Here is a 115343-nt window from a genome sequence, read left to right on the forward strand (position 1 = left end):
ACGCGCACTGGCGTAAGCCTCCCACCTCACATTCCGCCCCACCCCCGACCACGACCTGAGATCGCTCCACGAGTATGCTTTGCCAGTTAGCTTTGTTCTAACTCAACCTTAGCAACATTCCGAAACAGATCGCCCGTTGATATTCCGGATTACGGAATAATTAACCTTCGGAAGTGAGCGGGCGACTTGACCAGTAATTTCTCGACGGGCCGTGCAGCGGGCCGGAGCCATCTCCTGGGCAAACACCGGACATGCTGCCTCATCGGCACAGCAATCCTGTTCTGCGAATGCAATACGCCGACATCGCTGGCACAGGCACAAACGGTGCTGCCCGCCGTCACTGTGGAAGCTGCCACGCCGGCGCGACGCCCGACGCGCGCCACCACGGCACCGCGGCGTGCCCAGACCACCTCGCCCCAACGCAGCGTCCAGCCCTCCCCGCCAACCGCGAGCGAACGCGCCATTGCTGCTGCCGCGGCCCGCTACCAGCAGATCCTCGGCTACCGTGCGATGCCCGATGCGTCCACGCTGCGCGGTGCGACCTCGCCACTGAACACGTCACAGGTCGTCAATGTCGTGCCCCAGCAGGTCATCAGCGACCAGAAGCCACGCAATCTCGACGACGCGCTGATCAATGTCAGCGGTATCACCCAGGCCAATACGTTCGGCGCCACCAATGACGGCGTGATCCGCCGCGGCTTCGGCAGCAATCGCGACGGCTCGATCATGCGTAACGGCATGCCGCTGATGCAGCTGCGCGCCTTCACGCCGGCCGTGCAGAGCGTGGAAGTGCTGAAAGGCCCGGCTTCGCTGCTCTACGGAATCCAGGACCCCGGCGGCATCGTCAACACCATCAGCAAGCGTCCGGATCTTTATCAGCACGGCGAGATTTCGCTGTCCGGCGCCACCTACGGGTCTCGCGGCGGCGGCGACGTCACGCTCGATCTCACCGGCCCGATCGGACAGGACGGCCTCGCCTATCGCTTCATCGCCTATAACGTCAACGAGGACTACTGGCGCAATTTCGGCACGCGCCATGAGACGCTGATTGCACCATCGCTGTCATGGTATGGCGACGACACCACGGTGCATGTCAATTACGAACATCGCGACTACAAGTATCCTTTCGACCGCGGCATTGCCTTCGATCCACGCACGCTAGCGCCCCTCGCCGGCGTGCCCATCACGCGCCGCTTCGACGAGCCGTTCAGCTCCACATGGGGCCAGACCGACCTCATCCAGATCTCGGTCGATCACCGCATCAACGAGAACTGGAAACTGTATGCGGGTTACAGCTTCAATCATGAAAGCTATGGAATCGACCAGGTCCGCAACACCGGGATTGATGCCGTGACCGGCAACGTCACCCGCCGCGGCGACACCGCCCGTGGTCCGTTCAGCCACCTCAGCTATGGCACCGCGTATATGCAGGGCAATGTCTGGATCGGCGGCTTCAAGAACGAGGTCACCTTCGGCGGCGACGCGCAATATCGCGTCATCTATCGCGACGACCAGTTCGTCCAGACCGTGGCGCCGATCAATATCTACAATCCGGTCTATGGCGTGGCACAGCCCGCCTCCACCATTTCCAACCGCGACAGCAACGAGACCGACAAGCTTGGCACCCGCGCGCTGTTCGTCAAGGACACGCTGTATCTGACCGACTGGTTGCTGCTGGTCGGCGGCATGCGCTGGATGGAATACGACCAACTGGCCGGCACCGGCCGTCCCTTCAGCGTCAATACCAACATCATGGCCGACAAGATTCTGCCGCAGGGCGGCGTGGTCGTGAAGCTCAATGATCAGGTGTCGCTCTATGCAAGCTATACGCAATCGCTGAAGCCGAACTCGTCATCGAGCGCGCTGGACGGCGGCACGATCATCACGGCAAATATCGCACCTGAGGAAGGCATCTCCTGGGAGACCGGCGTCAAATTCGATGTCAACAAGCGGCTGTCCGGGACGCTGGCCTTCTACGACATCGACAAGAAGAATGTGCTGGTGTCGCAATTCGATCCACTGCTCGGCACCAATGTCTATTACACCGCCGGCAAGGTGCGCTCGCGCGGCGTCGAGTTCGACATCACCGGGCGCCTCACCGACAACTGGACCGCGATCGCGACCTATGCCTATACGGCCGCCCGCGTCACCGATGATCCGGTCCTTGCCGGCAAGGCGCTGCAATATGTGGCGCCCCACACCGCTTCGCTGTTCATGGTCTATGATTTCGGGACGCTGCTGCCCGGCCGCCTCCGTGTCGGCGCCGGTGCACGCTATGTGGACGACCGCGCCGGCGACGCCAGCAACACATATGTGCTGCCGTCCTATACTGTTGCCGATGCCTTCGCGACCTATGAGGTCAATCAGATGGGGCTGCCGGTGACCTATCAACTCAACATCAAGAACATGTTCGACACCATTTATTTCCCGTCGGCCCAGAACCGCTTCAACGTGATACCCGGTGAAGCACGGCGCTTCTCGCTGGCGGCGACAGTGAAGTTCTGACGTCAGGCCATCTCGATCGAATATCGAAGCCCGGCAACGCGCAGATGCTTTCCGCAGCTGGGTCCTCCGGAGATTGTCGGAAATGAGGTCAGGGCCTGAAACAGAGCGCGCGCCGGGCCGCAGGTGCAACATCGTTGCCACACTGCGTTGACAATGAGACCACTTTAGAGCGGTTCAATGCCCGCCTCGCAGAATTTGTACGCCACTGCTGCTAGATCGCAATCACGACACTTCTCAAACGTGAAAGCAATCGACGTGACCACCCACAACCAATGCAGCCCGACGTCAGACCCGTGCACCAGTTTCAAGCTGCGCCATGCGCATTGGTTGATCGGCGCGGCCTTCCTCATCGGTGACGTCGCTTTCGCGATCGACAGCGCCGAGGCACAGACCGCACTGCCGGCCGTGACCGTGGAATCATCGTCAGCCACGCGCCGCCCGGCGCGCGCCGTCGCCACGCCGAGCCGCTCGCGCGCTGTCGCGGCCCGCCGCAACGCCACGCCGCCCCCGGCGCCTCCGACGCAGACCCAGCGCGCTATCGCTGCAGCCGCTGCGCGCTACGAGCAGATCCTCGGCTATCGCGCGATGCCCGATGCGACCACCCTGCGCGGCGCCACCTCGCCGCTCGGCACCTCGCAGGTCGTCAATGTCGTGCCGCAGCAGGTCATCAGCGACCAGCAGCCGCGCAATCTGGACGACGCGCTGATCAATGTCTCCGGCATCACCCAGGGCAATACGCTGGCCGGCACGCAGGACGCCGTCATGCGCCGCGGCTTCGGTGACAACCGCGATGGCTCGATCATGCGCAACGGCATGCCGATCAATCAGGGCCGTGCGCTCAATCCCGCGGTGCAGAGTGTCGAGGTGCTGAAGGGCCCGGCATCGCTGCTCTATGGCATCATGGATCCCGGCGGCATCATCAACACCATCAGCAAGCGGCCGGACCTCTACCAGCATGGCGAAGTCACTCTGCTCGGGTCGACCTTCGGCAATGGCAAGGATGGCATCGATGGCACCATCGACGTCACCGGCCCGCTCGGCGACAATGGCCTCGCCTATCGCTTCATCGCCTATGGCCAGAGCGAGGATTACTGGCGCAATTTCGGCACCCGCCGTGAATCGCTGCTGGCGCCCTCGCTGTCATGGTATGGCGAAGACACCACGGTTCACCTGAACTACGAGCGTCGCAGCTTCTCCTATCCGTTCGACCGCGGCATTGCGCTCAACCCGACCACGCTGAAGCCGTTCGACAACGTGCCGATCACGCGCCGCTTCGACGAACCCTACAACGCCATGTGGGGCAATTCCGACCTGATGCAGGCCTCGGTCGATCACCGCATCAACGAAAACTGGAAGCTGTATGCGGGCTACAGCTACAATGAAGAAACCTACACGGCCAACCAGCTCCGCGTCTCCGCGGTTACGCCAGCCGGCATCCTCAGCCGCAGCAATGACGGCACCGGCGGTGCGCTGACCCAGGTCAGCTATGGCACGTCCTATATGCAGGGCACGGTGTGGGTCGGCGGCTTCAAGAACGACATCGTGTTCGGCGGCGATGCCGAATATCGCGTGATCTACCGCAAGGATCTGATCCGCCAGGCCGTCGGAACGCAGAACATCTTCAATCCCGTCTATGACCGACAGGGACCGGGCACCACTGTCTCCGCCAGCGACAGCGACCAGACCGACAAGCTCGGCCAGCGCTCGATCTTCGCGCAGGATACGCTGCATCTCACCAACTGGCTGTCGGTCGTCGGCGGCCTGCGCTGGATGGAATGGGAACAGATCGCCGGTCGCGGCCGTCCGTTCGTCGCCAACACCAACACGATGGGTGACAAGGCCCTGCCGATTGCCGGCGTGATCGTGAAGGTCAATGACGAGATCTCGCTCTATGCGAGCTATTCGGAATCGCTGAAGCCGACCTGGACCATCGCGCCGCTGGTAAGCCAGGTCACATCCAATCTCGCCCCGGAAGAAGGCGTGTCCTATGAGACCGGCGTGAAGTTCGACTTCAACAAGCGCCTGTCGGGCTCGCTGGCCTTCTATGACCTGAACAAGAAGAACATCGCGGTTTCGCAATTCGATGCCGGCACCGGCACCAATATCCTGCGTACCGCAGGTGCTGCCCGCTCGCGCGGCGTCGAGTTCGACATCACGGGCAAGCTGACCGACAGCCTCAGCGCCATCGCCACCTATGCCTATACCGACGCCCGCGTCACCGCGGATCCGCTGGTCAATGGCAACACGCTGCAGAATGTCGCGCTGAACACCGGCTCGCTGTTCCTGACCTACGACTTCGGCACGCTGCTGCCGGGCCGTCTGCGCATCGGCGCCGGTGCCCGCTATGTCGGCGATCGTGCGGGCGATGCCGAAAACACGTTCTACTTGCCGTCCTATACGGTGGCCGATGCGTTCGCGACCTATGAAGTCAAGCAGATGGGCTTCCCGGTGATTTACCAGTTCAACGTCAAGAACATGTTCGATAATGTCTACTTCCCGTCGGCCGTGAACCGGTTGAACGTGGCCGTCGGCGATGCGCGCAGGTTCTCGCTGGCCGCGACGGTGAAATTCTAACGGAGTGAGTGATGCGAGCACGAGACTGGACCAGACTTCCCACCCTCCTGCTCACACTCACGGCAACGTTCCTCTCCTCGGCGGTGTCGGCCGCCGAGGAGATCAACCTCTACACAACGCGCGAAGCCGCGCTGGTGAAGCCGGTCACGGATGCCTTCACCAAGGCTACCGGCATCACCGTCAACGCCACCTTCATCGAAGACAATCTGTCGAAACGCGTCGCCAGCGAAGGCAAGACCTCGCCCGCCGATGTGCTGCTCACCATCGGCCTCGACAAGACCTCGCAATTCGCGACGCTCGGCCTCACGCGCCCGATCAAATCCACTGCACTGGACAAAGCGATTCCATTCGAGCTGCGCGACCGCGGCCGCGCATGGTTCGGCATTGCCATGCGCCCGCGCGTGGTGGTGGCGCGCAGCGACAGCGCGCTGGCGTCGATCACCTATGAAGATCTGGCCAAGCCGGAATGGCGCGGCAAGCTGTGCATGCGCACGGTGCTGCACCAGAACAACGTGGCGCTGGTGGCCGCCTATCTGCTGCATAACGGCGTGCCGGCCACGGAGGCATGGCTGAAAGGCCTCAAGACCAATCTCGCCGGGCTCCCCGAAGGCAAGGACAACGACGTCATCCGCCGCATCGCGCAGGGTCGCTGCGAGATCGGCATCGCCAACACCGTGGCGCTCGCTCAGTTGCGCGATGGCCGCGAGGGCGCGGACTGGAAGACCGATGCGGACAAGGTGAAGGCGGTGCCGACGACGTTCCGCAATCGCGGCACGCATATGAACGTGACGGCTGTCGGTATCGCAAAACATGCGCCACATAAGGCTGCAGCGCTGAAATTCGTCGAGTTCCTCGTCACCGACGAGGCGCAGAAACTATTCGCCGAAGCGGAGCTGGAATATCCCGTGACAAGAACCGGCGCACGCGCGCCGATCGTCACGGACATCGGCTCATTCCCCATCGACGATCGCCCGATCGATCAGATCGCAACGACGCAGAAGGCCGCAGTGGATCTGATCCGGAAAGCGGGATTTACGAAGTAGCCACCCGGGCGCTCCGTGGACTCCCTCCCCCGACGCGGCGTCGCCGCTTGAGGGAAGGATACCCGTCTCACTCCTTCTTCAGCTTGATGCTGAAGGTGAGCGAGCCATTGACGGTGTAGCCTTCCGGCTGGCTCGACTGATAGCGCGGCGTGGCATTGAGATTGTTGGTGATCTGCTCCAGCACGCATTCCTGCGCCAGCGTCTCGCGCAGGATGTCGCATTCGCGCGCGGCCGTGCTGTAGACGATGCGACGCGCGCGATCGCGCAGCTTCTCGGCCTCGTCGCTATCGCCGGTGGGTCCGGGCACGAAAATATTGATGTTGGCCGTGACGCGGGTATAGCCCTCCGGCACGCCGTTGGGGCCGAGCATACGACGACTCTGCACCTGCGCATGCACCGCGGTGGCCGCGGACACCAGCACCAGCAATGCGGCGGTCGCCGAGAGATAGAACTTCGATGGCATCTTGCGTGTCTCCCTGTGAGAAGCGCATGATACCTATCCTGGATTGCATCCATATGAATGCGCGCGCAGAAATCCCGCACGCGCATTCATATCTCGTTAACTCACCGCCAGCCCATGCCCGGCGCCACATGCTTCAGGATCGCCTCGATCACATGGGCATTGTAGTCGACGCCCAGCTGGTTCGGCACCGTCAGCAGCAGCGTGTCGGCTTCGGCAATCGCCTCGTCGCCCTTGAGCTGCTCGATCAGCCGATCCGGCTCCGCCGCATAGCTGCGCCCGAAGATCGCGCGCTCGGTCGCGCTCAGCATGCCGACTTTGTCTTCGTCGCCACTGCGGCCGAAATACATGCGGTCCTGATCATTCACCAGCGCGAACAGGCTGCGCGACACTGACACACGCGGCGTTCCCGCATGCCCAGCCGCTGTCCACGCATCGCGATAGAGCCGGATCTGCTCGGCCTGCTGCACATGGAACGGCTTTCCGCTCTCGTCGATCTTCAACGTCGACGATTGCAGGTTCATGCCGAGCCTGGCCGCCCATTCCGCCGTCGCATTGGTGGCAGCGCCCCACCAGATGCGCTGGCGCAGGCCTTCGCTATGGGGCTCCAGCCGCAACAGGCCCGGCGGATTCGGAAACATCGGATTGGGATTCGGCTGCGCAAACCCCTTGCCCTGGATGACGTCGAGAAACACCTCGGTATGCCGCCGCGCCATCTCCGCTTCGGTGTGGCCGTCCGCCGGCCCATAACCGAAATAGCGATAGCCCTCGATCACCTGCTCCGGCGAGCCGCGCGAGATGCCGAGCTGCAGCCGGCCGCCGCTGATGAGATCGGCCGCGCCCGCATCCTCCGCCATATAGAGCGGGTTCTCGTAGCGCATGTCGATCACGCCGGTGCCGATCTCGATCTTTTTGGTGCGCGCGCCCACCGCCGCCAGCAGCGGAAAGGGCGCTGCGAGCTGGTGCGCAAAATGGTGCACACGGAAATAGGCGCCGTCGGCGCCGAGCTCTTCGGCCGCAACTGCGAGATCGATGGATTGCAGCAGCGCGTCACCCGCCGAGCGCGTCTGCGACGAGGGTGACGGCGTCCAGTGGCCGAAGGAGAGAAAACCGATTTTCTTCATGGGAGGGTCTCGGGGTGGATCTGTTGAGACCTATCTAGGCGCTTTCCGCCTTGGAAACAGCGCATGCATGGAAACGATGCGTTTCCGCAGGATGCCATTCCCATCCGCTCCTATGCACAGCCGCGCACGACCTGAAGCTGTCCATTCCCACAACATATACAAATAGTTGACGCGCAATCCGACTTGGGCAAGCATCGCTGCGCAAGATCGCGGCATCCGTGGGGGACATCATGCGAACCGACGACGAGGCAAAACCGTTCAGGGCCAGGGCTATCGCCGGCACACGCGCCGTGATGATTGCGCTCGATTGCGAGGCGCCAGCCAGCAAAGGCCTGCTCGGTTTTGCCTTCCGACGCGCCAAGGGCACCGCGGATCTGAAATATCTCCGCTCGCTGAAAGTGTTCGAGGACGTCGTCCCTGATCCCGACACCGAACAGGGCGAATACCTGACCGACCGCTTTCCGGTCCAGAGCTTCCTGTGGAGCGACTACACCGCCGATCCCGATACGGACTACCGTTTCGAGATCGTGCCGGTCTATGGCACGCCCACCGCGCCCCGGCTCGACGAAGCCCATAAGCTGACACTCAATGTCCATACCGAGAAGGAGGACGACGGCAAGCACGGCATCTGGTTCAACCGCGGGGCCATCGCCAGCCAGGCCTATGCCCGCCGCTTCAAGAACCATGTGCCCACCGATGCGGAGATGAACGATCGCGACGACGAACACACGATCTGGCTGTCGCGCGGATTGCTCGAAGCCTGCCTCGCTCACATCGACGGCACGCAGGAGCGCGAGGCATTGCGCGCCTGCGTCTATGAATTCACCTATCCGCCCGTGCTCGAAGCCTTTCGCAACAAGATCGAAGCCGGCATCGATGTCCGCCTGATCGTGCACAAGGACAAGGACGGCAAGAACGAAGCGGCGATGAAGAAAGCCGGCCTCGACCTCAAGAAGACGGTGAACGGCGAGCCCGTCATCATCTGGCGCACGCGCCCGCCGATCCCGCACAACAAGTTCATCATCAAGCTCGACGGCGACAGCCCGCAAGCCGTGTGGACCGGATCGACCAACCTCACGCCGTCGGGCTTCCTCGGCCAGTCCAATGTCGGCCACCTCGTGCACGACGCGGATGTCGCCGAACAATATCTGAAATACTGGACCATCCTCAGCGATGACCCCACCGGCAAGCCGGCCAAGGAAGGCGTCGCCGAGATCTCGCCCTATCCGCCCCCGGTGGTCGAGGCCGAACCGCCGACCTGCATTTTCTCACCTCGCCAGACCGCCTCGATGCTGAACTGGTATGCCGACCGCATGAGCGACGCGACCTCGTCCATCATGTTCACCGCAGCATTTACAGTCGCTCCGGATTTCATCGAGCCGCTGGCGCGCGACCGCGATTTCCTGCGCTTCGTGCTGAAGGAGAAGCCGCCCACCGCCGACGAAAGCAAGGCCCTCCAAGGCGATCGCGACCTGCAGATTTCCTATGGCGCCGTGCTCGGCGCCGAATTCAAGGTGGTCGACGGCAAGCTCGTCGCCAAGCGCAAGGTGAAGCAGTTTCCGCTCGACCGCTGGTATCTCAAGGAAGAGCTGACGCGCAGCCAGGGCAATATCTTCTTCGTGCACACCAAATATCTGCTGATCGATCCGCTCAGCGACGACCCGCTGGTCTGCACCGGCTCGGCGAATTTCTCCGACGGCTCGCTCACCAAGAATGACGAGAACATGCTGCTGATCCGCGGCGACACCCGCGTCGCCGACATCTACATGACCGAATTCGATCGCCTGTTCCGCCACTTCTATTTCCGCGATGTCGCCAATGAAGTGGCCGCCAAGCGCAAGCCCGGCGAGAAGCCGGAAAAGGTGTTTCTCGATCCCGACGATCGCTGGACCAGAAACTACTTCATCGAAAACGGATTCAAGTCGCGTCGCCGCCAGATGTTCTTCCTGCCGGTGAGCCCGAACTGGGTCGACAACGCGAAGACCCACAACGCGGAAGAGCCCATCCGCCCCGCCAAGGACAAGCCAGCGAAGAAAGCCGCTGCAACGAAGAAAGCGGCCGTGAAGAAGGGCAAGACAAAAAAGGGAACGACGAAAAAAGCACCGGTGAAAAAGGCCAAGGCAAAGAAGGCCACTGCGAAGAAAACAAAGGTCCGCAAGGTCAAAACGGCAGCCAAGGCCAGGAAAGCGACAAAGAAGGCAACAAGAGGAAAGAAGGCGACCAAGGCCACGGTGAAGAAAACCACCAGGGCCAAAGCCAAATCCAGAACCAAATCGAAGGCCAAATCCAGGACGGCAAAGAAGAAGCGCTAGCCGCGACGGGCGCTTTGCCGGCAGCATGCCGGCATGACGATATGCGCTACATCAGCTTTGGCAGCGCTGCTGCCAGCGCATCCACGGCCAGCCGCACCTTCATCGGCAGATGCGGCGTGCGCAGCCAGAAGGCATGGACGTCGTAAGGATAGCTCGGCACATCCGCGAGCAGCTGTACGAGCTCGCCGCGCGACAACTGCGCGCGCACCAGCCATGACGGCAGCCACGCAATGCCAGCACCGGCCGCGGCCGCTTCTGCGATGGCGTCGAGATCGTCGAGGCGCAGACGTCCCTTCGGCACGACTTCGTGTATCGCGCCATTCGCTTCCGGAAACAGCCAGGGCGGCACCGGCCCGGAGCGGCGATAGATGACGGCTGCATGCACGGCGAGATCGTCGATCCCCTGCGGCGTGCCATGCGCAGCGAGGTAATCCGGCGCCGCGCACACGATCATCTGCTGCCGCGCGAGTCGGCGTCCCACCAGCATGGCGCTGTCGCCGGGCTCGCCGGTGCGGATCGCCAGATCATGGCCGTCGTCGGCGAGGTCGCTGAGCCGGTCGGTGAACGACATCTCCAGCTCCAGCAGCGGATGCCGCATCACCAGTTCGCGCAGCACCGGCGCCACGCAGCGGCGGCCGAAATGCACCGGCAGCGTGAGACGCAACACGCCCCGCAGCTCCGCACGCTGATCCGCCGCCAGCGCATCGGCCGCCGCCATCTCGGCCAGGATCGCCTTGCAGCGCTCGTAATAGGCACGGCCGAAATCTGTCAGGCTCTGCTTGCGCGTGGTGCGATGGAGCAGTTGCATGCCGAGCCGCGTCTCCAGTTCGCGGACATGCTTGCCGGCCATCGGCCCGGACATGCCGAGCGCGTCGGCCGCCGCGGCGAAGGAGCCGAGATCGACGGCCCGGACAAAGGCTTCCATGCTGGCAAGGCGATCCATATTCCGAACCATTGGTTTCGAATGATCTTCCGAAACGCTCATTTATCGCATCCGGCACCACCGATACAGCTCATTCATTCCCGCGATGAAGGAGTTTTCGCATGCCCCGCATTGTCCGTTTCCATCGCTTCGGCGGTCCGGAGGAACTCGGGATCGACGACATCCCGGTGCGTGATCCCGGCCCCGGCGAGGTGCAGATCCGCGTCAAGGCGCTCGGCCTCAACCGCGCAGAAGCCCTGATGCGCGCCGGCGCCTATATCGAGACGCCGCCCCTGCCGGCGCGGCTCGGGCTTGAGGCCGCCGGCCTTGTCGCCGCTCTCGGCGCCGGCGTCACCGGCTTCGCGCTGGGCGATGCGGTCAGCGTGATCCCGCCGGTGTCGATGATCCGCCATCCCACCCATGGCGAGATCGCGAACCTTCCCGCCGCGCATGTGGTGAAACATCCGCCGGCGCTCGGCTTCACCGAAGCCGCCGCGCTGTGGATGCCGTTTCTCACCGCCTATGGCGCGCTGATCGATCTGGCAAAACTGCGCGCGGATGACACCGTGGCCATCACGGCGGCGTCGAGCAGCGTCGGCCTTGCTGCGATCCAGATCGCCCGCAGCGTCGGCGCACGCACCGTGGCCATCACGCGCACACCGGACAAGGAAGCCGCATTGCGCACCTTCGGCGCCGATGATGTGGTGGTGACGGCGCATGACGATGTCGAAGCCAGTCTCAAGACCATCGCCCCCGATGGCATCCGCATCGTACTCGACGCCGTGAGCGGCGCATTGGTCACGCCGCTCACATCAGCCATGGCGCGCGGCGGCATCCTGATCGCCTATGGCGGCCTTGCACCGGAGCCGACGCCCTTCCCGCTCTTCACCGCGCTCGGCAAATGCCTGACCCTGCGCGGCTATCTCGTGCATGAGATCGTGGAGGATGCGGTGAAGCTCGCTGCCGCAAAACGTTACATCCTCGACGGCGTCGCCGCTGGCACCTTCACGCCAGTGATCGCCAGGACGTTTGCGTTCGACGACATCGTCGCATCCTATCGCTTTCTCGAATCCAGCGCACAGTTTGGAAAAGTGGTGGTGACGCTTCCATAGGTGCGATGCCGGCCCCTCCTCAGCGCTCGGGTCTTGCCTTGCGACAGAAATAGGCATATATTCCAACGCATGCCTTATCCCATCGCCCCTCTCTTCCTTCCTGGTATCCGCGTCATCGACTCCACACGGAGCGAGCCGCAGGAGGAGACGATCCTGAGCGGCCCGCGGACGCGCGGATCGCGGCGACCGCATGGCGATGGCAAACATGCGCAGGTGCGTCGCCTGATCGAGACGACGCGCATGACCTATGGCGAGATCGCCAAGGCAACGGGCGTCGGCCGCGCCTCGATTTGCCGCTGGACGCAGGACGGCCAGTGGCAGCGCCCCTTCTATGCGCCGGTGGCCACCGACACCGTGCCGAGCGCCCGCGCCTCGCGAAAACTGCGGCTGCGCAAGCTCGGCGAACGGCTCTATCTCCTTGCCGACCGCATGCTGCGCGACCTCGAAGCACGGCCCGACGTCACGCCGGAAGCGCTGCTGCAGGCCTTGCAGGTGGTGAAGATGGCCAGGGCCGAAGCCATGGGCCGCCGGCGCCGCCGCCGCGATCCCGATGGCGTGCCGCGCACCGGCGCCTGGTTTGCGTCGCGCGACGAGGCGATCATCACAGCCCTCAAGGAGATGCGCCGCGCCACCGGCCTCGATACGCGCCATATCCCCGATGAAGCCATGGCGCTGCTGGAAGCCGCCCATCCGCGTCCGGAAGACGAGCCCGATCACCCGATGCTGAACGGACGCCGGCGGCGACGGCGGCGGTGATCGCAAGGACGTTCGCGGTCGACGATATCGTCGAATCCTATCGCCCTCGAAGGCAATCATTTCGGCAAGGTGGTTGTGACTCTGCAGGAAGCGCCGCGCCCGCGCCTCTATTGCGCCGCTTCCGCTTCTGCCTCACGCAATCTCTTGCGCTGTTCGCGCAGCGTCGGCAGATGGATACCGAGGCGGCTGGCCTGACGGCGGATCGCCTGCACATTACGCCGAAGCGCCGCCGCACATTTGATGGGAGAGGCGCCGGCTGCTGCCATCACGCGCAGGCGCTCGATGTCGGCTTCGGACCAGGGTTTGACCAGCGGCATCATGAGGATTGCCCGATCACACGAAGCGGCGCGTTGTCGCGATGGCGCATAAAGGCCGCTATCGCGCGATTGGAGAGTTTGAGCCGGCTGCCTTCGCCCTGCTCGATCTGATAGGCGACATGGCGCCCGACATAATCGAAGGCTGCGTCGGCCGCGCACACCCCCGCTCGCTCGAGATAATCGAGCGCAATCTTCACCGACTGTTCGTGCAGCGCGTCCATGGAGAGGGTCAGGCTGCCAACTCCTTGCGAACGGCTGCAGCCGAGTTACCAACCTTGTCCACCAGCGCCTGCAGTTTCGCGCGATCGATCTTGAGCTGATGGCTCCAGTATTTCACCTCATGCGGCTCGTGCATGTTGATTTTGCTGCGATCGGGCTGGCCCTTGTTCCTGAGATCGTCCATGGCGTCCTCCAAAGCGCGGCGGCAGCGACGGGCTGCACCATACGAACGTGAGCCAGCACGTCTTGTTCCGCCGACCCGGCGTCGCCGCCGGGCCGGCAAAGAAATCACAGATCGGCTTCAGCCGCGACATTGACCACCGACTTCGCCAGCGTGGACAGCGCCGCATCCGTCGCCTTCTCCTCCTTCAGCGTCGCGTCCAGCAGCGCGACGGCTTCGGGCATGCCGAGCTCCTTGGCCCAGGTCGCCAGCGTGCCATAGCGGGAGATCTCGTAATGCTCCACCGCCTGCGCCGCAGCCGCGAGGCCGGCATCCAGCGCCGGCATGCCTTTATATTCGGACATGATCTCCGCGCCTTCCTTGGTGATCCCCATGATGGCATCGCATTTCTTGGCAGCGGGCCTCTTGCCGAGGATCTTGAACACGCCTTCGAGGCGCTTGATCTGACCGGCCGTTTCCTTCTGGTGCTTGAGAAAGGCCGCCTTCAACTGCTTCGACTCCGCCGCCTTGGCCATCTTCGGCAGCGTGGCGAAAATCTTCTTCTCGGCGAAATACACATCCTTGAGCGTGTCGTGAAACAGGTCGGCGAGCAGCTTTGGCTTTTTGGTTGTTTTCTTGGCCATGATGATTTCCTCCGTACGATACAAAAATGGCCCCTGCACAGATGCAGAGGCCAGACATGTGCTGGTTTACAAATGACCTGCGACAAGCAGCAGTTGTGAGCAAGGTTCCGCGCGAAGCAATGTCACGCGCAGCGCATCAGCTGCCGCTCGTACCAGTCCGAGGCTGGTATCCACACGACCGCAAACGGCCGGGACAAGCCCGGCCGCGACGTATGATGGCAGATCGCCGGTCGGATATCCTTAGTCTTCCTTGAAGCCATATTCCGGCACGTTCCCGCTCGCGCCGTAATATTTGTACGGCAGGAATTTTCCGCTCATCGTGATCTTGACGCGATCGCCCTTCGGGTTGGCCACGCGCTCGAAATCGAAATCGAAATCGATCGCCGACATGATGCCGTCGCCGAATTCTTCCTCGATCAGCATCTTCCAGGCCGGGCCGTTCACCATCACCATTTCGTAGAAGCGATAGATCAGCGGATCCTGCGGCGGCATCTGCATGGTTTCGGCGCGCATCGGGATCTCGTTCAGCATCGCGGTCTCCGCCTTGGAGAGGCCGAACAGCTCGCCGGCATTGGCCGCCTGCGGCTTTGTCAGTTTCATATTGCCGAGAATGGCGCCGACGATCAGCACGTCGGAATAGCCGCCGATCGCCTTGCAGATATGTTTCCAGGTCCATTCCTTCTCGCGCTTGATATCGAGCAGCTTTTCGGTGAGGTCGGATCGCAGCATGGTGGTCTCCTTTGCAGATGATCAGCGCATCGCGCTGGTGAGAGACGGCATCGTTGGCGCCTCGGTGAAAACTGGCCGCACCACGGGGACGTTGCGCGGATCGTGGTCCGGCGTGGTGGCGGTAAAGGTCTTGCTGCGCGTCACCAGGAAATCGATGATGTGGTTGCGCAGCGCGTAGTAATGCGGGTGCTTGTGCAGATCGATGCGGGCGCGATCCTTCGGCAGCGGGTTCTCGACGATTTCCGCGAGCACGGCACCGGGGCCGTTGGTCATCAGAAAGATCTTGTCGGCGAGATACATCGCCTCGTCCACGTCATGGGTGATCATGAAGGTGGTCTGGCCGGTCTCCAGCGTGACACGGCGCACCTCGTCCTGCAGCGTCCCCCGTGTGAGCGCATCGAGCGCCGAGAACGGCTCGTCCATCAGCATGATCTTTGGCGTGATCGACAGCGCCCGCGCGATGCCGACGCGCTGCTTCATGCCGCCGGAGAGTTCGGACGGCCGCTTGTGCTCGGAGCCGGTCAGGCCGACCTTGTCGATGAAGGTCTGCGCATGCGCCCGGATTTTGGCCTTGTCCCATTTGCGCCATTTGGACGAGACCGCATAGGCGATGTTGCCCATGACCGTCATCCATGGCAGCAGCGCGTGGCTCTGGAAGATCACCGCGCGATCGAGGCTGGTGCCGGAGATCGCCTGGCCATCGACGATGACGGTGCCCTCGCTGGGCTCGTCGAGCCCGGCGAGGATGTTGAGCACCGTGGTCTTGCCGCAACCGGAATGGCCGATGATGCAGCCGAATTCGCCGGGGGCGAGCGAGAGCCAGAGATCCTCGAAGATCGTGGTCCGCCCGCCATGCGCCGCCGGATAACGCTTGGCGATGCCTTCGATGGAGATGAATTTTGTGGTCATGCGGTTGCTCCTGCCTTCTCCCGGCCTGCGGGGAGAAGGTGGCGTCGCGAAGCGACGACGGATGAGAGGGAGTCTCCGCAGGCTCCGGAGCGTGTGGAGCGCCCCCTCACCCGCCGCTTCGCGGCGACCTCTCCCCGCAAGCGGGGAGAGGTTAGAAAGCTGCGCTTATCGAGAGTAACGAACACCATCGCCATCACTCCGGGAACGTGACCATGCGGGTGAAACGCGCGAGGATCTGGTCGAGCAGCATGCCGACCAGACCGATCATCAGGATCGCAATGATCACATTAGTGATCGACAAATTATTCCATTCGTTCCAGACGAAGTAACCGATCCCCGTGCCGCCAACGAGCATCTCGGCGGCGACGATCACCAGCCACGCGATGCCGATCGAAATGCGCATGCCGGTGAGGATGGTGGGCGCGGCCGCCGGCAGGATCACGGTGAAGGCGCGGCGGAACGTGCCGACTTCCAGCGTACGCGCGACATTCACCCATTCTTTTCGCACCGAGGCGACGCCAAACGCTGTGTTGAGCAGCATCGGCCACACCGAGCAGATGAAGATCACGAAAATGGCGGAGAGCGACGAGTCCTTGATCGTGTAGAGCGCCAGCGGCATCCAGGCCAGCGGCGAGATCGGCTTCAGCACCTGGATGAAGGGATCGAGCGCCTTGTTCATCAGCGGCGACATGCCGATCAGGAATCCAAGCGGGATCGCGACGAGCACGGCGATGAGATAGCCGAGCCCTACGCGGCCGATGGAATAAGCGAGCTGGATGCCGAGGCCCTTGTCGTTCGGCCCGTTGTCATAGAACGGCCGTTTGAGATGCTCCCAGAGCTTGGCGCCGACATCGAGCGGACCGGGCATGGCGGATTTGCCTTGCGTGGCCGTGATGCCCATGAGCCTTGCGTATTCCGGCGACATGGTGGTGGTGCCAGCGCTCTGGCGCGTGGCGAGGTGCCAGGTGCCGAGGAAGGCGAGGAAGATCGCAAGTGAGACGACAGCCGCGCGAAAACGAAGGGATTTTGTCATTTAAATATGTCTCTTGACGTCACGACACACTCTGCCTGTCATCCCCGCGAAAGCGGGGATCCATAGCCTCCGAGTTCGCGAGTGAAACGCTGAACTTATCGACATGTCGTCACACTAGCTCGGAGGGTATGGGTCCCCGCTTTCGCGGGGACGACAACGGAGCAATCAGCTCGCCTTCTTGATCTTGAAGCTCGCCACATATTCATCCGGCTTCATTGGATCGAACGTCTTCCCCATCACCGCGAACGACTTGTAGCTCGTGGTCGGCGGCGTCAGGCCCATCTCCTTCATCACCTTGCCGGTGTCGGTCGCGAGATAGATCTGCTCGGCCACCCCCTTGTAGTCGACGTCGCCCTTGATCTGCCCCCAGCGCTTCATCTGGGTCATCATCCACACCGCAAAGCTCTGCCAGGGGAACGGATCGAAATCGACGCGCTTGGGATCGGTCTTGATGCCGCCGAGCCCGTCCGCATAGGTGCCGGTGAGCACCTGCTCCAGCACCACCGGCGGCGCATTGAGATAGGCCGCGGGCGCAATCGCTTCCGCGATCGACTTGCGGTTCTCCGCCTTCGAGGCATAGGCGGTGGCATCGACGATGGCGCGCGTCAGCGCAGCAAAGGAGTTTGGCGAGTTGGTGATGAATTCGCGGCTGGCAGCGAAACTGCAGCACGGATGCCCGTCCCAGATTTCCTTCGACAGGATGTGCATGAAGCCGACGCCGTCATAGATCGCGCGCTGGCAGATGTTGTCGGGGGCAAGGAAGCCGTCGATATTGTCGGCGCGCAGATTGGCGACCATTTCCGGCGGCGGCACCGAGCGGATCTGGATATCCGCATCGGGATCGATGCCGTGTTCGGCGAGATAATAGCGCAGCAGATAGTTGTGCATCGAATAGTCGAACGGGACGGCGATCTTGAAGCCTTTCCAGTCCTTCGGATCGCGCTTGTCCTTGTGCTTCATGGCGAGCGTGATGCCCTGCCCGTTGATGTTCTCGATCGCCGGCACGGTGAACGGGATCGGCTGCGAGCCAAGCCCCAGCGAGATCGCGATCGGCATCGGCGCCAGCATATGCGCGGCGTCATATTCCTTGTTGATGGTCTTGTCGCGAATGACGGCCCAGCCGGCAGTCTTCACCACTTCGACCTTCAACCCCTGCTTCTGATAGAAGCCGAGCGGATCCGCCATGATGATCGGCGTGGCGCAGGTGATCGGAATGAAGCCGACCTTGAGCTCGGTCTTTTCCAGCTTGCCCGCGCCCTGCGCGAACACTTCGGTCGCGGTCTTGATCGGGAAGAACTGCGACAGCGCCGCCAGCGCGGTCGATGCGCCGACCGACTGCAGGAACGCGCGGCGCGTGGCCTGCTGCGGGAACAGCTGGCGCATCACGGCGGAGGCGACCACGCCCTCGTAGCGCTTCTCCTCGCTCGCGGGGACATCGCATTGCAGTTGCAGGGAGGCCTCATGGGCGGACTGGCTGTCGTGCTGTCCGCAGCTGCAGGCGCCAAGGCGGCGGTTGGGGTCGAACGGATTGTCGAATGTGGACATTGTGACTCCTCCGGTGATGCTCCCAAGAAGTATTCAAGGAGTGTGCCAGCCGCGGCCGGCGCGAAAAGTCCAAGTGCCGCAGGCGTTTTCGGGGATCGTTGGAAACCACGAGATTTCGTGCTACACGAAAATTCGTAGCCCGATTACGAAATCTCGGAGTCCGCCATGGATGCGCCGGTCCGCGAGCCCGATCTGCGCCTGATCGCCTTCGATCACGCCATCGAGCCGACCTTGCTGCTCGATCCGCACAGCGACCAGATCATCGACGGCAATCTCGCCGCCTGCACCCTGCTCGGCTATGACCGCATGACGCTGCGCGAGATCAAGATCAGCGCGCTGCATGCCGGGCAGCTGCCCGCCCTCATCGTGTTCACCCAGGCCGTACTCGCCAAGGGCAGCTATTTTACCCGCACGCTCACCCCGCGCCACGCGACCGGCCAGCCGCTGCAGCTCGAATATGCCGGCGCGCTGCTCGAAGTCGGCGGGCGCACACTGGTCACGCTCACCATGAGCGATCTCGAAGAGCGCCGCCGCCGCCATGTGGATGCCGATGCCGAAGACTACATGCATGGCGGCATCGCCGCCTGGCAGCGGGTCGAGCGCGTGTTCCAGGATATCGAGCGCGAGAACCAGCTGATCCTGCGCGCCGCTGGCGAAGGGATTTACGGCGTCAATGCCGAGGGCAAGGCAACCTTCGTCAATCCCGCCGCCGAACGCATGCTGGGATGGACGGCGGAGGAACTGGTCGGCCGCGAGATCCACGCCATCATGCATCACAGCCACGCCGATGGCAGCCACTATCACGATCACGACTGCCCGATCTATGCCGCCTTCCGCGACGGCGCGGTGCACAAGATCGACAATGAGGTGTTCTGGCGCAAGGACGGCACCCCGGTCTGGGTCGAATACACATCGACGCCGATCCGCGACCGCCACATGGTGGTCGGCGCCGTGATCGTGTTTCGCGATGTCAGCCAGCGCCGCGAGGCGGACGAGAAGCTGCATGCGGCGCTCACCGAAGTCGATCGCCTCCGCGCGCGCCTCGAACTCGAAAACGCCTATCTGCAGGAGGAAATCCGCATCGAGACCAATCCGCGCGGCATTATTGGGCAATCCGCGGCGATCCAGAAGACCCTGCGGCAGGTCAAGCTGGTGGCGCCCACCACCGCCGCCGTGCTGATCACCGGCGAGAGCGGCACCGGCAAGGAGCTGATCGCGCGCGCCATCCACGAAGCCTCCAGCCGCCGCGACCGCCCGCTGATCCGCGTCAATTGCGCCGCCATCCCGCGCGAACTTTTCGAGAGCGAATTCTTCGGCCATGTCCGCGGCGCCTTCACCGGCGCGGTGCGCGACCGCATCGGCCGCTTCGAGCTGGCCGACGGCGGCACGCTGTTTCTCGACGAGGTCGGCGAGATCCCGCTGGAGCTGCAGGGCAAGCTGCTGCGCGTGCTGCAGGAGGGCCATTTCGAGCGCGTCGGCGAGGAGCGCACCCGCGAGGTCGATGTCCGCGTCATCGCCGCCACCAATCGCAATCTCAAGACGGAGGTGTCGCGCGGAAAATTCCGCGAGGATCTGTATTTCCGGCTCAACGTGTTTCCCGTGGAATCCGTGCCGCTGCGCGATCGCCGCGAGGACATTCCGCTGCTGGCGCAACACTTCTTGCTCAGCGAGCGCCTGCAGTCGGACCTGCGTCTCTCCGAAGGCGATGCGCGAAAACTGTCGCGCTACGACTGGCCGGGCAATGTGCGCGAATTGCAGAACGTGATCGAGCGCGCGGTGATCCTCGCGCAGAACGGAAGGCTGCGCATCGACCTGCCCGACAGCGCCAGCCCGCAAGCCGCCAGCGGCGCGCGCGCCAAGACAGAGGCGCGGCCGGCGGTGATGACAGCCGGCGAGCTGCGCGATCACGAGCGCAGCAACATTCTTGCGGCGCTCGCCGCCACATCCGGAAAAGTGTTCGGCCGCCATGGCGCGGCCGAACTGCTCGACATGAAGCCGACGACGCTGGCGTCGCGGATGAAGGCGCTGGGGATCGAGGCGCCGCGCGGACGCCAATAGCCGTCATTGCGAGGCGCCACTTGGCGCCGAAGCAATCCAGAGCCGCTCGAAGGAAGACTGGATTGCCTCGTCGCTACGCTCCTCGCAGCGATACCTGACGACAATTATGGGTTGCACACACCGCGAATAGGTATATAGTCCCCTGCATGCCCTATCCCTTCGTCCCCCTTTTTGACTCCCCCATCCGCGTGATCGACAGCGCCGAGGATGCGGCGGCGCGTGATCCGGCCAACGGCCCGCCGCCGTTTCTGCGCGGTCGCCCGAAGGGATCGAAGCGCCCGCACACCGACGGCAAGGTCGCGGAGGTTCGGCGCCTGATGGAGGATACCACGCTGACCTACCGGCAGATCGCCGCACGCACCGGTGTCGGCGTCGGCAGTATCATGCGCTGGAAGCGCGATTTCGGCTGGCAGCGTCACCCGTTTGCTGCGCGCCCCACCGACACGGTGCCGACGGCACGCGCCTCGCGCAAACTCAAGCTGCGCATGCTCGGCGCCAAACTGCACCTTCTCGCCGAGCGCTGTGTCACCGAGCTGTGGAACAGTCCCGCGGTCGATCTCGAGCGGCTGATCGAGGCGATGCAGGTGCTGCAGATGGCGCGCGTGGAAGCCATGGGCCGCCGCCGCCCGCGCCGCAGCCCCTTCGGGCCGATCCGCACCGTGCGGGAATGGATCGACCGCGACACCGCAATCCGTATCGCGCTGCAAGAGATGCGTCGCGGTGGCGTCGATCTCGAGCACATCCCCGAGGAGGCGATGGCGCTGCTGGAGGATGCGCACACGCCGCCGGAGGATCATCCGGCGTTAAGGCCGAGAGTATCGCGGGGACCGAGAAGGAGGCGATGAGCGCCAGTCGCCGTCGCCCAAGCCCGCTCCCGTGCTCAATCGCAAATTCGGCTTATAACCAGTTGTCCGACTCAAAAGAAACTACCCTCGATAGCGGCGCACTCCTATAGTTGCTAACAACTGATGGAGCAACCATGCGATTGATTCATATTACTGACCTTCACTTCACTTGTTCGAACCCATTTCAACAGGCTCTTATCGAAGCGATGTTGAAGGACTTTGGTGGACTGTATGAATCCGGATACGTGCCAGATTTTCTCGTGTTTTCTGGAGATCTAGTAAACAATCCCGACGAGAAAGACGTTTATCAAACGTTCGAAACATCCTTCCTACTACCGGCTTTGCAAGCCCTTCGATTGGCACCGGAAGAGGTTGTTTTTTGTCCGGGAAACCACGACGTAAGCCGCTCATCACTTGAACAATGGCAAGACGAACGACAAAAACTAGTTCAAGCTATGGGCGGGGATCAGAGCGGATTAGATCGCCATTTGTCCACTGCTCCAATGAAGGCGTATGCTTGGGCACTCAGCACCGAATTCTTTGAACTAGCCAAGCGTTGCGGAAACCCGTGGGACAATCCATTTGTTCACACCTATTCTTACCCCGCAAAAAAAGTAGGATTTGTTGCGATAAACACGGGCTTCGGCTGTGGTGCTGAAGGATCGCAGCACGACCGAGGAAAGCTCGCAGTCTCAGGAAGCCAAGTCCTAGAGGCACTTCAGAATCTGCCTGGCGACTATCAGAAGCTCTCGCTGATGCATCACACAATCAGCGACCTCAATGAAGCGAGCTCTCGCATCCTAAGTCCGCTACTCTCAAAGCAATCGACTGCTCATTTGTTTGGGCACGTCCATCAGGCATTTCCAACTTTCATCACCACGTCCAGTGCATCATGCTTTATGATACAGGGCGGCGCCCTTTATGAACGAAGCGGTCAATATAACGGATACGCCTGTGTTGCCAGTTCCGATGATAACCACCTAGTTGCAAGATACCGGACATACTATACAGACAGGCAAGAATTTGACGTTGGCACTAACGTCGCTCCAATGGGGCAGATCTTCAATTCATTAGCAAGCAAGTCTTACTGGGAAAATCTGACGCCAGCTCCGTCCAATGACGACGTGTGCCTGTGGCTCCTGGAAACAGCTGATGCAGCAGCAAAAGCGTTGGACGGGACAATTATTGGCAAGTCGCTCCTCTCTACATTCGTTGAGCCGCCGATTACTAAGCAGCAACCCAATGAAGATGACTTAACGAACTCAAGCCATAAATTCACAATTGAAGACATTCTAAAATCGCGTGACCATACCGTCTTGTGCTGCCCGTCGGAGTATGGAGCAACATCGATCTTAAGCTATCTCGCCATGACTTTTCATTCCGACTGCCTCAATTTACCGAAAGCAGTTGTTCCCCTTTTCTTGGACGCGAGGCGCTTTAGAGGAAGTTACGAAGCATCTATCTCAGCGAGCCTGCGCGCTGCATTGCCTGAAAGTGATCAACGACAATTCAAGTTAGGGCCGCTGCACGAAAATGGCCGCCTGGTAATTCTGGTAGATGATGTTGATCCATCGAATAACCAGCACCTTGCGTATATAGCTGGCATCCGACAATACTACCCGCGCGCTAGGCTGATCGTGGCAGCAAAATTGGATCTGCTGAATACCGAGCGCTTAAGGCCGGCAATTGCAATCGATAAGTACGATCTACTTCGTGTGGGGGCATTGTCTCGAACTAAAGTGAGGGGACTCGTCGAGAAGTGGAAGCTGCCCGCAGCGTTACCAGCTGACGTCGTTGTCGATGAAATCCAGTCGAGATTTGAGGCGCTAGGAATACCACAGACGGCCGGCTACGTGTCGATTTACCTGTCTGTTATCGAGCAAATCGAAGGCTACAATCCGATCAACTCATCAACTGTGATCGAGAATTTTGTCGAAGCTGCCCTGCAGAAATATAAGCCACAATACATCTTCCGAAGCTCCTTCGATTATCGAAATCAAATCGATTATCTTGGTTTCATTGCGGAGAAGATGTGCCGTCTAGACTCATTCCTTGTTCCCTATGAGGTAGTGTATGAGTGGACGAAAGAGCACTTCAATCGGATTGGCGTTGAACACGACTATTCAAAGCTAATTCAGCATTTTGTAGAGAACAAAGTTCTCGCTGACGAAGGTAACTATCTCTTCTTTCGATATAATATCTTCCTTGCTTTCTTCGTTGCGCATCGGATGCAGCAGTCCGCGGAATTCCTACAGTGGTTGCTCGTCGACTTCCGCTACATCCACTTTACCGCAGAACTCGACATATATTTTGGGTTGTCGCGCCGCGACCTACTTTCGCTTGAATTTATAAGTCAGCAGTTCGCGGCCCTATCAGCGCAGTGGGATGAGGTGATTAAGCCGTTCGGATGGGCTGATCGCCTGGAGAAGTTGTCGATCCCCGCAGCGAAGAAGACCGATATGGAAGAGTTTACAGCCAGCATTGAGCGTCAGCTTACTGGTGACGACTCTCCTGAGGCCCGGGATCAAGCTTTAGGTGGCGAAGATAAGACACCAACTGACGTGCGCCCACGCCATGTGAGGCAAGTAGCGCAGGGTACATTCCCTCGGTGGGTAATGACGCTGAGAGCATACACTGTCGCACTGAAAAACCTTGAGAACATTCCAAAAGAGAAGAAAGAAGAACACCTTAGTAAGATACTTGAAGGCTGGTCGAAGGTTATTCTTTATGCATGCGTTGGCTTTAGAGACATCATTGAGGTCCGAGAGCTAGAAATAGCAGGAACGAAAGTGCATCTCGATCTGCCGAGCAGAGTTGATGCGCGCACTGTCCGGGCGATTTTTTTGAAGATACCCGTCGTTATATCTGAGTTGCTTCGTCGCGACCTTGGCTCTCCCAAGTTGGCGTTGCAGCTCAAGAACGAAGATCTGGCGACGTCACTATCCGATTCCTTTCTCCAAACAGGACTGTTCGCCGATCTGAAACTTTCGGAATATCTCGGCAGACTGAAGTCGTTCCGTGCTCGTGCCGACAAGCAAAATTCGATGATCTTTCTTGAGATCATGCTGGAGAAGATGAGATTGCTTTTCCTCCGTCTGGGGCTGGATGAAGCGGAGCAGCCAGCGTTTCTAGCGATTGCAGCGGAGATCAGCGCCCAATTGAAGGGATTGGATGGCGAGGACCGGAAGCGCGAGATAGTTCGCTACATGGCGGAGTTGAAGAAAACTGGGCGCGTCAGTCGATTACGTGACATCATGCAGTAAAATGATGAGGTCGAGGCGTTGATGAACGCAGGCGCGCCGCGCGCGGTTACGACGCGCTGCGCATATTGTCGGCCGCCACGGCTGGGCTTTGGGGTCGCAATTTGCGACCTCAAAGCAGCGAACTCCGCGTCGGTCAGATGGAAGCAGTGCCGCTCATCGACCAGATCGGCATTCCGTCTGATGCGCTCGTTCAGACGCTTGGTGCTGATACCGAGCGCGCCCGCCAAATCGGAATCCAGAATGACCTCGATGCCCCGCACGCGATAGATCGTCGGACGCCCCTGCAGCGAAACGATGGCCTGGTCGCCGCTCATGCCGGAACCCCGATGTTTGAGGTCGCAGATTGCGACCGATCTCGTGTCCAAAGCCAGCGGTACTTTAAGTAGCTCGTTCCCGGCGATCTATTGGAAAATGAGAGGTCGGCGCGGGGGATTACTACCCCCCAAACAACTTATTCAACTCCCCGCCCTTCGCCCCATTCGCAAAGCTCGTAAACGTCCCCTGCCCGGCGATCTCCTGCGACGCCTGCATGAAACCGGCCCAGGCCATGCGGGCCAGTGCGCCGCCGACGCTGATGCGGCGGACGCCGAGGGAGGCCAGATGCTGCACGGTCATGGTCGGCTGCACCGTGAGCACATTGAGCGGCTTGCCGCCCAGCGCCTTCACCAGCGTGGTGATCTCCGCGTCGGAGGCGACACCCGGCGCATAGAGGCAATCGGCGCCGGCCTCCGCAAAGGCGACCAGCCGCGCGGTGGTCTTTGTCAGGTCGCGCTCGCCATGCAGAAAGCCTTCGCAGCGCGCCACCAGCATGACGGCGGGATCGACGCGATCGATGGCCGCGCGGGCGGCCTTGATGCGCTCCACCGCGAGCACGTCGTCATAGAGCGGCTGGTCGGCGCGGCCGGTGGAATTCTCGATGGACAGGCCGGAGATGCCGCTCGCCACGGCACGGGCGACATGGGCGGCGACGCCGGCGGGGTCATCGGCAAAGCCGTTCTCGAAATCGGCATTCACGGGCAGATCGGTGGCGGCGGAGAGCAGCGCGAGGTGCTCGATGACGTCGTCGGCCGTGACCTTGTTGTCGGGGCGGCCGGTGGACCAGGCATAGCCGGCGGAGGTCGAGGCCAGCGCCTTGAAGCCAAGATGCGCGAGATAACGGGCGGAGCCGACATCCCAGGGATTGGGGAGGACGAAACAGCCGCTCTCGTGCAGCTTGCGGAAGTTCGCGCGCTTCTCGGCGGTGGAGATCGGCATGGCGGGGCTCCCGGTGTTTGTTCGGCCGCCGCGTTGGTCGCGGCTGGTGGGGGCAGTGTAGCGCGGGAGGCGCGCATGACCACACTGTCATTCCGGGGCGCGCCAGAGGCGCGAACCCGGAATCTCAGTGTGATGAAGCTCCGCTTACCTCACGCGCGGAAAGAGGAGCGTCGCTGATCGAGGTTCCGGGTTCGCGCCTTCGGCGCGCCCCGGAATGACAGCTTCACTGTCACCCCGGCATCCCGCTGTCCAACAGCGCCTCCAGCCGGTCCAGCTCCGGGCCGATGTCCCGCGTCACGTCCTCGGCGCGGATCGCCAGCACGCGGTAGCCGCGCTCTTCCAGCCAGGTCTGGCGGCTGGCGCGGTCGGAGACGATCACCTCGGTCTCGCCGGGATTGACCAGCTCGATGGCGATGCGCTCGGGGAAACTGACGAAATCCGGGATGTGGCGGCCGACCGGGGTCTGGCGCTTGAACTGGCCGGCAAAGCGGCGGTCGGCGCGGAGCGCGTCCCAGAGCAGCCGCTCGGCATCGGTCGGGTTGCGGCGGAGCATGCGGGCGAGGCCGCGGACGGTGCCGCTTTCATGCGGCTGCTGGCCCTTGCCGTGTTCGGCCAGCAGCGCGCGCAGCCGGGTCGCCTGTTCGCCATCGAGCACGCCGCCTTTGGCCGGGCCCTTGCGGCCCTCGGCAATGGCCATCACCACGCCGTGCAGCGTGTGCATGTCCTGCTTGGACGGCTCCATCCGGGTAAAGATGTTGCGCAGATTGACCAGCATGGTGTCGCGCTTTTCCGGCGGGCGGAGGAATTCGACCTTGTCGAGCTCGGCGACGAGATTGTCGAAGAAGGACGTCATCTGGTGCTGCGACGCGCGCTCGGAGCGCTCGGGCATGGCGTAAGGCAGCGCGTTCCCGGTCGCCTGCTTGAACCATTCATAGCCGCAAAGGAGCACCGCCTGGGCGAGGTTCAGCGACGAGAAGGCCGGGTTGACCGGGAAGGTCATGATCCGGTTGGCGAGGGCCACCTCCTCGTTCTGCAAGCCGTAGCGCTCGCGACCGAACAGGATGCCGGCGGTGGCGCCGGTCTTGATATGGGCGATGGTCTCGCTGGCTGCGGCCTCGGGAGCGACCACGGGCTTGGCCTGGTCATGGGCGCGGGCGGTGGTGGCATAAAGAAGGGTGCAGTCGGCGACCGCCGCTTCCACCGTGTCGAACAGTTCGACGGCGTCGAGCACATGGTCGGCGCCGGAGGCGGCGCGCTGGGCATGGACATTGGGCCAGCCGTCGCGGGGCTTCACCAGGCGCAGGCGGGTCAGGCCGAAATTGCCCATGGCGCGCGCGGCGGTGCCGATATTCTCGCCGAGCTGCGGCTCGACCAGAATGACCACGGGGCCGATGAGATCGCTGTGGGGCTTGCTGCGATCGGTGCCGGAGCCGCTCATGTCTTCACTTTCCGATTCAATGTCTGAAGGTCTTGGTCTCAAGATCTTGAATCAACCTGGGGGAGACCCGATTCAAGAGTTTAACCTGTGTTCGCGCGATATCTCGCAGGGTGGCGTTTTCCCGAATGATATGAGGAACTTGACGGGAACCGTGAATCCTTAACCGGATGTGACCTGCGGGCCCGCGCCGATCGCCGCAGCGGGCTTATGGGAGGTTGGCCGGGAGCGCAAGACGGGCGTTTTCGGCCGTGATTTCGAGCGGTTCTATCACATTGCATTCCGGCATGAATTTTGGGCCGAAACTGCATAGCGGCTGCGCTTCCGCCCCGCCATGCACGGTGCTATAGCCGCGGTCATCATCCCTCCCGCAACGCGCTAAAGGCCCGAACCACATGGCAAAGATCAAGGTCGCCAACCCGGTCGTCGAACTCGACGGCGATGAGATGACGAGAATCATCTGGCAGTACATCAAGGACAAGCTGATCAACCCCTTCCTTGATATCGACCTGCACTATTACGACCTCGGGATGGAATACCGCGACAAGACCGACGACCAGGTCACCGTGGATGCGGCCCACGCCATCAAGAAATACGGCGTCGGCGTGAAGTGCGCCACCATCACCCCCGATGAAGCGCGCGTGAAGGAATTCAACCTCAAGCAGATGTGGAAGTCGCCGAACGGCACCATCCGCAACATCCTCGGCGGCGTGATCTTCCGCGAGCCGATCATCTGCTCGAACGTGCCGCGCCTGGTCCCCGGCTGGACCAAGCCGATCATCATCGGCCGCCATGCCTTCGGCGACCAGTACCGCGCCACCGACCTCAAGTTCCCGGGCAAGGGCACGCTGACGATGAAGTTCGTCGGTGAGGACGGCACCACCATCGAGCGCGAAGTGTTCCAGGCTCCGGGCGCCGGCGTGGCGCTCAGCATGTACAATCTCGACGACTCGATCCGCGACTTCGCCCGCGCCTCGCTGAACTATGGCCTGTCGCGCAAGGTGCCGGTCTATCTCTCCACCAAGAACACGATCCTCAAGGTCTATGACGGTCGCTTCAAGGACATCTTCCAGGAGATCTACGACGCCGAGTTCAAGACCAAGTTCGACGCAGCCGGCCTCACCTATGAGCACCGCCTGATCGACGACATGGTGGCTGCTGCCATGAAGTGGTCGGGTGGCTATGTCTGGGCCTGTAAGAACTATGACGGCGACGTGCAGTCCGACACCGTGGCCCAGGGCTACGGCTCGCTCGGCCTGATGACCTCGGTGCTGCTGACGCCGGATGGCCAGGTGGTGGAAGCCGAAGCCGCCCACGGCACGGTGACCCGTCACTATCGCGAGCACCAGAAGGGCAAGGAAACCTCGACCAACTCCATCGCGTCGATCTTCGCCTGGACCCAGGGCCTCGCCCACCGCGCCAAGCTCGACAACAATGCCGAGCTGGCCAAGTTCGCCAGAACGCTCGAGAAGGTCTGCGTCGATACCGTCGAAGCCGGCTTCATGACCAAGGATCTCGCGCTCCTGGTCGGCGCCGACCAGCGTTGGCTCTCGACCACGGGCTTCCTGGACAAGGTCGCCGAAAACCTGACCAAGGAACTGGCGGCCTGATTTCAGGCCTTCAGTGAGGGACGGACAAAGGTCCGGGGTGCTCAGGCGCCCCGGACTTTTTCGTTTCAGGAGGCGAGAAGCGTAAAACCGTGGCGGGTGATCATGTAGCGCATCTCGCTGGCACAGGGACGGCAGGCAAAGGTGCGGATCTCGGTGCCATCCTTCTTCGGCACGGCAGGCTCGGCGCGGACAAAATCTCGACGCTCATGGCAGGTGGGACATTGGACGAGACTTGGGGTGATCATGATGCTCTTCGAATCGGCGTGAATGTCCTTCGACTTTCGTCTAGGCCGCGACATTCTGCATCACCAAGATGAGTGAAGCGCCGTCACCACAACCGGAACGGGCCGCCTTGCTCTGCCCATGCTTGGCCCGTAATCACGCATGAGCACCGCACTCCCTCCGAGGTAAGCATGACCGCATCAAATCCCGCCGAAGGCCACGACGATCCCTATCTGTGGCTCGAGGAGATCGAGGGCGAGAAGGCGGTCGGCTGGGTCGAGGCGCAGAACAAGCGCACCGACGGCTTCCTGATCGATGACGGCTACAAGCGCGATTTCCATGCGGTCATGACAATTCTCGATGCCGACGACCGCATCCCCTTTGTCGGCAAGTCCGGCGACCACCTCTACAATTTCTGGAAGGACGCGAAACATCCGCGCGGGCTGTGGCGTCGTACGACGCTTGCAAGCTACCGCACCGACAAGCCCGACTGGGACGTGCTGCTCGACATCGACGCACTGAACAAGACCGAGGGTGTCTCCTGGGCCTTCGCCGGAGCCGCGCGCTCGCCGGACAAGACAAGGGCGCTGGTGAGCCTGTCCTTCAATGGCACCGATGCCATCGAGGTGCGCGAGTTCGATATCGCCGCGAAAAGCTTTGTTGCTGATGGCTTCGTGATTCCGAAAGCGAAGACGCAAGTCGCCTGGGTCGATCAGGACACGCTGCTGGTCGGTAGCGCCTCCGGGCCCGACCACACGACCGAGGCCGGCTACACGCGGACCGTCCGGCGCTGGACGCGCGGCACGCCGCTGGATGCCGCCGCGGTGGTGTTCGAGGTCGAGAAGCAGGACGTTGCGGTCTGGTTCGGCGTCAATCGCCGGCCGGGCCACGAAGGGATGATGTTCTGGCGGGCGCTCGATTTCACCCGCTCGCATATCTTTGTCGAGCGCCGCAATGGCCCGCATGCGGGCAAGCGGCTGCGGCTGGAACTGCCCGAGGAAATCGATGTCGGAGCAGAGGCGGAAGATCTGCTGATCAGCCCGAAGCAGGACTGGACGCTCGGCGATCTCAAGATTCCCGCGGGTGCTGTCGCGGCGATCGATCTCGACCGCTTCCTGTCCGGCGCACGCGATTTCGAGATCGTGTTCGCGCCAACGCCGACGCGGGCGCTACAATCCTGGACCGAAACACGCCACGGCATCGTGCTCGAACTGCTCGACAATGTCCGTGGCCGTCTCGTGCTCATGCAAAAGAGCGAAGCCGGCTGGACCGACACGCCCCTGCCCGGCCTGCCCGACAATGCCTCAATCTCCGCGCAGAGCTTTGGTGGAGAGGACGATCCCGATCTCGGCACAGAACTGTTGCTCACCGTTACTGGCTTCGACCGGCCAACGACGACGGCACTCTGGGATGGCCATGGTGCGCCAGAGCCGTTGAAAAGCGCGCCGCGCAATTTCGATCCGGAGGGCATCGAGGTGCAGCAGCGCCATGCGGTGGCCGAGGATGGCACCAAGATTCCGTATTTCCTGATCGGCAAGAACCTGTCCGCCAAGGGCGCGCCGCGACCGACGATCCTCTATGGCTATGGCGGCTTCGAAGTCTCGCTGACGCCGTCCTACATGACGATCGCCGGCAAGCTCTGGCTCGAACACGGCCATGTCTATGCCATCGCGAACATCCGCGGCGGTGGCGAATTCGGGCCGAGCTGGCATCTGGCCTCGCGCAAGAGCACCAAGCATGTGGCGCACGATGACTTCGCGGCCGTGGCGCGCGATCTCGCTGCGTCCGGCGTGACCACGGCGGCCAAGCTCGCCTGCCATGGCGGCAGCAATGGCGGCCTGCTGGTCGGCAATATGCTGACGCGCTATCCGCGCCTGTTCGGCGCGATCTGGTGCAGCGTGCCGCTGCTCGACATGGCGCGCTACACAAAGCTGCTCGCGGGCCAGAGCTGGATCGCCGAATATGGCGATCCGGAAATTCCGGATGAATGGGCGTATCTGCAGAAATTTTCGCCCTATCATCTGGCGACGGCGAGCCAGAATTATCCGCCGATCCTGATCACCACCAACCGCACCGACGACCGCGTGCATCCCGGCCATGCCCGCAAGATGGTGGCCAAGCTGCAGGAGTTGGGTTGCCCGGCCTGGTTCAACGAGACCGTGGCCGGTGGCCATTCAGGCGCGGTGGACAACAGCAAGCAGGCACAGAGCCAGGCGCTCGGTTACGCCTTCCTGCGCAGGACGATTGCGAGCTAGGCTCGCTTCATCAAGAGGAGCATCACCATGTCAGCAGGCAAAGTCGCCATCATCACCGCAGGCGGAAGTGGCATGGGCGCCGCATCTGCGCGTCGCCTCGCCGCCGACGGATTTCACGTCGCGATCCTGTCGTCGTCCGGCAAAGGCGAAGCACTGGCGCAGGAACTGGGCGGGCTTGGCATCACTGGCTCGAACCAGTCGAATGATGATCTCAAGCGCCTCGTCGATGGCGCTGCCGCCAAATGGGGGCGCATCGACGTGCTGGTGAACAGCGCCGGACATGGCCCGCGTGCGCCGGTAACCGAGCTCACCGACGAGCAGTGGCACACCGGCATGGACGTCTATCTGATGAATGTGATCCGGCCAACGCGACTGGTCGCGCCGATCATGCAGGCGCAGAAGGCCGGCAGTATCATCAATATCTCCACCGCATGGGCCTTCGAGCCGTCGGCAATGTTTCCGACCTCGGCAGTGTTTCGCGCAGGCCTGGCGTCCTACACAAAACTGTTCGCGGATGCTTTTGCCGCGTCGAATGTGCGGATGAACAATGTGTTGCCGGGCTGGATCGACAGCCTGCCCGCCACCGAAGAGCGTCGCGAGAGCGTACCGATGCAGCGCTATGGCAAAAGCGAAGAGATTGCAGCCACGGTGGCTTTCCTCGCGTCAGAAGGCGCGGGCTACATCACCGGCCAGAACATCCGCGTCGATGGCGGAATGACGCGGTCGGTGTAATCTCACCTGTCGTCGCCCGGCCTGACCGGGCGATCCAGTAAACTCAGAAGCTGCGGTGTCTACTGGGTCACCCGGTCAAGCCGGGTGACGACAATAGAGGATCCGATTACACCGCCATCGTCGCGCCGATCTTCAGCAGCATCGCCTTGGCGATTTCCTGTTCGCCCATGATCACGACATTGGCGCCGTGATACTTGAGATGCGCGACTTCCTCATCGGAATGCGCGCGGGCGATGATCGGCAGCGTCGGCGCCAGCGCCCGCGCCTTGGCGACGATCTGGCCACCTTCGAACGCGTCGGGGATGGCGACGAGCAATCCCCGCGCATGGGTGATGTTCGCCGCCTGCAGCATGTCGGGCGCTGCGGCATTGCCGGTGATCACATCCACATGGCTTTCGCGCAGCCGCTCGACCACGCCGGGCGTATCCTCGATGACGAGGAAGGGCAGCTTGGCCGCACGCAGCGCCGTGCTCACCACGCTGCCGACGCGGCCATGACCGACCAGCACGACGTGATTGGTGAGTTCGGAGATCGGATGGGGATCACGCACCACAGGCTTGGCCGGATCGGGCGGACCGACGGGCTGTGGCTCGGCGTCCTCCTTGGCGACGATGCGATCGAGAAGCGCGAAAAATACTGGATTGATCATGATCGAGATGATCGCACCGGCCAGCACCAGATCGCGGCCGCGATCCGGCAGCAGCGCGAGGCTCGCGCCGAGGCTGACAAGAATGAACGAGAACTCGCCGATCTGCGCGAGCGACGCTGAAATCGTCAGCGCCGTCGATTGCGGATACCCGAACAGGCGCACGATGCCGAAAGCTGCGACGGACTTACCGATCAGGATGATGAAGACCGTGGCCAAGAGCGGCAACGGATCACGCAGGATGATGCTGGGATCGACCAGCATGCCGACTGAGACGAAGAACAGCACGGCAAACGCGTCGCGCAGCGGCAGGGTCTCATTGGCAGCGCGCTGGCTGAGCTCGGACTCGCTGAGAATCATGCCGGCGAAGAAGGCACCGAGCGCGAACGAGACATCGAAGACAAGCGCCGCGCCGAAGGCGACGCCGAGCGAGATCGCGAACACGGCCAGACGAAACAGCTCGCGCGAGCCAGTATGCGCGACGTAATGCAGCAATGCCGGAATGACGCGACGGCCGACCACCAGCATGAAGATGACGAAGCCCGCGACCTTGCCGAGCGTGACCAGCAACGGCATCGCCAGCGCTGACAGATCGCCGCCGCCTTCCCCCTTCAACAAAGGTGCAATGGCTGGCAGCAGCACCAGCGTCAGAACCATGGCAAGGTCTTCGACGATCAGCCAGCCGATGGCGATCCGTCCGCGCTCGCTATCCAGCAGGCGGCGCTCCTGCAGCGCGCGAAGCAGAACGACAGTCGATGCGACCGACAGCGCGAGGCCGAACACAAGACCGCCACCCAGGCCCCAGCCCAGCAGCTCGCCAAGCCCGATGCCAAGCAGCGTCGCCACCCCGATCTGCACGACGGCGCCGGGGATGGCGATGTTCTTGACCGAGAGCAGATCCTTCAACGAAAAATGCAGGCCGACACCGAACATCAGCAGGATGATGCCGATTTCAGCGAGTTCGTTGGCGAGTTTCTGATCCGCGACATAACCCGGCGTAAATGGCCCCATCAGCACGCCGGCCAGGAGATAGCCCACCAGCGGCGAGACGCGGATGCGCTGTGCAACCACACCGAGAATGAAAGCCAGCACGAGGCCGACGACGACGGTCGAAATCAGAGGGGTATTGTGCTCCATGCCGCTTTTTGCCGCATGGGAGCGTGGGATGCCAGACTCAAGTGAGGCTACTCATGGTCGCAGCCCGAAACGATGTCGTTATCAGGACAAGCGGTTGCGATGAAGCATCGCAGTTCCTAACTGAGATAGCTGATCTCGCATCACACCGTGCCGTCCCCGCGCAGGCGCGGGCTGTTGCATATGATTGGCAACGCAGCCTGCCGCCATCCTTCGAGACGCGGCCTAAGAAGGCCGCTCCTCAGGATGAGGGAAGAGTATAGCGCTATAGAAGACCCTCATGGTGAGGAGCCCGCGAAGCGGTTGTCTCGAACCATGCAGGCCGAGCACTATCATCATCCGCGCTTGGCCATATGCGATAGTCTTGGCTTGCGCCTACGCGGGGACGACGCGCGGCTATTTCGCGAGAGCCGCTTCGATCGCCTTCAGCGCATCATTCGCCTTGCTGCCATCGGGGCCACCGGCCTGTGCCATGTCCGGACGGCCACCGCCGCCCTTGCCGCCAAGGGCTTCGGACGCGATCTTCACCAGCTCGACGGCGCTGAAACGCGTGACCAGATCCTCGGTGACGCCGACCACGACGCCGGCCTTGCCGTCTTCGCCGACATTGATGATCGCGACCACGCCTGAGCCGAGCTGTTTCTTGCCGGCATCCGCGAGGCTCTTGAGATCCTTCATCTCTATACCAGAGACGGACTTCGCCATCAGCTTGGTGCCGCCAACATCGATGACGTCGCCGCCGCCTGCGCCGGCCGCCGCGCCACCGGTGCCGCCGCCCATGGCGATGGTCTTCTTGGCTTCCGACAATTCACGCTCGAGCTTCTTGCGCTCTTCCATCAGCGCGGCGATGCGGGCCGGCATGTCGTCGACGGTCGTGCGCAGCTCGTTGGCAGCAGACTTGGCCAGCGCAATCGTGCCATTGGCCTGATGACGCGCCTGATTTCCGGTCAATGCTTCGATGCGGCGAACGCCGGAAGCCACAGCGCTTTCCGCCGTGACCGAGACCATGCCGATATCGCCGGTACGCTTCACATGGGTGCCGCCGCAGAGCTCGACCGACCAGCCGAGCGCGTTGCTTCCGGAGTCACGCGGCATCTTGCCCATGGAGACGACGCGAACCTCGTCGCCATATTTTTCACCGAACAGCGCGCGGGCGCCGGCCTCGCGGGCGTCATCCACCGCCATCAGGCGCGTGGTGACTTCGTCATTTTCCAGCACGACATTGTTGGCGATGTCCTCAACCTGACGCAGCTCTTCAGCCGTGATCGGCTTCTGATGCACGAAGTCGAAGCGCAGGCGCTTGTCGTCCACCGACGAGCCTTTTTGCGCGATGTGATCGCCCAGTACCTGACGCAGCGCTTCATGCAGCAGATGCGTCGCCGAGTGGTTGGCGCGGATCGCCGAGCGGCGGGCATGATCCACATCGAGTGCCAGCGCGGTGCCGATCTTGAGCTCGCCGCTCTCGACCGTGCCGAGATGCACGAACAGATCGCCGGCGCGCTTCTGCGTATCGGTGACGCGGAAGGTGACGCCCTCGCCCGTGAGCACGCCGAGATCGCCGACCTGGCCGCCGGACTCCGCATAGAACGGCGTCTGGTTCAAGACGATGGCGCCGGTGTCGCCGGCCTTGAGGCTCTCGACTTCAGCGCCGTCCTTGACCAGCGCCGTGACAGCGCCTTCGGCGCTCTCGGTCTCGTAGCCGAGGAATTCAGTGGCGCCGAGCTTTTCCCGCAGGCCGAACCACACCGTCTCGGTGGCGGCTTCGCCCGAACCGGACCATGAGGCGCGCGCCTTCTGCTTCTGCCGCTCCATCGCATCGGTGAAGGATGCGATATCGACGGAGATGCCGCGGTTGCGCAGCGCATCCTGGGTGAGATCGAGCGGGAAGCCGAATGTGTCGTAGAGCGTGAAGGCGGTCTCGCCATCAAACATGTCGCCCTGTTTCAGCGTGGCGCTCTTGGTGTCAAGAATGCCGAGGCCCTTTTCCAGCGTTCGGCGGAAGCGGGTCTCTTCAAGGCGCAGCGTCTCTTCGATGAGCGAGCGCGCACGCTGCAATTCCGGATAGGCTTCGCCCATCTCGCGCACGAGTGCCGCGACCAGCTTCCACATGATCGGCTCACGTGCGCCGAGCAGCTGACCGTGGCGCATGGCACGGCGCATGATGCGGCGGAGCACATAGCCGCGGCCTTCATTCGACGGCAGCACACCGTCGGCAATCAGGAACGACGACGCGCGCAAATGATCTGCGATGACGCGCAGCGAGGCCTTCATCGGGCCCTGCGGATCGGCGCCGGTGAGATCGGCGATGGCGCGGATCAGTGCGACGAACAGATCGATATCGTAGTTGTCGTGCTTGCCCTGCAGCACCGCGGCGATGCGCTCGAGGCCCATGCCGGTGTCGATGGACGGCTTCGGCAGCGAGATACGGTTGCCCGGCGCCAACTGGTCGAATTGCATGAAAACGAGATTCCAGATCTCGATGAACCGGTCGCCGTCTTCATCGGGCGAGCCGGGAGGGCCGCCGGGGATCTTGTCGCCGTGGTCGAAGAAGATTTCCGAGCACGGGCCGCAGGGGCCGGTGTCGCCCATCTGCCAGAAATTGTCCGAGGTCGGGATGCGGATGATCTTGGAATCCGGCAGGCCGATCTTCTTCCACAGCGCGAAGGCTTCATCGTCCTCGGAATAGACGGTGACGAGCAGCCGATCCTTGGCGAGCCCGTATTCCCTGGTGATCAGATTCCAGGCGAGCTCGATGGCGCGTTCCTTGAAGTAATCGCCGAACGAGAAGTTGCCGAGCATCTCGAAGAAGGTGTGATGACGCGCGGTGTAGCCGACATTGTCGAGGTCGTTATGCTTGCCGCCGGCGCGCACGCATTTCTGCGAGGTGGTGGCGCGCTGATAGGGCCGCTTCTCGATGCCGGTAAAAACGTTCTTGAACTGCACCATGCCGGCATTGGTGAACATCAGCGTGGGGTCGTTGCGCGGCACCAGCGGCGACGACGACACAATGTCGTGGCCGTTCTTGGCGAAGTAATTCAGAAATGCCGACCTGATTTCGTTAACGCCGCTCATAACCGTCCAATCACGCCTGAGTGCGGCCGCGGCAGTTCCCGCGGCCTCAAACCACAACCGGGTGCTTTTAGACCGGGGGGGACGCCGCTGTCCAGAAACTGTGCAGCTTAATCATGGGGTTGCCGCAATAGCTCAGGGCCGTGGATGGTTGCTGCATGTGCGTTGACAGGCTCGGGGAACGTGTGGTCTTTTGCCGGCGTTGAACGACGTCACGTCGGGAGAGACCAGCCCATGCTCGGGTTGGCGCCGAAGGAGCAACCGCCCCGGAAACTCTCAGGCAAAAGGACCGCGTGACGGACTAAGCATCTGGAAAGAGGCGCTGCGGCATCCCCGTGAGCGTCCGCCGACGGGATAATACTCTCAGGCACAGCGACAGATGGGGCTTCTGCGACACCCGCCGGGAATCTGCCCGGGGGAACCGCGAGGGCCCATCGATGCTTGCGACCGACACAACCTCAGCTCTGAAGAAAACGCCGCTCCACGCGCTGCATGCGGCGCGCAGCGGCAAGATGGTGCCCTTCGCCGGCTATGACATGCCCGTGCAATATGCCACCGGCGTGCTCAAGGAACATCTCCACACCCGTTCGGCGGCCGGCCTGTTCGACGTATCCCATATGGGCCAGATCGTGCTGCGGGCGAAATCCGGCAAGGTGGAGGATGCAGCACTGGCGCTGGAAAAGCTGGTGCCGATGGACATCCTGGCGCTCGCACCCGGCCGCCAGCGTTACGCGCAGTTCACCAATGAAACCGGCGGCATTCTCGACGACCTGATGGTGGCGAATTTCGGTGACCATCTGTTTCTGGTGGTCAACGCGGCCTGCAAGACCGAAGACGAAGCGCATCTGCGTACGCATCTCTCCGACACCTGCATCATCGAGGCCCTGCCCGACCGCGCGCTGATCGCGCTGCAGGGACCGAAGGCGGCGGATGTGCTGGCAAAATTCTGCGAGGCGGCGCCTGACATGAAATTCATGGATGCCGGCCCGCATCAGGTGAATGGCATTGCGTGCTTCGTGTCCCGTTCCGGCTATACCGGCGAGGACGGCTATGAAATCTCGATTCCGAACGATCAGGCCGAAGCACTGACCGCTGCCCTGCTCGATCATCCCGATGTGCTGCCGATCGGCCTCGGCGCCCGCGACAGCCTGCGGCTGGAAGCCGGCATGTGCCTCTACGGCCATGACATCGATACGACGACCACCCCCGTCGAAGGCAATCTGATCTGGTCGATCCAGAAGAGCCGCCGCACGGGCGGCGCGCGGGCCGGCGGCTTCTTCGGCAGCGAGGCGATTCTGGCCCAGCTCGATGGCGGCGTGTCACGCCAGCGCGTCGGGTTGAAGCCGGAAGGCCGCGCGCCCGTGCGCGAAGGCATTCTGCTGTTTGCCGATGCCACCTCCACCGATTCGATCGGCAAGGTCACCTCGGGCGGTTTCGGCCCCAGCATCTCGGCGCCGATTGCCATGGGCTATGTGCCGACGTCCCACGCCAAGGACGGCACTACGCTATTTGCCGAATTGCGTGGCCAGCGTTTGCCGATGACCGTCGCCCCCATGCCTTTCGTCCCGAACAACTACAAGCGTTGAGGAACTGACCCATGACCACCCTCTACACCGAAGACCACGAATGGCTGCAGATCGACGGCGACATCGTCACCGTCGGGATCACCGATTTCGCGCAATCGCAGCTCGGCGATGTCGTGTTCGTCGAACTGCCCAAGGTCGGCCGTGCGCTGAAAAAGGCCGAAGCCGCCGCCGTGGTGGAATCGGTCAAGGCCGCCTCCGACGTCTATGCGCCGATCACCGGCGAAGTGGTGGAGATCAATGACGGCCTCGCCGCTGAGCCGGCGCTGGTGAATTCCGATGCCGAAAGCAAGGCCTGGTTCTTCAAGCTGAAGCTTGCCGACAAGAGCGAGCTCGACGGCCTGATGGATGCCGAGGCCTACAAAGCGCACAGCGCCTGATTTTTCCTCGTCATTGCGAGCGAAGCGAAGCAATCCAGTCTTTCTTTGCGTGGCTTCTGGATTGCTTCGTCGCTTCGCTCCTCGCAATGACGACTTGATGGTTTCTACAAAGGAACAGCCGATGCCCTCGACCTCCGCCGACGTCGCCACTGATTTCGTCCGCCGCCATCTCGGCCCATCGCCGTCCGACATCCAGGCGATGCTGGAGACGGTGAGTGCCAAGAGCCTGTCCGGCCTGATGAGCGAGACGCTGCCGGGCGCGATCCGGCAAAAGGCGCCGCTCGATACCGGCCGTGCGCTGAGCGAGACCGAAGCGCTGACGCATATGACGGAGCTCGCGACGGGCAACAAGGTCTTCACCTCGCTGATCGGCCAAGGCTATCACGGCACCGTGCTGCCCACGGTGATCCAGCGCAACATCCTGGAAAATCCGGCCTGGTACACGGCCTACACGCCGTATCAGCCTGAAATAAGCCAGGGCCGCCTGGAGGCGCTGTTCAACTTCCAGACCATGATCTGCGACCTCACCGGCCTCGATGTCGCCAATGCATCGCTGCTGGACGAAGGCACCGCCGCCGCCGAAGCGATGGCTCTGGCCGAGCGTGCGTCTTCCGTGCAGACCAAGACCTTCTTTGTCGATCACGAGGTGCATCCGCAGACGCAGGCCGTGCTGCGCACCCGCGCCGAGCCGCTCGGCTGGTCGCTGCAGGTGGGCAACCCGCTCACCGAGCTCGATGGCGCCGATGTGTTCGGCGCCCTGCTGCAATATCCCGGCACAAGCGGCGTGGTCCGCGATTTCAAGCCGGCGATTGCAGCGCTGAAGGCCAAGGGCGCGCTCGCTGTGATGGCGGCCGATCTTCTCGCGCTGACGCTGATCGCATCGCCCGGCGATCTCGGCGCCGATATCGCCATCGGTTCGGCACAGCGTTTTGGCGTGCCGATGGGCTATGGCGGGCCGCATGCCGGCTACATGTCGGTGCGCGATGCCATCAAGCGCTCGATCCCCGGCCGCCTCGTCGGCCTGTCCATCGATTCGCGCGGCGAGCCGGCCTATCGGCTGGCGCTGCAGACCCGCGAACAGCATATCCGCCGCGAAAAGGCGACCTCGAATATCTGCACCGCACAGGTGCTGCTCGCCGTCATCGCATCGATGTATGCGGTCTATCACGGCCCCGAAGGCCTCAAATATATCGCCCGCACCACGCATCGCCGTGCGCTGACACTGGCGGCCGGCCTCACGAAGCTCGGCTTCGCACCGGAAAGCGACGCGTTCTTCGATACCATCACCATCAAGGTCGGCGACAAGCAGGCCGGCATCATCGCCGCCGCGCAGGCTGAGAAGATCAATCTGCATATCGGTGACGGCGCCATCGGCATCGCGCTCGATGAAACCACCACGCCCGAGACTGTCGAAGCGATCTGGCGCGCCTTTGGTGGCAAGCTCGGTTATGCCGATGTCGAACATGGCATCAGCGATGGCCTGCCCGCTTCGCTCAAGCGCTCGTCGCCGTTCCTGACGCATCCGGTCTTCCACAGCCATCGCTCGGAAACCGAACTGCTGCGCTATATGCGAAAACTGTCGGACCGCGATCTCGCGCTCGATCGCGCGATGATCCCGCTCGGCTCCTGCACCATGAAGCTGAACGCCACCACCGAAATGATGCCGCTGACCTGGCCCGCCTGGGGCTCGCTGCATCCGTTCGTGCCGGCCGATCAGGCGCAGGGCTATCACACGCTGTTCGCCACGCTGGAAAAATGGCTGTGCGACATTACCGGCTACGACGCCGTGTCGCTGCAGCCGAATTCCGGCGCGCAGGGTGAATATGCCGGCCTGCTTGCGATCCGCGGCTATCACGCTGCGCGTGGCGATCATCAGCGTACGATCTGCCTGATCCCGTCATCTGCCCATGGCACCAACCCCGCATCGGCCGCGATGGTCGGCATGAGCGTCGTCGTCGTCGCCTGCGACAAGGACGGCAATGTCGATGTGGAAGATCTCCGCGCCAAGGCCGAGAAGCACGCGGCCAATCTCGCGGCGATCATGATCACCTATCCGTCGACCCACGGCGTGTTCGAGGAGCATATCCGCGATATCTGCGACATCGTCCATGCGCATGGTGGCCAGGTCTATCTGGACGGCGCCAACATGAATGCGCAGGTTGGCCTCTCGCGCCCCGGCGAATATGGCGCCGATGTCAGCCACCTCAACCTGCACAAGACCTTCTGCATCCCGCATGGCGGCGGCGGACCGGGCATGGGCCCGATCGGCGTCAAGGCGCATCTTGCGCCTTATCTGCCCGGTCATCCCACCACCGATGCCGATGCGCCGGTCGGTCCGGTCTCGGCCGCGCCCTATGGTTCGGCATCGATCCTGACCATCTCCTATATCTACATCCTGATGATGGGCGGCGCGGGCCTCACCACGGCCACCGAGGTCGCGATCCTCAATGCGAATTATGTGGCGGCCCGGCTCGATCCGCATTTCCCAGTGCTCTATCGCAACCACAATGGCCGCGTGGCGCATGAATGCATCATCGATCCGCGCCCGCTGAAGGCGACGAGTGGCGTCACCGTGGATGATATCGCCAAGCGCCTGATCGACTACGGCTTCCACGCACCGACCATGAGCTTCCCCGTCGCGGGCACGCTGATGATCGAGCCGACGGAATCGGAATCAAAGGCGGAGCTCGATCGCTTCTGTGATGCGATGATCGCGATCCGCAAGGAAATCGCCGATGTGGAAGGCGGCCGCTTCAAGATCGAAGCCTCGCCGCTGCGTCATGCGCCGCATACGGTGCATGACATCGCCGAGGACGACTGGACACGCGCCTATACCCGCGCCGAAGGCTGCTTCCCGGCCGGCACCTCGCGCACCGACAAATACTGGTGCCCGGTCGGCCGCGTCGACAATGTCTATGGCGACCGCAATCTGGTGTGCTCGTGCCCGCCGATGGAGGACTACGCGCAGGCGGCGGAGTAAAACTCCGTGTCGTCCCCGCGAAAGCGGGGACCCATAGCCTCCGACGATGTCGCGACGCTATGGCAGAGCCACATCCGTCGCGTACCCCCTATGACGACAGCGTGTATGGGTACCCGCCTTCGCGGGGACGACAACCGAGCTACGCCGCCAGCGACGTCTCTACCAGCTTCACCCAATAGGATGAGCCATAGACGATGGCATCATCGTTGAAGTTGTAAGCAGGGTGATGCAGGCCGGCGCTGTCGCCATTGCCCATGAAGATGAAAGCGCCAGGGCGCGCCTCCAGCATATAGGCGAAGTCCTCGGCGCCCATCACCGGCTCCATGTCGGTGGCGACATTGGCAACGCCGCCGACATCTCCAGCAATCTTCGCCGCGAGCTTCGTTTCCTCGGGATGATTGACGACGACGGGATAACCGCGATCGTAATTCAGCGCGATCCGCGCCCCTGTCTGCAATGCGATGCCGGCGCAAACCTCGTTCATGCGCTTCTCGACGAGATCACGAACTTCCTTCCGCAACGTGCGCACCGTGCCGCGCAGTTCAGCGCTTGCCGGAATGACGTTGCTGGCATGGCCGGCATGGAATTCGCAGATCGAGATGACGGCGGAATCCAGCGGGCTCACTGTGCGTGACACGATCGACTGGAACGCCACGATGAGCTGCGAGCCGGCCAGTACTGGATCGATGGTCTTGTGCGGATAAGCGGCGTGACCGCCGACACCTTCGATGGTGATCGAGATGCGATCCATCGCCGCCATGATCGGGCCGGTCCGCATCGAGAAGGAGCCGATCGGCGCCCCCGGATTGTTGTGCATGCCATAGACCGTCTGGATGCCGAAGCGATCCATCAATCCGTCCTTGATCATCGCATCGGCGCCCGCACCGCCCTCTTCGGCCGGCTGGAAGATGACGACCGCATCGCCGGCGAAATCGCGGGTCTCGGCGAGATATTGCGCAGCGCCAAGCAGCATCGAGGTGTGGCCGTCATGGCCGCACGCATGCATCTTGCCCGGCACTTTTGATGCGTAAGGCAGATTGGTCTGTTCTTCGATCGGCAGCGCGTCCATGTCAGCGCGCAGACCGATGACACTGCCCTTGCCCTTCTTGCCCTTGATGACCCCGACAACGCCGGTGCGGCCGATGCCCTCGACCACTTCATCGCAACCGAACGCCTTCAGCTTCTCCGCCACGAAGGCCGCGGTGCGGTGCACATCGTAGAGCAGCTCCGGATGCTGATGCAGGTCGCGGCGCCAGGCCGTGATCTCGGGCTGCAATTCGGCGATGCGGTCAATGATCGACATAGGTCAACTCGCTGGCAATGAAATCTGCTGGCCTTAGCCTAGCACGCGACGTGCCAACTGCCCAAGCCGGCAGGCCCTCCCCGTCATGCGATGGTCGTCTGTACATCGCTGAATTCGCCCGCTAGAGCGTCATCATACGGCAATAAACCGGGACGATGGCGGGGAACGATGACGCGGCTCGAAGGCGACTTTGACTACATCGTGGTGGGTGCAGGCACCGCAGGTTGCATCGTCGCCAATCGTCTCTCGGCCGATTCGACCAAGCGCGTGCTGCTGCTGGAAGCCGGAGGCCGGGACAACTGGATATGGTTTCACATCCCGGTCGGATACCTCTTCGCCATCGGCAATCCCCGCTCCGACTGGATGTTTCGCACCGAGCCCGAGCCCGGGCTGAACGGCCGATCGCTGGCCTATCCGCGCGGCAAGGTGATCGGCGGCTCGTCCGCCATCAATGCGATGATCTCGATGCGCGGCCAGGCGGCCGACTACGATCACTGGCGCCAGCTCGGCCTGACCGGCTGGGGCTATGACGATGTGCTGAAATCCTTCCTCAAGCTGGAAGATCACTTCCTTGGCGCGAGCGAGCATCACGGCGTCGGCGGCGGCTGGCGCATCGAGGCGCCGCGATTGTCATGGGACGTGCTCGACGCCGTCGCCGATGCGGCGTCGGAAATGGGCATTCGCCGCACCGACGATTTCAACACCGGCGACAATGAAGGTATCGGATATTTTCACGTTAATCAGAAGCGCGGACGGCGATGGTCTTCCGCGCGCGGCTTTCTCAAGCCGGTGCTGAACCGTCCCAATCTGCGGCTCGAAACCGGTGTGCTTGTTGATCGCCTGATCGTCGAGAACGGCCGCGCCGTGGGCGTACGTTTCAGGCAGAACGGTCAAGACATCGAAGCGCGCAGCAAAGGCGAAGTCGTGCTGTGCGCGGGCGCTGTCGGCTCACCGCATCTGCTGCAGCGCTCGGGCATCGGCCCGGCTGAATGGCTCGCTGATGCAGGCGTAGACCTCGTGCTCGACAAGCCTGGCGTCGGCCGCAATCTGCAGGACCATCTGCAACAGCGCGCGATCTACAAGGTCTCCGGCGTGCGTACGCTGAATGAGACCTACTACAACCTGTTCCGCCGCGGCTGGATGGGTATCGACTACGCGCTGCGCCGCCGCGGCCCGCTCACCATGGCGCCATCACAGCTTGGCATCTTCACGCGTTCTGACGAGGATCGCGAGCGCGCCAACATCCAGTTTCATGTGCAGCCGCTGTCGCTCGACAAATTCGGCGATCCCCTGCACCGCTTTCCCGCGATCACCGTCAGCGCCTGCAACCTGCGGCCGACCTCGCGTGGTGAGATCAAGCTGCGCTCTGGCAACGCTGATGAGGCGCCGTCGATCGCGCCGCATTATCTCTCGACGGACGAGGATCGGCAGGTTGCAGCAGATGCGATCCGGGTAACGCGCAGGCTGATGAAGCAGAAGGCTTTGAGTGCCTATCATCCGGAAGAGTATCTGCCCGGCCCATCGGTGGGCGACGACGCGGAATCGCTGGCGAGAGCGGCGGGCGACATTGGCACCACGATCTTCCATCCGGTTGGCACTGCGAAGATGGGCACCGCATCGGATCCAACTGCAGTGGTCGACGAGCGCCTGCGTTTCCATGGCATCGCCGGCCTGCGCATCGTCGATGCATCGGTGATGCCGACGATCACGTCGGGCAATACCAATACACCGACAGCGATGATCGCGGAAAAAGGTGCGTCGATGATTGTCGCGGACGGGAAGTAGCCCTCACCACACTCAGCCCTCATCCTGAGGCGCGCGCACGCGCGCGCGTCTCGAAGGATGGCGGCCCGCCCAGGCAATCATCCTTCGAGACGCCGCGCTTTGCGCGGCTCCTCAGGATGAGGGCGGAGTTTTGGGGAGCAAAAACTAAGCCGATTTCCGCACGGCGTTATCGACCAGCGTCTTGCCGAGCGACCAGATCGCGCCGGGCACCTTGTGGCTGTCGGCGATCACCGTGCGGAACGAGTCCGTGATCCACCTGGTGTCGTCCTCGTTCACCGTCAGCGGCGGCAACAGCTTGATGGTGTGGCTGCCGTGGCCGGAGACCTGGGTCAGGATCTTCTGATCCTTGAACAGCGGCACGGTGATCAGCTGGCAGAACAGGCCCTTGCTGGCCGATTCGAGGATGTTCCACGAGGCTTTCAGGCGCAGCGATTTCGGCGGGCCGAATTCGACGCCGATCATGAGACCCTTGCCGCGCACTTCCTTCAGCAGCTCGAATTCCGGAATCATGTTCTGCAGCGCGAGCCGGATCTCGGCACCGCGCTTGGCGGCGTTCTCGACCAGCTTCTCGTGCTTCATGATCTCGAGCGTGGCGATACCGGCCGCCATTGCGAGATCATTCTTGCCGAAGGTCGAGCCATGGACCAGCGAGCGATCCATGCGGTTGAAGATCTTGTCGAAGATCGCCTTGCGTGTGAGCAGCGCACCGACCGGCACGTGACCACCGGACAGCGCCTTGGCGAGCAGAATCATGTCCGGTTCGATGTTCCAGTGCTCGATGGCCAAGAACTTACCGGTGCGGCCGAGGCCGGTCTGGATCTCGTCGGCGATGAACAGCGTGCCGTATTTCCGGCACAGCGCCAGCGCGCCAGACAGGAATTCGTCGGAGGGCAGATTGACGCCCTTGCCCTGGATCGGCTCGATGATGAAACCGGCGACCTGCTTCGACGACAGCACCTTTTCGAGTGCTTCGAGATCGTTGAACGGAACGACCGAGCAGCCCTGCAGCAGCGGGCCGAAGCCGGAGCGGAAATTGGTGTCGTCGGTCAGCGACAATGCGCCATAAGTCAGGCCGTGATAGGCATGGTCGCAATAGACGATGTCGTTGCGGCCAGTGGCGTTACGCGCGAACTTGATCGCTGCCTCGACGGTCTCGGCGCCTGAATTGGCGTAAAACACCTTGTCCATATAGGGAACGTGTTCGAGCAGCTTCTCGGAGAGAATACCGGCGAGGGTCGAGACGTCCATCTGCACCAGATTGGGCAGATCCGCATCCAGCACCGATTTTAGCGCATCCCGCATCACCGGATGATTGCGGCCAATCGCAAAAACGCCAAATCCGCTCAGTAGATCCAGATAACGGGCGCCTTCCCGATCGAACAGATACTGACCGGTGCCCTTCTGGAAGCCAACGTCATATCCGATGGTCTTGAGGACGCGGACCATTTGCTCGTTAAGGTGGCGCGTATGCATCGAGCTACGCTGCGCCTCCCTTTCGACAAACATCTCGGAAACATCTAGATTCGGATATACCATGATTTACATACGTCGGTTGATGGTCGCTTCGTCAACTGAAAACCGTAAATGCGGCGATTTGACTTCTCACGCACTCTCTGTGGTCGAGAAACCGGTCGTCGCGAAACGCTACTTAAGCATAGGTCTGAACATGTTGCAGCGCCCCCGCATTCCTACGCGCCATCTTACATATTGTGGAATCGTTATTTCGGCAGGCTTGTTTTCAGCAGGTCTGACTCCCGCATTTGCAGCTGATCCGACCGGCGACTGGAAGGTCGAGGACGGCATCGCCCATATCCGTGTTGCCGAATGCGGTGGCAGCATGTGGGGCGCCGTCGCCTGGGAGAAGATCCCTGGCGGCACCGACAAGAACAATCCCGATGCATCGAAGAAAGCCCGGCCAACGCTCACCATGGCCACGCTGATCGATATGAAGCCCAACGCCGCCAAGGACAAGTGGTCGGGTCAGGTCTACAACGCCAAGGATGGCAAGTTCTACAAATCGACCATCAAGCTCGGCGATACAACCGACGAGCTTGAGATCGAAGGTTGTGTGCTCGGCTTCCTCTGCGGTGGCCAGACCTGGACCCGAGTCGGCCCGTCGATCCCGTCGAGCCCGTCCAATGCGAACGCAAAGAATGTCGTCGCGTCTGGAGCGAAGGGTGCGCCAGCCGGTGGCAAGATGGCGCCTGCACCTGCTCCCGGCAGCAACACGATGGCCAAGACTGCCCCTGCTCCAACCACGGGCGCCAAGGCACCGGCCGGTCAGAAGGCTGCCGCACCGGCTGCCGGCGCGCAGGCATCCGCCGATATCGGCGATATCTGCCTGCTGCCGGAGATCAACAAGGTGACGCACTAGTCGTCGACACAGCCCATCAGCAAAAAGGCGCCCTGCGGGGCGCCTTTTTTATTTACTTGCCGTCTTCGCGGGGCTTGCCCATCAGCGCCGGCTGGAACAGCAACACGGCCGCCAGCGTGACCACGAAGGACATTGCTAGCAGCTTGCCCATGCTCGCGGTGCCCGGATGATTGGACAGCCACAGGCTACCGAAGGCTGTTGCCGTCGCCAGTGCGCTGAAGAAGATCGCGCGGGTGAGCGATGACTGCAGCAGGTTCTTATGGCCGGCGCGCCAGGCCACCACATAGTAGATCTTGAACGCCACGCCGACGCCCAGCAGCAGCGGCAGCGCGATGATATTGGCGAAGTTCAGCGGCAGTCCGATCAATACGCATATTTCCAGCGTCACCGCGCCCGCCACCAGCAACGGCACGATGGTCAGCAAGACGTCGGTAAAGCGACGCAACGCCAGCCATAGCAGCAGCGAGATCGAGATCAGCGCCCAGAAGCCGGCGTGAATGAAGGCGGTGACGATGGTGTCACCCGACTTCAAAATCGAGACCGGACCACCGACCGCAAGCGGCTCCGACTTCAAGACAGCATCTGCGAACTTGCGTAGCGTGTCGTTGTCATTGGGATCGCCATTCGGCTGCGCCTCGACGCGAATCTGGCCATCCTTGGTCTTCCACGAATTCACCAGTTCGGGCGGCAGATTGTCGAGCGTGACAGGCGCCGCCTGCATCAGGTTGCGGAGCTGCGCCAGCGCGATCTTGAGCGGAACGACGAAGGTCGCCTGCACCTGATTGCGGACCGGCTCGCTTGCATCAGCCGTTTTTGAGAGCGCGTCGGCAAGTCGTTTTGCAGCGACTGCACCGGGGCTTGTCTGCGTACCCGCCAGCTTGCGCAGGCTGGCAGCGGAATCCTTCAGTGCAGTGACATTCTCGGCATCGGTCGGCGCCTGGTCGACCGACTCAGGATTGAGCGCCGGCTCCAGCACCTTGGCACCGGCCTGGATCGCAGCAAGCTTGGCCTGCTGATCCTCCGGCACGAAGCTCGACAGCGAGATGGTGCGTGCGACTTCCGGCACCTTCGACAGGCGCTCTTCGATCAGCTTCGCGCCCGCTTCATTGGGCGCCATGATATTGACGGCGTTGGCGCCCGTGTTGGGATCGCGGCGCAGATCGAGGAAGGTTGCGATCGACTCGACATTCGGATTGCGCAGATTGATCGGGTTGAAGTCGAAACGCAGATGATACAGCAGCGGCAGGCCGGCAATGGTCAGCGCCAGCGTGCCACCGATGATCCAGAACCGCTTCTCTTCGAGGAAGCGATCGAGCGGCGCCAGGAATCCATAACCGACCGGCTCCTTCTCGCCCGCGGGATTGAACAGATCGAGCAGCGCCGGCAGCATCGTGATGCTGGTGAGGAATGCGATCACCATGCCGAGGCCAGCGATCTTGCCGAGTTCCGACACGCCCTTGTAGTCGGTCGGCAGGAACGACAGGAAACCGGCGGCGGTGCCGAAGGCCGCGAGCGAAATCGGCACGGCGCAATATCGTGCGGCCCTGTCGAGCGCGTCGCGGAGGTCGTCGTGCTTGTAGCGCTCGGAGCGGTACCGCACGCTGAACTGGATGCCGAAATCGACGCCAAGCCCGATGAAGAGAACCGCGAAAGCGATCGACAGCAGATTCAGCGAGCCCACCATCATCAGGCCGAGCGCCGTCGTGAGGGCAAGGCCGACGAAGAGGTTGATGAACACGGCGCCGATGATCTTGGCTGAGTGCAGCGCCATCCAGAGGATGAGCAGCACGGCGACGACGGTGCCGACGCCATGCAGCACCGCGCCGTCCTGCACGGTCGAGAATTCTTCATTGGCGATCGGTACCGGGCCGGTCAAACGCACGCGCGCGCCATATTCGCCTGCGATGTTCAGGTCTACCGCAGCCTGGCGGATCGCATCGGTGGCGTTCTTGCCGGGCTCCAATGCGGTGAAGTCGAGCACAGGCTTCGCTTCGATGAATGCGCGCTTGTCGGAATCCGTCAGCGGCTTGTCGCTGACAAGGCCGCGCCAAGAGAACGAGCCCTTCCCGTTTTTGAGAACGTCTTCGATCGTGCCGGCAACGGTATTGAAAGTGCCGGCCGCGCTGTCGAGCTGCAGCTGGCCGCGGCGGATGCCGGTCAGGCCGGTTTCGAGCGCACCGGTCAGGCCGCGAATGCTGGGATCGCCCGCCATGATTTCGAGCAGTGGTGCCGCCTGCTGAAACTGGGCGGTCATGCCCTGCACTTCCTTGGTCGGCAGGAACAGCAGGCCATTCTTCTCGAAGAACGCGCCGCCATCGAGACGACGAACCGAATCGAAATCCTTCTTGTTCGGCGCGAGCTTATTCTCCAGCGCATTCGCGGCAGCGTTGGCGAATTCCGGCGTCGGCGCCTCGACCACCGCGATGATCAGGCGCTCCTGATCGAACGCCTTGTCGAACGCCATGTCACGCTGGCGCCAGTCGAGATTCGGCGAGATCAGCTTGTTGATGTCGGTATTGATCGAGAAATTCTGGGCGGTGTAGTAGGCGGACCCGATCGACAGCAGCACACCGACGATGACGGTTGCCAGCGCAAACCGGGTGCAAAAATTCACGATCGAGACGACTAGTCTTGTCAGCACGCGTTATCTTTCTATCTGGACGAGGCTCGCAATGAATGCGGCGCGCTTCGGTGGGTTCCGCAAACGGTGATTTCGTAGCCGAGGGAGTGCGCTATCGGCAACGTGACCTGATGGCACAAAACGCAAGGTGGAACTTGAAGAAGACCGTGCTCGTCCTGTTAACGATGCCCATGCGCCGGGTAAAGTGACGAACTGTTGAGATTTCGCAGCATTCTTTGGCCTAAATCCGAGACATCGTAAAGGTTTAGACCTTAACCCGCCCCGGAAAACCACGTTCCCGCCGCGGGATCGCCCAGTGAGTGATTTTTGTCACACCGGACGGCTCAAATACCTAGCCGGACTGGATATGTCGCTGATTATGGTACACATTTATCGTTTGTCAGATCTGGATTTGTCAGACTTTGACTTCTCAGACTTGGAAATGGATTTCGTAGCCCGTGCTTGATCGCCCCCGTCCCCTTGAAATCTACCTGGCCCAGCCTCGCGGATTTTGTGCAGGCGTGGTCCGGGCCATCGAGATCGTGGAGCGGGCGCTCGAGCGCTACGGCGCGCCGGTCTATGTCCGCCACGAGATCGTGCACAACAAGCATGTGGTCGAGACCCTGAGGGCCAAGGGCGCCATCTTCGTCGAGGAACTCTCCGAAGTGCCTGACGGCGCCATGACGGTGTTCAGCGCCCATGGCGTGGCCCGCAGCGTTGAGGAAGAAGCCGAAGAGCGTGGATTGCCGGTGCTGGACGCCACCTGCCCGCTCGTCGCCAAGGTCCATAACCAGGGTCGACGCTATGTCGCCAAGGGCCGGACCGTGATTCTGATCGGCCACGCCGGCCATCCCGAAGTCGATGGTACCCTGGGACAGGTTCCAGGTCCCATCCATATCGTCCAGAGCATCGCCGATGTCGCGGCGCTGACGGTTCCCATGGATGAACCGGTCGCCTACATCACCCAGACGACCCTCAGCGTAGATGACACACGCGACATCATTTCCGCGTTACACGCAAGATTTAGCGATATTCAGGGTCCAGACACCCGCGATATCTGCTATGCGACACAAAACCGCCAATCTGCGGTAAGAGACCTCAGCCGGCTCGTGGACGTGATCCTGGTCGTGGGGGCGGCCAACAGTTCCAACTCCAACCGCCTCCGAGAGATCGGGACCGAGGTTGGTGTCGCGAGCTACCTCATCGCCGATGGCAGCGAGTTGAACCCGGAATGGATTCGGGGCGCGCGGACTGTCGGCATTACGGCTGGTGCTTCGGCGCCGGAAGTGCTTGTAGACGACGTGATTGAAACCTTGCGGCGCATCGGACCGGTCTCGGTGTCGGTACTGCCGGGACTCGAAGAGACGATTGAATTTCGACTGCCCGCTGAACTGACCGCGGTTTGATCCACCTTCTTCACTGAAGATGCCCAGAGAGAAAATTGTAATGGCAATTCCGTTCTTCAAAGAAATCAAAATCGGCGGCTATCTGATGAAGCAGAAGCTGCTGGGCCGGAAGCGCTATCCGCTCGTGCTGATGCTCGAGCCGCTGTTCCGCTGCAACCTCGCCTGCGTCGGCTGTGGCAAGATCGATTATCCCAATGCAATCCTGAATCGCCGCATGAGCGCGCAGGAATGCTGGGACGCCGCCGACGAATGCGGCGCGCCGATGGTTGCGATCCCGGGCGGCGAACCGCTGATCCACAAGGAAATCGGCGAGATCGTGCGCGGCCTGGTGGAGCGCAAGAAGTTCGTCTCGCTCTGCACCAACGCACTGCTGCTGGAGAAGAAGCTCGACCTCTTCACGCCGTCGCCCTACCTGTTCTTCTCGGTGCATCTCGATGGTCTCAAGGACCATCATGACAAGGCCGTGTCGCAGGAAGGCGTGTTCGACAAGGCCGTCGCCGCGATCAAGGCTGCCAAGGACCGCGGCTTCTCGGTCAACGTCAATGCGACCATTTTCGACGGTCATGCGGCCGAGGACATCGCCAAGTTCCTCGACTACACCGTGGAGCTCGGCGTCGGCGTCTCGATGTCGCCCGGTTACGCCTATGAGCGTGCGCCGGATCAGGAGCACTTCCTGAACCGCACCAAGACCAAGAAGCTGTTCCGCGACGTCTTTGCCCTCGGCAAGGGCAAGAAGTGGAACATCATGCATTCCGGCCTGTTCCTCGACTTCCTCGCCGGCAACCAGGAATACGAGTGCAAGCCATGGGGCATGCCTGCCCGCAACATCTTTGGCTGGCAGAAGCCCTGCTACCTGCTCGGTGAAGGTTATACGCAGACCTTCAAGGAGCTGATGGACACCACCGATTGGGACACCTACGGCACCGGCAAGTACGAGAAGTGCGCCGACTGTATGGCCCATTGCGGTTACGAGCCAACCGCGGCCGATGCAGCGCTCAGCAATCCGCTGAAGGCCATGTGGGTGGCGATCCGCGGCGTGAAGACCTCGGGCCCGATGGCGCCTGAGCTCGACCTCAGCAAGCAGCGCCCGGCGCAGTATGTGTTCTCGTCGGAAGTGCAGAAGCGCCTCTCGGACATCCGCAAGGAAGAAGCCGCCGCAGCAGCCGAGAAGGCCGCAGCGAAGGCAGCCAAGGCGGAAGCCGCCGCATCGGCTTCGACCGCCGCGTAAGGCGATTACATCCAGATAGCAAAAAGGGCGCGATGCAGATCGCGCCCTTTTTTGTTGTAACGTGACGTTCGTAGGATGGGTTGAGCGTAGCGAAAACCCATGCTGTCCGTCGACCGTGACAGGCTCCGCCGATGGGTTGTCGCGCCGGCCTTTGGCCGCCGCTCAACCCATCCTACGGCCGCACGCTCGGAGCCAAGCCAGCTCATGGTTCGAGACGCGCGCAAATGCGCGCTCCTCACCATGAGGGACGGAGATCGTGCGGGACGGAGATTAAGCTTCGACCTGTGCCAGCCCGATGCGGCTCAGCAGAAAGCTGCGGCAATCCTTCAGGCTGCGCAGGGCGCGGTTGAAGTCGCGGCCGGTGGAGACCAGCGCCCGGATCACCAGCGGGTTGCGCGCAATACCGCGCAGCACCTTGCCGAGATCGACATCGCCATTCGGCTTGATCGCGGTGGTCGCGATTTCGGGAAGCGCACGGGTGGCGGGATCGCTGACGACGCGAAGTGCCGCGAAAGGCAGCCCGGCGAGTGCCGCGAATTCCGCGGCGATGTGGCTTTCCATATCGACGGCCGAGGCGCCGAATTCCGAGCGCAGCGCAGCCTTGCCAGCCTGCCCCGTGACAACCTTCTCGACGCCGACCAGACCGCCGCGCACGACCGTCTGATTGCCGACGCCCGAGCCTGCCAACAGTTCAGCGCTGAGCTGTTCGGAGGCCGCCCAGACCTGGCCGGCTGCGACCACTTCCGTGGCCAGAACGACGGTGCCCGTCTTGAGCACGGGATCGAGGCCACCGGCGACGCCGAAGGAGATCACGCCGCGGATGCTAAGAGGATCGATATCGGCGAGCAGGCTGCGAAGCTGAACCGGATCGCTGGAGGAACAGATGACCGTCATCCCCGGCCCGGCAGCGATCTTCGCTTCCTGGACCAGTCCCGTCACGATCAATACCGGCCGCGGGTCCACCGAAGTGGCCGTTGCCGCAATGCCCCCAGTCGCCAAAATCACATTCCGACTCCGACCGTCCTGCTGTTGGTGCTCTGCAAATTCCGGAACCGCGCCAACGCCCAGAGCGGGAAGAATTTCGAGTAGCCATGATATCGCAGATAAAACACGCGCGGGAAGCCGGTGGCGGTGTATCGGGCCTCGTCCCACAGTCCTTTTTCGTTCTGTGTGGCCATTAGGTATCGCATTCCGCGCTCCACCGCCGGATTATCGGCCTCGCCTGCTGCCATGAGTGCAAGCAAGGCCCATGCCGATTGCGACGATGTGGACGGAGCAGCCTCGAATCCCTGGTAGTCGAGACGGTAACTGACGGCATCCTCGCCCCAACCGCCGTCCTCATTCTGGATCGAATACAGCCAGGCCACCGCCTTGCGCATCGCCGGGTCCTGATGGGGCACGCCGACCATATTCAGGGCACAGAGGACCGACCAGGTTCCATAGATGTAATTGAGGCCCCAGCGGCCATACCAGGATCCCTCGGCGAGCTGGGTGCGGCGAAGATACTCCACGGCATCGGCCAGCGGCTTCGAGGTCTGAACGGTATCGCCCAGTTGCGCCAGCATCGAGACGCAGCGTGCGGTCACGTCCTCGGTCGGCGGATCGAGCAGCGCACCATGATCCGAGAACGGGATATTGTTGAGGAAGTCGTGATTGTTATCGACGTCGAAGGCCGCGAAGCCGCCGTCGCTGCTCTGCATGCCAAGGATCCACTCCTTGCCGCGATCGATGGCGTGGTCATAGTCCTTGGACCCAGTCTGCCGGCGCGCGCGGTCCATCGCCATCATCACGACGGCGGTGTCGTCGAGATCGGGATAATGCGCGTTGTTGTACTGGAAGGCCCAGCCACCCGGTCGCAGGTCCGGACGGTTCTCCGCCCAGTCGCCCTTCACTTCCAATTCCTGCCGCGGCACCAGCCAGTCGAGTCCGCGCTCGGCTTGCGCAAACGCATCTTCGCCGCCGGCTTCCAGCATGGCATGCGCGGTCAGCGCGGTGTCCCATACCGGCGAGACGCAAGGCTGGCAATAGGCTTCGTGATCCTTGACGACGAGCAGCTTGTCGATGCCACGACGCTGGATCGCACGTTTCGGATAGTCCTCGGGATAGCCAAGGACGTCGTAGATCATGACAGCATTGGCCATCGGCGGGAAAATGGCGCCGATGCCATCCTCGCCATTCAGGCGCTCCTCGAAGAAAGCGGTCGCCTTGTCGATGGCGCTCTGGCGAAACTTTTTCGGAAAGTAAGGTTCGGCAAAGCGCAACAGCTTGTCGATGCCGGTGAAGAACGCGAACCATGCGCGGTTCTGATGCGGCGCGCGCGCCAGCGTGCCGATCGAGCGCGGATCCTGCAGGAACAGCTCGTCGATACCGACGCCCTTCGGATTCTTGGCGCGCGCCTTCTTGGCCGCCAAGACGAGCAGGGTCACGACGGTGGTGCGCGCCCAATAGGACATCTTGTTGAGGTGGAACGGAAACCACTTCGGCAGATGCATGATCTCCACCGGCAGCATCGGAACGCTGCGCCAGCTGGTCACGCCGAACGTGGCGAGCAGAAAACGCGTGAACACATTGGCGTTGATCGCGCCGCCGCGCTCCAGCGCCGCCTCGCGCGCACGCTTCATATGCGGCGCGTCGATGTCATCGCCGATCATCTTCAGCGCAAAATAAGCCTTCACCGTCGCGCTCATGTCGAACGGACCGTCCTGCACCAGCGGCCAGCCGCCGTGTTCGCCCTGGATGCGGCGCAGATAATTGGCAATCTTGCCTTCGAGTTCGGCATCGACGGGCTCGGCGAGGAAGTGCCGCATCAGCACATATTCGGCCGGAATCGTGGCATCGGCTTCGAGCTCGAACACCCAGTGGCCGTCGCTCTGCTGGAAGTCCAGCAGGCTCTTCTTGGCCGATGCGATGCTGCTCTCCAGCTTCGCGTTGTCGATGGTGAGTTCGGAAGTGGTCGATGACATGATGTTTGCTTGATCTCCGTACGTGTCGTGACACTTGGGGTGCCTGAACCGCGCTTTGGTTCAGACCTTTCCGAGTGCCATGTCGGCGGCGCGATCGCCGGAGCGGATCGAGCCTTCGATGGTGGCGGGCAGACCGGTATCGGTCCAGTCGCCAGCCAGGAACAGGTTCTTGAAATCGGTCCGCGTGCCGGCACGCAATGCATTCTGCGCCGGTGTGGCGGCAAAGGTGGCGCGGCGCTCACGCACGATCTGCCAGGCCGGCAACGGCGCCTGGATGTTCGAGATCTTGCAGATCTCGTCCCAGATCTGCTGCGCGAATTCCTCGCGCGGCACGTTCACGAAGCGGTCGGCATTGCTGATGGTGATCGACAGGCGATTATGGAAGGCGAACAGCCATTCCACGACACCACCGACGACGCCGATGATCGGTGCGTGACCGGCCGGCGGCACATAATTGAAATGCGCATTGACGATGGCGCGCATTTCCGTCGGCGTCTTCACGCCGGGCAGCAGGTTCTTCGCCGACCAGGCAGGCACGGCCATGATGACGACGTCATCGGCGCCCAGCGCGATCACATCGCCTTCGCCGAATTTCAGTTCGCTGATGCGCTCGCCGGCCATGGTGAAGCTGCGCAGCTCGTGGCCGAAATGAACGCCCGCGCCCTTCTTGCGCAGCAATTCGATCGCCGGCTCGACCAGCACGTCGCTGAGGCCGGAGCGCGCGATCAGCGGACGGCATGCCTGCCCGCCCGCCAGCAGCGTCTCGCGCACGATGGCACCGGCAAGACCGGCCGAGCCTTCCGGCGGATCAACATTGAGCGCAGCCAGCAGCAGCGGCTGCACAAGGCGATCATAGAGCACGCCTTCGCATTTGATGGTGTCGCCGACGAGCTTGTCATTGCCGGCCCAGATCAGCGGCGTCAGCGCGAAGTAATCGCCGACCGACGTATCGGGCACGCGGCGCGACGCATCGAACAGCCAGGTCGGAATGCGGCCATCGCCGAGATCGAGCTGCCAGTGCTTGCCGGTCTTCACATCGGCAAAAGCGAATTGCGCACGCGCCGGGCCGACCAGTCCCGCTTCGGTGCCGATCGACTTTGCGTAGTTGATGACGTGGCTGTTGCCTGACAGGACAAGGTGATTGCCGTTGTCGATGGTGAGGCCGGTCTGCGCATCGAAATAGGAGCGGCAGCGGCCACCGGCCTGCTGGGTCGCTTCATGCACATGGACCTGATAGCCGGCATTGTTCAGCCGGATCGCAGCGGCCAGGCCGGACACGCCGGCGCCGATGATATGAGCGGTTTTGGACATCAGATGATCGCGTATCGCAGCAGGATCGCTATCTTGGAGGCCTTGCCGAGACGAACGGGATCGCGCGGCAAAGCGAAGCCGCGTTTCACCAGCAATTCCAGGATGGCGTGGTAGTATTTCGACATGATCCGCGGCGCGCGGACGCTGCGGCGCTTGTTGCGGGCCATGATCTTGTCGGACTCTTTGAAGTGGTCCTGCGCGCGGCGCACCAGCGGTGCGGCAACCTTCGGCAGCGCCTTCTCCTTGATCACCACCTGCGGATCGCTGGAAGTGATACCGGCATGGAAGAGCAGCTCGCGTGGCAGATAGAGACGGCCGAGCGTGGCGTCCTCATCGATGTCGCGCAGGATATTTGTGATCTGCAGCGCGCGGCCAAGATGATGGGCGAGCAACACGCCATCTGCATCGGGCATGCCGAACACCTTGACCGACAGGCGGCCGACGGCGCTGGCCACGCGATCGCAATAGAGATCGAAGGTCGCTTCATCGGGCGCACGGATATCGGCAGGGATATCCATCTCCATGCCATCGATGACGGCGAGATAGTCTTCCTTCAGCATGCCGAAGCGCTTGATCGGCTCGACATAATCGCGCACCCGCGGCGGCGGATTGCCGGCATAGAGCGCCTCGATATCCTCGCGCCACTGCTGCATCTGGCTCAGGCGAAGGTCACGCGCCTCGTGAGAGTCGGCGATGTCGTCGACCTGACGGCAGAAGCTGTAGATCTGGAACATGGCATCGCGCTGCTCGCGCGGCAGGATGCGCATCGCCGAATAGAACGACGAGCTGGCGGCGACGCCCTGGACTTCGCTGGGTTCGGTTTGGGTGGTCATCTGATTCATTTGCCTGCCGCCGGGCGCGAGATCGGCGCGGACGTGGTCGCGCGACGCCACAGGCAGCCCGCCATGGCGGCGAGCGCATAGCCGGCCATGCTGCCTTTGGAGAGATGCACCTTCTCGCTCAGCGGATCGCGCACCCGCAGCAGTTTCGAAATTTCCCAGGCGAATTTCTCGATCACCGCGATATTGCAGGCAAAGCGGGTGTCCGCCATGTGCACCGTCAGGCTGTCGCCTTCGTGCAGCAGCGCCTCGTTGCGCGCCACGAGATCGCGCAGACACGCCAGCAATTCCGGCGACGATTTTGGCTTGTCGAGCGCTTCGACGCTGACGCCATGTCGCTGCATGATGTCCTGCGGCAGATACACGCGGTCGAGCTCGCGGTAATCCTTGGCGCAATCCTGCAGGTGATTGTTGATCTGCAGCGCCGCGCAGATGGCATCCGACGCGGGCCATGTCGCTTTGTCCTCGCCATGCACTTCCAGCATGAAGCGACCAACGGGCATCGCCGAGAATGAACAGTAATGGATCAGCTCGTCCCAATCCGCATAGCGCAGCTTGGTGACGTCCATCCGGAACGCGGTGAGCAGATCGAGCGCATGGCGCGGCGGCATGCCGCGCTCGGCAAAGGCCTCACGCAGCGTGTTGGCTTCAGCCTGCTCGTCGTGTTCGCCGAGCAAACCCGTTTCCAGCTCATCCAGCATGGTCAGCTTGGTCGAGGCATCCAGCAGCGGATGATCGGCGATATCGTCGGCGGTGCGGACGAAATTGTAGAACGCCAGAATCAGCGCCCGGTGGCGCTTGTGGATGATCCAGGACGCGACCGGAAAATTCTCGTCGCGATCGGTCTTGCCAGATCGCAGCTCGCTCGCAGGGGTCATCAATCTCGGCTTCGTTCAATCAAGACGGGGGTGAAACGGAGGGGCTGTCACGGTCCTAAAATACCGGCAGGCGGACGCCTCTCGGCCCCATATAGGCCAAATCGGCCAACAAAACCAATGCCAATATGGCACCTCGGCTGCGGCCAAAGCCGCGCCGGACTACTCATGAAACAGGCCTGCGGTACCGACCACAGGCCTGACGTCGTGCGCTTTGACGCTTACTGGCCGTGGCTGACCAGCACGTCGTTGCAGGCCTTGCTGATCTTGGGACGATTTTCCTTCAGGCAGGACAGAATCACCAGATCGCCCTGATCCATCACGGTGCGGCACAGCTTCTGCACATCGCGCGAGCAAGCCTTCTGCTCAGCCTCGGTGCCGCTGCGGCCTTGGGTTTGCTGCTGGGCCAATGCGCCGGTCGAGGCAGATACGGCAATCACGGTCAAAGCCAGGAAAATTTTACGCATTGTCGTCCTTCAATTGAGCAAGCGAGAGTCAGCCCGCTGGGTGCATAGCATAATCAGTAACGATCGCACCTGAAGAGCGATCCCGATCGACGGCGATTTCCTCACATTCATGGCGAGGGATGCATGCGAGACACAGGCCGCAAGCCGGTTAACCCGTAAAATGCGGCCAAAGGTTGCACCTGCCGCGCGGGCCATACCGGACGGACACGAATGCGTCATATGGCGCAAAGGTCAGTCCCGGACCAGTTGCGCCGAGCAAAACGGAACCCAATGTTCAACCGGAACCGTTTCGGCTAGCGTCAATGTCACGATTGCTGCTCATTGCCGAATTGAACCTGTTCCAACCGCCGCGACACTTACGTCCGAAGCGTCGCGGCACCCTGTTGCCGGCGCGGTGCCAAACTTTTCGGGGATACCAAACATGACGATTTCTTCTGCCAAGCTGCTCGGTCACGCCCTCAAGGCTGCTGGCGCTGGCGCGATTCTGATGCTGTCGGTTTCGGCGAGCCACGCCCAATCTGCCCCTTTTGCCGGTTTTGACGGCAACTGGAGCGGCACCGGCACCGTGACCATGTCCGACGGCTCCTCGGAGAAGATTCGCTGCCGCGCCAGCTACAAAGTGGGTGGCGGCGGAAATGCGCTCGAACAGAGCCTGCGCTGCGCCAGCGACAGCTACAAATTCGACCTCGCCAGCAATGTGAAGAGCGACGGCAGCAACGTTTCCGGCAGCTGGAGCGAAGCGAGCCGCAACGTCTATGGCAACCTGAACGGCAAGGCCGGCGGCGGCCAGATCGATGTCTTCGTCGAAGCAGCAGGCTTTGCGGCGAACATCACGCTGACGACGAAGGGCAACAAGCAGAACGTCTCGATCTCGTCCAAGGGCGAGATTCGCGGCGTCAATATCAGCATGACCAAAGGCTGATCGCACTCACACTGTCATCACCCGCGAAAGCGGGTGATCCAGTACACGCAGGCGGCGGAGACGGCCCGCGATGCCCGTGTATACTGGATCGCCCGGTCAAGCCGGGCGACGACATCGGTGGAAGTGGCTTCCGGCCGAACGACTCGTCAGCCCTCCACCTCATCGCAGAGGTAACGATTGATCTGGTAGGGACGCGCTGCCAGCCCCGGGCAGAACGATGCGACCACGGGCTCCAGGCGATCGAACAGACCGCGCCATTCGGCATTGAGCGCCTCGAGCCGCTCGCGCGCCGCCTCCGCCTCGCGGGCGAGTTTGGCAAGATCCATTGTCAGCAAGCGGCCATCGCGCACCACGAAGGTGCCGCCGATCATGACATGGCGCACCGATGTCGCGTCCTCGGAATGAACCAGCTGGTTGACGGTCCAGTTATGCGGGATCCAGTTGATGGCGTGCAGGCTTACAAAAACGATATCTGCCTTGTAGCCCGGCGCCAGCGCGCCGGCTTTGTCGAGGCCGAGCGTTCGCGCTGAACCCGCGGTCGCTGCATGATAGATTTCTTCGACGGCCGCCCATTTACGAGGATCCGGCCCCTGCACTTTCGACGCCATCGATGCATAGCGCATCGCCTCATACATGTTCTGGTTATCCGAACAATTCGCCCCGTCGGTACCGATCCCGACATTGACGCCGAGATCGAGCGCGCGCCGCATCCGGAACAGGCCATTGCCCAATCGCATATTGCTGCCGGCGTTATGCGCCAGCGATGCCCCGCGATCAGCCATCAGCCGGAAGTCGTCGTCGTCCAGCCAGACCGCGTGGGCTGCGGAAAATTTTTCGTTGATCAGCCCGAGCGCGTCGAGATGCGCCACGAGCGTCTTGCCGTAGCGTTCCTTGCCGACCACGGCCTGCACCTTGCTTTCGCCGACATGGCTCTGCATCGGAATGTTGTAGTCGCGGGCCAGCTTGGCGCAGCCGCACATGAAGCTGTCGCTGCAATGGGCAGGAATCGTCGGTGCCACCGCCGGACGAATGTCATGCGCCGACCACTTCCAGCGCTCCAGGATCGATCCGATCGCCGCGATGGTGCGATCGCCGGGTCCAAGACGCAGTCGATCAACCTGCTGCTGAAGATCGTCCGGAAGGGCGTCACGCAGGCCTGGAATGGCTTCATAGAAGCTGTGATCTGCGACCATCGGCGCAAGCACGGCACGCATGCCCACTTCGGCATAGGCTTCCGCGACAGCATCCATGCCATCGATGCTCGGCGCCGGATATTCGTAATACAGGTCATAGGCTGCCGTGCAGCCCTTCAACACCATTTCAGCGGCACAGATCTGCGTTGTGAGTTTCTTATCCTGAAGTGACCGGCTGCCGCTGATCCAGGGCGCAGCAGCCAAAAGCACTTCCAGTGTCCAGCGGTCACCCTGCCCGCGACCGAGGCCGCCATGGCCATGGGTGTGAGCATTGATCAGGCCGGCATGAACGAGCATGCCGGACGCATCGACGATCTCCGCACCATCCGGCGCGGCAAGGTTGGGACCAATCTCGGCGATGATGCCGTCCTTGATCAGAATATCCCCTGTCGTTCCGCGGCGAACACCGGCATCGGCGATGACGGCATCGCGGACCAGCACATATCCCGGGTGATTTTTTGCCATTGGATCTGACCTAGTTGTCGTCGTTGGAAGAATTGTCCAGATTGCTGGACCACGGCACGAGCAGGCGTTCGATGACTTCGACCAGAAGGAACAGCGCGATGCCCATGATCGCAAGAATGGCCACGGCACCGAACGCGACCGGGGTGCGGAAGAACGCCATCGAGGTCTGGATCAGATAGCCGAGCCCGGAATCGGAGCCGACGAATTCAGCGACAACGGCCCCGACCACACAGAGCGCAGCGGCCACCCGCAGCCCGCCGAACACGAATGGAAGCGCATAGGGCAAACGTATGCGCAGCAATTGCTGCAGGCGGGTCGCCCGGCACGATCGTCCGAGCTCGACCAGTTCGGGCGGCGTTGCCAGCAAGCCGGCCACCGAGCTCACCACCAGCGGAAAGAAGGCGACGAGGAAGGTGATGACCACACGCGATAGCTCATTGGCGCCGAGCGCGACCAAAAGGATCGGCGCGAGCGCGACCTTCGGGATCGATTGCGTCAGCACCAGCAGCGGGTAGATCGCTTTGGAGATCGTGCGCGAACTCGCGATCAGCATTGCAAGCGGAAGGCTGATGACGATCGAGGCCAGCAGGCCAAGCAGCACCGTCCGCAAGGTCGTCATCGTATGCATGAGGACGTTCGGCCAGATCGGCACGATGGTCGTCCAGATGACGCTGGGACGTGGCAGCAGGAATGGCCTGATCCCGAACGCCAGACAGATCACTTCCCAGCTGGCCAGGAACAGCACGCTCGATACGATCACCGGCAGGTGTCGCCGCCCCCAGAGCGCAGCATTAATGAGCACGGGCCGCTCCACCGTAAATGCGATGCCGGATCAGTTTCGAACAGCGGTGGAATTCCGCGCTGGCTTCCTGATCGAACGAACGCGGACGCGGCAACCCGACATCGATGATTTCAGCAATACGCCCCGGCCGCGGCGACATCACGATCACCCGATCCGCCAGCATCACGGCCTCGGAAATCGAATGGGTGACAAACAGCACGGCCATCGGATTGGCCTGCCACAAGGCCAGCAAAGAGAGGCTCATCTCCTCGCGCGTCAGCGCATCGAGCGCGCCGAATGGTTCATCCATGAGCAGGATACGCGGCTGTTGCACAAGGCCGCGGCAGATGGCAACGCGCTGCTGCATGCCCCCCGAAAGTTCGCGCGGCATCCGCTGCTCGAAGCCGGCAAGGCCAGCCGACCGCAAGAGCGCGCGAGCGCGTTCGCGCGCGTCCGGTCCGTCACGGCCGGACAGGCTGAGCGGAAACGTGACATTCCGCTCGACAGTCATCCACGGCAACAAGGTCGGTGCCTGGAAGACCATCGCCGTTCCTTCGGTCGCCTCGGTGACGAGCTTGCCGTCCAATGTGAGATGGCCGATGTCGGGCTGCACGAGGCCGGCGACCATGCGCAGCAAGGTTGACTTGCCGCAGCCGGACGCGCCGACAATGGCGACGAACTCTCCCGGCTGGATCGACACCGAGATGTCATCCAGCGCCTGCACATGACCGCCGCGACGCGTCTTGAAGGTCTTGCCGACCCGGGCAAGCGAGATCATGGCACGAAGCTGTCGTCGATCGCCTGCGACGGATCCCAGGACGCATCCAGCTTGAGGCTTTCAGCCACGGCCTTCCACGTCGTCTGCAGGCGTTCCTTGTCGAAATGGCCCTGCCCGGTCGCCTTCTGATGATCGTTGAAGATGAAGGTCATGGTGGCCTTCTGCGAGCCCTCGCACTCGTCCTGCAGCACTTCCGGGTTCTTCTGGACATGCAGCTTGCAGGTCTCGACCGGATTGTCGCGCGCCCAGGCATAGCTCTTCACGGCGGCGCCAACGAAGCGCTTCACCAGATCCGGATTGGTCTTGATGGTCTCGTCGGTGGCGACCAGCGAGGATGCGTAGATCGCAAAGCCGACCGACACGAAGGGCAGCGAGACGATCTCTTCGCCCGCCTGCATCGCGGCCTTGTTCTGGTAGTATTGGTGGATGGAATAGAAGGGCGCGGCATCGACACGCTTGGCGATCAGCATGGCCGCCATGGCCGACGCATCGGTCGTCACCCAGTTCACGCTCTCCGGATCGACGCCGACGCGGCGCGCGACTTCCGGAAAATAGATCTTGTGGCTGTTGCCGGGGCTGATGGCGATCTTCTTGCCTGCGAGATCCTTGAACCCCTTCACACCGGATGATTTCAGGATGAAGAGCGAATGCGGCGAGTGCGTGTAGACCGCCACGATCGACTTCACCGGCACCTGCTGTTGCGCACGCCCCGCCAACACCGCGCCGACATCCGCCACGCCGAACTTGGCCGCTCCGGCTGCCACCTTATTGACCGTGTCGCCCGATCCGTAACCTCTGACGATGCTGAGATCGATGCCGGCATCCTTGAAGAAGCCGCGCTGCATGCCGGCGTAATAAGCGGCGTGCTCACCGCTCGCGATCCAGTCGAGTTGCAGCAGGGCCTTATCTTCGGCGCGCGCGACCTGAGACAAGCCGGCGAGCAGTGCAGTCGCCAGCAGGAATTGCTTTATGCCCATCATACATCCCCGTGAAATATTACGATCCGGCTGCTGCCGCGCTCCCGCATTTCCAAGCAACACGGATGCCGGAATCGGCATTGGAACTGTCTGAAAATGCAAATACGGTTCGCATCGATAGACAGGGGAAGATCCGATGGCGGCATTCACTTGGGACGACCTGCGATATGTCCTGGCCATCGAGGCGAGCGGCACTGCGCTCGGCGCCGCCAGGCGGCTCGGTGTCAGTCACAGCACTGTGCTGCGGCGGTTGGCGACCCTCGAAGGCGCGCTGAACACCAGACTGTTCGAACGCAACGACGGCCGCATGGTCGTCAGCCCGCCTGCAACGATGCTGATGGCCAAAGCGCGATCCATTGCGGAAGCCTTTGACGCGCTTCCTCAGTTGATCGACGGTCCCAATTCAGGGCTCGAAGGAATCGTCCGCGTAGCGGCGCCGCAGGCGCTGATCTGTCACGCACTCACCGACGCACTGGGTGAATTCCGCACCGCGCACCCATCGATCCGGATTTCCCTGTGCGCCGACATGCAGTTCGACGATTTCCGGCGCGGCCATGCCGACGTCGCCTTGCGGATCAGCCTCGCCGTTCCCAATGAACTGGGGATCCGACGGCTTTGCGACTACCGCTTCGCGCTCTACGCCCACAATAATCTGGCCCTGCAGATGCGCGCGGGCGCAACTTTGGAAGAGATGCCGTTCATCCTGCTGTCGGATGCAAGCCGCGACATGCCGGAGCGAAAATGGATGGTCAGCCTGACCGAAGGACGAACGCCGGCCATCGAAGCCAGTTCGACCGTGGTGTGCCGCGCGGCCGTCGCTGCAGGCCTCGGGGTCGGCGTGCTTCCCTGCTATGTGGGCGACGCTACGCCCGGTGTCACGCGCATCGAAATGGGTCCGGCAACGCCCCGCGAGGGAATCTATCTGATCACCCACCCGACCCAGAGCAGAACCGCGCGCTCCCGCGCGGTCGCCGACTTTCTGATCAAATTCGTGACGCGCCGGCGCGACGCCTTTTCCGGCGCCGCGCTGGCAACGACCTTAAGTTAGAGCATGATCTTATCCGAAAACCGGTATCCACGTTTCGGGATCATGCTCTAGTCGCGCTCCTTCGCCAGCGTCGATTTGCCGGTGAGCTTCTGCTGCAGCTGAATCAGCCACATCGAGGTCGGGCGCAGGATGAAGAGGTCGGCGACCAGTGCTGCCACCATCGAGAAGGCACTGAGCCAGCCGAACAGGCGCAACGAGGGCAGATCCGAGAACACCGTCACCACGAGGCCGCAGGCCAACACCACCGTGGTGAGGATCAGCGCCGGACCGACCAGCACGGTCGCGCGTTCGACGGCGACAGCAGGATCGGTGCCCGGCGTATCTTCCAGACGCAGGCGGTTGAGGAAGTGGATGGTCGCGGACAGGCCGAGGCCGAACGAGACCGTGAGCGCCACCACACTGGCGAATTGAAGCCCTTCGCCGAGCAGCCACAACACGAAGCCCGACAGCACCACCGGGAAAATGCCCGGCAGGATACAGGCCAGCATCACCACCCAGGAGCGGAATGCGAGGCCGATGAACACAGCAACCAGGCCGAATTCGATGGTCAGGCCGTGATTGAGCTTCTCGATCATGCCGGCGCTGTTTCGCGCGGCGATGGCGGACAGGCCTGTCACAGCGATCTCGTAGCCGGGATGCGCGGAGCGCACCGTGTTGAGAGCCGCATCGAGCTTGTCGACCACCGGGAGGATCTTGCTTGAATCGCTATCCGGCACGCGTCCGGAGACCACCACCGCAGTCTGATCCGCCGAGATGAAGCGGCGCACCAGATGCTCCGGAATGACGCTGACATATTCCTTCAGCGTTGCGACGTCGGTCGAGCCCGCCTTCTCCGCCAGCCAGCGCCGCAGCGTCTCCAGCGACCAGACATTGCCCACGCCGGCCTGCTTCTCCACCAGGCTATGGACCTGCGCGATGGTATCCAGCGTGTCCTGCGAATAGAGATCGGCGCCCTTGGGGAATTCGATCAGGATATCGATCGGATTGGCACCGGTGAGCTTGGCATCGAGGCGTCCGCTGGCCGCGACCGCCTGCTCCTTGTCCGGCACCTGATCGGCCAGACGATAGCGCGGCTCCAGGCTCGCATAGACGGTGCCGAGGCCGAGCACCACCAGCAGCGAGATCAGGCTGAACAGGCCGGGACGACCGACCATGCGTACGGCGATCCAGTAACAAAATGCGCGCAGCGCCTGCACGCCGGAATCGGCCGCCTGAAACTTGGCGGCAAAGATCTTTTCGTTACGGACCAGCAGCACGCCGAACACCGGCACCAGCGACAGCACCGCGACCAGCGCGATGATGGTCGCGGTCAGCCCCGCTTCACCGAAAGCACGGATCAGGTCAGAGTCCGAGAACTGCAGCGCCAGGAACGAAATGCCGGCTGTGCCATGTGTCAACACGCAGGCCGGACCGACCACGCGCACGGCATTGGTGAAGGCAGAGTATTTGTCTTCACCGGCAATCAGGCGATCGCGCGCCGCGAAAGTGAGCTGCATGGAGTCGGCGAAACTGATCACCATGATCAGCGGCGTCATCACATTGAGGAACATGTTGAGGCTGAAGCCGGCCCAGCCCAGCGCGCCGAGCGACAACAGGATCGCCAGCAGCGGCGGGAACGCCGCGATGATCATGAAGGAGATCTTGCGGAAGAAGATGATGGCGATGATGCAGCCGGCAAGAATGCCGGCGACATTGTAGATCAGGCCGTCGCGCTCGACTGCATTGCGGATTTCGAGCTGCATGACCGGCACGCCGGACAATTCCTTGGTGAGCCCGGAATCCGCCAGATCCTCATTCATCGTCTTGCGGATCTCGGCGATCACCGTGCTCAGCTTGTTGTTGCTGACCACCGCCGGATCGAGTGACAGCACAACAAGCGCCAGCGTGCCGTCATCGGACAACAGCTTGCCGCGGATCAGCTCGTTCTGTTTGACCGTCTCGATGAACTGGTCATAGGCGGCGCCTTCGGGCAGCTCGTTCGGGAACAAAGCTGCCGGCAATTTGCCTGGCGCCGGCGTCTGCCGCGCCGAGAAGATCGAGATCAGGCCGCGCACGCCATCGACCAGCTGCATGTCGGTGACGAGGTCGCGCATCTTTTCGAGATTGTCGCGGGAGAGCAGCGTCTTGCCTTCCAGCACCACCAGCACGTCGAATTCGGTGGAGGGGAAGCGCTTCGTTACTTCCTCATATTGTTTGTATTCCTTGCTGTCGGAGCGGAACAGCTGGCTCAGCGAATCGTCGATCTTGATGCGCTGGATACCGAAGATCGCGCCGACAACCAGCGCCAGCAGGATGATGCAGGACAGAATCGGCGCCTTGACCGCGATCAGGCCGATACGCTCCAGGCCGAAGGCAATGCTGGACGGCCCACGCCCCAATTTCTTGATGTCGGCGTCGTGGGAGCTCATATGGTCCATGCTGTGCTCTAGCCCTTGAAATTGCGCGGTAAATTCGCTGGCGGTGTAGCAGTTCTGTATGACTATTCGCAAGGCGACGCTGGCGCAGGGCGCAATCACCAAGTCACGATTTCAGGTCACGATTTGCGGCGATAGCTGTCTTAGTCAGGCTTTGCGGCCGGTGCGGCCAATTGTAGCCCGCTTTCGTCCTTCAAGGTCACACCGGTGATACCGCGTCGCAGCCCCTCGCGCGCCAACCACGCGATCTTGACCGCAGCCTCGTCGAAACTCAGCCCTGCCGACTGGATATTGGACACGCAGTTCCGCTCGGCATCGCTGCGGCCCGGTTTGGGCGCGACGGTGACATAGACGCCAAGGCTGTGCGGCGCGGACAGACCCGGCCGCTCGCCAATCAGCACGATGCTCATCCGCGCATCGAGCAGTGCGCCGATCTCGTCGCCAAGCGCCACGCGTGCGCCACTGGCTACCGTTACTGGCCCAACCGACGGGCCATCGAGCTTTGGTAGCAACGCTGCCACCAGACCAAGTGCATGGGCATTCACGGCCGCAGGCGAGAGGCCATCGGCAATGACCAGTGCGATGTCGCAGCCAGCGCTGCCGTGCGCTTCGAGCAGCTTTTTCGATTCGGGCGCGAGCTTGCGGCCGAGATCGGGACGTTTCAGGTAATCGGCGCGATCGGCGACCAGGCTGGACACAGCCACTGCCTCACGCCCCTGCTCCACCAGAGCTGCGACAATCGCTGTGGCCTCGAATGGTGCATGCACGGCATCGCGGGCACGGGCATGATCAAGGGTGAAATCCAGCAACGCCTGCGTCGTCAGGCTGGCACCGGCGCGGCCGAGAGCGACACGCGCCGGCGTGAGCCGGCGCAGATCGGCGATCGACGGGCTGGAATGCGCGATTGGGTCGTTGCGTTCGCTCATATGGCCACTTTGCCGATTGCCACCCAAAACACCACCCTCATGGTGAGGAGGCGCGTAGCGCCGTCTCGAACCATGGACTGGAGTGCGCAGCCATCCTTCGAGACGCGATCCAGGTGGATCGCTTCTCAGGATGAGGGCGGAGCTTCACTCAGCCGGAACCGCAGCTGCCGTGTCCTGCAGCTTCATCGAATAGTAGGACGCATTGGTCTGACCACCCGAGGCGTCGCGGGCGAAGTTGATCAGGTGATGCGCAACCATGATCGCCGAGATCAGATATTCGATCTCGCCGCGGACGATGCGGCGGAAGGCAAATTTCCAGAACGCGCGCTTGTAGTCGCCGAGCACACCGACTTTCCAGAAGATGTTGCGCAACATCACCAGGCCAAGGCGGATGTTTTTCGGCGTCAGCATCGCGCCGACGGGCGGTTTGATGCGATGCGGATAGGTGTGCGTGATCTGGTATTCGAACCGCTCGAGCAGCTTTTCCGGCACATAGGCACTGCCCATGGCACGGCGCCAGCTCTTCACGACATCCTCGTAAGGCAGCAGGAAGTCCACATTGGAGTCGCGGCCTTCCTCCTCGTTGAGACGGCCTTCCTTCTTGAGGCGATCCCACAACGGCGTTTGCGGCAGGGCCTGCAGCAGATTGATGGTGAGCAGCGGGATCTGCGACGCATCGACGAAATCGAGCAGCGCCTGGCCCGTCTCCGGGCGATCCGTATCGAGGCCAAGGATGATGCCGGACACCACTTCCATACCGAACGAGTTCAGCACCTCGATGGATTCCATGATCGGCAGGACCATGTTGTGGTCCTTCTTCATCGCCTTCAATGCGACGGGATCCGGCGTCTCGATGCCGCAGAAGATGGTGCCGAACCAGGCATCGCGCATCAGCGCGAGGATTTCCGGCCGCTTGGCGATGTTCAGCGTCGCCTCGCAGGACAGCCGCAGGACAAAGCCGGTCTTCTTCTGCCATTCGACCAGATGCGGCAGCAGATCGAGCGCAGCCTTGCGATTGCCGATAAAATTGTCGTCGACGAAATAGACCGACCCCATGATGCCGCATTCGAGCAGCTTGTCGAGTTCGGCCGTGATCTGCTGCGGCGTCTTCAGCCGCGGATTGCGGCCATAGAGGCCGGGAATATCGCAGAATTCGCACTGATACGGGCAGCCCGACGAATACTGGATCGAGCCCAGGAAATAGCGCGGAATATCCGCCAGCTCATAGGCCGGGATCGGAAACTCCGTCATGTCCAACCGGTCGGCCGTCTTCAGCACGACCTGGCGGGCAGGACGCTTGGTGTCCTTCTCCAGAATATCGATCAGTTTGTCGGTGGCATCGCCGAGTTCGCCGATATGGAGATAATCGAAGGCCGGATAGTAATCCGGGCAGGACGACACCGACGGACCACCAATGGCGACCGGGAGATCATAGGAATGCGCGCGGTGGCATATGTCATTCATCTGCGAGCGCTGGATATGCATGCCGCTGACGAGGACGGCTTCAGCCCAGAGGAAATCGTTCGGCGTGGCCGTTTTGATGTTCTCGTCGATGAAGCGGACTTCCCAATTCTCGGGCATATAGGCCGCAATCAGCAACAGCCCCTGCGGCGGCATGAACGCCTGGACGCTATCAGTCAGGGGATAGGAATATTCAAACGTGCCAAATGAAGAGGTGTATCGCGGAAAGACGCACAAGATGCGCCGTACCGTCTGCCTGCCCTCAGCTCTCATAAAATAACCTCTGCGAATCCATCAGCGGTCCCTGCGCTGAACCTTCAACAACGTCGCCGAGATAAAACCGTTCCAATCCTGTTCGCATGCTTTGTCTAAATCTAACCACGTGCGATGAATCTGGGCCAGAATTTCTTCAAGATTGTGACGGCCGGTGACGCGGACGTGATGCGTCAGGCAATCAGCCTGGCCGCGAAAGCCGGAAGCGCTGCGCCCTGGTCGCGAATGCGCAAATCGTCATTGGCGATTCCCGCCTGGACCAGCCAGGCGTCGAATTCCGGTGCCCGCTTCAGGCCGAACAGATCGCGGAGATAAAGCGCATCGTGGAAGGACGTGGACTGGTAATTCAGCATGACATCGTCGGCGCCCGGCACGCCCATGATGAAATTGACGCCGGCAGCCGCGAGCAGCGTCAGGAGATTGTCCATGTCGTCCTGATCGGCCTCGGCATGGTTGGTGTAACAGACATCCACGCCGAGCGGCAGGCCGAGCAATTTGCCGCAGAAATGATCCTCCAGCCCGGCGCGGATGATCTCCTTGCCGTCATAGAGATATTCGGGGCCGATGAAGCCGACCACGCTGTTCACCAGCAACGGCGAGAAGGCGCGCGCCACCGCATAAGCGCGCGCCTCAAGGGTCTGCTGATCGACGCCATGATGGGCATCGGCCGACAGTGCCGAGCCCTGCCCGGTCTCGAAATACATGACATTGTCGCCGACCGTGCCGCGCTTCAGCGACAGCCCAGCCTCGTGCGCTTCCTTCAGCAGCGCGAGATCGATGCCGAAGCTTCTGTTGGCAGCCTCCGTGCCGGCGATGGACTGGAAGACGAGATCGACCGGTGCGCCCTGCGCGATCAGGTCGATCGAGGTGGTGACATGGGTCAGCACGCAGCTTTGCGTGGGGATGCCGAGCTTGACGATGACGTCATCCAGCATCCGCACCAGCTGGCCGAGCATGGCGGGATCGTCGCTGGCCGGATTGATGCCGATACAGGCATCGCCGGCGCCGAGCATCAGGCCATCGAGCGTCGAGGCCGCGATGCCGCGCATGTCGTCGAAGGGATGATTCGGCTGCAGCCGCACGCTCATATGGCCGCGCAGGCCGATCGTGTTGCGAAAGCGGGTGACGACCTCGCATTTCTTCGCCACCAGGATCAGATCCTGATTGCGCATCAGTTTGGACACCGCAGCCGCCATTTCCGGCGTGACACCGGGAGCAAGCGTCTTCAACGAATCGGACGTCGCCGCGTCGGACAGCAGCCAGTCGCGAAAGCCGCCGACAGTCAGCGATGCGATCGGCGCGAAGGCCGCAACGTCGTGACCATCGACGATGAGGCGCGTGACCTCGTCGGTTTCATAAGGGATCACGGCTTCGTTCAGGAATTGCCGCAGCGGCAAATCCGCCAGCGCCATCCGCGCGGCGATCATCTGCTCGGCGGTTTCCGCAGCAACTCCCGCAAGCCGATCGCCGGACCGTGGCGGCGTCGCCTTGGCGAGCAGATCGCGGAGATGCGCGAAACTGTAAGTCGTGCTGCCGATGCTGTGGCGATAGGTCATGCCGCCATTGTTGGCCATGACCATCGCCGTGTCCATCCTCTCGTCATTGCGAGGAGCGCAGCGACGAAGCAATCCAGTCTTCCTTCATGGGGCTCTGGATTGCTTCGCTGCGCTCGCAATGACGACCGTTTGATGACGGAGGTTTACATCGTGGCGCCCAGCACCCATGGCGCGAATTCGGCGCTGCCGACGTCGAAACTCTCGCTCTTGGTGCGTTGGCCCGAGGCGGTTGCCAGCATCAGTTCGAAAATGCGCTGGCCGCATTGCTGCACGGTCTCGTCGCCGTCGAGCACGGTGCCGCAATTGATGTCCATGTCGTCTTCCATGCGCTTGAACATCGGCGAGTTGGTCGCAAGCTTGATGGATGGCGCCGGCTTGCAGCCGAACACGCTGCCGCGACCGGTGGTGAAGCACACCATATTCGCGCCGCCGGCCACCTGCCCTGTCGCTGCCACGGGATCGTAACCGGGCGTGTCCATGAAGACGAACCCCTTCTTGGTGATGGTTTCGGCATAGTTCAGCACATCGACGAGATTGGTCGAGCCGGCTTTCGCCATGGCACCGAGCGACTTCTCAAGGATCGTGGTGAGGCCACCCGCCTTGTTGCCTGGCGACGGATTGGCGTTCATCTCGGCGCCTTCCCGCTCGCAATAGGCTTCCCACCAGCGCATCAACCCGACCAGCTTTTCGCCGACTTCGCGCGAGACGGCGCGGCGAGTCAGAAGATGTTCGGCGCCGTAAGTCTCGGGCGTCTCGGAGAGCACCACCGTGCCGCCGTGGCGCACCAGCAGATCGCTCGCGGCACCAAGCGCCGGATTGGCCGAAATGCCCGAATAGCCATCGGAGCCGCCGCATTGAAGTGCCACGGTGAGTTCGCTGGCGGAGACCTCCTCGCGCGTCACCTTGTTGGAGTCGGCGAGCGCTTCCTTGACGAAAGCAATGCCCGCTTCCGTTGTCTTGCGCGTGCCGCCGATGTCCTGGATCTGCATTTCGCGCAGCCGACCGGCCAGCTTCTGTTCCTGCATCAAGCCACCGATCTGGTTGATCTCGCAGCCGAGGCCGAGCACGACCACGTGGGAGAAATTCACATGGCGCGCATAGCCACCGAGCGTGCGGCGAAGCAGCGTCAGCGGTTCATCCTGCGTCATGCCGCAGCCGGTCTTGTGCGTCAGCGCGACCACGCCATCGACATTGGGATAGTCGGCGAGCGGATCATGCCCGCTGAAAGGATTTCGCTTGAACACATCGGCGACCAGGCTCGCCACATGCGCGCTGCAATTCACCGACGTGAGCAAGCCGATATAATTGCGCGTGGCGACGCGGCCGTCGCTGCGCTTGATGCCCATGAAGGTCGCCGGCAGATCGAAATTCGGCGTCGGCTTCACATCGACGCCGTAAGCATAATCGCGATCGAATTCGCCCATGCCGCAATTCTGCGTGTGGACATGCTGGCCCGGCGCGATCGGCTGCGTCGCAAAGCCGATGATCTGGCCGTAGCGATAAATCGGTTCGTTCAAGGCGATCGGCCGGATCGCCACCTTGTGGCCGGCGGGAATGCGCTCCGACGTGGTGACGCCCTTGCTGACCTCGACGCCCGGCAGCAGCATGGTGCGCGCGATCAGCACGGCGTCGTCGGGATGCAGGCGAATGACGGGAGACGGAGCCATGGAGATTCCTCGCGCGGGTTTATTGTTTGGAATGAGTCTAGCCCTATCGCTGGCCTGTCGCCAAGCGTGCTCGTTCTCGCGGCGCCCGAGGCGTCCGAGGTGTGAGCCGTTCTCCCCGTCAAAATGAGGGGAGGCAACGCGCCGCAAGGCGCAACGGGTGGAACTTGACGCAATCCGTTTCGCTGGATCGCCAGCGAAACCGCGATTGCGCAACGCCTTGCGGCGCGCCACCGCGACGTTTTTCCAGTCGAAGGACCGTTCTTCCGGGTACTGGGCACTCCCATTGGGAGCCATCCGGCAGGTTTCCCTGCCTTCACCCGCACCACGTCCAGCCGCGCAATAGCGGCAGACCCCCATAGTGGGGTCGGACGGTGACCCTCGACCACCCGAGTGCAAGAGGATGCGTGGTCCCCCTGCCCGCAGGCGCCGCATCCGGCTCCGCTTCAAGACGTCTCTAGAAACGCCCCTCACGAACCGAATGGAGGGGATAATAATCCTGACACTGAAACTGTCAAGATGGTGAGGAATAAATACTTCATCATCTTTGCCTGTCACCCCCGCGAAAGCGGGGGGTCCAGTAGACACTGGCGATCGGTTCTATCCGCCACGTCTGAGTTTACTGGGTTGCCCGATCAAGTCGGGCAACGACACGAAGACGTCCCTCAATTTTTGAACTTCACCTGCCCCGATTTTCCCGCGGCCGTCTTCAGCGTGACGCTGACCGTCGCGCCCTTGGGGACATCGCCTTTTGTTTCGGCTTTCAGCGCTGTTCCGGCGACGACCAGCGGCAGCGTCTCGCGCTCGCTGCCGGATGTCAGCAGCACCGCACCGGTGAAGCCGGTCGCAGCAATCGGCTTGCTGGCCTCGTCGATGACGTGAAACGTCAACGTCTTGCCCGAGACGATCATTTCCAGATGCACGCCGGCGACGTCCTCCATCGGTCCGCCATTCGGGCCCTTGTGATGGACATGCTGCGCGAGCGCGGGTGTCGTGAACAGCAATGCAGATGCGATAAGCAGGATCTTGTTCATCAGTGATCTCTCTCCATGAGTGTAGGATGGGTTGAGCGCAGCGATACCCATCACCGCATGCGCCGGTGTTTGTGGTGATGGGTATCGCTGCGCTCAACCCATCCTACGCGCTAGCGACGCGTCCCTTCTCTTCGGAACAGGATGTAGAGCGCCGGCAGAACCAGCAGCGTGAGGATGGTGGAGGAGATGATGCCGCCGATGACGACGGTGGCGAGCGGCCGCTGCACTTCGGCACCCGGACCGGTGGCGATCGCCATCGGCACGAAGCCGAGCGAAGCCACCAGCGCTGTCATCATCACCGGACGCAGACGCGTGAGCGCGCCTTCACGCACGGCCTCGACGATCTTCATGCCTTCGGAGCGCAGCCGCTCGATGAAGGTGATGATCACCAGGCCGTTGAGCACTGCCACACCCGAGAGCGCGATGAAACCGATGCCGGCGCTGATCGATAGCGGGATGTCGCGCAACAACAGCGCCGCGACGCCGCCGGTGAGTGCGAGCGGCACGCCGCTGAACACCAGCGCCGCATCTGCCGCAGACCCGAGCGAGATGAACAGCAGCAGGAAGATCAGCGCCAGCGCGACCGGGACCACGATGGTGAGACGCTTGGTGGCGGAGACCAGCTGCTCGAACTGACCGCCCCAGCCGATCCAGTAGCCCGCCGGCAGCTTCACCTTTTCGGCGACCTGCGCCTGCGCATCGCTGACAAAGGAGCCGAGATCGCGGCCGCGCACATTGGCCGATACCACGATGCGGCGCTTGCCGTTTTCACGGCTGATCTGGTTCGGCCCCGGCGTCACCTCGATGGAGGCCACCGCCGAGAGCGGCGTGTAGCGCATCTGCGCCAGCGGCGAATTGCTGTTCAGTGATGCGCGTGTCGCCGCCACGGCCGGCGCTTCCACTGAAGGCAGCGGGATCGGCAGGTTCTTCATCGCTTCGATATCGGTGCGCATCTGCTCGGGCAGACGGACCACGAGATCAAAGCGGCGATCGCCTTCGAAGACGAGGCCGGCATGTTTGCCACCCACCGCGGTCTCGACAATGCCCTGCACGTCCTGCACGCTGAGGCCGAGACGCGACAATGCCGGACGATCGAGTTTCACGATCAGCATCGGCAGGCCGCTGATCTGCTCGGTCTTGACGTCGGCAGCACCAGGCACGCCGCGCAGCACGGCCTCGACCCGGCCGGCGGTCTGCAGCAGCTGATCGAGATCGTCGCCGAAGATCTTGACGCCGACATCGCTGCGCACGCCGGAGATCAGCTCGTTGAAGCGCATCTGGATCGGCTGGGTCAGTTCATAGACATTGCCCGGCAGCATGTCGCCCTGCCGCTCGATGGCGGCAACGAGATCGGCCTTGCTGCGCTTGGGATCCGGCCACTGGTCGCGCGGCTTCAGCATCACGATGGTGTCGGCCACATTGGGCGGCATCGGATCGGTGGCGACTTCCGACGTGCCGAGCTTGGAGAACACCTCCTTCACCTCGGGCATCTGCAGCAGCACCTTTTCCAGCCGCATCTGCATGTCGATGCCCTGGGTCAGGCTGGTGCCGGGAATGCGCATGGCATGCAAAGCGACGTCGCCTTCATCGAGGCTCGGGATGAATTCGCCGCCCATGCGCGAGGCCGCGAAGCCGGTGAGCACCAGCAGCGCGACCGCTGCCATCGCGACCATGCCGCGGAAGCGGATCGCGAGCGCGAGCAGCGGCAGATACACACGGCGGCAGCCGCGCATGAAGAGGTTCTCCTTCTCCGTCACCTTGCCCGTCACCAGCAGCGCTACAGCCGCCGGCACGAAGGTCATGGACAGGATCGATGCGCCGGCCAGCGCCATCAGCACCGTCAGCGCCATCGGCGTGAACATCTTGCCTTCCACGCCGGTCAGCGTCAGCACGGGCAGATAGACCACGGCGATGATCAGTGTGCCGAGCAGGCTGGGCTTGATGACTTCCTTCGAGCCGGCGAGGATGGTGGCGAAACGCTCATCCCGTGTGAGCAGACGTCCCTGCTTCTGCTGCTCATGGGCGAGCAACCGCAGGCAGTTCTCCACGATAATGACGGCGCCATCGATGATGATGCCGAAATCGATGGCGCCAAGGCTCATGAGATTGGCGCTGACCTTGCTCTCCACCATGCCGCTGATGGTGATCAGCATGGAGAGCGGAATGACCAGAGCGGTGGCCACCGCGGCTTTGAAATTGCCGAGGATGAGAAACAGGATGACGATGACCAGAAGCGCGCCTTCAAGCAGGTTCTTCTCGACGGTGGCGATGGTGGCCTCGACCAGTCTCGTGCGGTCATAGAGGACGCGGGCGACGATGCCGTCCGGCAGCGTCTGCGCGATCGCCTCGAGCTTGGCCGAGACGCGCTGCGACACGGTGCGGCTGTTCTCGCCCATCAGCAGCATGGCGGTGCCGAGCACCGTCTCCTTGCCGTCGAGGGTGGCAGCACCGGTGCGCAGATCGGTGCCGATCTCGACATCGGCGACATCGCTGATGCGTACCGGCACGCCGCTGCGCGAGCCGATCACCACATTGCGGATGTTCTCCAGATTGGCCACCTGCCCCGGCGTGCGGACCAGATATTGCTCGCCGTTGCGCTCGATATAGCCGGCGCCGACATTGGCATTGTTGGCCGCGAGCGCCGTCATCACGTCGCGAAAACTGAGGCGATAGGCCATCAGCTTGCTGGGATCGGGCAGCACGTGGAACTGCTTCTCATAGCCGCCGATGGTGTTGACCTCGACCACACCCGGCACGGTGCGCAGCTGCGGCTTGACGATCCAGTCCTGCACGGTGCGCAGGTCCATCGGCGTGATGGGCGAGCCATCGGCATTTTTCGCGCCGGGTTTTGCGTCGAGCGCAAAGGTGTAGATCTCGCCGAGGCCGGTGGAGATCGGGCCCATGGCAATCTCGATGCCCGCGGGAAGCTGATCCTTCACCTGCTGCAGGCGTTCGCTGACCTGCTGGCGCGCGAAATAGATATTAGTGCCTTCGTTGAAGACAATGGTGACCTGGCTGAGCCCGTAGCGCGACAGCGAGCGCGTATATTGCAGGCTCGGAATGCCGCTCATATTGGTCTCGACCGGGAATGTGATGCGCTGCTCCACTTCGAGCGGCGCATAACCGGGCGCTTCCACATTCACCTGCACCTGCACATTGGTGATGTCGGGGACAGCATCGATGGGGAGACGGGTGAAATTCCAGGCACCAAAGGCGGCGACGGCGAGCACGCCGATCATCACGAACCAGCGCTGGCGGATGGAGAAGGCGAGAATGGCATTGATCATGATTCCGCTCCGTCCCTCATGGTGAGGAGCGCGCTTTTGCGCGCGTCTCGAACCATGAGCTGTTGGAGCTCCGTAGCCATCCTTCGAGACGCCGCTTCCGCCTTCGCTCGTCGAGCTTCGGCGGCCAAGTCGGGGCTCCTCAGGATGAGGGGCGGAGAATGTTCGGCGACGAGCTCAATGGTCATGGGACGCCTCCCCCTTGCCGAGTTCGGCCTTGACCACAAAGCTGTTCTTCGCCGCATAGCGGTCGCCATCCATCAGGCCGAACACGATCTCGACATTCTCGACATCGCGCTGGCCGATCTCGACCTCGCGGGACTCGAATTTTTCACCGTTGCGGACGAAGACGACGGTCTTGTTCTCGACGGTCTGCAGCGCCGTCGCTTTCACCGCGACCGGGACCTGTTTGGCGGAGAGGATCAGGCGGGCCGACACGAACAGGCCGGTGCGCAGCCGCATGCCCTCATTGGCGACCACCGCACGCACCAGCGCGCTCTGGGTGTCGCTGCTGCCGACCGGCGAGACGTAGGACAGTTGCGCCTCGATGGGCGCGCCGCCATCGCCGACATCGATCTGCACGGTGTCGCCGATGCGCACCCGCGGCAGATCACGGCGATAGACGGAGAGATCGACCCAGACGGTGGAGATATCGGCAACGATAAAGGCTGGCTTCTGCTCGGAGGCATATTCGCCGAGCGAGATCTGGCGATCGATCACGGTGCCGGAGATCGGCGCGCGCATCTCATAGACCGAGAGACTCTGATTGCTCTCGATCTTCGCCAGCAACTCGCCCTTTTCCACGGTGTCGCCGATGCGCTTCCTGATCTCGCGCACGACGCCCGGAAAACGCGGCGTGACCTGCACCAACGCTTCCTGGTTCGGCTGCAGGATGCCATTGAGGATGATGGAATTGCGCAGTGTGCCGGGCGTGGCCGTGAGGATTTCGATGCCTGCGGCTGCGAGTTTGGCATCGGACATCTGGACGACGCCTTCTTCCGCGTGGCCGTGACCTTTGTCACCATGCGCCTTATCAGCGGTCTTCGCGGCTGGTCCGGCATTGCCGATGGACGTATTGAGATAAACGCCGGTGCCGACAGTGAGCGCTGCGGCCGCCATCAGCATCATGAGTGGCTTGTTCATCGTGCGCTCCCCCGCGCCAGTGCAAATGGATTGCCGACCAGGCCCTCGATGGTGGCGACGGCGACATGGAAATTCTGCTGGGCTTCCTGCTCGCGCAGCCGCGCCTGGGCGACGCTGGCCTGCGCATCGAGCACTTCGAGCAGCGAATAGCGCCCCTGCCCGTAGCCTTCGGAAATGGCGGCAGCGGCGTCGCGCGCTTTCGGGATGCCGGTTTCGCGCAGGATCGCGAGTTCGCGCAGCGAGCCCTGCAACGTGTCATAGGCGCGACCGGCGACCACGATCAGCGTGTTGCGATTGGCCTGCCGTTCGGCGGCGGTCTTGGCGAGGCTTTCCTGCGCCGAGAGGATGTTGCCCTGGTTCTGGTCGAAGATCGGGATCGGCACCGAGACCGAGAGGCGCACGGCATTGTCCCCGGTGTCATGGAAACGGCGCAGGCCAGCGGAGACGGTGACATCCGGATAAGGCTTCAGCCGCGCCAGCAGCAACTGCGCATTGCGCTGGGCGAAGATCGCCTTCCAGCGCACGAGCTGCGGATTGGCGTCGATGGCCGTGACCACCGATTGAAAGCTCGGCGCCCGGCCCGTCGCATCGAGACGGCCGGACACCACCGTGAACTTCGGTGCGGCGTCGCCCATCAGGATTGCGAGTTCACGGCGCGCCGAGGCGAGCGCGGCCTTGGTGCGCTCGAGATCGGCCTTCACCAATGCGGAGGCGACATCGGCGCGACCGGTTTCGGCGACCGATGATGCGCCGGCCTCGACGCGCCGCTGCAGCAGCGGCGAGATCTGGTCGATGGCCGCAACCTGTTCGTTCAGGATCTCGATGCGGCGCTGCAGGCCGAGCACGGTGAGGAATGCAATGGCCGTCTCGGACAGCACTTCCAGCCGCACCGCCTGACGTTCGATGCCGGCGGCGTCGAGCCCCGCCTGCCCGGCGGCGATGCGCGCGTCGCGCTTGCCCCAGAGTTCGAACATCTGGCTGATCTGCAGCGTCGAATCCGCCCCGCGCGTGCCGCGATAGGCGCCGGAGCCGAGCGCGCCATCGATCTCATAGGAGATCTCCGGATTGATCAACGCGCCGGACTGGATGCGCTGGCCGCGCGCGATGCCGATGTCGCGCTCGGCAGCGGTCAGGCGCGGACTGGCGGCGAGCGCGCGCTGCAAGGCGCTGCCCATGGTGAGGGTCTGCGAATGCGCTTGCCCTGTCAGCGGAGACGCGACGAGCAGCACAACCGCGCACGCAAAACGCGTGGCGTATGTCGAGAACATGGGAAAGCCTGACGAATAACAGAGTCAGGGCGCTAGGCGCCCGGCGATGTTGTTCAGGTCAGGAATTTGGGGGGCGGCGGATCGATCCCGCGCGGCAGGCTGCGACGCTCGATGTCAACGAAAGCGACCGTCCGTGTTTTGACGGCGACCGGCTTGGCGGTCGTCACGTGCGGCTCGGCCGTCATGAAGAAACAGCCGTGACAGTGATTGTCCGCCACGGTTCCCATATCGGAATGGCCGACGCCCTTGTCGGCGATCGACATGATCGTCTCGAGCGACGGATTGGTGACATCGAGGCCACACAGACCATGCATCGCGCCCGTGATCAGGTAAGTCGCCAGCACGAACGCCACCAGCGCCCGGCGCGGCAAGCGCAGGATGCGAGAGCGGGACATGCGGGAGAAAAACGTCACGGGAGCCTCATGGGACGGATGACACGGACGTATCACGCTCGCCCAAGGCTGTCGATCTGCAATAGAGTTACAGTTCCTTCGCCACAATGTCGCAGGAGTGGCGGGCCGTAGGGCGGATGAGCGAAGCGTCATCCGCCGCGGAGACTCGGCGGCGGATGACGGCTTCGCCTCGTCCGCCCTACGGTCACCTATCTATTGCGGTTGCGGCCCCAGCGCTGCGGCGAGTTCCGCCCAGACCGGCGCCTCGTCCTTGTAGAGTGCGTTGCTGGCCTCCAGCGTCATCGCGCCTTCATCGACACCCTGGCTCTTGAGCAATTCGCGCACGCGATCACTCTTGCTGGCGGCAACGAACAGCGCGTTGAGTTTCGCCACGATCTCCGGCGGTGTCTTGGCCGGCGCCATGCAGCCCTGGAAGGTGAGCAGCGCATGCGCACGCGATGTCGCGCCCTGCTCCTTGAATGTGGCGACATCGGGCAGCGCCGTGATACGGCGGCGCGACACCGCGACGGGATTGCCCTTGCCGGCCTGCAGCACGGGCAGCGCGGCCGCATAGCTGCCGATGCCGGCATCGATGGAGCCGCCGGCGAGATCGCTCCACATCGGCGCCTCGCCGCGATAATGCACGGCTTCCATCTTGAGGCCGTATTGCTTGTTGAGCTCGACGATCACCATGTGGGCGAAGGAGCCGGCGGCATAGGTGCCGACATTCACCTTCTCGGTCTTCTTCGCATAGTCGATGAAGTCCTTCAGCGTTTTGGCGCCGATCTTGTCGCTCACCACCAGCGGCAGGCTGCCGCCCGGCATCACCGTCACCCAGGTGAAATCCTGCGCGACATTGTATTTGTTGTCCTTGATAAGCACGGGATTGAGCATATAGGCGGTGGTGTTGCAGATCATCAGCGTGTGGCCATCGGGATCGGAGCGCTTCAGCTCCGCGGCCGCGACGGCGCCACCAGCGCCGGCCTTGTTCTCGATGACGACGGTCTGTCCGAGTTCGCGCTGCAGATATTCGCCATAGACGCGGGAGAATTGATCGGTCTGGCCGCCGGCGGCGGAGCCGGCCAGGATCTTGATCGGCTTGGTCGGCCATGAGTTGGCGCGGACGAGTGACGGTGCGCTGAGCAATGCGGCGGCACCTGCGCCGGCAGCGAGTAATTGACGGCGGCTCAGCAGATGCAGTTTGTTTCGCACGATCATCCTCCCGATGTTTGATCTCGTCTCTGCGGACGAGTGCATCGAGTATGGACTGCTTCGGTGCGGGAAATCAAAGAGCGCGTGCGTTGAATCAGCGTGCGCAAACGTCGCGTGCGGTGGTGTTATTCCGTGGGGTGGATGTGATGCGCCACATTCGTCATTCCGGGGACGGGCCGACGCCGTAGGCGGCGGGACGGAGCCCGGAATCTTGGAGTGTTCATCACCTCTCACGTCATGTGCGGAGAGAGGTGCGTCGCTGATCGAGGTTCCGGGTTCGCGCTGTCGCGCGCCCCGGAACGACGAGATCAGATCACGCCTTGCCGCCGGAGTTCTTGCGGGTCTCGGCGACCCAGTTCTTCGCACCGGTGGCCAGAATGCCGCTGTCGTTGAGCAGCGTCACCAGCTTGAAGCCCATGGCGATGTTCTTCGCTGCACCCACCGGCCCCGAGCAATGGATGCCCGGCGCAATGCCGCGCTTGTCGCATTCCTTGATGAGCTTGTCGTAGATCTTGAGGATCTCCGGCTCTTCGCGATCGAGCTTCGGCACGAGGCCGTAGGAGAAGCCGAGATCGGACGGGCCGACATAGACGCCGGCAATGCCTTCGACATCGAGGATGGCTTCCATATTGTCGACGGCGGTGCGGGTCTCCAGCATCGGGATGCACAGCGTCTCGTCATTCGCCGTGTCCTGATAGGTGCCGCCGGCGCCATACATGCCGGCGCGGATGGGACCGTTCGAACGCGTGCCGCGCGGCGGATATTTGCAATACTGGACGAAGTTCTCGGCTTCTTCCTTGGTGTTGACCATCGGGCAGATCACGCCATAGGCGCCGCCGTCGAGCACCTTGCCGATGATGCCGGGCTCGTTCCACGGCACGCGGACCATCGGCGTGACCGGGTGGCCGTTCATGGCCTGGAAACAGGTGACCATGGACTGATAGTCCTGCACGCCGTGCTGGATATCGACGGTGACGCTGTCGAAGCCGCATTGCGCCATCACCTCGGCGGAGAAGCCCGACGGGATCGCCAGCCACGCATTGACGACGGCGCCGCCCTTTGCCCAGATTTCCTTGACTCGATTTGCCATTATTCGTTTTCCTCTGTCGCCGCTCGAAGTGAGACGTCATTGCGAGGAGCGAAGCGACGAAGCAATCCAGTTCTTCGCTTGTTGCTTTCTGGATTGCTTCGCTGCGCTCGCAATGACGGAGTGTTACTTGCTGGTCGCGTTCTTCACGGCCTCTTCACTGACGCCGACGTCGCGCGCAGTCTGCACGATGGCCGCCCAGGTCTCGTCCGGCAGCGGCACGCCATTGGCGGTGCGATCGGCGCGGGTCTTGGCTTCGTTGTCGCCGGGGATCATCACCGCATCGACGCCGGCGGCCGGCTTCGCGCTCTTGAAGAATTCCACATAGCGCGCGACTTCGCCGTCGAAGAAGTTGGCGGGGTCGATCTTCTTCGGATCGATATAGATCGAGAACATGCCGTTCGCGAAGGGGCGGCCATGCTTGGTGGCGCCATTGCCGGTGAGCGCGCCGCCGAGCAATTCGCAGATCAATGCCAGGCCGGAGCCCTTGTGATCGCCGAAGGCGCGGATGGCGCCGGTGCCCTGCGAGTGATCGCGCGGGCCTTCCATCTCATGCGGACCGTAAAGCGTGGCCGGATCCTCGCTGAGCGTGCCGTCGATATTGATCAAGGCGCCCTTGGGCAGCTTCTTGCCGCCGCGCGAGGCGACCAGCACCTTGCCTTCGGCGACAACCGACGTCGCGAAATCGAGCACTACCGGCGGGCCGCCGGCGCGCGGAATGCCGACGCAGTAAGGCGCAGTGGAGAGACGACGCTCGACGCCGCCATAGGGCGCGACCAGCACGGAGCCGGCGGCGGTGACGAAATGGATGGAGACGAGACCTTCGGCCGCCGCCATTTCCGCCCAGTCGCCGATACGGCCGATGTGACCGGAATTCTTGGTGGCGATGGCCGACAGGCCAGCGGTCTTGGCCTTCTCAATGCCGAGCTTCACGGCCTGCGGGCCGACGGTCTGGCCATAACCGAAGCGGCCATCGACGACGGCGAGCGACGGCGTATCAACGGGGATCTCGATGGTCTGGTTCGGGATGATCATCCCGTTATTGCGCCAGCGGATATAGACCGGCACGCGGATGACGCCGTGGCTGTCATGGCCGGTGAGATTGGCCGTCGTGAGATAGGTGGCGATGCGCCGGGCTTCTTCCCTGGTGGAAGACGCATGCTCGAACACATCGGCAACGAAGGCGATCAGCTTGTCGACTTGAACTGTAACCATGGCGGGACATTCGTCCTTGTTGTTGGGCCGTGAGTGTCAATGCGCGGGCAAGCCCGCGGCGGGCTTGCCGTGACCGCCGAGATAGGCGGCTGCGATGGCCTCGTTGGCCCAGAGATCCTCCGGTTTGCCGTCGAGCACGATACGGCCGGTTTCCAGCACATAACCATGATCGGCGACCGAGAGTCCCATGCGCGCATTTTGCTCCACAAGCAAGACCGTGGTGGACTGGCGTATCTCCGTAATGATGCGGAAAACCGCCTGCACGATGACGGGTGCAAGGCCAAGCGAGGGCTCGTCCAGCAGTAGCAGCCGCGGCTTGGCCATCAATCCGCGCGCAACGGCCACCATCTGCAACTGGCCGCCGGACAGCGTCCAGCCCAGCGCATCGGTGAATTTCCGGATGTCGGGAAACAGGTCGAACATCGCGTCCGCCTCGCGCGACAGCTCGGCCTTGGCCACCTTGCGGTTGGAGGCGCCGAGCATGATATTCTCTTTGACCGTCAGGCCGGGAAACACCCGCCTGCCCTCCGGCACATGGGAGATCCCCATGCGCACGATGGCTTCCGGGCCGAGGCCGGCGATCGACTTGCCGTCGAACAGGATATCGCCCTCCGCCGGCTTTGCGAGGCCGGAGATGGCGCGCAGCGTGGTGGACTTTCCGGCGCCATTGGCACCGAGCAGCGTCACCACCTGCCCCTCCTCGACCTTGCAGCTGATGCCCTGCAGCGCGACGATTTCGCCGTAACGGACATGAAGGTCCTTGATCTCGAGCAGCGCCATTACGCAGTTCCCAGATAGGCAGAGACGACATCGGGATGACGCAGCACGGCCATCGATTCACCATCCGCAATGCGGCGTCCGAAATTGAGCACGGTGATGTGCTGGGCGGCTTCCGACACCAGTGTCATGTCGTGGTCGATGATCAGGATGGTCAGCCCCTGCGCGGCGATCCGCTTGAGCAACTCATGCAGTTCGAGCTTCTCCGAGGAGTTCAGACCTGCGGCAGGTTCATCGAGCAGCAGCAGGGTCGGATTGCCGGCGAGCGCGCGGGCGATCTCGATCAGGCGCTGATGGCCATAGGAGAAGCTGGAAATCAGCTCATTGGCGCGCGAGCCGAGGCCGACGAAGGTGAGCGCCGCAAGCGAGCGCTCGGTGAGCGCGGTGTGGTTGCCGTTGCCGACCAGCGTATTGCCCGGACGTTCGGCGCCGATGATGACGTTTTCGAGCGCCGTCATCGAGCGGAACAGGCGGATGTTCTGGAAGGTGCGACCAAGCCCCGCGGCCGTGCGCAGATGCGGCGGCATGGTGGTGACATCGGTGCCGTCCAGCATGACCTTGCCCGATGTCGCCTCGTACAAACCAGAGAGCACATTGAGCGTCGTGGTCTTGCCGGAGCCGTTCGGCCCGATCAACGCATGCACGCCACCGCGATGCACGGCGATGTCCACCTCATCGACAGCCTTGAGGCCGCCGAAGTGTTTCGAGAGGCTGGTGACGCGCAGCACCATGTCGTCGCCGGTGGCTGCCGGTTTCAGCACCAGCGGCGCGGTGGATGGCGCCACCTTCTTCGGCGGTCGCAGGCGATCATAGGCGGCGGTGACGAAGCCCCAGATGCCATCGGGCATGAAACGGATGATCAGGATCACCGACAGGCCGTAGATCGCGAGATAGAGGCCCGGCACGCTCTTGAGGAAGCGCAGCCATTCCGGGATCAGGATCAGCAGGCCGGTGCCGATGGCCGAGCCGATCGGCGATGCCACGCCGCCGAGCAGCGACATGGTGAGGAAGACGATGGACTCGGCGAAGGAGAACTGATCCGGCGAGATATAGGCAAAGCCGCCGGCGAACAGGCCGCCGCCGAGACCGCCGAGCAAGGCGCAGATCGCAAAGGCGTAGATTTTGGTGCGGAACACATCGATGCCGCTGACGCCGGCCGCGAGTTCGTTGTCGCGCACCGCCCGCATGGCGCGGCCGAGCCGCGTATCCGGCAGATGCCAGACGAGATAGCCGACAAGGGCCAGCACGGCGACGCAGAAAGCGAGATAGGCCTGCGACGACATGAACAGCGACGGACGGCCGATCTTCGATACGCCGTCCGGACCCTTGGTAAGCCAGATGGCATTGATCATGATCAGCGTGATGATCTGCTGGAACGAGATCGTCACCATGGCGAGATAGTGCCCGCCGAGCCGCAGCGTGGACAGGCCAAGCAAGGCGCCGGCCGCCAGCGCCATGGCGCAGCCGCCGAACAGGCAGAGCCAGTAATTGAGCTGATAGTCCGTGGTGCCGAGGCCGACCGCATAGGCGCCGAAGCCGAAGAACGCCGCCTGCGCCAGATTGATCTGGCCGCACAGGCCGAGCACGACGGACAGGCCGAACACGGCGATCGCAAAGGTCGTCGCCTGCATCAGGATGTTGAGGATGTAGCCATCAAAGCGCATTGAGGCTGCGAGAAAGACCACGATGGCAGCGCCGATGAAATACGGTGCGTGGCGGATCAGCAGCGGCTTCGGGCGCGCGATGTCGGCGACCGACTGGATGTTTTCGGTGGTGCTCATGCTTTCTCCGCAACGCGTTCGCCAAAGATGCCCTGCGGACGGAAGATCAGGAACAGCACCAGCACCAGGAAGGCGAAGCCATCCTTGTAGGGAACGGAAATATAGGCGGCGCCGAAGGTCTCGATGACGCCGAGCGCAATGCCGCCGATGATGGCGCCGGTGACATCGCCGAAACCGCCGATGATGGTGGCGGCGAAGGCCTTCAGCGCGATGGTGGCGCCCATCTGGATCGAGACGAACAGGATCGGCGCGACCAAAATGCCGGCCAGCCCGCCGAGCACGGCGGAATAGATGAAGGTGATCATGATCATGGTGGAGACGGAGATGCCGAGCAGCGAGGCCATCTCCTTGTCCTGCGAGGTGGCCTGCAGCTTCTTGCCGATCATGGTGCGTTCGAAAAACCAGTAATTGAAGATCACCAGCGCGATGGTGACCGCGATGATGAGCAGATACTGGTTATCGAGATAGACCGGCCCGAGCTGGATGCCCGGCGTATCGAACCAGCCCTGCAGCACCTGCGGCTGCGGGCCATACAGCGCCAGCACGCCATTGGCCATCAGGATCGAGGCGCCGATGGTGGCGATGATCACCGGCAGATAGGTGCGGTGGCGCAGCGGATAATAGACGCCGAGATTGAAGATCACGCCGATGACGGCCATGCCGGCCAGCGCGATGATGAAGGACAGCCAGTACGGCAGCGCCAGATCGACAGCGCAGACCACCATCAGATAGGCCGCAACCATGGAGAATTCGCCTTGCGCGAAATTCACGACATTGGTGGCACGGAAGATGAGCACGAAGCCCAGCGCGACCAGCGCATAGACGGCGCCGATGCCGATGCCGGTAAAGAGGAGTTGGAGGACGAGATCCATTGCGGACTTCCAAGATCGTCATTGCGAGGAGCGCAGCGACGAAGCAATCCAGTTCTTCACTTGAGGCTTCTGGATTGCTTCGCTGCGCTCGCAATGACGGATGAGAGGCAGGCGCTGAACATTTCGAGATCCCGGGTTGACGCGCGTGCCCCAGGATCGACAACTGCGGCCGCGGAAGCGGCCTTAGTTGTCGAACTCGATATGCTTGTCGAAAACGATATTGCCCTTGTCGTTCTTCACGATGTTGTAGCCGTGCAGACCGTCGCCGTTCTTGTCGAAATTATACTCGCCCTCAGCGCCCGGATATTTCTTGATGGCGACGATGGCTTCGCGGATCTTCTGCGGATCGGTGGAGCCGGCATTCTTGATCGCCAGCGCCAGCACATTGATGGCATCGAACGGCCAGGAACTCTGATTGTCGGGCGCGACCTTGTAGGCATCGCGATACGACTTGCCGAACGCCTTGGCAGCATCCGACGATTCTTCTGCGTAATCGGCAACGCCGTAAGTGCCATACAGCGCCGGTCCGGCGAGCTTCAGCGCAGTGACATTGACGATCGACGGCGAGCCGACCCACGGAATGTTGACGCCGAGCTGACGCAACTGGCGGGCAAAGATGCCGAGATCGTTCTCGAAGGTGAAATAGGAGCCAAGGATATCGGCACCGGACTGCTTGATCGCCAGCACCACCGGGGTGAAGTCCTGGCTCTGATTGGCATAGCCCTGATCGATGGCCACCGTAGCGCCGAGCGGGCCGAGCGCTTCGGTGAGCGCCTTGCCGCCGGCAGTGCCGAAAGCATCCGTGGAATGCAGCACCGCCCATTTCTTCTTGCCGAGATTCTTGACGCCATATTCGGCGATGACACGGCCGGAATAGCTGTCATTGGGGCGGAAGCGGAACAGCCACGGATTGCCAAGCTTCGTCAGGTTCGGATCGGTACCGCCGAACATCACCGGCTTGCCGAGCTTGAGCACATCCGGCGCCATCGCATGCACCTGCGTGGAGCGGATCGAGCCGAGGAAGCCGACGATCTCGGGATTGGCCGCAAGCTTGGAGAAGGCCAGCACGATGCCGGGATTGGTGGTCTGGTCGTCCTCGATGATCAGTTCGATCTGCTTGCCGAGAATGCCGCCGGCCTTGTTGATGGCCTCGACCGCGAGCTTGGCGCCGCCGGTCGCATATTTGCCGGCTTCGGCCGCCGGGCCCGTGATCGGCGCGCACATGCCGATCTTGATCGTTCCGCCGCCCTGCGCGCGCGCACTGCCGATGATGTAAGGGGCCGCCAGACCAGCCGCGATGCCAGCCGTGAATCCACGTCTCGTGAGCGTCATCAAATCCTCCCTAAGAGGCCGGACTTGAGCGCCAGCCTTCTTTTGATTTTGATGACGCGGAGTTGAGCGAAAAATTCGGCGGCTGTCTACAGTGACCGTGAAATTCGTACGACGAATTCATCGCAGCGCCGCGCGAACGACTTTGCTGCAAAATTATGCAGACGAGGTATCGGCCGCATCGGGGTCATCGCCGGGCATCGCCTGAAGGCAAACCTCCAATTCACGCAGCATGGCCTGCAATTCCGCGAGCTTTCGCGCGCCAAAACGCTTCGTCATCTCGCCATAGATGGCCTCCGACGTCGGCGCGACGACTGCGATCAGTTTCAATCCCTTTGTCGTGATCGACACGATGTTGCGGCGCAAATCAGATTCGAGGAGATGGCGGGCGATCAGCTTGCGCTCTTCAAGATCGCGCAGGATTCGCGACAGGCTGGGGCCGAGCAGGAAAGCAACCTTTGCCAGCTCCGTGACCTCGATCTCACCGGACGCCGCCAGGGCACGAAGAATGCGCCACTGTTGCTCGGTGAGATCATGGGCCCGCAGCGATGGACGAAACTGGCGCATCACCCCTTCCCGCGCTCGCAGCAGCGACATCGGCAATGATTGCGAAAAATCGCGCATCGGGATTTTGGCGGGTGCGCGTGATCTGGAGGCTGACGTCATCACGGTCTCATTGGTCGGCGCGTGCATCGCACAATCGAATTTCGCGCAGCGCGGTTTGATCGCAATCATTTAACATGTTAATTGGATCGACGGAAAGCTGCTCTGAAGACAGCGCCGAACAGGGATGGTCATGCCGCATTTCAGCATCGAATATTCGGCCAATGTCGGCACGGCTGTCGATGTCGGCGCCTTGTGCGAGGTGGTCCGCAAGGCCGCTGTGGAGACCGGCATCTTCCCGCTCGGCGGCATTCGCGTCCGCGCGATCCGCTGCGAGCATTACGCCATCGCCGATGGCCTGCCCGATGCCGGCTTCGTCGATATCCTGCTGCGCATCGGCGAAGGCCGCTCGCTCGAGGCGCGGCAGAAGGCCGGTGCCCATATTTTCGAGGCGGTCTCGGCCTTTTTTGATCCGGCGTTTCTTGCCGGCAGCAAATTCGCACTCTCGCTCGACATCCAAATCAACGATCCCGCGACGAGCTGGAAGCGCAACAACATTCACGACATGCTGAAGACAGAGGCCGACAATGGCTAAAGCTCCCGCCGATCCCGCTGCCGTCTACGCCGCCAATCAGGACCGTGCTGCGCCGCTGCTCAAGGCGCTGCGTAGCGATGGCATCGGCCATCGCATTAATGGCGAGGTCGTCGCAGCCTCTTCGGGGGAGACGTTTGACACCAGCTCGCCCATCGACGGCACCGTGCTGGCCAGTGTCGCGCGCGGCACCAAGGAGGATATCGACAAGGCGGCCAAGACGGCCCAGCGCGCCTTCAGGGACTGGCGCGACATGGCGCCGACTGCGCGGCGCAAAGTACTGCACCGGATCGCAGATGCCATCGAGGACCATGCCGACGATATCGCGACGCTTGAGTGTATCGATACCGGGCAGGCCTGGCGTTTCATGTCCAAGGCCGCGGTCCGCGGCGCGGAGAATTTCCGCTTCTATGCCGACCGCTGCGTCGAGGCGCGTGATGGGCTGAACACACCGGCCGAGGAGCACTGGAATATCTCGACCCGGGTGCCGATCGGCCCCGTCGGCGTGATCACGCCGTGGAACACGCCCTTCATGCTGTCCACCTGGAAGATCGCGCCGGCGCTCGCGGCCGGCTGCACGGTGGTGCACAAGCCGGCGGAATGGTCGCCGATCACGGCGGACCTGCTGGCAAGATTGGCCAGGGAGGCGGGCCTGCCCGATGGTGTGCTCAACACCGTGCATGGCATCGGCGAGGAAGCCGGCAAGGCGCTGACCGAGCATCCCGCCATCAAGGCCATCGCCTTTGTCGGCGAGAGCGCCACCGGCTCCGCCATTATGGCGCAGGGCGCGCCGACGCTAAAGCGCGTGCATTTCGAGCTCGGCGGCAAGAATCCGGTGATCGTGTTCGACGATGCCGATCTCGACCGCGCGCTCGATGCAGTGGTCTTCATGATCTATTCGCTGAACGGCGAGCGCTGCACGTCATCGAGCCGGTTGCTGATCCAGAGCAGTGTCGCGGACAGGTTCATCGAGAAGCTTGTGGCGCGCGTGCAGGCCCTGAAGATCGGGCATCCGCTCGATCCGGCGACCGAAGTCGGTCCGCTGATCCATGAGCGGCACCATGCCAAGGTGTGCAGCTATTTCGACGTGGCGCGCCAGGATGGTGCCACCATCGCGGTCGGCGGCAAGGCGCATGACGGACCCGGCGGCGGGCATTATGTGGAGCCGACGCTGGTGATCGATGCGAAGCCCGGCATGCGGGTAGCGCAGGAGGAAGTGTTCGGCCCGTTCCTGACCGTCATCCCGTTCAAGGATGAAGCGGAGGCCATCGCCATCGCCAATGACGTGCAATATGGCCTCACCGGCTATGTCTGGACCGCCGAGATGGGCCGCGCGCTGCGTGTCGCCGATACGCTGGAGGCCGGCATGATCTGGCTGAATTCGGAAAATGTGCGGCATCTGCCGACACCGTTCGGCGGCATGAAGGCCTCGGGCATCGGCCGCGACGGCGGCGACTATTCGTTCGACTTCTACATGGAGACCAAACACGTCTCGCTGGCGAAGGGGACGCACAAGATTCAGCGACTGGGTTTGCCCTCATCCTGAGGAGCGCGCACAGCGCGCGTCTCCCAGCGAATGGCGTAGCCGTTCGCAAGGGATGGCCGCGGGATCCGAACCAAGACTCCTCATGGTTCGAGACGGCGCTACGCGCCTCCTCACCATGAGGGACTGAGAGAATAACGCATCACAGGAACGCCGCATGCCCGCACCGGTCCACGTCTTCGATCCGCCCTTCAACATCCTGCGCGCCAGCCATGTGGTGCTGGATGTCACCGACCTCGCGGCCAGCCGCAGATTCTACGAGGACATTGTCGGTCTCCATGTGGAGGACGCCGACAGCGACACCGTCTATCTGCGCGCCGTGGAGGAGAATCAGCATCACTCGCTGGTGCTGCGCAAGGCGGCGACGGCCGGATGCCATCGCCTCGGTTTCCGTGTTGCCAGCGAGAACGATCTCGACAAGGCGGGCGCCTTCTTCGCCGCCCATGGCATCAACTACCTCTTCGTCGATCGCCCGTTCCAGGGCCGCACGCTGCAGGCCACCGATCCGTTCGGCTTCCAGCTTGAACTCTACGCCTCCATGGAGAAGCGCCCGCATCTGTTGCGCCGCTTCGATCTCTACAAGGGCTGCCATCCGCAGCGGCTCGATCACTTCAACGTCTTCGCCGCCGAATTGCAGGACACCATCGATTTCTATGCCCGGCTCGGCTTTCGGCTGACCGAATATGCCGAGGAAGACGGCGACAACGGCCGCATCGCTGCCGCCTGGATGCATCGCAAGGGTAATGTCCACGACCTCGCTTTCACCAATGGCAAGGGACCGCGGCTGCACCATTTCGCCTATTGGGTGCCGACCGCGATGAACATCGTGCATCTCTGCGACGTGATGGCCTCATCGGGCTATCTTGCCAATCTCGAACGCGGCCCCGGACGTCACGGCATTTCCAATGCGTTCTTCCTCTATGTGCGCGACCCCGACGGGCATCGCCTCGAGCTCTACACCTGCGACTACCAGACCATGGACAGCGACCACGAACCGCTGCGCTGGTCGCTGAAGGACCCGCGCCGGCAGACGCTGTGGGGCGCACCTGCCCCGCGCTCGTGGTTCGAGCAGGGGTCGGTGTTCAACGGACAGGCGGTGCGGGATCCGTTGTTCGTGGCGGATGTGACGATTGCGGATTGAAAACGACTTGTCATCGCCCGACTTGATCGGGCGATCCAGTAGACGGAGACGATCATGTACAAACACGGGCAGCGCCGTTTACTGGATCACCCGCTTTCGCGGGTGATGACAATTGAGCGTGAGGCAAACGCATCATGACCCATTCTCGCCTCGCCAGTTTCACCATCAACGGCGAACTGAAATACGGCGCCGTCAGCGATGACGGGATCGTCGATCTCTCCGCGCGCTATGGCGGCGACTACCCCTCGCTGCGCGAGGCGATCGAACACCACGCCTTGCACCGCCTCATTGATGCCGCCGCCAACCAGCCGGCGGATTTTGCGCTGGATGACGTCGCCCTGCAGCCGCCGATCCCCGTGCCGGAAAAGATCATCTGCATCGGCGTGAACTATCCGGACCGCAATGCCGAATACAAGGATGGCCAGGACGCACCGAAATTCCCGTCGATGTTCATGCGCACACCGCGCTCCTTTGTCGGCCACGGTGCACCGCTGGTGCGGCCGAAGGCATCGACACAACTCGATTACGAAGGCGAAGTCGTGCTGGTGATCGGCAAGGCCGGCCGCCATATCGCCGAACGCGATGCGCTGGACCACATCGCGGCGCTGACGCTCTGCAACGAAGGCACGATCCGCGATTGGGTGAGGCACGCCAAGTTCAACGTCACCCAGGGCAAGAACTTCGACTCGACCGGCAGCCTCGGGCCATGGATCGTGCCTTATGTCGATGAAAGCCAAATCGCCGACATTCGCCTCACCACCCATGTGAATGGCGAGTTGCGGCAGGATGATCGTACGTCGCGGCTGATGTTCGGCTTCCGCTATCTGCTGAGCTATATCTCGACCTTCACCACGCTGGTGCCGGGCGATATCATCGTGACCGGCACGCCCACTGGCGCCGGTGCGCGCTTCGATCCGCCGCGCTACCTTGTCCCCGGCGACGTGATCGCGATCGAAGCGGATGGCATCGGCACGCTGCGCAATGGGGTGGTGGACGAGCAGCAGTAACAACAAGCTCCGCTGCGTCCGCTCTCCCCTCCGGGGAGAGGGTTAGGGTGAGGGGGCGCCGCCGGCGACGTTCACTTGTGGCAGCCCCCTCACCCGCCGCGCTGCGCGCGACGACCTCTCCCCGGTGGGGAGAGGTGAAGAAAGAACCGACAGTCAGGAATTGATGATGACAGTACAAACAGGCGGCGAGGCCATTGTCAGCGGGTTGAAGGCCCACGGGATCGACACCGTGTTCGGCCTGCCCGGCGCGCAGGTCTACGGGCTGTTCGACGCTTTCCATCAGGCGAAGCTCAATGTGATCGGCGCGCGGCATGAACAGGCTTGCGGCTATATGGCCTTCGGCTATGCGCGCGCGTCGGGCAAGCCCGGCGTGTTCAGCGTGGTGCCCGGTCCCGGCATCCTCAATGCGAGTGCCGCGATGTTGACGGCATTCGGCTGCAACGAGCCGGTGATGTGCCTGACCGGCCAGGTACCGACGGACTATCTCGGCCGTGGCCGCGGTCATCTGCACGAAATGCCCGACCAGCTCGCGACGCTGCGCAGCTTCGTCAAATGGGCGGAGCGGATCGAATATCCCGCGGATGCGCCGACCCGGGTGGCGCGCGGATTTCAGGAGATGATGTCCGGCCGCCGCGGGCCCGTGGCGCTGGAAATGCCGTGGGATGTCTTTACGCAGCGCGCGGAGACGGCGGATGCGACGGTGCTTGCGCCATTCGCCCCGCCCGCGCCCGATCCGGATCGCATCAAGGCCGCGGCGGCGCTGATCAAGGCGGCGAAGGCGCCTATGATTTTCGTCGGCGCTGGCGCGATGGAGGCCGGCGCCGAGATTCTCGAACTTGCCGAGATGATCGATGCACCCGTGGTGGCGTTCCGTTCCGGGCGCGGCATTGTCAGCAATGCGCACGAGCTCGGGCTCACCATGGCCGCCGCCTATAACCTGTGGCCGCAGACCGACCTGATGATCGGCATCGGCTCGCGCATGGAATTGCCGGCCACCTTCCGCTGGCCGTTCAGGCCGGATGGGCTGAAATCCATCCGCATCGATATCGACCCCGTCGAGTTCAGGCGGCTCAAAGTCGATGCACCGATCATCGCCGATGCGGCGGAAGGCACGCGTGCGCTGGCCGCTGCGGTGAGCAAAGCCGAATATACGAAGACATCCGGTCGCCGCGAGACGATCCGCACAGCGTCGGCCAAGGCTGCGAAGGATATCCAGGTCGTTCAGCCGCAGATGGCCTATCTCGACATCCTGCGCGATGTGCTGCCCGACAACGCCATCGTTACCGACGAGCTGTCCCAGGTCGGATTCACCTCCTGGTACGGCTTCCCGGTGTATCAGCCGCGCACCTTCATCACTTCCGGTTATCAGGGCACGCTCGGCTCCGGCTTCCCTACCGCGCTGGGCGCCAAGGTGGCGCATCCGGACCGGCCGGTGGTGGCGATCACCGGCGATGGCGGCTTCATGTTCGCGGTGCAGGAACTCGCGACCGCCGTGCAGTTCAGGATCGGCGTGGTGGTGCTGGTGTTCGACAACAATGCCTATGGCAATGTGCGCCGCGACCAGCTCACGGTGTTCGACGGCCGCGTGGTGGCGGCGGATCTGGTCAATCCGGATTTTGTGAAGCTGGCGGAGTCGTTCGGGGTGAACGCCGCGCGGGTGAAGTCACCGGCGGAGTTCAAGCCGACACTAGAGAAGGCTCTGGCGGATGGTGGGCCGTATCTGATCGCGATCGACGTGCCACGGGACTCGGAAGTGAGCCCGTGGGCGTTCATCCATCCGAAGAAGCCGTAGGGCTCTTAACCTCTCCCCCGCATCTTGCGCGGGGAGAGGTCGATCCGGCGTAGCGCAGCGCAGCCGGATCGGGTGAGGGGCGAGGCACGAGGGCTGTGTTGACCGAGCGCGATCGGATCGAAGAAATTTCGAAACGCGTTCTACAGAGCTCCACAAGAATCCAGGCGGAAAGCGCGTGCCACGCCCCTCACCCGCCGCGAAGACGCGGCGACCTCTCCCCGCAAAAGGGCGGGGAGAGGTTAAAGAGCTCCTACTTCACCGGTGGATCCAACTGCGTGCAGCCGCCCTCGCTGATCGGGCGCATGATATCCGCGGCCTTCACCTTGCCCTTGATCTTGAGCAGGTCCCATTCGCCCTTCACTTCCGACGGCTTCTTCACTTCCGCCAGCAGCATGTCGTTCATCAGCCGGCCGTCCTCGCGCACCTTGGCGCCCGGCGCGAAGAAATCATCCACCGGCATTTCCTTCATCTTGCGCATCACCGTGAGGCCGTCATTGTCGTTGGCGGCTTCAGCAGCGCGCAGATAGTGTTTCACGGCGCTGTAAACGCCCGCCTGGGAATGCGTCGGCATCTTGCCGTGCTTGGCCATGAAGCGCTTGCCGAAGTCGCGGCTGGCATCGTCATTGTCCCAGTAATAGCCTTCGAGATATTGCACGCCTTGCGTCGCTTCGGCGCCGAGGGCCTTCACCGAGGTGAGATAGAAGATCAGCACCGCGAGCTTCTGCTTGCCCTCGCCGATCTGGAATTCACGCGCCTGCTTGATATTGGTGACGGTATCGCCCGACGCATTGGCCAATGCGATCACCTTGGCGCCGGATGATTGCGCCTGCAGCAGGAAGGACGAGAAATCCATGCTGCCGACCGGATGTTTCACCGAACCCAAGACCTTGCCGCCGGCGCCTTCGACGACCTTTGCGACCTCGGCCTGCATGGCGATGCCAAAGGCATAATCCGCCGTGATGAAATACCAGGTATCGCCGCCATCCTTCACCACGGCTTTCGCGATGCCCTGCGCCAGCGAATAGGTGTCGTAGAGCCACATGGCGGCGGTCGGCGCGCATTGCTTGCCGAACACGTCGGCCGTCGCGGAACCGACATGCACCAGCACCTTGCCGCGCTCGCGGGCGAGATTCTGCACGCCCAGCGAAATGGCGGAATTGCCGATGTCGAAGATCGCATCCACTTTCTGCTGATCGTAAAGTTCGCGCGCCAGCGAGACACCGATATCGGTCTTGTTCTGGTGATCCGGCCCGAGCAGTTTGACGGGCTGGCCACGGACCTTGCCGCCGATATCGTCGATGGCGAGCTGCGCGGCCACCACGCTGCCGGTGCCGCCGGCATCGGAGAACACGGAGCTCTTGTCGTTCAGTACGGCGATGGAGAGTGGCTTGGTGATCGGCTCGGCCAGCGCGGAGCCATTGAGGCACGCAAAAAGCGCGGCAGCCAGGATGCCCGTTCGGGTCATTGTCGTTTCCTCGGTTTGTTTTTATGGCGGAAACGTAGCGAGGGCTGCCGGGCTTGGCCAGCGGATTTTTAATCGCGCGATTAAATCGGATCTCGGCGCGAGCCAGAACGATTATACCGCTGACACCGCACCTTGCTGGTGCCAGCGCCGAGACGCCAGCAGCAGCAAGATCGCACCGGCAGCAGCCCAGCACACCACCGGCAGCCATCGGAGCAGCGCCGCATAATCCGGCACGGCGGGCAGACCGCCCGCGACTGCCCCCATGCGCGCGAAGGTGGCGAGCGCCAGCGCCGAAAAGACGAGGCCGACGACCTTGCCTTCGGCGCCTGTCTCGCCGATCGCCATGGCGGCGGTGACGGCGCTCATCATCACGCAGCCCCACGCGGCGCCGGCGACGAATTGCGCGGCGATCAGCAGGTCGAGATTCGGCGCCAGTTCGGCCGCGATAACGGCGACCGCACCGATCAGCGCAGCGACGCCGATGACGACGATGCCGCCGAAACGCTTGACCAGAACACCGGCCGGAAACATCGCGATGTTGAAGCCGATCCAGAACACCGGCAGCAGCCATTGCAGGTCCGCTGCTGCGGCGAAGCGACGGAAGAACGGCACGCTGTTGATGCTGACATGAAGCTGGAATCCAAGCGCGAGGATCGTCATGGCCGCAATGAACAGCAATGGCGTTCGACCGAGCGCCTTGTCCTGTGCAGGCAGCGCCGGCTTCTCCCGCGCGCTGACCTGTACAAGGCCGCGCTCGACCCGCGACAGCGGGACTGTCACCAGCAGCAGCGTGATGCCAGCGATCACGAAGGGCACGCGCGGATCGACGCCACGCAGCGATGTGGCCATGTAAGGCGCGACGGCACCGGCGAGGCCGTAGCCGAGCATGGCCAGCGAGGCGAGCATCGGCCGCGACGGGAGCGCGGCATATTTGCCGAGCAGCGCCAGCGGCGGCGCACGCAGGGCGGAGGATGTCGCCGACCAGATCACGATGAGGACGATCAGCGCGACCTGCGCAGTGGGGCCGGCACCAGCGACGAAAGGCAGCGCGACGAAACAGGCGCATGAAATCGCAGTGATGATGCCGACGATCAGCCCGAGGCGCCCGACCACCGCAGACACTTTGTCGGCCATCATGCCCATCAGCGTATCGGTGACGGTGAAGATCGCCTGATCGAGCATCAGGATATAGATCACCACCGCCGGCGCGATGCCGGCATCGGCGGCGAGCTTTGGCAGATAGATCACATAGGTGACCCAGCCGAGGGTGAAGACCAGCTGCAGCACCGCGAGCCACGCGCCCGCGCCCGTAGCGGCGCCTGATGTGCCGGTTCGTTCCTGTTCGCTCATGGTCCCCTCGCCCCGCGCAACCATAGAATGGTCGCTGCGGCGAAGGAAAGTGTTCACCGCGCTGATATCAACGGGTCTTGCGGAAGGTGAGATTGATGCGCTGGGCGCCCATCACCGTATGCTCGCCCTCCGGCAGCGGCGCGACACCGTGATAGGCCAGCCGCGACGGGCCGCCCCAGACGACCACATCGCCATGGGTCAGGCGATAGCGCTTCTGCGCCGCATTGCGCGTGAGGCCACCGAACAGGAACGTGGCCGGCAGGCCGAGCGAGACCGAGACGATGGGCGCGCCGAGGTCGAGTTCGTCCTTGTCCTGGTGCAGCGAGAGTTTTGCGCCGGGCTTGTAGCGGTTGATGAGGCAGGCATCGGGCGCAAAGTTGGTATAGCCGCCCTCCGACGCGGCGCGCGCTGCGAGGTTGCGCAGCGATGGTGGCATCGACGGCCAGGTCTCGCCACTGTCGGGATCGACCGGATCGTAACGATAGCCACGCGCATCCGACACCCAGCCGACCCGGCCGCAATTGGTCATCGCCACCGACATGGTATGACCGCCGGGCGTGATGAGATGCCGGAATGGCGCGGCCTTCACGATGATACGGAGATCGGCCAGCAGGGCCTGCTCGTCCGTGCCAACACAATCGCGCAGCAGCACGGCGCCTTCGCCGAGATTTTCGCGAGGGGGCTGCGTGTCGCGGATGGCGGCGAACAGGTCGGTCATCTATTCACTTGCACTCACTTTGCATCATGGAAGATCACGCCGAGCGTATGGCGCCGGCCCGTCTTAACACGGCTGACGCCGTGGCGCAGGTTGACGCGATAGCTGCCGCGGGTGCCCTGAACAGGGCGATGATGCACGGCAAACACCACGGCGTCGCCCTGTTGCAGCGAGACCACCTCGGCGCGCGACTGCATCCGCGGGCGCTGCTCGGTGAGCACGAATTCCCCGCCGGTAAAGTCTTGATCGGGTTGCGAGAGCAAGATCGCGACCTGCAGCGGGAAGACATGCTCGCCGTAGAGGTCCTGATGCAGGCAGTTGTAGTCGCCGGCGTCATATTGCAGCAGCAGCGGCGTGGGGCGGGTCTGACCGGCCTCGTGGCAGCGCTTCAGGAAGGCGGCGTGATCGCTGGGAAACCGGACATCGATGCCCATGGTCTCGTTCCAGCGATTGGCGATGGCGCTGAGCGGGCCATAGAGCGCGGGACGCAGCGCGGCGATGGGATCGGGCAGCGGATAATTGAAATATTTGTATTCGCCGCGGCCGAACCCATGGCGCGCCATCACGATGCGGCTGCGGAAACGCGCGTCGTCGGGATACAGCGCGGCGAGGGCGCGGCATTCGTCCGGCGTGAGGAGCTTGTCGAAGACGGCGCAGCCCTGCGCGTCGAGATCGGCGCCGATGCGCGGCCAGTCGATGGCATCGAGGCGCGGATCAGATGCGGGGCGTGTGGCGATAGTTGCAGATGGCATGATGCAGCCGCCGGATATGCGCCGATCATCGGCAACAGGTGGGGCTGCATTGTGGGGGATGGTCGCGATGGCGCCACCCGATTTCCGGAAACTCGGTGTCGTCCCCGCGCAGGCGGGGACCCATAGACACCGAAGCAATGGCAAGAACGCGGTAGCGGCGGCTGCCTGGTTTCACTTTTGCCGACGGAGGGTATGGGTCCCCGCCTGCGCGGGGACGACGGCTGAGTTTACCCCACCACCGGCAAGGTCTTGATGTCGTAGCCGTGGCTGATCTTGCGCTTCAGCACGGGGTCCTCGATTTCGAAGTCGAAGCGATCGGCCGGGCGGATGCCGCCCTTCGCCGCAAAGGTGCCGCCGAACATCGCGGTGCCATCGGGCAGCGTGCTCGCGTCAAAGCCCTTCTTGATCAGTTCGGCCACCGGCAGCATGCCGCTCAGCTTGCCTTCCTGATACAGCACCTTCTCGCCCTTGATGGTCGCCCACGAACGCAGGATGATCTCATCCCAATGCGGGAGAAGTTCTTCGAGCGCCCACACCACCGGCGCGATGGGCTTGTCGCACATCTGCTTCGACACGGTGATGTTGTAGGTCTCGACCTGGCGGTCGGTGTGGTCGGAGCCGACGCCGACATAGGTCTTGCCGCCGGAGGCGATCAGGCAGAACTCGACCTCGCCCGACGAATTCACGTCGGTGCACTCGATCATGCCGTCGGTGGTGAAGCGGCGCGCCGAGCAGCGGTAGTAGATTGGGGTCGTCGCCGGCGGCGCGATGCCGAGCTCCTGCAGCTCCTTGATGTGATGATCGCGCGCGACGGGATCGCGGCCGGTCCAGCCGGCGATGACGCCCTGGGTCAGCGTGATGTTGAGCGGGGTCTGCGCGCCCTTGGCGTCGAGCGTGAGTGCGATGGTGGTGGTCATGTATTGGTCCTTTGTAAAAGTCCGTCTCTGTCCCTCATGGTGAGGAGGCGCGCAGCGCCGTCTCGAACCATGAGCTATTGCGCTCCGTCGCCATCCTTCGAGACGCGCGCAAGTGCGCGCTCCTCAGGATGAGGGGCGGAGTTAGCCGTGGATCGTCTTTTCGATTCCAGCGGCGAGTTCGAAAATGCGGCGGTCGTTGCCACCCGCCGCAGCCAGCATCAACCCGACCGGGGCTTCGTCCTTGCGCGAGATCGGCAGCGAGATGGCGCAGCCGTCGATCATGTTGATCAGCGTGCAATTGCGCAGCGCCATCAGGTTCTTCTTGGCGAACACCTTGTCGTCGGCCATCTCGGCGATCGATGGCGGTGCAATGGGACAGGTCGGCATCACCAGCGCATCATAGGGCGCCATCGTCGCCTCGGCCCGCGCGATCAGCGAGCGGCGCATCGGCAGGAGATCGATATAATCGGCGGCCGTCATCGCCTCGCCGCGCGCAATGCGCACGGCGACGCGGGGATCATAGACATCGCCCTTCGCCGTCAGCAGTTCACGATGCCAGGCGAAGCTCTCGGCCGCGGTGAAGCCACCCTTGCTGCTCATGAGCGGGATGTCGTTGAAAGCCGGCACTTCGATGCGCTCGATCAGCGCGCCCTTCTCGGTGAGCAGCTTGATGCTGCGCTCGAACACCTCGGCGACGACGGGATCGAGTTCGTCCATGGCGATCGTGGTCGGGATCGCGAGACGCATGCCCTTGATGGCGCGCGGGGTGAGCTCGAAGTCCGGCTCGCCGGCGAGCACGGCATCCATCGCCGCACAGCAGGCGACGCTGCGCGCCAGGGGACCGATGCTGTCGAGGGTGAAGGACAGCGGCACGGCGCCATCGAGCGGCACGCGGCGCTGGGTCGGCTTGTAGCCAACAATGCCGTTGAAGGCCGCGGGGATGCGGCAGGAGCCGCCAGTGTCGGTGCCAAGCGCCGCATGGGCCATGCCGTCGAGCACGGACACGCCGGCGCCCGAGGACGAACCGCCCGGCACATGGCCGACCTCGCGCTTCCAGGCGCCCTTCGGCGTGCCGTAATGCGGATTGGTGCCAATGCCGGAATAGGCGAACTCGACCATGTTGGTGCGGCCGATCAGGATGAAGCCGGCGGCACGCAAGCGGGCCACCGTGGGGGCATCGCTGTCGGCCGGCGCGGAGTCATCGAGCGCGCGCGAGCCGGCGCGGGTGACCTGGCCCTTGATGTCGAACAGGTCCTTGATGGAGATCGGAATGCCGGCAAAGCGCGACGGCGCCGCATTGGCCTTGCGCAACGCGTCCATCGCGTCAGCGGCGGCCAGAGCGGCGTCCTTATCGACATGGATATAGACCCGCTGCCCCTCGCCTTTCGGGTCAGCGATCCTGGCGAGGCAGTCCTCGACCAGTTGTCGCGAGGTGGTGCGGCCGGCTGCGAGATCGACGGCGAGGCTGGCGAGTGTCGGTGCAGACATGGTCACGGTTCCTGTCCAGTAGCTTGGTCAGGCCGTGACCGGATGCGTTCACGGCGCCTCGTCGGTATCGCCGATACGGCCGGTAATTTCCAGATCGAGCAGCGCGGAGCTGAGCGACTTGCCATGCGCATCGAGCGCCAGCGATCGCGTGACTCCACCGCCAAGTGCCTGATCCATCACAAAATTAAGTGCGGAAATATTGGGCAGTTCATAGCGGACCACCTCGCCCTGCACGATGTCCTTGAACAACGTTTTCACGCGCTCGGCGGTCACCTCGGACAATAGCAACGGATATAGCTTTGCGTCAAAGGCAATTACCGAGATGTTGGAAATGTTGCCTTTGTCCCCGGTGCGGGAATGGGCGATGTCACGCAGCTTCATGACCCGATCTCCGTCGTTGTCCCCGCCTCGCACGCCAAAGGCGTGCACGGGGCGGGGACCCCTACACGCTGTCGGATTATAAGGAGCGCTGTCGCAGTGAGAGCGCGTCGCGGCAGGCCTCGGAGGTTATGGGTCCCCGCCTGCGCGGGGACGACAGGCGAATTACGCTCTGCTCGGGCCTCCACGAAACGGACGGATGGCTTTGCCTGCTCGCGCGGCAGCAGCACCGAGGCGACGGCAATGACATCGCGCGCCGACTTGGTGGCGCCGCCGCCACCGGCCGGGCCATTGGTGTAGAGCGTCTCGACCTCATTGCCGATGCGGACCGCCTCGCGCAGGCTGTCCGTGCGGCCGGTGACGCGAACGCGGACTTCATACGGTTCGGAGCGGGCGCCGAGAGATTCGCCGTGCAGGGAATCGACGCCGATGAGATCGAAGCGTGTTTCGGACGTGATGACACCGGTCAGTTTCAGGCGCTCGCGCACGATGTCGAGCGCAAGGCGGCCGCGCGCGACGGCGTTGGGGCCGGCATAAGAGATCTGGCCCTCGCCGATATAGCTATCGAAATAGCCGACCGAGACTTTCAGCGTATCCGGTCGCTGCGTGCCCTGCCCGCCGGTGACGCGGACGCGATCCTTGCCGATCTCCTCGATCTTCACCTGCGAAAAATCCGCGACCACATCGGGCTGCAGATAGCGTTTGGGATCATGCACCTCATAGAGCAACTGCTCCTTGCAGGTGCGCGCAGAGACTTCGCCGCCGGAGCCCTCGACCTTGGTCACGACCAGCGTGCCGTCCTCGCTGACTTCGCCAATGGGAAAGCCGAGCCGCGCAAGGCCTTGCACATCCTTGAAGCCGGGATCGGCAAAATAGCCGCCGGTGATCTGGCCCGCGCATTCGAGGAGATGGCCGACCACGATGCCCTGGCCAAGCAGATTCCAGTCGGTCATCGACCAGCCGAAAGCGTGGATCATCGGCGCGAGAAACAATGCAGGATCGGAAGCGCGGCCGGTGATGACGACATCGGCGCCGTCCTTCAATGCAGCGGCCATCGGCTCGGCACCGAGATAGGCATTGGCGGAGAGAACCTTGTTGCCGAGCCCGCGCATGGTGCTGTCGAATTCGAGCACAGGCAGGTCGCTCCCCTTGCAGGCATCGAGCACATCGTCGCCGACAATGGCGGCGATCTTCAGTTTCGGCAGGCCCATCGCTTTCGCGATCTCTGCCGTTTTTCGCGCGGCTGCCTCGGGGTTCGCGGCGCCCATATTGGTGACGATCTTGATGCCTTTTGCGGCGCAGATCGGCAGCACCGCGCGCATGCGTTCCTCGAGCAATGGGTCAAAGCCGCTGTCCGGATTTTTCATCCGCGCCTGCTGCGCCAGCGCGACGGTGCGTTCGCCGAGGCACTCGAAGACGAGATACTGGATGTCGCCCTTCTCGGCGAGTTCGACCGCGGGCTCGATACGGTCGCCGGAATAGCCGGCGCCGGAGCCGATCCTGATGCTGCGCAAAGGGCCCTCGCTTGTTTCGTTTCCCGGTATTCTGCCGCGACATTCCCGACGGAGTTGCAGCGCGGTAGGCACTCAGACCATCCCACCAGATTGGTGTCAAATGTGGTCCGCGATCCGCGATTACGGCTATGCAACACGGGCGCTGGACCGCCACCGGCCGATGTGGAATGTCCTTGACCACAACGAACCGGGAGCATCCCGGCACTGGAGGAACAGATGGCCGAACCAGCGCGGGCACGCCCGAAACCGACACCGGAAACCCAGCATTACTGGGACGGCGCCAAGGCCGGCGAATTGCGCCTGCAGCGCTGCGACGACTGTTCGCATGTGTATTTCCCGCCGCGCCCGTTCTGCTCGAAATGCGCCTCGCGGAATGTCTCGGTGTTCAAGGCCTCGGGCAAAGGTTTTCTCTACAGCTACGTGATCAATCATCGCCCGGCCGCTCCTGGCTTCACGCCGCCTTACGCGATTGCGGTTGTCGAGCTCGACGAAGGCCCGCGGCTGATGAGCAACATCATCGATTGCGCGCAGACACCGGAAGCGCTCGAACTCGACATGAAGCTCGAGGTCGCGTTCCAGAAGGTGGATGACACGCTCACCCTCCCCGTATTCCGTCCGGCGAAGGGCTGAGGTCATGCGCAGAAACGCAGTCGCCGTTGTCGGCGCAGCCGAGACCACCGAGCTCGGCGTCATCCCCACCATGTCGCAGATCCAGCTCCATGCGGATGCGGCGCTTAACGCCATCAAGGATGCCGGACTGAAACTGTCCGACATCGACGGCATCGCCACCGCGGTGGAGACGCCGCAGCAGCTCGCGCATTATCTCGGCATCACGCCGACCTGGGTCGATGGCACCTCCGTCGGCGGTTGCTCCTTCATGCTGCATGTCCGCCACGCCGCAGCCGCGATCGAGGCGGGACTCTGCAAGACCGTGCTGATCACGCATGCGGAGTCAGGCAAGTCGATGATCGGCAAATTGCCGCGCTCGATTCCGGCGGACTCATTGCAGGGACAGTTCGAGGCGCCTTACGGCGTCTATGGCCCGCCGAGCATGTTTCCGATTCCCGTACTGCGCTACATGAAGACCCACGGCATCACCCATGAGCAGATCGCCTCGGTCGCTGTGTTCCAGCGCGAATGGGCCGCAAAAAATCCGCGCGCGATGATGAAGGCGCCGATCACCGTCGAGGACGTGCTGAACTCGAAGATGATCGCCTATCCGTTCCGCATCCTGCAATGCTGCCTGGTCACCGATGGCGGCGGCGCGCTGATCCTGACCTCGGCGGATCGCGCCAAGGATTTCCCGAACAAGCCGGTCTATATTCTCGGCACCGGCGAGAGCGTGGAAACGCCGATGGTCAGCCAGATGGAGACCTTCGACTCGTCACGTGCCTTCCGCGTGGCGGGGCCGACGGCCTTCAAGGAGGCTGGCATCACCCACAAGGATGTCGATCACCTGATGATCTACGACGCCTTCGCGCATCTCCCGCTGTATGGCCTCGGCGATCTCGGCTTCATGCCGCATGAGGAGACCGGCAAGTTCATCGCTGACGGCAACACGCGCCCCGGCGGCAAGCTGCCGATGAACACCAATGGCGGCGGGCTCAGCTACATGCATTCCGGCATGTACGGCATGTATGCGCTGCAGGAGAGCGTGCGGCAGATGCGGGGGATTGCGCCGGCGCAGGTCGAGGGCGCCAAGATATCCGTCTGTCACGGCGTCGGCGGCATGTTCGCCGCGTCGGGGACGGTGATTTTTACGAATGAGAAGTAGCGACAAGCGCCATAGCGTCCCCTCCCCCCTCCGGGGGGAGGGTTAGGGAGAGGGGCAGCCCCACGTGACGTCGGAGCCTGTGGCTTCCCCTCTCCCGGCGCTACGCGCCGACCTCTCCCCGGTGGGGAGAGGTGACCATGAACACCAGAGTTTCAACCAAGAGGAAAATTACATGGCAAAAACCAAAATGCTTGACGGCAAGGTCGTCGTCGTCACCGGCGCGGGTCGTGGCATCGGCCGCGGCATCGCGCTGCTTTGCGCCGCTGAAGGCGCCAGCGTCGTCGTCAACGATCCCGGCGTCGCGACCGACGGTGCCGGCACCTCTGCCGCGCCAGCGGAAGAAGTCGTTGAGGAAATCAAGAAGGCCGGCGGCAAGGCCGTCGCCAATTTCGAATCCGTCGCCGAAGCGATCCCGGCCAGCAAGATCATCAAGCAGGCTGTCGACACCTATGGCCGTCTCGACGGCGTGGTGAACAATGCCGGCATCCTGCGCGACGCCATCTTCCACAAGATGTCGATCGACGCCTTCGAGGCCGTGATCAAGGTCCATCTGATGGGCTCGTTCTACACCTCGCATGCCGCCGCCCGCATCTATCGCGAGCAGAACTCCGGCTCCTTCGTGCACTTCACCTCGACCTCGGGCCTCGTCGGCAATTTCGGCCAGGCCAATTACGCGGCCGCCAAGCTCGGCATCGTCGGCCTGTCGAAGTCGATCGCGCTCGACATGCAGCGCTACGGCGTCAATTCGAACTGCGTCTCGCCCTTCGCCTGGAGCCGCATGATCGGATCGATCCCGACCGAGACCGAAGCCGAGAAGGCCCGCGTCGAGCGCATGCAGCGCATGGGCCCGGAAAAGATCGCCCCGCTGGTGGCCTTCCTGCTGTCGGACGCCGGCAAGGACGTGTCGGGCCAGATCTTCGCCGCGCGCATGAACGAGATCTTCCTGATGGGCCAGTCGCGCCCGATCCGCTCGATCCACCGTGACGAAGGCTGGACCCCGCAGACCCTCGCCGAACACGGCATGCCGGCGCTGAAGTCGTCGTTCTACAGGCTGGACCGCTCGGCTGATATTTTCAGCTGGGATCCGGTGTAAGGCCACACATTCCGCCCTCATCCTGAGGAGCAGCGCACCTGCGCTGCGTCTCGAAGGATGGCGGCAAGCGCGGAGCCTTGCCATCTCATGGTTCGAGACGGCGCCTACGGGCGCCTCCTCACCATGAGGGGCTGAGAAATTCACAACCCAAAATCGAATTAGAAATTATATTTCAAAATTAGCTATGCATTTTGACGTTATCTGACCCGTGACCGCCCAAATTTCGCAATAAAGAATTCCAGTTCTGGCCAAGGTCGGATATGTGACCGGCAAATAACAAGGTTCGACGTCACGCATCTGCGGGCCGGACCGCATTTGCTGGACATGACCATGACTGATCACGCGGGCGCGATGCCCTCCGCGGCCAAGACCAATACAACCGCGCATTCCAAGACCTTGAACTCTCCGGCGCGCGTGCTCACCGCGAGCCTGATCGGCACCACCATCGAGTTCTTCGATTTCTACGTCTATGCCACCGCCGCGGTGCTGGTGTTCCCGAAACTGTTCTTCCCGGCCGGCAACGACACGGCCGCGCTGCTCGCCTCCTTCGCGGTGTTCTCCATCGCCTTCTTCGCGCGTCCGTTCGGTGCGATCCTGTTCGGCCATTTCGGTGACCGCGTCGGCCGCAAGACCACGCTGGTCGCGGCCCTGCTCACCATGGGCATCTCCACCGTGGTGATCGGCCTGCTGCCGACCCATGCGCAGATCGGCCTCGCAGCCCCCCTGCTGCTGGTGATCTGCCGCTTCGGCCAGGGCCTCGGCCTCGGCGGTGAATGGGGTGGCGCCGTTCTGCTCGCCACTGAAAATGCGCCTCCCGGCAAGCGCAACTGGTACGCCATGTTCCCGCAGCTCGGTGCGCCGCTCGGCCTGTTCCTCGCCTCCGGCACCTTCTGGATCCTGCTGCATTTCGTCTCGCCCGAAGCCTTCCTGGGCTGGGCCTGGCGCGTGCCGTTCCTCGCATCCATCGTGCTGATCGTCATCGGCCTGTGGGTGCGTCTGTCGATCACCGAGACGCCGGAATTCCAGAAGGCCATCGACAAGGCCGAGCGCGTCGCCGTCCCCGGTATCGAACTGTTGAAGAACCACAAGCGCAGCCTCGTTCTCGGCACGCTGGTCGGTCTCATGACCTTCGTGTTCTTCTATGTCTGCACCGCCTATCTGCTCTCCTACAATGTCGGCGTCGCCAAGATGTCGCTGCTCGACGCGTTGAAGGTGCAGATCGCGGGCGCGATCGCCTTCGGCACCACCAACATCCTGGCCGGCCTCGCCGCCGACAAGCTCGGCCGCCGCAACCTGTTGATCGCCAACTGCCTGATGGTGATCGTGTTCTCGTTCTTCGTGGCACCCCTGCTCGGTGGCGGCGTCGCCGGCATCTACGCTTTCGCGCTGATCGGTCTTGCGATCTTCGGCATCAATTACGGCCTGATCGGCGCGGCGCTGGCCTCGCCGTTCCCGACTGCGGTGCGCTACACCGGCTCGTCGATGACGTTCAATCTGGCGAGCATTTTTGGCGCATCGCTCGCGCCCTATATCGCGACCTATCTGCAGGCGAATTACGGCCTCGCTTATATCGGCTACTATGTGCTGGCCGCCGCGGTGATCACGCTGATTGCGATCTTTGCTTCGGCCAAGCACGAAGTCTGACAACACCCGTGTCGTCACCCGGCGTGACCGGGTGACCGAGTCAACGAAAACGGCAGTGCTCACGCGCTGCCGTTTTCTTTTGCAACGCCTTCATGACTGCAGTGTCAGTGTTTACTGGGTTGCCCGGTCAAGCCGGGCAACGACAGACAGTATTGTGCATTGCCGCCACCGCGCGGCAGCAACGAATTCGCTGGTATCAGCGTCGCAACGCGCTAGCCTTCCACCAACTGGCGACAAAGCCAGACAGCAGGGAGGACGACGATGCAAAATCCATTTGCTCCGCGTGATACCGATCCCACTTCAAATGTGACATCCCTCAATCGCCGGCGCATGTTGCAGACAGCCGGCGCGCTTGCGGCCTCGACCATCGTGGCGCCGAAGGCCCTTGCTCGCGACTACGGCCGCAATATTCAGCCGCAGCGCTATCCCGATCCCGATATCGTCGTCATCGATCCCAAGCGTTTCACGGCCAAGGTCGGCAACACCGTCATCAAGCGGCTCTATACCGGTTGCCTGTGGGCCGAAGGTCCCGCCTGGAATGCCCAGGGGCAATATCTGATCTGGAGCGACATCCCCGCCAACCGGCAGCTCCGTTACCTCGATGATGACGGCCATATCTCCGAGCGCTTTCGCTATCCGTCCGAAGAGAGCAACGGCAACTCGTTCGACACCGAGGGACGACAGCTCTCGGCACAGCGCACGCGGCTGGTCCGCTTCGAGCACAATGGCGGCGTGACCACACTGGCCGAAGCGGCCAATGGCAAGCCGCTCAATGGCCCGAACGACATGGTGGTGAATCCCATCGACAAGGCGATCTGGTTCACCGATCCCGGCTATGGCGGCATCAACCTCTATGAGGGCCAGCGCGCCGCACCAGGCGTCACCCAGCCGAACCAGAAGGAAGCGGTGTATCGCATCGATCCCGCGAATGGTCAGATCAGCAAGGTGGCCGACGATCCGTTCAAGCCGAACGGCCTCGCCTTCAGCCCGGACTACAAGAAGCTCTATGTCTGCGACACCGGCATCACGCATTACCCGAATGCGAAGAATGTCGTGTGGCAATATGACGTGAACGGCGACAAGCTCACGGGCGGCAAGCCGCTGATCGACACGACGCTGGACGGCAAGTCCGGTTTTCCTGACGGGCTGCGGGTCGATACCGAGGGCAATATCTGGGTCGGTGCCGGCTGGGTCGGCGACGGCTATGACGGCGTCCAGATCTTTGCGCCGGATGGGCAGCGCATCGGGCAGATCAAACTGCCGGAGACCTGCGCGAATGTGTGTTTCGGCGGGAAGAAGCGCAACCGGCTGTTCATGACAGCGAGCCAGTCATTGTATGCGGTCTATGTGGAAACGCAGGGTGCGCATTTTTGTTGAGCGTTACCAGGCGCGGCCGTAGGGCGGATGAGGCGAAGCCGTAATCCGCCGCTGAGTTTCAACTGTGCACTCGGCCGGCGGATGACGCTTCGCTCATCCGCCCTACGGTCCGCGCTCACCCGCTATTCCTCAGCCCTGCCGAGATCCCGTTGATCGTGAGCTGAATGCCACGCAGCACCTGCTCGTCGCCACCATCGCCTTCCGCGCGATGCTTCTGCAGCAGCTCGACCTGCACGTGGTTCAGCGGATCGAGATACGGGAAGCGGTTGCGGATCGAGCGTTCCAGCAGCGGATTGCCCTGCAGCAAGCCATCCTGCTCCATGATGTCGAGCAGCGACTCGATGGACAGATGCCACTCCGCGCGAATGCGGCCGAAGATCTTTTCGCGGAGCACTTCGTCGGTCACCAGCTCCGCATAACGCGAGGCGATGGCGATGGAGCTCTTCGCCAGCACCATATCCATGTTCGACAGCAGCGTGCGGAAAAACGGCCATTCGCGGTGCATCTCCTGCAGGAACGCCATGCCCTTGTCCGGATGGGCCTTCAGCCACGCCGCGATGGCGCTGCCGAAACCGTACCAGCCCGGCAGCATCAAGCGACACTGCGCCCATGAGAACACCCATGGGATCGCACGCAGATCCTCGATCGCCCGCGTCTTCTTGCGCGACGCCGGGCGGCTGCCGATATTCAGCGTCGAGATCTCGTTGATGACGGTGGATCCCCAGAAGTAATCGACAAAACCGTCGGTCTCGTAGACCAGCCCGCGATAGGCCTTGAAGGCCAGCGCGGAGATCTCTTCCATCGCTTCCAGATATTCACCGCGCGGCGCGCTGTGCTTGGGCGCCAGCAGGCTCGCCTCCAGCGTCGCGGCCGCCAGAATCTCCAGATTGTTGCGGCCGACTTCGGCATTCGAATATTTGCTGAAGATGATCTCGCCCTGTTCGGTGATGCGGATCTGGCCGTCCACCGCGCCGCCGGGCTGCGCCAGGATTGCGTCGTGGCTTGGGCCGCCGCCACGGCCGACGGAGCCGCCGCGGCCATGAAACAGGCGCAGGCGAATGTGGTGGCGCTCGAACACATCGACCAGCTTGATCTCGGCCTTGTAAAGCTCCCAGCCCGAGGTGACGAAGCCGCCATCCTTGTTGCTGTCGGAATAGCCGAGCATGACCTCCTGCACGCCGCCGCGGCTGTCGACCAGCTTTCGATAATCATGCAGCGCGAACAGCCGGTCCATGATCTTGGCTGAGGCCTGCAAGTCCTCGATGGTCTCGAACAACGGCACGATATTGATGCCGCTGCGGCCGGAGGAATCGACGAGGCCAACTTCCTTCAGGAGGATGGCCACTTCGAGCATGTCGGAGACACCCTTGCACATGGAGATGATGCATTGGGGGATCGCCGCCGCGCCGAATTTGGCATGCACCTCGGCGGCCATGCGGAACAGCGCGAGTTCGCCGAGTGTCTCGTCGCTGTATTTCACGAACAGGGACGAGAGCGGCCGCGCATTCTTCAGCTCAGCGACCAGCAACGCGATGCGTGCATCCTCATCCAGCGACAGATAGGATTTGCCGGGCATTGCGGCATCGATCAGTTCGGCGACGGTGCGTTCATGCACGGCTGAATTCTGCCGGATATCGAGACTGGCGAGATGGAAGCCGAAACAATCTACTGCACTGCGCAGCGTGCGCAGCCGGCCGCGCGCGATCACGCGGGAATTGTCGGCATGCAACGAGCGGTCCAACACATCCAGATCGGCCTTGAAGTCGGCGGCCGACGCATAAGGCGGTGCATCGCCCACAGCCGCGCGACGATTCGGCACCTTGAGCGCATGGGCCGTTGCCGCCATCCGCGCATAGATGCCGGAGATCGCGAGACGATATGGCTCACCGGCACGATGCGGCGACGGATCAGGCGAACGTTCCGCCAGCGCACGCAGCTCGTCGGACACTTCCGAGAGATGCGCCGCCATCGACAGTTCCGCACCCAGTGCATGGAGCTCGTCGAGATAGAAGCTGAAAGCGCGCCGGCTTTGCAGCATCACCGTGCCTTCCATCACCTCTGCGGTCACAAAGGGATTGCCGTCGCGATCGCCGCCGATCCAGCTGCCCATGCGCAGGAAGGCCGGCAGGGCTTCCGGGCCGCCCTGATCGCTCAAACTGTCCTCGAGCCGTCCATGCAGCCGTGGCACCTCGCGCAGGAATGTGTAGTCGTAGAAAGCGAGGCCGTTAGTCACTTCGTCGAGCACCGTCAGCTTGCTGCGGCGGAGTAGATTGGTCTGCCACAGCGTCACCACTGCGCGACGCAGGGTCTCGTCCAGTGTCTCGGTTTCCTCCGCCGTGAGCTGCATCCGCTCGCGGCGATCGAGCAATGCCGCGATCTCCATTTCGCGATCGATGGTGCTCTTGCGGCGGACCTCGGTGGGATGCGCGGTGAGAACGGGCGAGACCAACGCCTGGCTGAAGAACTTGCCGAGCATCTTGGCGTCGATGCCGGCGTCCTGCGCGCGCGCCACGGCATGCGCCAGGGTGCCATTGGCCGACGCGGCATCGGCGCGCTGGGCGCGCATGCGGCGAATATTGTTCTGGTCCTCGGCGATATTGGCGAGGTGGGAGAAATAGCTGAAGGCGCGGACGATACGCACGGTCTCGGCGGTGGTCATGCCGTCGAGAATGGCTTCCAGTTCCTGCCGCGCCTCCTTGTCCTCGTTGCGATGGAAGCGCACCGAGGTCTGGCGAATGGCCTCGACCAGATCGAAGACAGCAGCGCCCTCCTGATCCCGAACCGTATCGCCAAGAATACGGCCAAGCAGCCGGATGTCTTCGCGCAGCTGCGCGTCAGCCTGCGGATCGGCGATAGGCCCGCCGTGCAGCGGGGCGGTTTCCTGGTCGTTCGGCAAAGTCATGGACACGGGACAACTCCGGAAAGGTGGCCGGGGACGCATTTGGTCGCATGTCTTGCTGCAATGCAAGATGAAGTTGGGGGAAGAGAACTTAAGCCGTCGTCCCCGCGCAGGCGGGGACCCATACACACCGTCGATATGGCGAAGATCCGTCGGGGTGACTTTGTTGTGTTACCTACTGCTTCGGAGGTCATGGGTCCCCGCCTGCGCGGGGACGACACCGAGTTAGATCGTTCGCCCCACTTTCGCCCAATAGGGATCGCGCAGACGCCGCTTGAAAATCTTGCCGGAATCCTCACGCGGCAGGTTGCTCTGGATCTCCATCGCCTTCGGCACCTTGTAATCCGCCAGCGCCTTCTTGAGATCGATGCGGACCTTGGCCAGATCCAGCACCACGCCGGGCTGCGGCTCGATCACCGCCATCAGGCTCTCGCCGAATTCCGCATCGGGAATGCCGAACACCGCGCAATCATGCACGCCGGGCAGCGCATGCAGCGCCGACTCGATCTCGGCCGGATAGATGTTCACGCCGCCGGAGATCACCATGTCGCGCTTGCGGTCGCAGATGAAGACGTAGCCGTCGGCATCGATGTAACCGACATCGCCCGAGGTGATGAAACCGTCGCGGTCGATCTCGGCGCGCTTTTCCGGCCTGTTGTGATAGGTGAAATCCGGATTGCCGGCGATGCGCGAATAGATCTCGCCGATCTCGCCCTGCGGCAGGATTTCACCGTCATCGCCCAGGAAGCGCAGTTCGGCGCCGGGCGCGATCTTGCCGACCGTGCCGGGCTTTTTCAGCGCATCTTCGGAATTCGCGAAAGTCACTGCACCGGATTCGGTCGAGCCATAGAATTCGAAGATCACCGGCCCCCACCAGTCGATCATCGCCGTCTTCACATCGGCCGGGCAAGGTGCTGCCGCGTGGATGATATGGCGCAGCGATGAGACGTCGTATTTCTTGCGCACGTCCTCCGGCAGTTTCATCAGGCGGATGAACATGGTCGGGACCATGAAGATGGTGTCGATCTTTTCGTCCTGGATGATGCGGAGAAACTCCTCAGCATCGAAGCGCGGCATCATCACCAGCAAGCCGTTGAGACGGCCGGCGCGCAGTGCGAAGGCGTTTGGTGCGGAGTGATACAGCGGGCCCGGCAGCAGCGCGCGCGAACCTTCCTTCAGGCCATAGACGCGGGCGCGCATCTGATCGGCAGACGCGGCTTGGGCCGGGGTCGGCGCGTAACGGCGCACGCCCTTGGGATGGCCCGTGGTGCCGGAGGTGTAGATCATGTTGTGCGGCGCCGGGACCACCGGGCCGTCATAAGGCGGCTGCTCCTTGATCCAGCTCTCGCTATCAATGGCGCCATCGGGCGTGCCGAGTGTCGCGGGATCGACCTTGTAGTTGGTCACGATTTCCGGCGGCGTCGGGACGGAGATCTTGGTAATGCCGGCCGGGATCGCATCGCGCAATTGATGCAGCATGTCGGCATGGCTGATCAGGACATTGCTGCCGGAATCCCTGATCACATAGGTGATCTCTTCCGGCTTGAAGTGCCAGTTCACCGGCACCGCATAGGCGCCCAGCCGCGCCACCGCATAGGCCGCCTCCAGAAACGCAATGTCGTTGCGCATCAGGATGCTGACGCTGTCGCCCTGCTTGACGCCGAGTTTTGCGAGGCCCGACGCGATGCGGCTGGCGCGAGCATTGATGACGTCGAACGAACGCAGACGATCGCCTGAGATCACGCCATAACGGAGGGAGGTGGACATGGGACGCTTCCGATTTTGTTATTCTTCTTGAAATCTCAGTCCCTCATGGTGAGGAGGCGCGTAGCGCCGTCTCGAACCATGAGCTGCTGGAGCTCCGCATCCATCCTTCGAGACGCCGCTACGCGGCTCCTCAGGATGAAGGCGGAGTGTAGGGTTTATGAGTCCGCGAAATTCGGCGCGCGCTTCTCGATATTCGCGCGCACGGCTTCGGTCTGGTTCGGCCCGCCCATCAGCTTCATCTGCTCGACGGATTCAGCCAGCAGCGCCGGGCCGGGATCGACCGAGAGATTATTGAGCATCCGCTTGGTGGCGCGGATCGCATCCGGGCTCTTGCCGGCAATCTCACGGGCGACATCCAGTGCAGCGGCACGGGGGTCATCGACCACCCGCGTCGCAAGCCCGTAGCTCAGTGCTTCCTGCGCGGTAAAAATGCGGCCGGTGTAAGTGAGCTCGCGCAGGATGTCGTCGCGCACCAGCGAGGCGAGGATCGGCGTGCCCGCCATGTCCGGCACCAGCCCCCATTTGATTTCCATGATCGACATCCGCGTATCGGGCGCGACGTAGCGCATGTCCGCGCCGAGCGCGACCTGGAAGCCGCCGCCGAAGGCCACGCCATGCACAGCCGCGATCACCGGCACCGGCAATTGCCGCCAGCCCCACACCGCCTGCTGCGAATGAT

General features: G+C 62.7%; 90 protein-coding genes and 1 riboswitch (1 of these 91 cut by a window edge). Of the genes, 31 read left to right on the forward strand and 59 right to left on the reverse strand.

What is annotated here, in order from left to right:
- The first annotated feature begins 186 nt into the window (after nt 1-186).
- From AC1RQ5_RS22020 to AC1RQ5_RS22030, 3 genes are all read left to right on the forward strand, one after another.
- Nucleotides 187-2505: a TonB-dependent siderophore receptor gene (locus AC1RQ5_RS22020; RefSeq protein WP_493201770.1), complete on the forward strand. Its 2319-nt coding sequence runs from the start codon at nt 187-189 to the stop codon at nt 2503-2505.
- A 255-nt stretch (nt 2506-2760) separates the two neighbouring features.
- Nucleotides 2761-5079 carry a TonB-dependent siderophore receptor gene (locus AC1RQ5_RS22025; protein ID WP_493201772.1) on the forward strand — a complete coding sequence of 773 codons (2319 nt, stop codon included), beginning with the start codon at nt 2761-2763 and terminating at the stop codon, nt 5077-5079.
- 11 nt (nt 5080-5090) lie between these two features.
- Nucleotides 5091-6122, forward strand: a complete 1032-nt coding sequence (locus AC1RQ5_RS22030) for an extracellular solute-binding protein (protein ID WP_493201774.1) — start codon at nt 5091-5093, stop codon at nt 6120-6122.
- A 67-nt stretch (nt 6123-6189) separates the two neighbouring features.
- Here the strand turns inward: AC1RQ5_RS22030 and AC1RQ5_RS22035 are convergent, their stop codons facing one another.
- Nucleotides 6190-6585: a hypothetical protein gene (locus AC1RQ5_RS22035; RefSeq protein ID WP_493201776.1), complete on the reverse strand. Its 396-nt coding sequence runs from the start codon at nt 6583-6585 to the stop codon at nt 6190-6192.
- Between the two features lie 101 nt (nt 6586-6686).
- Nucleotides 6687-7706: an LLM class flavin-dependent oxidoreductase gene (locus AC1RQ5_RS22040; RefSeq protein ID WP_493201778.1), complete on the reverse strand. Its 1020-nt coding sequence runs from the start codon at nt 7704-7706 to the stop codon at nt 6687-6689.
- Between the two features lie 230 nt (nt 7707-7936).
- Between AC1RQ5_RS22040 and AC1RQ5_RS22045 the strand changes: the two genes are divergently transcribed.
- A complete protein-coding gene (locus AC1RQ5_RS22045; RefSeq protein WP_493201779.1) occupies nt 7937-10018 on the forward strand; it encodes a phospholipase D-like domain-containing protein in 2082 nt (693 codons plus the stop codon).
- Between the two features lie 46 nt (nt 10019-10064).
- Here AC1RQ5_RS22045 and AC1RQ5_RS22050 read toward each other — a convergent pair whose 3' ends face one another.
- A complete protein-coding gene (locus AC1RQ5_RS22050) occupies nt 10065-10961 on the reverse strand; it encodes a LysR family transcriptional regulator (RefSeq protein WP_493203518.1) in 897 nt (298 codons plus the stop codon).
- Between the two features lie 101 nt (nt 10962-11062).
- Here AC1RQ5_RS22050 and AC1RQ5_RS22055 point away from each other — a divergent pair, with 101 nt between their 5' ends.
- Together AC1RQ5_RS22055 and AC1RQ5_RS22060 are read left to right on the forward strand one after the other, a co-directional pair.
- The gene (locus AC1RQ5_RS22055; protein ID WP_493201781.1) at nt 11063-12052 is read left to right on the forward strand and encodes a zinc-dependent alcohol dehydrogenase family protein; all 990 of its coding nucleotides are present in this window, start codon (nt 11063-11065) and stop codon (nt 12050-12052) included.
- 69 nt (nt 12053-12121) lie between these two features.
- Nucleotides 12122-12808: a hypothetical protein gene (locus AC1RQ5_RS22060; protein WP_493201783.1), complete on the forward strand. Its 687-nt coding sequence runs from the start codon at nt 12122-12124 to the stop codon at nt 12806-12808.
- Between the two features lie 107 nt (nt 12809-12915).
- Here AC1RQ5_RS22060 and AC1RQ5_RS22065 read toward each other — a convergent pair whose 3' ends face one another.
- The 8 genes from AC1RQ5_RS22065 to AC1RQ5_RS22100 all read right to left on the reverse strand — a co-directional run bounded on the left by AC1RQ5_RS22065 (nt 12916) and on the right by AC1RQ5_RS22100 (nt 18364).
- The gene (locus AC1RQ5_RS22065) at nt 12916-13128 is read right to left on the reverse strand and encodes a hypothetical protein (RefSeq protein ID WP_398477713.1); all 213 of its coding nucleotides are present in this window, start codon (nt 13126-13128) and stop codon (nt 12916-12918) included.
- Nucleotides 13125-13346, reverse strand: a complete 222-nt coding sequence (locus AC1RQ5_RS22070) for a hypothetical protein (protein WP_493201785.1) — start codon at nt 13344-13346, stop codon at nt 13125-13127. The genes AC1RQ5_RS22065 and AC1RQ5_RS22070 overlap by 4 nt, the downstream gene beginning before the upstream one ends.
- 8 nt (nt 13347-13354) lie before the next feature.
- Nucleotides 13355-13528: a DUF3606 domain-containing protein gene (locus AC1RQ5_RS22075; RefSeq protein ID WP_398477718.1), complete on the reverse strand. Its 174-nt coding sequence runs from the start codon at nt 13526-13528 to the stop codon at nt 13355-13357.
- A 104-nt stretch (nt 13529-13632) separates the two neighbouring features.
- Nucleotides 13633-14148: a YciE/YciF ferroxidase family protein gene (locus tag AC1RQ5_RS22080; protein ID WP_493201787.1), complete on the reverse strand. Its 516-nt coding sequence runs from the start codon at nt 14146-14148 to the stop codon at nt 13633-13635.
- Nucleotides 14149-14388: 240 nt separating this feature from the next.
- Complete coding sequence (gene cynS / locus AC1RQ5_RS22085) at nt 14389-14877, reverse strand: cyanase (protein WP_398477722.1); 489 nt, start codon at nt 14875-14877, stop codon at nt 14389-14391.
- Between the two features lie 21 nt (nt 14878-14898).
- The gene (locus AC1RQ5_RS22090) at nt 14899-15786 is read right to left on the reverse strand and encodes an ABC transporter ATP-binding protein (protein ID WP_493201789.1); all 888 of its coding nucleotides are present in this window, start codon (nt 15784-15786) and stop codon (nt 14899-14901) included.
- 193 nt (nt 15787-15979) lie between these two features.
- Nucleotides 15980-16819 carry a nitrate ABC transporter permease gene (gene ntrB, locus AC1RQ5_RS22095; RefSeq protein WP_493201791.1) on the reverse strand — a complete coding sequence of 280 codons (840 nt, stop codon included), beginning with the start codon at nt 16817-16819 and terminating at the stop codon, nt 15980-15982.
- A gap of 165 nt (nt 16820-16984) precedes the next feature.
- Nucleotides 16985-18364, reverse strand: coding sequence for a CmpA/NrtA family ABC transporter substrate-binding protein (locus tag AC1RQ5_RS22100; RefSeq protein ID WP_493201793.1), 1380 nt, complete (start codon nt 18362-18364; stop codon nt 16985-16987).
- 165 nt (nt 18365-18529) lie between these two features.
- On the opposite strand from AC1RQ5_RS22100, the gene AC1RQ5_RS22105 reads away from it, so the two are divergent.
- The 3 genes from AC1RQ5_RS22105 to AC1RQ5_RS22115 all read left to right on the forward strand — a co-directional run bounded on the left by AC1RQ5_RS22105 (nt 18530) and on the right by AC1RQ5_RS22115 (nt 24530).
- Complete coding sequence (locus AC1RQ5_RS22105; protein ID WP_493201794.1) at nt 18530-20422, forward strand: sigma 54-interacting transcriptional regulator; 1893 nt, start codon at nt 18530-18532, stop codon at nt 20420-20422.
- Nucleotides 20423-20568: 146 nt separating this feature from the next.
- Nucleotides 20569-21267, forward strand: coding sequence for a hypothetical protein (locus AC1RQ5_RS22110; RefSeq protein WP_493201795.1), 699 nt, complete (start codon nt 20569-20571; stop codon nt 21265-21267).
- Nucleotides 21268-21401: 134 nt separating this feature from the next.
- Nucleotides 21402-24530 (forward strand): metallophosphoesterase, encoded by a 3129-nt coding sequence (locus AC1RQ5_RS22115; protein WP_493201797.1) that lies wholly within the window; start codon nt 21402-21404, stop codon nt 24528-24530.
- Here AC1RQ5_RS22115 and AC1RQ5_RS22120 read toward each other — a convergent pair.
- The 3 genes from AC1RQ5_RS22120 to AC1RQ5_RS22130 form a co-directional block, all read right to left on the reverse strand.
- Nucleotides 24470-24844, reverse strand: coding sequence for an ORF6N domain-containing protein (locus AC1RQ5_RS22120; protein WP_493201798.1), 375 nt, complete (start codon nt 24842-24844; stop codon nt 24470-24472). The two genes, AC1RQ5_RS22115 and AC1RQ5_RS22120, sit on opposite strands and share 61 nt — an antisense overlap.
- 121 nt (nt 24845-24965) lie before the next feature.
- Entirely contained in the window at nt 24966-25784 is an 819-nt protein-coding gene (locus tag AC1RQ5_RS22125) for an isocitrate lyase/PEP mutase family protein (RefSeq protein WP_493201800.1), read from the reverse strand.
- Nucleotides 25785-26013: 229 nt separating this feature from the next.
- A complete protein-coding gene (locus AC1RQ5_RS22130) occupies nt 26014-27222 on the reverse strand; it encodes a TrmJ/YjtD family RNA methyltransferase (protein ID WP_493201801.1) in 1209 nt (402 codons plus the stop codon).
- A 392-nt stretch (nt 27223-27614) separates the two neighbouring features.
- Here AC1RQ5_RS22130 and AC1RQ5_RS22135 point away from each other — a divergent pair, with 392 nt between their 5' ends.
- The gene (locus tag AC1RQ5_RS22135; protein ID WP_493201803.1) at nt 27615-28829 is read left to right on the forward strand and encodes an NADP-dependent isocitrate dehydrogenase; all 1215 of its coding nucleotides are present in this window, start codon (nt 27615-27617) and stop codon (nt 28827-28829) included.
- Nucleotides 28830-28894: 65 nt separating this feature from the next.
- Here the strand turns inward: AC1RQ5_RS22135 and AC1RQ5_RS22140 are convergent, their stop codons facing one another.
- Nucleotides 28895-29074, reverse strand: coding sequence for a hypothetical protein (locus tag AC1RQ5_RS22140; protein WP_398483891.1), 180 nt, complete (start codon nt 29072-29074; stop codon nt 28895-28897).
- Nucleotides 29075-29242: 168 nt separating this feature from the next.
- Here AC1RQ5_RS22140 and AC1RQ5_RS22145 point away from each other — a divergent pair, with 168 nt between their 5' ends.
- Nucleotides 29243-31306: a prolyl oligopeptidase family serine peptidase gene (locus AC1RQ5_RS22145; RefSeq protein ID WP_493201805.1), complete on the forward strand. Its 2064-nt coding sequence runs from the start codon at nt 29243-29245 to the stop codon at nt 31304-31306.
- A gap of 27 nt (nt 31307-31333) precedes the next feature.
- On the forward strand, nt 31334-32038 hold the full coding sequence (locus AC1RQ5_RS22150; RefSeq protein WP_398483895.1) for an SDR family oxidoreductase: 705 nt from the start codon (nt 31334-31336) through the stop codon (nt 32036-32038).
- 106 nt (nt 32039-32144) lie between these two features.
- Here the strand turns inward: AC1RQ5_RS22150 and ybaL are convergent, their stop codons facing one another.
- Both ybaL and alaS read right to left on the reverse strand, forming a co-directional pair.
- A complete protein-coding gene (ybaL, locus tag AC1RQ5_RS22155) occupies nt 32145-33821 on the reverse strand; it encodes a YbaL family putative K(+) efflux transporter (RefSeq protein ID WP_398483898.1) in 1677 nt (558 codons plus the stop codon).
- A 393-nt stretch (nt 33822-34214) separates the two neighbouring features.
- On the reverse strand, nt 34215-36890 hold the full coding sequence (gene alaS, locus AC1RQ5_RS22160) for an alanine--tRNA ligase (RefSeq protein WP_493201806.1): 2676 nt from the start codon (nt 36888-36890) through the stop codon (nt 34215-34217).
- Between the two features lie 204 nt (nt 36891-37094).
- Nucleotides 37095-37189: riboswitch (glycine riboswitch) on the forward strand.
- A gap of 135 nt (nt 37190-37324) precedes the next feature.
- Here alaS and gcvT point away from each other — a divergent pair.
- The 3 genes from gcvT (at nt 37325) to gcvP (ending at nt 41830) form a co-directional block, all read left to right on the forward strand.
- A complete protein-coding gene (gcvT, locus tag AC1RQ5_RS22165) occupies nt 37325-38473 on the forward strand; it encodes a glycine cleavage system aminomethyltransferase GcvT (protein WP_493201808.1) in 1149 nt (382 codons plus the stop codon).
- Between the two features lie 11 nt (nt 38474-38484).
- Nucleotides 38485-38850, forward strand: coding sequence for a glycine cleavage system protein GcvH (gcvH, locus tag AC1RQ5_RS22170; protein ID WP_398481336.1), 366 nt, complete (start codon nt 38485-38487; stop codon nt 38848-38850).
- A 121-nt stretch (nt 38851-38971) separates the two neighbouring features.
- Nucleotides 38972-41830 carry an aminomethyl-transferring glycine dehydrogenase gene (gene gcvP / locus AC1RQ5_RS22175; RefSeq protein ID WP_493201810.1) on the forward strand — a complete coding sequence of 953 codons (2859 nt, stop codon included), beginning with the start codon at nt 38972-38974 and terminating at the stop codon, nt 41828-41830.
- A gap of 139 nt (nt 41831-41969) precedes the next feature.
- Here the strand turns inward: gcvP and AC1RQ5_RS22180 are convergent, their stop codons facing one another.
- The gene (locus AC1RQ5_RS22180; RefSeq protein WP_493201812.1) at nt 41970-43133 is read right to left on the reverse strand and encodes a M20 aminoacylase family protein; all 1164 of its coding nucleotides are present in this window, start codon (nt 43131-43133) and stop codon (nt 41970-41972) included.
- Nucleotides 43134-43301: 168 nt separating this feature from the next.
- Here AC1RQ5_RS22180 and AC1RQ5_RS22185 point away from each other — a divergent pair, with 168 nt between their 5' ends.
- Nucleotides 43302-44918 carry a GMC family oxidoreductase gene (locus AC1RQ5_RS22185; RefSeq protein ID WP_493201814.1) on the forward strand — a complete coding sequence of 539 codons (1617 nt, stop codon included), beginning with the start codon at nt 43302-43304 and terminating at the stop codon, nt 44916-44918.
- A gap of 144 nt (nt 44919-45062) precedes the next feature.
- On the opposite strand, the gene hpnO is transcribed toward AC1RQ5_RS22185, so the two are convergent.
- A complete protein-coding gene (gene hpnO, locus AC1RQ5_RS22190) occupies nt 45063-46454 on the reverse strand; it encodes an aminobacteriohopanetriol synthase HpnO (RefSeq protein ID WP_398481345.1) in 1392 nt (463 codons plus the stop codon).
- Between the two features lie 130 nt (nt 46455-46584).
- Here hpnO and AC1RQ5_RS22195 point away from each other — a divergent pair, with 130 nt between their 5' ends.
- Nucleotides 46585-47292 carry a DUF2147 domain-containing protein gene (locus AC1RQ5_RS22195; RefSeq protein ID WP_398481347.1) on the forward strand — a complete coding sequence of 236 codons (708 nt, stop codon included), beginning with the start codon at nt 46585-46587 and terminating at the stop codon, nt 47290-47292.
- Nucleotides 47293-47344: 52 nt separating this feature from the next.
- Here the strand turns inward: AC1RQ5_RS22195 and hpnN are convergent, their stop codons facing one another.
- On the reverse strand, nt 47345-49933 hold the full coding sequence (gene hpnN / locus AC1RQ5_RS22200) for a hopanoid transporter HpnN (RefSeq protein ID WP_493201816.1): 2589 nt from the start codon (nt 49931-49933) through the stop codon (nt 47345-47347).
- A gap of 437 nt (nt 49934-50370) precedes the next feature.
- On the opposite strand from hpnN, the gene ispH reads away from it, so the two are divergent.
- A complete protein-coding gene (ispH, locus tag AC1RQ5_RS22205; RefSeq protein WP_493201818.1) occupies nt 50371-51318 on the forward strand; it encodes a 4-hydroxy-3-methylbut-2-enyl diphosphate reductase in 948 nt (315 codons plus the stop codon).
- Nucleotides 51319-51358: 40 nt separating this feature from the next.
- Nucleotides 51359-52546 carry an adenosyl-hopene transferase HpnH gene (gene hpnH, locus AC1RQ5_RS22210; protein ID WP_398481354.1) on the forward strand — a complete coding sequence of 396 codons (1188 nt, stop codon included), beginning with the start codon at nt 51359-51361 and terminating at the stop codon, nt 52544-52546.
- 270 nt (nt 52547-52816) lie between these two features.
- Here hpnH and AC1RQ5_RS22215 read toward each other — a convergent pair whose 3' ends face one another.
- The 6 genes from AC1RQ5_RS22215 to AC1RQ5_RS22240 all read right to left on the reverse strand — a co-directional run bounded on the left by AC1RQ5_RS22215 (nt 52817) and on the right by AC1RQ5_RS22240 (nt 59001).
- Entirely contained in the window at nt 52817-53551 is a 735-nt protein-coding gene (locus AC1RQ5_RS22215) for a phosphorylase (RefSeq protein WP_398481356.1), read from the reverse strand.
- The gene (gene shc, locus AC1RQ5_RS22220) at nt 53548-55509 is read right to left on the reverse strand and encodes a squalene--hopene cyclase (protein ID WP_493201820.1); all 1962 of its coding nucleotides are present in this window, start codon (nt 55507-55509) and stop codon (nt 53548-53550) included. The genes AC1RQ5_RS22215 and shc overlap by 4 nt, the downstream gene beginning before the upstream one ends.
- Before the next feature lie 60 nt (nt 55510-55569).
- Nucleotides 55570-56820 (reverse strand): hydroxysqualene dehydroxylase HpnE, encoded by a 1251-nt coding sequence (hpnE, locus tag AC1RQ5_RS22225; RefSeq protein WP_398481361.1) that lies wholly within the window; start codon nt 56818-56820, stop codon nt 55570-55572.
- Entirely contained in the window at nt 56820-57653 is an 834-nt protein-coding gene (hpnD, locus tag AC1RQ5_RS22230; RefSeq protein ID WP_493201822.1) for a presqualene diphosphate synthase HpnD, read from the reverse strand. Before hpnD ends, hpnE begins: the two co-directional genes overlap by 1 nt.
- A 5-nt stretch (nt 57654-57658) precedes the next feature.
- On the reverse strand, nt 57659-58537 hold the full coding sequence (gene hpnC / locus AC1RQ5_RS22235) for a squalene synthase HpnC (RefSeq protein ID WP_398481366.1): 879 nt from the start codon (nt 58535-58537) through the stop codon (nt 57659-57661).
- Between the two features lie 218 nt (nt 58538-58755).
- Nucleotides 58756-59001, reverse strand: a complete 246-nt coding sequence (locus tag AC1RQ5_RS22240; protein ID WP_398481368.1) for a hypothetical protein — start codon at nt 58999-59001, stop codon at nt 58756-58758.
- A gap of 421 nt (nt 59002-59422) precedes the next feature.
- Here AC1RQ5_RS22240 and AC1RQ5_RS22245 point away from each other — a divergent pair, with 421 nt between their 5' ends.
- The gene (locus tag AC1RQ5_RS22245; RefSeq protein ID WP_398481370.1) at nt 59423-59923 is read left to right on the forward strand and encodes a hypothetical protein; all 501 of its coding nucleotides are present in this window, start codon (nt 59423-59425) and stop codon (nt 59921-59923) included.
- A 146-nt stretch (nt 59924-60069) separates the two neighbouring features.
- Here the strand turns inward: AC1RQ5_RS22245 and AC1RQ5_RS22250 are convergent, their stop codons facing one another.
- From AC1RQ5_RS22250 to AC1RQ5_RS22265, 4 genes are read right to left on the reverse strand one after another with little or no spacing between them, the layout of a single operon-like run.
- On the reverse strand, nt 60070-61581 hold the full coding sequence (locus AC1RQ5_RS22250) for an amidohydrolase family protein (protein ID WP_493201825.1): 1512 nt from the start codon (nt 61579-61581) through the stop codon (nt 60070-60072).
- A gap of 10 nt (nt 61582-61591) precedes the next feature.
- Nucleotides 61592-62383, reverse strand: coding sequence for an ABC transporter permease (locus tag AC1RQ5_RS22255; RefSeq protein ID WP_398481375.1), 792 nt, complete (start codon nt 62381-62383; stop codon nt 61592-61594).
- Nucleotides 62373-63140, reverse strand: coding sequence for an ABC transporter ATP-binding protein (locus tag AC1RQ5_RS22260; RefSeq protein WP_493201827.1), 768 nt, complete (start codon nt 63138-63140; stop codon nt 62373-62375). The genes AC1RQ5_RS22255 and AC1RQ5_RS22260 overlap by 11 nt, the downstream gene beginning before the upstream one ends.
- Nucleotides 63137-64117 carry an ABC transporter substrate-binding protein gene (locus AC1RQ5_RS22265; RefSeq protein ID WP_493201829.1) on the reverse strand — a complete coding sequence of 327 codons (981 nt, stop codon included), beginning with the start codon at nt 64115-64117 and terminating at the stop codon, nt 63137-63139. Before AC1RQ5_RS22265 ends, AC1RQ5_RS22260 begins: the two co-directional genes overlap by 4 nt.
- 136 nt (nt 64118-64253) lie before the next feature.
- On the opposite strand from AC1RQ5_RS22265, the gene AC1RQ5_RS22270 reads away from it, so the two are divergent.
- Nucleotides 64254-65165: a LysR family transcriptional regulator gene (locus AC1RQ5_RS22270; protein ID WP_493201831.1), complete on the forward strand. Its 912-nt coding sequence runs from the start codon at nt 64254-64256 to the stop codon at nt 65163-65165.
- A 47-nt stretch (nt 65166-65212) separates the two neighbouring features.
- On the opposite strand, the gene AC1RQ5_RS22275 is transcribed toward AC1RQ5_RS22270, so the two are convergent.
- The 18 genes from AC1RQ5_RS22275 to hpaR all read right to left on the reverse strand — a co-directional run bounded on the left by AC1RQ5_RS22275 (nt 65213) and on the right by hpaR (nt 89519).
- Complete coding sequence (locus AC1RQ5_RS22275; protein WP_398481383.1) at nt 65213-67573, reverse strand: efflux RND transporter permease subunit; 2361 nt, start codon at nt 67571-67573, stop codon at nt 65213-65215.
- A gap of 149 nt (nt 67574-67722) precedes the next feature.
- On the reverse strand, nt 67723-68505 hold the full coding sequence (eutC, locus tag AC1RQ5_RS22280; protein WP_493201834.1) for an ethanolamine ammonia-lyase subunit EutC: 783 nt from the start codon (nt 68503-68505) through the stop codon (nt 67723-67725).
- Between the two features lie 144 nt (nt 68506-68649).
- Entirely contained in the window at nt 68650-70239 is a 1590-nt protein-coding gene (locus AC1RQ5_RS22285) for a B12-binding domain-containing radical SAM protein (protein ID WP_493201836.1), read from the reverse strand.
- A 173-nt stretch (nt 70240-70412) separates the two neighbouring features.
- The gene (locus AC1RQ5_RS22290; RefSeq protein ID WP_493203520.1) at nt 70413-71795 is read right to left on the reverse strand and encodes an ethanolamine ammonia-lyase subunit EutB; all 1383 of its coding nucleotides are present in this window, start codon (nt 71793-71795) and stop codon (nt 70413-70415) included.
- A gap of 143 nt (nt 71796-71938) precedes the next feature.
- On the reverse strand, nt 71939-73462 hold the full coding sequence (locus AC1RQ5_RS22295; protein ID WP_493201838.1) for a UxaA family hydrolase: 1524 nt from the start codon (nt 73460-73462) through the stop codon (nt 71939-71941).
- A gap of 662 nt (nt 73463-74124) precedes the next feature.
- Nucleotides 74125-74493, reverse strand: a complete 369-nt coding sequence (locus AC1RQ5_RS22300) for a hypothetical protein (protein WP_493201840.1) — start codon at nt 74491-74493, stop codon at nt 74125-74127.
- A 110-nt stretch (nt 74494-74603) separates the two neighbouring features.
- Complete coding sequence (locus AC1RQ5_RS22305; RefSeq protein ID WP_493201842.1) at nt 74604-77780, reverse strand: efflux RND transporter permease subunit; 3177 nt, start codon at nt 77778-77780, stop codon at nt 74604-74606.
- 174 nt (nt 77781-77954) lie between these two features.
- Nucleotides 77955-78920 (reverse strand): divalent metal ion exporter adaptor subunit IhpB, encoded by a 966-nt coding sequence (gene ihpB / locus AC1RQ5_RS22310; protein WP_493201844.1) that lies wholly within the window; start codon nt 78918-78920, stop codon nt 77955-77957.
- Nucleotides 78917-80188 (reverse strand): divalent metal ion exporter subunit IhpA, encoded by a 1272-nt coding sequence (ihpA, locus tag AC1RQ5_RS22315; RefSeq protein ID WP_493201846.1) that lies wholly within the window; start codon nt 80186-80188, stop codon nt 78917-78919. Before ihpA ends, ihpB begins: the two co-directional genes overlap by 4 nt.
- A gap of 53 nt (nt 80189-80241) precedes the next feature.
- Nucleotides 80242-80601 carry a hypothetical protein gene (locus tag AC1RQ5_RS22320; protein ID WP_493201848.1) on the reverse strand — a complete coding sequence of 120 codons (360 nt, stop codon included), beginning with the start codon at nt 80599-80601 and terminating at the stop codon, nt 80242-80244.
- Between the two features lie 192 nt (nt 80602-80793).
- Nucleotides 80794-81792 carry a Bug family tripartite tricarboxylate transporter substrate binding protein gene (locus AC1RQ5_RS22325; RefSeq protein ID WP_493201850.1) on the reverse strand — a complete coding sequence of 333 codons (999 nt, stop codon included), beginning with the start codon at nt 81790-81792 and terminating at the stop codon, nt 80794-80796.
- Between the two features lie 313 nt (nt 81793-82105).
- Nucleotides 82106-82882, reverse strand: a complete 777-nt coding sequence (locus AC1RQ5_RS22330) for an HpcH/HpaI aldolase family protein (RefSeq protein ID WP_398483078.1) — start codon at nt 82880-82882, stop codon at nt 82106-82108.
- Nucleotides 82883-83005: 123 nt separating this feature from the next.
- The gene (locus AC1RQ5_RS22335; protein WP_493201852.1) at nt 83006-84094 is read right to left on the reverse strand and encodes a malate/lactate/ureidoglycolate dehydrogenase; all 1089 of its coding nucleotides are present in this window, start codon (nt 84092-84094) and stop codon (nt 83006-83008) included.
- 36 nt (nt 84095-84130) lie between these two features.
- Nucleotides 84131-84874: an ABC transporter ATP-binding protein gene (locus AC1RQ5_RS22340; protein WP_493201854.1), complete on the reverse strand. Its 744-nt coding sequence runs from the start codon at nt 84872-84874 to the stop codon at nt 84131-84133.
- Nucleotides 84874-86652, reverse strand: coding sequence for a branched-chain amino acid ABC transporter ATP-binding protein/permease (locus AC1RQ5_RS22345; RefSeq protein ID WP_493201855.1), 1779 nt, complete (start codon nt 86650-86652; stop codon nt 84874-84876). Before AC1RQ5_RS22345 ends, AC1RQ5_RS22340 begins: the two co-directional genes overlap by 1 nt.
- Nucleotides 86649-87524, reverse strand: coding sequence for a branched-chain amino acid ABC transporter permease (locus tag AC1RQ5_RS22350; RefSeq protein WP_398483087.1), 876 nt, complete (start codon nt 87522-87524; stop codon nt 86649-86651). Before AC1RQ5_RS22350 ends, AC1RQ5_RS22345 begins: the two co-directional genes overlap by 4 nt.
- 183 nt (nt 87525-87707) lie before the next feature.
- Nucleotides 87708-88856 carry an ABC transporter substrate-binding protein gene (locus AC1RQ5_RS22355; RefSeq protein WP_398483089.1) on the reverse strand — a complete coding sequence of 383 codons (1149 nt, stop codon included), beginning with the start codon at nt 88854-88856 and terminating at the stop codon, nt 87708-87710.
- 153 nt (nt 88857-89009) lie between these two features.
- A complete protein-coding gene (hpaR, locus tag AC1RQ5_RS22360; RefSeq protein ID WP_493201857.1) occupies nt 89010-89519 on the reverse strand; it encodes a homoprotocatechuate degradation operon regulator HpaR in 510 nt (169 codons plus the stop codon).
- A 130-nt stretch (nt 89520-89649) separates the two neighbouring features.
- On the opposite strand from hpaR, the gene AC1RQ5_RS22365 reads away from it, so the two are divergent.
- From AC1RQ5_RS22365 to AC1RQ5_RS22385, 5 genes are all read left to right on the forward strand, one after another.
- Nucleotides 89650-90051, forward strand: a complete 402-nt coding sequence (locus tag AC1RQ5_RS22365; RefSeq protein ID WP_493201859.1) for a 5-carboxymethyl-2-hydroxymuconate Delta-isomerase — start codon at nt 89650-89652, stop codon at nt 90049-90051.
- Nucleotides 90044-91594 carry a 5-carboxymethyl-2-hydroxymuconate semialdehyde dehydrogenase gene (gene hpaE / locus AC1RQ5_RS22370; RefSeq protein ID WP_493201860.1) on the forward strand — a complete coding sequence of 517 codons (1551 nt, stop codon included), beginning with the start codon at nt 90044-90046 and terminating at the stop codon, nt 91592-91594. The genes AC1RQ5_RS22365 and hpaE overlap by 8 nt, the downstream gene beginning before the upstream one ends.
- Nucleotides 91595-91748: 154 nt before the next feature.
- The gene (hpaD, locus tag AC1RQ5_RS22375) at nt 91749-92732 is read left to right on the forward strand and encodes a 3,4-dihydroxyphenylacetate 2,3-dioxygenase (RefSeq protein WP_493201862.1); all 984 of its coding nucleotides are present in this window, start codon (nt 91749-91751) and stop codon (nt 92730-92732) included.
- A gap of 134 nt (nt 92733-92866) precedes the next feature.
- Entirely contained in the window at nt 92867-93739 is an 873-nt protein-coding gene (locus AC1RQ5_RS22380; RefSeq protein WP_493201864.1) for a fumarylacetoacetate hydrolase family protein, read from the forward strand.
- Between the two features lie 166 nt (nt 93740-93905).
- The gene (locus AC1RQ5_RS22385) at nt 93906-95531 is read left to right on the forward strand and encodes a thiamine pyrophosphate-dependent enzyme (protein ID WP_493201866.1); all 1626 of its coding nucleotides are present in this window, start codon (nt 93906-93908) and stop codon (nt 95529-95531) included.
- Between the two features lie 250 nt (nt 95532-95781).
- Here the strand turns inward: AC1RQ5_RS22385 and AC1RQ5_RS22390 are convergent, their stop codons facing one another.
- From AC1RQ5_RS22390 to AC1RQ5_RS22425, 8 genes are all read right to left on the reverse strand, one after another.
- Nucleotides 95782-96996, reverse strand: coding sequence for an ABC transporter substrate-binding protein (locus tag AC1RQ5_RS22390; protein ID WP_493201868.1), 1215 nt, complete (start codon nt 96994-96996; stop codon nt 95782-95784).
- 111 nt (nt 96997-97107) lie between these two features.
- Nucleotides 97108-98346: an MFS transporter gene (locus tag AC1RQ5_RS22395; protein ID WP_493201870.1), complete on the reverse strand. Its 1239-nt coding sequence runs from the start codon at nt 98344-98346 to the stop codon at nt 97108-97110.
- Between the two features lie 67 nt (nt 98347-98413).
- Nucleotides 98414-99064 carry a DNA oxidative demethylase AlkB gene (gene alkB / locus AC1RQ5_RS22400; protein WP_493201872.1) on the reverse strand — a complete coding sequence of 217 codons (651 nt, stop codon included), beginning with the start codon at nt 99062-99064 and terminating at the stop codon, nt 98414-98416.
- A gap of 14 nt (nt 99065-99078) precedes the next feature.
- Nucleotides 99079-99813 carry a 2OG-Fe(II) oxygenase gene (locus AC1RQ5_RS22405; protein WP_493201873.1) on the reverse strand — a complete coding sequence of 245 codons (735 nt, stop codon included), beginning with the start codon at nt 99811-99813 and terminating at the stop codon, nt 99079-99081.
- 227 nt (nt 99814-100040) lie between these two features.
- On the reverse strand, nt 100041-100730 hold the full coding sequence (locus AC1RQ5_RS22410) for a DUF2848 domain-containing protein (RefSeq protein ID WP_493201875.1): 690 nt from the start codon (nt 100728-100730) through the stop codon (nt 100041-100043).
- A 141-nt stretch (nt 100731-100871) separates the two neighbouring features.
- Nucleotides 100872-102218, reverse strand: coding sequence for an amidase (locus tag AC1RQ5_RS22415; protein WP_493201877.1), 1347 nt, complete (start codon nt 102216-102218; stop codon nt 100872-100874).
- Nucleotides 102219-102266: 48 nt separating this feature from the next.
- A complete protein-coding gene (locus AC1RQ5_RS22420; RefSeq protein ID WP_398477177.1) occupies nt 102267-102599 on the reverse strand; it encodes an AtuA-related protein in 333 nt (110 codons plus the stop codon).
- Complete coding sequence (locus AC1RQ5_RS22425; protein ID WP_493201879.1) at nt 102596-104110, reverse strand: acyclic terpene utilization AtuA family protein; 1515 nt, start codon at nt 104108-104110, stop codon at nt 102596-102598. The genes AC1RQ5_RS22420 and AC1RQ5_RS22425 overlap by 4 nt, the downstream gene beginning before the upstream one ends.
- Nucleotides 104111-104326: 216 nt before the next feature.
- Here AC1RQ5_RS22425 and AC1RQ5_RS22430 point away from each other — a divergent pair, with 216 nt between their 5' ends.
- The 5 genes from AC1RQ5_RS22430 (at nt 104327) to AC1RQ5_RS22450 (ending at nt 109998) form a co-directional block, all read left to right on the forward strand.
- Nucleotides 104327-104740: a Zn-ribbon domain-containing OB-fold protein gene (locus tag AC1RQ5_RS22430; RefSeq protein ID WP_398477040.1), complete on the forward strand. Its 414-nt coding sequence runs from the start codon at nt 104327-104329 to the stop codon at nt 104738-104740.
- Between the two features lie 4 nt (nt 104741-104744).
- Nucleotides 104745-105884, forward strand: coding sequence for a thiolase C-terminal domain-containing protein (locus tag AC1RQ5_RS22435; RefSeq protein ID WP_493201882.1), 1140 nt, complete (start codon nt 104745-104747; stop codon nt 105882-105884).
- Between the two features lie 172 nt (nt 105885-106056).
- A complete protein-coding gene (locus AC1RQ5_RS22440; RefSeq protein WP_493201884.1) occupies nt 106057-106977 on the forward strand; it encodes an SDR family NAD(P)-dependent oxidoreductase in 921 nt (306 codons plus the stop codon).
- A gap of 330 nt (nt 106978-107307) precedes the next feature.
- Nucleotides 107308-108621, forward strand: coding sequence for an MFS transporter (locus AC1RQ5_RS22445; protein ID WP_398477047.1), 1314 nt, complete (start codon nt 107308-107310; stop codon nt 108619-108621).
- A 330-nt stretch (nt 108622-108951) separates the two neighbouring features.
- Nucleotides 108952-109998 (forward strand): SMP-30/gluconolactonase/LRE family protein, encoded by a 1047-nt coding sequence (locus tag AC1RQ5_RS22450; protein ID WP_493203522.1) that lies wholly within the window; start codon nt 108952-108954, stop codon nt 109996-109998.
- Between the two features lie 115 nt (nt 109999-110113).
- On the opposite strand, the gene ppc is transcribed toward AC1RQ5_RS22450, so the two are convergent.
- The 3 genes from ppc to AC1RQ5_RS22465 form a co-directional block, all read right to left on the reverse strand.
- On the reverse strand, nt 110114-112900 hold the full coding sequence (ppc, locus tag AC1RQ5_RS22455; RefSeq protein WP_493203524.1) for a phosphoenolpyruvate carboxylase: 2787 nt from the start codon (nt 112898-112900) through the stop codon (nt 110114-110116).
- Between the two features lie 222 nt (nt 112901-113122).
- Nucleotides 113123-114664, reverse strand: a complete 1542-nt coding sequence (locus tag AC1RQ5_RS22460; protein ID WP_493201887.1) for an acyl-CoA synthetase — start codon at nt 114662-114664, stop codon at nt 113123-113125.
- A gap of 155 nt (nt 114665-114819) precedes the next feature.
- A protein-coding gene (locus tag AC1RQ5_RS22465; RefSeq protein ID WP_493201889.1) for a crotonase/enoyl-CoA hydratase family protein crosses the window boundary here: on the reverse strand, nt 114820-115343 show its 3' portion. Its footprint extends 289 nt past the window's final position; 524 of the gene's 813 nt are visible here — the last part of the coding sequence; the start codon falls outside the window, past its right edge; the stop codon is at nt 114820-114822.

The organism is Tardiphaga sp. GW821-FHT12E02, from assembly GCF_058807155.1.

Bases quoted from the DNA above. Each gene is read 5' to 3' on its own strand.
- AC1RQ5_RS22030 (WP_493201774.1), top strand. From the start codon at position 5,091: ATGCGAGCACGAGACTGGACCAGACTTCCCACCCTCCTGCTCACACTC.
- AC1RQ5_RS22035 (WP_493201776.1), bottom strand. From the start codon at position 6,585: ATGCCATCGAAGTTCTATCTCTCGGCGACCGCCGCATTGCTGGTGCTG.
- AC1RQ5_RS22040 (WP_493201778.1), bottom strand. From the start codon at position 7,706: ATGAAGAAAATCGGTTTTCTCTCCTTCGGCCACTGGACGCCGTCACCC.
- AC1RQ5_RS22045 (WP_493201779.1), top strand. From the start codon at position 7,937: ATGCGAACCGACGACGAGGCAAAACCGTTCAGGGCCAGGGCTATCGCC.
- AC1RQ5_RS22050 (WP_493203518.1), bottom strand. From the start codon at position 10,961: ATGGATCGCCTTGCCAGCATGGAAGCCTTTGTCCGGGCCGTCGATCTC.
- AC1RQ5_RS22055 (WP_493201781.1), top strand. From the start codon at position 11,063: ATGCCCCGCATTGTCCGTTTCCATCGCTTCGGCGGTCCGGAGGAACTC.
- AC1RQ5_RS22060 (WP_493201783.1), top strand. From the start codon at position 12,122: ATGCCTTATCCCATCGCCCCTCTCTTCCTTCCTGGTATCCGCGTCATC.
- AC1RQ5_RS22065 (WP_398477713.1), bottom strand. From the start codon at position 13,128: ATGATGCCGCTGGTCAAACCCTGGTCCGAAGCCGACATCGAGCGCCTG.
- AC1RQ5_RS22070 (WP_493201785.1), bottom strand. From the start codon at position 13,346: ATGGACGCGCTGCACGAACAGTCGGTGAAGATTGCGCTCGATTATCTC.
- AC1RQ5_RS22075 (WP_398477718.1), bottom strand. From the start codon at position 13,528: ATGGACGATCTCAGGAACAAGGGCCAGCCCGATCGCAGCAAAATCAAC.
- AC1RQ5_RS22080 (WP_493201787.1), bottom strand. From the start codon at position 14,148: ATGGCCAAGAAAACAACCAAAAAGCCAAAGCTGCTCGCCGACCTGTTT.
- cynS (WP_398477722.1), bottom strand. From the start codon at position 14,877: ATGCTGCGATCCGACCTCACCGAAAAGCTGCTCGATATCAAGCGCGAG.
- AC1RQ5_RS22090 (WP_493201789.1), bottom strand. From the start codon at position 15,786: ATGACCACAAAATTCATCTCCATCGAAGGCATCGCCAAGCGTTATCCG.
- ntrB (WP_493201791.1), bottom strand. From the start codon at position 16,819: ATGACAAAATCCCTTCGTTTTCGCGCGGCTGTCGTCTCACTTGCGATC.
- AC1RQ5_RS22100 (WP_493201793.1), bottom strand. From the start codon at position 18,364: ATGTCCACATTCGACAATCCGTTCGACCCCAACCGCCGCCTTGGCGCC.
- AC1RQ5_RS22105 (WP_493201794.1), top strand. From the start codon at position 18,530: ATGGATGCGCCGGTCCGCGAGCCCGATCTGCGCCTGATCGCCTTCGAT.
- AC1RQ5_RS22110 (WP_493201795.1), top strand. From the start codon at position 20,569: ATGCCCTATCCCTTCGTCCCCCTTTTTGACTCCCCCATCCGCGTGATC.
- AC1RQ5_RS22115 (WP_493201797.1), top strand. From the start codon at position 21,402: ATGCGATTGATTCATATTACTGACCTTCACTTCACTTGTTCGAACCCA.
- AC1RQ5_RS22120 (WP_493201798.1), bottom strand. From the start codon at position 24,844: ATGAGCGGCGACCAGGCCATCGTTTCGCTGCAGGGGCGTCCGACGATC.
- AC1RQ5_RS22125 (WP_493201800.1), bottom strand. From the start codon at position 25,784: ATGCCGATCTCCACCGCCGAGAAGCGCGCGAACTTCCGCAAGCTGCAC.
- AC1RQ5_RS22130 (WP_493201801.1), bottom strand. From the start codon at position 27,222: ATGAGCGGCTCCGGCACCGATCGCAGCAAGCCCCACAGCGATCTCATC.
- AC1RQ5_RS22135 (WP_493201803.1), top strand. From the start codon at position 27,615: ATGGCAAAGATCAAGGTCGCCAACCCGGTCGTCGAACTCGACGGCGAT.
- AC1RQ5_RS22140 (WP_398483891.1), bottom strand. From the start codon at position 29,074: ATGATCACCCCAAGTCTCGTCCAATGTCCCACCTGCCATGAGCGTCGA.
- AC1RQ5_RS22145 (WP_493201805.1), top strand. From the start codon at position 29,243: ATGACCGCATCAAATCCCGCCGAAGGCCACGACGATCCCTATCTGTGG.
- AC1RQ5_RS22150 (WP_398483895.1), top strand. From the start codon at position 31,334: ATGTCAGCAGGCAAAGTCGCCATCATCACCGCAGGCGGAAGTGGCATG.
- ybaL (WP_398483898.1), bottom strand. From the start codon at position 33,821: ATGGAGCACAATACCCCTCTGATTTCGACCGTCGTCGTCGGCCTCGTG.
- alaS (WP_493201806.1), bottom strand. From the start codon at position 36,890: ATGAGCGGCGTTAACGAAATCAGGTCGGCATTTCTGAATTACTTCGCC.
- gcvT (WP_493201808.1), top strand. From the start codon at position 37,325: ATGCTTGCGACCGACACAACCTCAGCTCTGAAGAAAACGCCGCTCCAC.
- gcvH (WP_398481336.1), top strand. From the start codon at position 38,485: ATGACCACCCTCTACACCGAAGACCACGAATGGCTGCAGATCGACGGC.
- gcvP (WP_493201810.1), top strand. From the start codon at position 38,972: ATGCCCTCGACCTCCGCCGACGTCGCCACTGATTTCGTCCGCCGCCAT.
- AC1RQ5_RS22180 (WP_493201812.1), bottom strand. From the start codon at position 43,133: ATGTCGATCATTGACCGCATCGCCGAATTGCAGCCCGAGATCACGGCC.
- AC1RQ5_RS22185 (WP_493201814.1), top strand. From the start codon at position 43,302: ATGACGCGGCTCGAAGGCGACTTTGACTACATCGTGGTGGGTGCAGGC.
- hpnO (WP_398481345.1), bottom strand. From the start codon at position 46,454: ATGGTATATCCGAATCTAGATGTTTCCGAGATGTTTGTCGAAAGGGAG.
- AC1RQ5_RS22195 (WP_398481347.1), top strand. From the start codon at position 46,585: ATGTTGCAGCGCCCCCGCATTCCTACGCGCCATCTTACATATTGTGGA.
- hpnH (WP_398481354.1), top strand. From the start codon at position 51,359: ATGGCAATTCCGTTCTTCAAAGAAATCAAAATCGGCGGCTATCTGATG.
- shc (WP_493201820.1), bottom strand. From the start codon at position 55,509: ATGTCATCGACCACTTCCGAACTCACCATCGACAACGCGAAGCTGGAG.
- hpnE (WP_398481361.1), bottom strand. From the start codon at position 56,820: ATGTCCAAAACCGCTCATATCATCGGCGCCGGCGTGTCCGGCCTGGCC.
- hpnD (WP_493201822.1), bottom strand. From the start codon at position 57,653: ATGACCACCCAAACCGAACCCAGCGAAGTCCAGGGCGTCGCCGCCAGC.
- hpnC (WP_398481366.1), bottom strand. From the start codon at position 58,537: ATGACCCCTGCGAGCGAGCTGCGATCTGGCAAGACCGATCGCGACGAG.
- AC1RQ5_RS22240 (WP_398481368.1), bottom strand. From the start codon at position 59,001: ATGCGTAAAATTTTCCTGGCTTTGACCGTGATTGCCGTATCTGCCTCG.
- AC1RQ5_RS22245 (WP_398481370.1), top strand. From the start codon at position 59,423: ATGACGATTTCTTCTGCCAAGCTGCTCGGTCACGCCCTCAAGGCTGCT.
- AC1RQ5_RS22250 (WP_493201825.1), bottom strand. From the start codon at position 61,581: ATGGCAAAAAATCACCCGGGATATGTGCTGGTCCGCGATGCCGTCATC.
- AC1RQ5_RS22260 (WP_493201827.1), bottom strand. From the start codon at position 63,140: ATGATCTCGCTTGCCCGGGTCGGCAAGACCTTCAAGACGCGTCGCGGC.
- AC1RQ5_RS22265 (WP_493201829.1), bottom strand. From the start codon at position 64,117: ATGGGCATAAAGCAATTCCTGCTGGCGACTGCACTGCTCGCCGGCTTG.
- AC1RQ5_RS22270 (WP_493201831.1), top strand. From the start codon at position 64,254: ATGGCGGCATTCACTTGGGACGACCTGCGATATGTCCTGGCCATCGAG.
- AC1RQ5_RS22275 (WP_398481383.1), bottom strand. From the start codon at position 67,573: ATGAGCTCCCACGACGCCGACATCAAGAAATTGGGGCGTGGGCCGTCC.
- eutC (WP_493201834.1), bottom strand. From the start codon at position 68,505: ATGAGCGAACGCAACGACCCAATCGCGCATTCCAGCCCGTCGATCGCC.
- AC1RQ5_RS22285 (WP_493201836.1), bottom strand. From the start codon at position 70,239: ATGAGAGCTGAGGGCAGGCAGACGGTACGGCGCATCTTGTGCGTCTTT.
- AC1RQ5_RS22290 (WP_493203520.1), bottom strand. From the start codon at position 71,795: ATGACCTATCGCCACAGCATCGGCAGCACGACTTACAGTTTCGCGCAT.
- AC1RQ5_RS22295 (WP_493201838.1), bottom strand. From the start codon at position 73,462: ATGGCTCCGTCTCCCGTCATTCGCCTGCATCCCGACGACGCCGTGCTG.
- AC1RQ5_RS22300 (WP_493201840.1), bottom strand. From the start codon at position 74,493: ATGAACAAGATCCTGCTTATCGCATCTGCATTGCTGTTCACGACACCC.
- AC1RQ5_RS22305 (WP_493201842.1), bottom strand. From the start codon at position 77,780: ATGATCAATGCCATTCTCGCCTTCTCCATCCGCCAGCGCTGGTTCGTG.
- ihpB (WP_493201844.1), bottom strand. From the start codon at position 78,920: ATGAACAAGCCACTCATGATGCTGATGGCGGCCGCAGCGCTCACTGTC.
- ihpA (WP_493201846.1), bottom strand. From the start codon at position 80,188: ATGTTCTCGACATACGCCACGCGTTTTGCGTGCGCGGTTGTGCTGCTC.
- AC1RQ5_RS22330 (WP_398483078.1), bottom strand. From the start codon at position 82,882: ATGGCAAATCGAGTCAAGGAAATCTGGGCAAAGGGCGGCGCCGTCGTC.
- AC1RQ5_RS22335 (WP_493201852.1), bottom strand. From the start codon at position 84,094: ATGGTTACAGTTCAAGTCGACAAGCTGATCGCCTTCGTTGCCGATGTG.
- AC1RQ5_RS22340 (WP_493201854.1), bottom strand. From the start codon at position 84,874: ATGGCGCTGCTCGAGATCAAGGACCTTCATGTCCGTTACGGCGAAATC.
- AC1RQ5_RS22345 (WP_493201855.1), bottom strand. From the start codon at position 86,652: ATGAGCACCACCGAAAACATCCAGTCGGTCGCCGACATCGCGCGCCCG.
- AC1RQ5_RS22350 (WP_398483087.1), bottom strand. From the start codon at position 87,524: ATGGATCTCGTCCTCCAACTCCTCTTTACCGGCATCGGCATCGGCGCC.
- AC1RQ5_RS22355 (WP_398483089.1), bottom strand. From the start codon at position 88,856: ATGACGCTCACGAGACGTGGATTCACGGCTGGCATCGCGGCTGGTCTG.
- hpaR (WP_493201857.1), bottom strand. From the start codon at position 89,519: ATGACGTCAGCCTCCAGATCACGCGCACCCGCCAAAATCCCGATGCGC.
- AC1RQ5_RS22365 (WP_493201859.1), top strand. From the start codon at position 89,650: ATGCCGCATTTCAGCATCGAATATTCGGCCAATGTCGGCACGGCTGTC.
- hpaE (WP_493201860.1), top strand. From the start codon at position 90,044: ATGGCTAAAGCTCCCGCCGATCCCGCTGCCGTCTACGCCGCCAATCAG.
- hpaD (WP_493201862.1), top strand. From the start codon at position 91,749: ATGCCCGCACCGGTCCACGTCTTCGATCCGCCCTTCAACATCCTGCGC.
- AC1RQ5_RS22380 (WP_493201864.1), top strand. From the start codon at position 92,867: ATGACCCATTCTCGCCTCGCCAGTTTCACCATCAACGGCGAACTGAAA.
- AC1RQ5_RS22385 (WP_493201866.1), top strand. From the start codon at position 93,906: ATGACAGTACAAACAGGCGGCGAGGCCATTGTCAGCGGGTTGAAGGCC.
- AC1RQ5_RS22390 (WP_493201868.1), bottom strand. From the start codon at position 96,996: ATGACCCGAACGGGCATCCTGGCTGCCGCGCTTTTTGCGTGCCTCAAT.
- AC1RQ5_RS22395 (WP_493201870.1), bottom strand. From the start codon at position 98,346: ATGAGCGAACAGGAACGAACCGGCACATCAGGCGCCGCTACGGGCGCG.
- alkB (WP_493201872.1), bottom strand. From the start codon at position 99,064: ATGACCGACCTGTTCGCCGCCATCCGCGACACGCAGCCCCCTCGCGAA.
- AC1RQ5_RS22405 (WP_493201873.1), bottom strand. From the start codon at position 99,813: ATGCCATCTGCAACTATCGCCACACGCCCCGCATCTGATCCGCGCCTC.
- AC1RQ5_RS22410 (WP_493201875.1), bottom strand. From the start codon at position 100,730: ATGACCACCACCATCGCACTCACGCTCGACGCCAAGGGCGCGCAGACC.
- AC1RQ5_RS22415 (WP_493201877.1), bottom strand. From the start codon at position 102,218: ATGTCTGCACCGACACTCGCCAGCCTCGCCGTCGATCTCGCAGCCGGC.
- AC1RQ5_RS22420 (WP_398477177.1), bottom strand. From the start codon at position 102,599: ATGAAGCTGCGTGACATCGCCCATTCCCGCACCGGGGACAAAGGCAAC.
- AC1RQ5_RS22430 (WP_398477040.1), top strand. From the start codon at position 104,327: ATGGCCGAACCAGCGCGGGCACGCCCGAAACCGACACCGGAAACCCAG.
- AC1RQ5_RS22435 (WP_493201882.1), top strand. From the start codon at position 104,745: ATGCGCAGAAACGCAGTCGCCGTTGTCGGCGCAGCCGAGACCACCGAG.
- AC1RQ5_RS22440 (WP_493201884.1), top strand. From the start codon at position 106,057: ATGGCAAAAACCAAAATGCTTGACGGCAAGGTCGTCGTCGTCACCGGC.
- AC1RQ5_RS22445 (WP_398477047.1), top strand. From the start codon at position 107,308: ATGACTGATCACGCGGGCGCGATGCCCTCCGCGGCCAAGACCAATACA.
- AC1RQ5_RS22450 (WP_493203522.1), top strand. From the start codon at position 108,952: ATGTTGCAGACAGCCGGCGCGCTTGCGGCCTCGACCATCGTGGCGCCG.
- ppc (WP_493203524.1), bottom strand. From the start codon at position 112,900: ATGACTTTGCCGAACGACCAGGAAACCGCCCCGCTGCACGGCGGGCCT.
- AC1RQ5_RS22460 (WP_493201887.1), bottom strand. From the start codon at position 114,664: ATGTCCACCTCCCTCCGTTATGGCGTGATCTCAGGCGATCGTCTGCGT.